At 59.0% G+C, this 114,479-nt stretch carries 104 protein-coding genes and 1 pseudogene (1 of these 105 running past the window's edge); 48 read left to right on the top strand and 57 right to left on the bottom strand.

Annotated features, from left to right (window positions below; translation table 11 throughout):
- Positions 1 to 272: 272 nt before the first annotated feature.
- From JWU58_RS09010 to JWU58_RS08975, 8 genes are all read left to right on the top strand, one after another.
- Complete coding sequence (locus JWU58_RS09010; protein ID WP_016770842.1) at positions 273 to 587, top strand: ElaB/YgaM/YqjD family protein; 315 nt, start codon at positions 273 to 275, stop codon at positions 585 to 587.
- Positions 588 to 589: 2 nt separating this feature from the next.
- On the top strand, positions 590 to 976 hold the full coding sequence (locus tag JWU58_RS09005) for a phage holin family protein (RefSeq protein ID WP_008079909.1): 387 nt from the start codon (positions 590 to 592) through the stop codon (positions 974 to 976).
- Positions 973 to 1,311: a hypothetical protein gene (locus tag JWU58_RS09000; protein WP_016770844.1), complete on the top strand. Its 339-nt coding sequence runs from the start codon at positions 973 to 975 to the stop codon at positions 1,309 to 1,311. The genes JWU58_RS09005 and JWU58_RS09000 overlap by 4 nt, the downstream gene beginning before the upstream one ends.
- A 120-nt stretch (positions 1,312 to 1,431) precedes the next feature.
- A complete protein-coding gene (locus JWU58_RS08995) occupies positions 1,432 to 2,595 on the top strand; it encodes an EAL domain-containing protein (RefSeq protein ID WP_024013699.1) in 1,164 nt (387 codons plus the stop codon).
- Between the two features lie 69 nt (positions 2,596 to 2,664).
- Positions 2,665 to 3,993, top strand: a complete 1,329-nt coding sequence (locus JWU58_RS08990) for a deoxyguanosinetriphosphate triphosphohydrolase (protein ID WP_016770846.1) — start codon at positions 2,665 to 2,667, stop codon at positions 3,991 to 3,993.
- 372 nt (positions 3,994 to 4,365) lie between these two features.
- Positions 4,366 to 4,992 carry a response regulator transcription factor gene (locus JWU58_RS08985; protein ID WP_016770847.1) on the top strand — a complete coding sequence of 209 codons (627 nt, stop codon included), beginning with the start codon at positions 4,366 to 4,368 and terminating at the stop codon, positions 4,990 to 4,992.
- Positions 4,993 to 5,000: 8 nt separating this feature from the next.
- Positions 5,001 to 8,645 (top strand): transporter substrate-binding domain-containing protein, encoded by a 3,645-nt coding sequence (locus JWU58_RS08980; RefSeq protein ID WP_206421790.1) that lies wholly within the window; start codon positions 5,001 to 5,003, stop codon positions 8,643 to 8,645.
- A 49-nt stretch (positions 8,646 to 8,694) separates the two neighbouring features.
- Entirely contained in the window at positions 8,695 to 11,640 is a 2,946-nt protein-coding gene (locus JWU58_RS08975; protein WP_206421789.1) for an HD domain-containing phosphohydrolase, read from the top strand.
- Here the strand turns inward: JWU58_RS08975 and JWU58_RS08970 are convergent, their stop codons facing one another.
- Both JWU58_RS08970 and JWU58_RS08965 read right to left on the bottom strand, forming a co-directional pair.
- Entirely contained in the window at positions 11,641 to 12,123 is a 483-nt protein-coding gene (locus JWU58_RS08970) for a GAF domain-containing protein (protein ID WP_016770850.1), read from the bottom strand.
- Positions 12,120 to 13,010 (bottom strand): ATP-binding protein, encoded by an 891-nt coding sequence (locus JWU58_RS08965; RefSeq protein ID WP_206421788.1) that lies wholly within the window; start codon positions 13,008 to 13,010, stop codon positions 12,120 to 12,122. Before JWU58_RS08965 ends, JWU58_RS08970 begins: the two co-directional genes overlap by 4 nt.
- 165 nt (positions 13,011 to 13,175) lie before the next feature.
- On the opposite strand from JWU58_RS08965, the gene JWU58_RS08960 reads away from it, so the two are divergent.
- Positions 13,176 to 15,497 (top strand): hybrid sensor histidine kinase/response regulator, encoded by a 2,322-nt coding sequence (locus JWU58_RS08960; protein ID WP_206421787.1) that lies wholly within the window; start codon positions 13,176 to 13,178, stop codon positions 15,495 to 15,497.
- Here JWU58_RS08960 and JWU58_RS08955 read toward each other — a convergent pair.
- The 3 genes from JWU58_RS08955 to msrB form a co-directional block, all read right to left on the bottom strand.
- On the bottom strand, positions 15,481 to 15,939 hold the full coding sequence (locus tag JWU58_RS08955) for a MarR family winged helix-turn-helix transcriptional regulator (RefSeq protein WP_123443524.1): 459 nt from the start codon (positions 15,937 to 15,939) through the stop codon (positions 15,481 to 15,483). The genes JWU58_RS08960 and JWU58_RS08955 overlap by 17 nt on opposite strands.
- On the bottom strand, positions 15,936 to 16,421 hold the full coding sequence (locus JWU58_RS08950; protein ID WP_133339387.1) for a glutathione peroxidase: 486 nt from the start codon (positions 16,419 to 16,421) through the stop codon (positions 15,936 to 15,938). Before JWU58_RS08950 ends, JWU58_RS08955 begins: the two co-directional genes overlap by 4 nt.
- 104 nt (positions 16,422 to 16,525) lie before the next feature.
- Complete coding sequence (gene msrB / locus JWU58_RS08945) at positions 16,526 to 16,921, bottom strand: peptide-methionine (R)-S-oxide reductase MsrB (protein WP_016770855.1); 396 nt, start codon at positions 16,919 to 16,921, stop codon at positions 16,526 to 16,528.
- 224 nt (positions 16,922 to 17,145) lie between these two features.
- On the opposite strand from msrB, the gene JWU58_RS08940 reads away from it, so the two are divergent.
- Positions 17,146 to 18,357 carry a pyridoxal phosphate-dependent aminotransferase gene (locus tag JWU58_RS08940; protein WP_016770856.1) on the top strand — a complete coding sequence of 404 codons (1,212 nt, stop codon included), beginning with the start codon at positions 17,146 to 17,148 and terminating at the stop codon, positions 18,355 to 18,357.
- 303 nt (positions 18,358 to 18,660) lie between these two features.
- A complete protein-coding gene (htpX, locus tag JWU58_RS08935) occupies positions 18,661 to 19,548 on the top strand; it encodes a protease HtpX (protein ID WP_007908619.1) in 888 nt (295 codons plus the stop codon).
- A 171-nt stretch (positions 19,549 to 19,719) separates the two neighbouring features.
- Here htpX and JWU58_RS08930 read toward each other — a convergent pair whose 3' ends face one another.
- On the bottom strand, positions 19,720 to 20,376 hold the full coding sequence (locus JWU58_RS08930; protein WP_206421786.1) for a thiopurine S-methyltransferase: 657 nt from the start codon (positions 20,374 to 20,376) through the stop codon (positions 19,720 to 19,722).
- 103 nt (positions 20,377 to 20,479) lie between these two features.
- Here JWU58_RS08930 and JWU58_RS08925 point away from each other — a divergent pair, with 103 nt between their 5' ends.
- A complete protein-coding gene (locus JWU58_RS08925) occupies positions 20,480 to 21,247 on the top strand; it encodes a DODA-type extradiol aromatic ring-opening family dioxygenase (protein WP_206421785.1) in 768 nt (255 codons plus the stop codon).
- A gap of 117 nt (positions 21,248 to 21,364) precedes the next feature.
- Here the strand turns inward: JWU58_RS08925 and JWU58_RS08920 are convergent, their stop codons facing one another.
- Positions 21,365 to 23,038: a DEAD/DEAH box helicase gene (locus tag JWU58_RS08920; protein WP_016770859.1), complete on the bottom strand. Its 1,674-nt coding sequence runs from the start codon at positions 23,036 to 23,038 to the stop codon at positions 21,365 to 21,367.
- A gap of 419 nt (positions 23,039 to 23,457) precedes the next feature.
- Between JWU58_RS08920 and JWU58_RS08915 the strand changes: the two genes are divergently transcribed.
- Positions 23,458 to 24,249 carry a crotonase/enoyl-CoA hydratase family protein gene (locus JWU58_RS08915; protein ID WP_206421784.1) on the top strand — a complete coding sequence of 264 codons (792 nt, stop codon included), beginning with the start codon at positions 23,458 to 23,460 and terminating at the stop codon, positions 24,247 to 24,249.
- 109 nt (positions 24,250 to 24,358) lie between these two features.
- On the opposite strand, the gene JWU58_RS08910 is transcribed toward JWU58_RS08915, so the two are convergent.
- Positions 24,359 to 25,114: a spermidine synthase gene (locus JWU58_RS08910; protein ID WP_024013768.1), complete on the bottom strand. Its 756-nt coding sequence runs from the start codon at positions 25,112 to 25,114 to the stop codon at positions 24,359 to 24,361.
- Between the two features lie 151 nt (positions 25,115 to 25,265).
- On the opposite strand from JWU58_RS08910, the gene JWU58_RS08905 reads away from it, so the two are divergent.
- A complete protein-coding gene (locus JWU58_RS08905; protein ID WP_038861070.1) occupies positions 25,266 to 26,612 on the top strand; it encodes a class II 3-deoxy-7-phosphoheptulonate synthase in 1,347 nt (448 codons plus the stop codon).
- A gap of 98 nt (positions 26,613 to 26,710) precedes the next feature.
- On the opposite strand, the gene JWU58_RS08900 is transcribed toward JWU58_RS08905, so the two are convergent.
- Both JWU58_RS08900 and JWU58_RS08895 read right to left on the bottom strand, forming a co-directional pair.
- On the bottom strand, positions 26,711 to 27,937 hold the full coding sequence (locus JWU58_RS08900) for a winged helix-turn-helix domain-containing protein (RefSeq protein WP_206421783.1): 1,227 nt from the start codon (positions 27,935 to 27,937) through the stop codon (positions 26,711 to 26,713).
- Positions 27,938 to 28,001: 64 nt separating this feature from the next.
- On the bottom strand, positions 28,002 to 28,223 hold the full coding sequence (locus JWU58_RS08895; protein WP_206421782.1) for a DUF1127 domain-containing protein: 222 nt from the start codon (positions 28,221 to 28,223) through the stop codon (positions 28,002 to 28,004).
- A 97-nt stretch (positions 28,224 to 28,320) separates the two neighbouring features.
- Between JWU58_RS08895 and JWU58_RS08890 the strand changes: the two genes are divergently transcribed.
- Positions 28,321 to 29,175, top strand: a complete 855-nt coding sequence (locus tag JWU58_RS08890) for a LysR substrate-binding domain-containing protein (RefSeq protein ID WP_172667885.1) — start codon at positions 28,321 to 28,323, stop codon at positions 29,173 to 29,175.
- Here JWU58_RS08890 and JWU58_RS08885 read toward each other — a convergent pair.
- Complete coding sequence (locus tag JWU58_RS08885) at positions 29,165 to 29,911, bottom strand: sulfite exporter TauE/SafE family protein (protein ID WP_390896743.1); 747 nt, start codon at positions 29,909 to 29,911, stop codon at positions 29,165 to 29,167. The two genes, JWU58_RS08890 and JWU58_RS08885, sit on opposite strands and share 11 nt — an antisense overlap.
- Before the next feature lie 111 nt (positions 29,912 to 30,022).
- Between JWU58_RS08885 and JWU58_RS08880 the strand changes: the two genes are divergently transcribed.
- From JWU58_RS08880 to JWU58_RS08865, 4 genes are all read left to right on the top strand, one after another.
- Positions 30,023 to 30,979, top strand: coding sequence for a LysR family transcriptional regulator (locus JWU58_RS08880; RefSeq protein WP_016770867.1), 957 nt, complete (start codon positions 30,023 to 30,025; stop codon positions 30,977 to 30,979).
- Positions 30,980 to 31,055: 76 nt separating this feature from the next.
- The gene (locus JWU58_RS08875; RefSeq protein ID WP_024013772.1) at positions 31,056 to 31,511 is read left to right on the top strand and encodes a MarR family winged helix-turn-helix transcriptional regulator; all 456 of its coding nucleotides are present in this window, start codon (positions 31,056 to 31,058) and stop codon (positions 31,509 to 31,511) included.
- Positions 31,512 to 31,850: 339 nt separating this feature from the next.
- Positions 31,851 to 32,270, top strand: coding sequence for an organic hydroperoxide resistance protein (locus JWU58_RS08870; RefSeq protein WP_007940002.1), 420 nt, complete (start codon positions 31,851 to 31,853; stop codon positions 32,268 to 32,270).
- A gap of 37 nt (positions 32,271 to 32,307) precedes the next feature.
- Entirely contained in the window at positions 32,308 to 33,318 is a 1,011-nt protein-coding gene (locus JWU58_RS08865) for an alpha/beta hydrolase (RefSeq protein ID WP_024013773.1), read from the top strand.
- 178 nt (positions 33,319 to 33,496) lie between these two features.
- Here the strand turns inward: JWU58_RS08865 and JWU58_RS08860 are convergent, their stop codons facing one another.
- Together JWU58_RS08860 and earP are read right to left on the bottom strand one after the other, a co-directional pair.
- Entirely contained in the window at positions 33,497 to 34,066 is a 570-nt protein-coding gene (locus JWU58_RS08860) for an elongation factor P (RefSeq protein ID WP_003226785.1), read from the bottom strand.
- A gap of 48 nt (positions 34,067 to 34,114) precedes the next feature.
- A complete protein-coding gene (earP, locus tag JWU58_RS08855; protein WP_206421780.1) occupies positions 34,115 to 35,257 on the bottom strand; it encodes an elongation factor P maturation arginine rhamnosyltransferase EarP in 1,143 nt (380 codons plus the stop codon).
- 125 nt (positions 35,258 to 35,382) lie between these two features.
- Between earP and JWU58_RS08850 the strand changes: the two genes are divergently transcribed.
- A complete protein-coding gene (locus tag JWU58_RS08850; RefSeq protein WP_056788478.1) occupies positions 35,383 to 35,799 on the top strand; it encodes a hypothetical protein in 417 nt (138 codons plus the stop codon).
- Positions 35,800 to 35,801: 2 nt separating this feature from the next.
- Positions 35,802 to 36,284 carry a GreA/GreB family elongation factor gene (locus JWU58_RS08845; RefSeq protein ID WP_071173126.1) on the top strand — a complete coding sequence of 161 codons (483 nt, stop codon included), beginning with the start codon at positions 35,802 to 35,804 and terminating at the stop codon, positions 36,282 to 36,284.
- A 9-nt stretch (positions 36,285 to 36,293) separates the two neighbouring features.
- Here JWU58_RS08845 and cysB read toward each other — a convergent pair whose 3' ends face one another.
- The 5 genes from cysB to JWU58_RS08820 all read right to left on the bottom strand — a co-directional run bounded on the left by cysB (position 36,294) and on the right by JWU58_RS08820 (position 40,250).
- Positions 36,294 to 37,268: an HTH-type transcriptional regulator CysB gene (cysB, locus tag JWU58_RS08840; protein WP_016770873.1), complete on the bottom strand. Its 975-nt coding sequence runs from the start codon at positions 37,266 to 37,268 to the stop codon at positions 36,294 to 36,296.
- 113 nt (positions 37,269 to 37,381) lie between these two features.
- On the bottom strand, positions 37,382 to 37,885 hold the full coding sequence (locus tag JWU58_RS08835; RefSeq protein WP_016770874.1) for a universal stress protein: 504 nt from the start codon (positions 37,883 to 37,885) through the stop codon (positions 37,382 to 37,384).
- Positions 37,886 to 37,982: 97 nt separating this feature from the next.
- On the bottom strand, positions 37,983 to 38,888 hold the full coding sequence (locus tag JWU58_RS08830; protein ID WP_206421779.1) for a 5'-nucleotidase: 906 nt from the start codon (positions 38,886 to 38,888) through the stop codon (positions 37,983 to 37,985).
- 22 nt (positions 38,889 to 38,910) lie between these two features.
- Positions 38,911 to 39,867 (bottom strand): putative 2-dehydropantoate 2-reductase, encoded by a 957-nt coding sequence (locus tag JWU58_RS08825; RefSeq protein WP_206421778.1) that lies wholly within the window; start codon positions 39,865 to 39,867, stop codon positions 38,911 to 38,913.
- The gene (locus tag JWU58_RS08820) at positions 39,864 to 40,250 is read right to left on the bottom strand and encodes a thioredoxin family protein (RefSeq protein WP_122700135.1); all 387 of its coding nucleotides are present in this window, start codon (positions 40,248 to 40,250) and stop codon (positions 39,864 to 39,866) included. The genes JWU58_RS08825 and JWU58_RS08820 overlap by 4 nt, the downstream gene beginning before the upstream one ends.
- On the opposite strand from JWU58_RS08820, the gene JWU58_RS08815 reads away from it, so the two are divergent.
- Both JWU58_RS08815 and JWU58_RS08810 read left to right on the top strand, forming a co-directional pair.
- Entirely contained in the window at positions 40,249 to 40,692 is a 444-nt protein-coding gene (locus JWU58_RS08815) for a PilZ domain-containing protein (protein WP_024013780.1), read from the top strand. The two genes, JWU58_RS08820 and JWU58_RS08815, sit on opposite strands and share 2 nt — an antisense overlap.
- 129 nt (positions 40,693 to 40,821) lie before the next feature.
- Complete coding sequence (locus JWU58_RS08810; protein ID WP_016770878.1) at positions 40,822 to 41,898, top strand: 3-deoxy-7-phosphoheptulonate synthase; 1,077 nt, start codon at positions 40,822 to 40,824, stop codon at positions 41,896 to 41,898.
- A gap of 60 nt (positions 41,899 to 41,958) precedes the next feature.
- On the opposite strand, the gene JWU58_RS08805 is transcribed toward JWU58_RS08810, so the two are convergent.
- Positions 41,959 to 42,240 (bottom strand): GNAT family N-acetyltransferase, encoded by a 282-nt coding sequence (locus JWU58_RS08805; protein WP_016770879.1) that lies wholly within the window; start codon positions 42,238 to 42,240, stop codon positions 41,959 to 41,961.
- A gap of 639 nt (positions 42,241 to 42,879) precedes the next feature.
- On the opposite strand from JWU58_RS08805, the gene oprI reads away from it, so the two are divergent.
- Positions 42,880 to 43,131 (top strand): outer membrane lipoprotei OprI, encoded by a 252-nt coding sequence (oprI, locus tag JWU58_RS08800; protein ID WP_003183784.1) that lies wholly within the window; start codon positions 42,880 to 42,882, stop codon positions 43,129 to 43,131.
- Between the two features lie 126 nt (positions 43,132 to 43,257).
- On the opposite strand, the gene JWU58_RS08795 is transcribed toward oprI, so the two are convergent.
- The 3 genes from JWU58_RS08795 to JWU58_RS08785 form a co-directional block, all read right to left on the bottom strand.
- Entirely contained in the window at positions 43,258 to 44,229 is a 972-nt protein-coding gene (locus JWU58_RS08795) for a L,D-transpeptidase family protein (protein ID WP_024013783.1), read from the bottom strand.
- A 123-nt stretch (positions 44,230 to 44,352) separates the two neighbouring features.
- On the bottom strand, positions 44,353 to 44,646 hold the full coding sequence (locus JWU58_RS08790; protein WP_016770881.1) for a hypothetical protein: 294 nt from the start codon (positions 44,644 to 44,646) through the stop codon (positions 44,353 to 44,355).
- A gap of 57 nt (positions 44,647 to 44,703) precedes the next feature.
- Positions 44,704 to 45,309: an arylesterase gene (locus JWU58_RS08785; RefSeq protein ID WP_122746659.1), complete on the bottom strand. Its 606-nt coding sequence runs from the start codon at positions 45,307 to 45,309 to the stop codon at positions 44,704 to 44,706.
- A gap of 10 nt (positions 45,310 to 45,319) precedes the next feature.
- Between JWU58_RS08785 and JWU58_RS08780 the strand changes: the two genes are divergently transcribed.
- Genes JWU58_RS08780 through greB form a run of 3 tightly spaced genes read left to right on the top strand, consistent with a single transcriptional unit; the run spans position 45,320 to position 49,039 of the window.
- On the top strand, positions 45,320 to 46,003 hold the full coding sequence (locus JWU58_RS08780) for an ABC transporter ATP-binding protein (RefSeq protein WP_016770883.1): 684 nt from the start codon (positions 45,320 to 45,322) through the stop codon (positions 46,001 to 46,003).
- Positions 46,003 to 48,507, top strand: a complete 2,505-nt coding sequence (locus JWU58_RS08775) for an ABC transporter permease (protein ID WP_206421777.1) — start codon at positions 46,003 to 46,005, stop codon at positions 48,505 to 48,507. Before JWU58_RS08780 ends, JWU58_RS08775 begins: the two co-directional genes overlap by 1 nt.
- Before the next feature lie 34 nt (positions 48,508 to 48,541).
- Entirely contained in the window at positions 48,542 to 49,039 is a 498-nt protein-coding gene (gene greB, locus JWU58_RS08770) for a transcription elongation factor GreB (protein WP_071173132.1), read from the top strand.
- A gap of 6 nt (positions 49,040 to 49,045) precedes the next feature.
- Here greB and JWU58_RS08765 read toward each other — a convergent pair whose 3' ends face one another.
- The 3 genes from JWU58_RS08765 to JWU58_RS08755 all read right to left on the bottom strand — a co-directional run bounded on the left by JWU58_RS08765 (position 49,046) and on the right by JWU58_RS08755 (position 51,573).
- Positions 49,046 to 49,354: a class I SAM-dependent methyltransferase gene (locus JWU58_RS08765; protein WP_206421776.1), complete on the bottom strand. Its 309-nt coding sequence runs from the start codon at positions 49,352 to 49,354 to the stop codon at positions 49,046 to 49,048.
- A 249-nt stretch (positions 49,355 to 49,603) separates the two neighbouring features.
- Positions 49,604 to 50,038: a DoxX family protein gene (locus JWU58_RS08760; RefSeq protein WP_016770887.1), complete on the bottom strand. Its 435-nt coding sequence runs from the start codon at positions 50,036 to 50,038 to the stop codon at positions 49,604 to 49,606.
- 113 nt (positions 50,039 to 50,151) lie between these two features.
- A complete protein-coding gene (locus JWU58_RS08755) occupies positions 50,152 to 51,573 on the bottom strand; it encodes an MltF family protein (RefSeq protein ID WP_206421775.1) in 1,422 nt (473 codons plus the stop codon).
- A 234-nt stretch (positions 51,574 to 51,807) separates the two neighbouring features.
- On the opposite strand from JWU58_RS08755, the gene JWU58_RS08750 reads away from it, so the two are divergent.
- The 3 genes from JWU58_RS08750 (at position 51,808) to JWU58_RS08740 (ending at position 54,872) form a co-directional block, all read left to right on the top strand.
- Positions 51,808 to 52,614 carry a TatD family hydrolase gene (locus JWU58_RS08750; RefSeq protein ID WP_122751454.1) on the top strand — a complete coding sequence of 269 codons (807 nt, stop codon included), beginning with the start codon at positions 51,808 to 51,810 and terminating at the stop codon, positions 52,612 to 52,614.
- A 207-nt stretch (positions 52,615 to 52,821) separates the two neighbouring features.
- Positions 52,822 to 54,303 (top strand): methyl-accepting chemotaxis protein, encoded by a 1,482-nt coding sequence (locus tag JWU58_RS08745; RefSeq protein WP_206421774.1) that lies wholly within the window; start codon positions 52,822 to 52,824, stop codon positions 54,301 to 54,303.
- Between the two features lie 203 nt (positions 54,304 to 54,506).
- A complete protein-coding gene (locus JWU58_RS08740) occupies positions 54,507 to 54,872 on the top strand; it encodes a DUF962 domain-containing protein (protein WP_016770891.1) in 366 nt (121 codons plus the stop codon).
- Between the two features lies 1 nt (position 54,873).
- Here the strand turns inward: JWU58_RS08740 and JWU58_RS08735 are convergent, their stop codons facing one another.
- The 3 genes from JWU58_RS08735 to JWU58_RS08725 all read right to left on the bottom strand — a co-directional run bounded on the left by JWU58_RS08735 (position 54,874) and on the right by JWU58_RS08725 (position 57,057).
- Positions 54,874 to 55,668: an acyl-CoA thioesterase gene (locus JWU58_RS08735; RefSeq protein ID WP_206421773.1), complete on the bottom strand. Its 795-nt coding sequence runs from the start codon at positions 55,666 to 55,668 to the stop codon at positions 54,874 to 54,876.
- Between the two features lie 236 nt (positions 55,669 to 55,904).
- Positions 55,905 to 56,666, bottom strand: coding sequence for a CHAD domain-containing protein (locus JWU58_RS08730; RefSeq protein ID WP_206421772.1), 762 nt, complete (start codon positions 56,664 to 56,666; stop codon positions 55,905 to 55,907).
- Positions 56,667 to 56,778: 112 nt separating this feature from the next.
- Positions 56,779 to 57,057 (bottom strand): hypothetical protein, encoded by a 279-nt coding sequence (locus tag JWU58_RS08725; protein WP_016770894.1) that lies wholly within the window; start codon positions 57,055 to 57,057, stop codon positions 56,779 to 56,781.
- A gap of 214 nt (positions 57,058 to 57,271) precedes the next feature.
- Here JWU58_RS08725 and JWU58_RS08720 point away from each other — a divergent pair, with 214 nt between their 5' ends.
- Entirely contained in the window at positions 57,272 to 58,309 is a 1,038-nt protein-coding gene (locus tag JWU58_RS08720; protein WP_071173138.1) for a patatin-like phospholipase family protein, read from the top strand.
- A gap of 124 nt (positions 58,310 to 58,433) precedes the next feature.
- Here JWU58_RS08720 and JWU58_RS08715 read toward each other — a convergent pair whose 3' ends face one another.
- From JWU58_RS08715 to kdpF, 6 genes are all read right to left on the bottom strand, one after another.
- Positions 58,434 to 59,132, bottom strand: a complete 699-nt coding sequence (locus tag JWU58_RS08715; protein ID WP_071173139.1) for a response regulator — start codon at positions 59,130 to 59,132, stop codon at positions 58,434 to 58,436.
- A 48-nt stretch (positions 59,133 to 59,180) separates the two neighbouring features.
- Entirely contained in the window at positions 59,181 to 61,832 is a 2,652-nt protein-coding gene (locus JWU58_RS08710; protein WP_206421771.1) for a sensor histidine kinase, read from the bottom strand.
- A 145-nt stretch (positions 61,833 to 61,977) separates the two neighbouring features.
- Entirely contained in the window at positions 61,978 to 62,523 is a 546-nt protein-coding gene (kdpC, locus tag JWU58_RS08705; RefSeq protein WP_133339429.1) for a potassium-transporting ATPase subunit KdpC, read from the bottom strand.
- A 230-nt stretch (positions 62,524 to 62,753) separates the two neighbouring features.
- A complete protein-coding gene (gene kdpB / locus JWU58_RS08700) occupies positions 62,754 to 64,811 on the bottom strand; it encodes a potassium-transporting ATPase subunit KdpB (RefSeq protein ID WP_206421770.1) in 2,058 nt (685 codons plus the stop codon).
- A 10-nt stretch (positions 64,812 to 64,821) separates the two neighbouring features.
- Positions 64,822 to 66,516, bottom strand: coding sequence for a potassium-transporting ATPase subunit KdpA (gene kdpA / locus JWU58_RS08695; protein ID WP_056788402.1), 1,695 nt, complete (start codon positions 66,514 to 66,516; stop codon positions 64,822 to 64,824).
- An 8-nt stretch (positions 66,517 to 66,524) separates the two neighbouring features.
- The gene (gene kdpF, locus JWU58_RS08690) at positions 66,525 to 66,614 is read right to left on the bottom strand and encodes a K(+)-transporting ATPase subunit F (protein ID WP_007899818.1); all 90 of its coding nucleotides are present in this window, start codon (positions 66,612 to 66,614) and stop codon (positions 66,525 to 66,527) included.
- Positions 66,615 to 67,013: 399 nt separating this feature from the next.
- Between kdpF and eat the strand changes: the two genes are divergently transcribed.
- The 3 genes from eat (at position 67,014) to JWU58_RS08675 (ending at position 69,370) form a co-directional block, all read left to right on the top strand.
- A complete protein-coding gene (gene eat, locus JWU58_RS08685; protein ID WP_206421769.1) occupies positions 67,014 to 68,378 on the top strand; it encodes an ethanolamine permease in 1,365 nt (454 codons plus the stop codon).
- Positions 68,379 to 68,507: 129 nt separating this feature from the next.
- Positions 68,508 to 68,675 carry a DUF2897 family protein gene (locus JWU58_RS08680; protein WP_016770901.1) on the top strand — a complete coding sequence of 56 codons (168 nt, stop codon included), beginning with the start codon at positions 68,508 to 68,510 and terminating at the stop codon, positions 68,673 to 68,675.
- A 137-nt stretch (positions 68,676 to 68,812) separates the two neighbouring features.
- A complete protein-coding gene (locus JWU58_RS08675) occupies positions 68,813 to 69,370 on the top strand; it encodes a TetR/AcrR family transcriptional regulator (protein ID WP_206421768.1) in 558 nt (185 codons plus the stop codon).
- Here JWU58_RS08675 and fabF read toward each other — a convergent pair.
- From fabF to JWU58_RS08660, 3 genes and pseudogenes are all read right to left on the bottom strand, one after another.
- A pseudogene (gene fabF, locus JWU58_RS08670) lies at positions 69,367 to 70,639 on the bottom strand (beta-ketoacyl-ACP synthase II). The gene JWU58_RS08675 and the pseudogene fabF sit on opposite strands and share 4 nt — an antisense overlap.
- Before the next feature lie 205 nt (positions 70,640 to 70,844).
- A complete protein-coding gene (locus JWU58_RS08665; RefSeq protein ID WP_206421767.1) occupies positions 70,845 to 71,180 on the bottom strand; it encodes a ComEA family DNA-binding protein in 336 nt (111 codons plus the stop codon).
- Between the two features lie 110 nt (positions 71,181 to 71,290).
- Positions 71,291 to 73,285 carry a polysaccharide biosynthesis protein gene (locus tag JWU58_RS08660; RefSeq protein WP_076567685.1) on the bottom strand — a complete coding sequence of 665 codons (1,995 nt, stop codon included), beginning with the start codon at positions 73,283 to 73,285 and terminating at the stop codon, positions 71,291 to 71,293.
- Positions 73,286 to 73,681: 396 nt separating this feature from the next.
- On the opposite strand from JWU58_RS08660, the gene JWU58_RS08655 reads away from it, so the two are divergent.
- From JWU58_RS08655 to JWU58_RS08615, 9 genes are all read left to right on the top strand, one after another.
- Positions 73,682 to 74,656: a glycosyltransferase family 2 protein gene (locus JWU58_RS08655; RefSeq protein WP_076563746.1), complete on the top strand. Its 975-nt coding sequence runs from the start codon at positions 73,682 to 73,684 to the stop codon at positions 74,654 to 74,656.
- Positions 74,657 to 75,418: 762 nt separating this feature from the next.
- Positions 75,419 to 76,240, top strand: a complete 822-nt coding sequence (locus JWU58_RS08650) for an ABC transporter permease (RefSeq protein ID WP_206421766.1) — start codon at positions 75,419 to 75,421, stop codon at positions 76,238 to 76,240.
- Positions 76,230 to 77,573, top strand: coding sequence for an ABC transporter ATP-binding protein (locus tag JWU58_RS08645; RefSeq protein ID WP_206421765.1), 1,344 nt, complete (start codon positions 76,230 to 76,232; stop codon positions 77,571 to 77,573). The genes JWU58_RS08650 and JWU58_RS08645 overlap by 11 nt, the downstream gene beginning before the upstream one ends.
- 148 nt (positions 77,574 to 77,721) lie before the next feature.
- On the top strand, positions 77,722 to 78,810 hold the full coding sequence (locus tag JWU58_RS08640) for a DegT/DnrJ/EryC1/StrS family aminotransferase (protein WP_206421764.1): 1,089 nt from the start codon (positions 77,722 to 77,724) through the stop codon (positions 78,808 to 78,810).
- A gap of 9 nt (positions 78,811 to 78,819) precedes the next feature.
- The gene (locus JWU58_RS08635; protein WP_241196154.1) at positions 78,820 to 79,506 is read left to right on the top strand and encodes a WbqC family protein; all 687 of its coding nucleotides are present in this window, start codon (positions 78,820 to 78,822) and stop codon (positions 79,504 to 79,506) included.
- Positions 79,499 to 80,434 carry a sulfotransferase gene (locus tag JWU58_RS08630; RefSeq protein WP_206421763.1) on the top strand — a complete coding sequence of 312 codons (936 nt, stop codon included), beginning with the start codon at positions 79,499 to 79,501 and terminating at the stop codon, positions 80,432 to 80,434. Before JWU58_RS08635 ends, JWU58_RS08630 begins: the two co-directional genes overlap by 8 nt.
- 91 nt (positions 80,435 to 80,525) lie before the next feature.
- Positions 80,526 to 83,504 (top strand): rhamnosyltransferase WsaF family glycosyltransferase, encoded by a 2,979-nt coding sequence (locus JWU58_RS08625; protein ID WP_206421762.1) that lies wholly within the window; start codon positions 80,526 to 80,528, stop codon positions 83,502 to 83,504.
- A 157-nt stretch (positions 83,505 to 83,661) separates the two neighbouring features.
- Entirely contained in the window at positions 83,662 to 85,158 is a 1,497-nt protein-coding gene (locus JWU58_RS08620) for an MBOAT family O-acyltransferase (protein WP_206421761.1), read from the top strand.
- Positions 85,159 to 85,168: 10 nt separating this feature from the next.
- On the top strand, positions 85,169 to 86,698 hold the full coding sequence (locus JWU58_RS08615) for an alginate O-acetyltransferase AlgX-related protein (protein WP_076563753.1): 1,530 nt from the start codon (positions 85,169 to 85,171) through the stop codon (positions 86,696 to 86,698).
- 77 nt (positions 86,699 to 86,775) lie between these two features.
- On the opposite strand, the gene JWU58_RS08610 is transcribed toward JWU58_RS08615, so the two are convergent.
- From JWU58_RS08610 to mtnA, 19 genes are all read right to left on the bottom strand, one after another.
- Positions 86,776 to 88,158: an FAD/NAD(P)-binding protein gene (locus JWU58_RS08610; protein ID WP_206421760.1), complete on the bottom strand. Its 1,383-nt coding sequence runs from the start codon at positions 88,156 to 88,158 to the stop codon at positions 86,776 to 86,778.
- Positions 88,155 to 88,748 (bottom strand): adenylyl-sulfate kinase, encoded by a 594-nt coding sequence (gene cysC, locus JWU58_RS08605; RefSeq protein ID WP_076563755.1) that lies wholly within the window; start codon positions 88,746 to 88,748, stop codon positions 88,155 to 88,157. Before cysC ends, JWU58_RS08610 begins: the two co-directional genes overlap by 4 nt.
- 219 nt (positions 88,749 to 88,967) lie before the next feature.
- Positions 88,968 to 89,972, bottom strand: a complete 1,005-nt coding sequence (locus JWU58_RS08600) for an MraY family glycosyltransferase (RefSeq protein ID WP_076563756.1) — start codon at positions 89,970 to 89,972, stop codon at positions 88,968 to 88,970.
- The gene (locus tag JWU58_RS08595) at positions 89,973 to 90,929 is read right to left on the bottom strand and encodes a UDP-glucose 4-epimerase family protein (protein ID WP_206421759.1); all 957 of its coding nucleotides are present in this window, start codon (positions 90,927 to 90,929) and stop codon (positions 89,973 to 89,975) included.
- Complete coding sequence (locus tag JWU58_RS08590) at positions 90,926 to 91,849, bottom strand: glycosyltransferase (protein ID WP_206421758.1); 924 nt, start codon at positions 91,847 to 91,849, stop codon at positions 90,926 to 90,928. The genes JWU58_RS08595 and JWU58_RS08590 overlap by 4 nt, the downstream gene beginning before the upstream one ends.
- Before the next feature lie 55 nt (positions 91,850 to 91,904).
- Positions 91,905 to 92,795, bottom strand: coding sequence for a glucose-1-phosphate thymidylyltransferase RfbA (gene rfbA / locus JWU58_RS08585; protein ID WP_076563759.1), 891 nt, complete (start codon positions 92,793 to 92,795; stop codon positions 91,905 to 91,907).
- Entirely contained in the window at positions 92,792 to 93,685 is an 894-nt protein-coding gene (gene rfbD / locus JWU58_RS08580; RefSeq protein WP_206421757.1) for a dTDP-4-dehydrorhamnose reductase, read from the bottom strand. Before rfbD ends, rfbA begins: the two co-directional genes overlap by 4 nt.
- Positions 93,682 to 94,758, bottom strand: a complete 1,077-nt coding sequence (gene rfbB / locus JWU58_RS08575) for a dTDP-glucose 4,6-dehydratase (RefSeq protein WP_101155399.1) — start codon at positions 94,756 to 94,758, stop codon at positions 93,682 to 93,684. The genes rfbD and rfbB overlap by 4 nt, the downstream gene beginning before the upstream one ends.
- Before the next feature lie 223 nt (positions 94,759 to 94,981).
- On the bottom strand, positions 94,982 to 95,221 hold the full coding sequence (locus JWU58_RS08570; RefSeq protein ID WP_095182239.1) for a LapA family protein: 240 nt from the start codon (positions 95,219 to 95,221) through the stop codon (positions 94,982 to 94,984).
- 30 nt (positions 95,222 to 95,251) lie between these two features.
- A complete protein-coding gene (gene ihfB / locus JWU58_RS08565) occupies positions 95,252 to 95,548 on the bottom strand; it encodes an integration host factor subunit beta (RefSeq protein WP_007950920.1) in 297 nt (98 codons plus the stop codon).
- Between the two features lie 153 nt (positions 95,549 to 95,701).
- Positions 95,702 to 95,980, bottom strand: a complete 279-nt coding sequence (locus tag JWU58_RS08560) for a hypothetical protein (protein ID WP_073472356.1) — start codon at positions 95,978 to 95,980, stop codon at positions 95,702 to 95,704.
- 192 nt (positions 95,981 to 96,172) lie between these two features.
- Positions 96,173 to 97,858: a 30S ribosomal protein S1 gene (rpsA, locus tag JWU58_RS08555; protein WP_016770920.1), complete on the bottom strand. Its 1,686-nt coding sequence runs from the start codon at positions 97,856 to 97,858 to the stop codon at positions 96,173 to 96,175.
- A 119-nt stretch (positions 97,859 to 97,977) separates the two neighbouring features.
- Entirely contained in the window at positions 97,978 to 98,667 is a 690-nt protein-coding gene (cmk, locus tag JWU58_RS08550; RefSeq protein WP_110646031.1) for a (d)CMP kinase, read from the bottom strand.
- Positions 98,664 to 100,871, bottom strand: a complete 2,208-nt coding sequence (locus JWU58_RS08545) for a bifunctional prephenate dehydrogenase/3-phosphoshikimate 1-carboxyvinyltransferase (protein WP_236248962.1) — start codon at positions 100,869 to 100,871, stop codon at positions 98,664 to 98,666. The genes cmk and JWU58_RS08545 overlap by 4 nt, the downstream gene beginning before the upstream one ends.
- Before the next feature lie 28 nt (positions 100,872 to 100,899).
- Positions 100,900 to 102,012: a histidinol-phosphate transaminase gene (hisC, locus tag JWU58_RS08540; RefSeq protein WP_123443571.1), complete on the bottom strand. Its 1,113-nt coding sequence runs from the start codon at positions 102,010 to 102,012 to the stop codon at positions 100,900 to 100,902.
- 13 nt (positions 102,013 to 102,025) lie between these two features.
- Positions 102,026 to 103,120 carry a prephenate dehydratase gene (pheA, locus tag JWU58_RS08535; RefSeq protein WP_016770924.1) on the bottom strand — a complete coding sequence of 365 codons (1,095 nt, stop codon included), beginning with the start codon at positions 103,118 to 103,120 and terminating at the stop codon, positions 102,026 to 102,028.
- Positions 103,120 to 104,205 (bottom strand): 3-phosphoserine/phosphohydroxythreonine transaminase, encoded by a 1,086-nt coding sequence (gene serC, locus JWU58_RS08530; RefSeq protein ID WP_038860448.1) that lies wholly within the window; start codon positions 104,203 to 104,205, stop codon positions 103,120 to 103,122. Before serC ends, pheA begins: the two co-directional genes overlap by 1 nt.
- 229 nt (positions 104,206 to 104,434) lie before the next feature.
- Complete coding sequence (gene gyrA / locus JWU58_RS08525; RefSeq protein WP_016770926.1) at positions 104,435 to 107,089, bottom strand: DNA gyrase subunit A; 2,655 nt, start codon at positions 107,087 to 107,089, stop codon at positions 104,435 to 104,437.
- Positions 107,090 to 107,512: 423 nt separating this feature from the next.
- On the bottom strand, positions 107,513 to 108,589 hold the full coding sequence (gene mtnA, locus JWU58_RS08520; protein ID WP_016770927.1) for an S-methyl-5-thioribose-1-phosphate isomerase: 1,077 nt from the start codon (positions 108,587 to 108,589) through the stop codon (positions 107,513 to 107,515).
- 108 nt (positions 108,590 to 108,697) lie between these two features.
- Between mtnA and JWU58_RS08515 the strand changes: the two genes are divergently transcribed.
- The 5 genes from JWU58_RS08515 (at position 108,698) to JWU58_RS08495 (ending at position 113,677) form a co-directional block, all read left to right on the top strand.
- Positions 108,698 to 110,032: a TRZ/ATZ family hydrolase gene (locus tag JWU58_RS08515; RefSeq protein WP_206421755.1), complete on the top strand. Its 1,335-nt coding sequence runs from the start codon at positions 108,698 to 108,700 to the stop codon at positions 110,030 to 110,032.
- Between the two features lie 58 nt (positions 110,033 to 110,090).
- A complete protein-coding gene (gene ubiG, locus JWU58_RS08510) occupies positions 110,091 to 110,789 on the top strand; it encodes a bifunctional 2-polyprenyl-6-hydroxyphenol methylase/3-demethylubiquinol 3-O-methyltransferase UbiG (RefSeq protein ID WP_024013875.1) in 699 nt (232 codons plus the stop codon).
- A 4-nt stretch (positions 110,790 to 110,793) separates the two neighbouring features.
- Positions 110,794 to 111,465, top strand: coding sequence for an N-acetylmuramic acid 6-phosphate phosphatase MupP (gene mupP / locus JWU58_RS08505; protein WP_123443573.1), 672 nt, complete (start codon positions 110,794 to 110,796; stop codon positions 111,463 to 111,465).
- 183 nt (positions 111,466 to 111,648) lie between these two features.
- Entirely contained in the window at positions 111,649 to 112,389 is a 741-nt protein-coding gene (locus JWU58_RS08500) for a YciK family oxidoreductase (protein WP_024013876.1), read from the top strand.
- A gap of 361 nt (positions 112,390 to 112,750) precedes the next feature.
- Complete coding sequence (locus tag JWU58_RS08495; protein WP_206421754.1) at positions 112,751 to 113,677, top strand: GGDEF domain-containing protein; 927 nt, start codon at positions 112,751 to 112,753, stop codon at positions 113,675 to 113,677.
- 103 nt (positions 113,678 to 113,780) lie between these two features.
- Here the strand turns inward: JWU58_RS08495 and JWU58_RS08490 are convergent, their stop codons facing one another.
- Positions 113,781 to 114,479, bottom strand: partial view of an iron-containing redox enzyme family protein gene (locus JWU58_RS08490; RefSeq protein ID WP_404939496.1) — the 3' portion only. It continues 63 nt past the right edge of the window; 699 of the gene's 762 nt are visible here — the last part of the coding sequence; its start codon lies beyond the right edge, outside the window; its stop codon occupies positions 113,781 to 113,783.

The raw sequence follows: 114,479 nt of genomic DNA, 5'->3' as shown, positions 1-114,479 counted from the left end.
CAAAGCGGTTCATGCGGGCATTTCATGCACCAAATTACGACTCACCAGTCATTCAACGGCAGGGTCGATGAACTGATTTGGCGCATGAATCGATGTCCGAACACGAACCGCCGGCAAATGAATTAGAGTTTTTCTGCTTGGACGCCCGGCAACAGCGCACCTACGCCGAGCGACGCACCACGACACAGCAAAAGTTGTACCAGGCATTTGCACTGAACCTTCGCGCAAGGCTCATACTCGAACGCTTCAAAGCCACCTACGGAGATCCACCCATGGCCAGCATCAAGGCAAAGACTGCTCAAGAAATCCTGATGAACGACTTCCAGACTCTGGTCGCCGACACCGAACGCCTGCTCGAGCACACCAAGACCCTCGCTGGTGATCAGGCCGATGAGCTGCGTGCCCAGATTCACGACAGCCTGCTGCGTGCCCGGGAAACCCTGAAAGTGACTGAAGACACCCTGCGCGAACGCGGTCAGGCGGCGGTCACCGCTACTGAAGACTATGTATCGGCCAACCCATGGCAGTCGGTGGGCATCGCTGCCGGCGTCGGCTTTCTGATCGGCCTGCTGGCAACTCGGCGCTGATCATGTCGATCGGTGAATCCGGCCCGACTGCGGGCACCGCCTCCTCCACGCGTCGCCTCGGCGCTGCCGTTCTGGGCCTGCTGCACAGTCATGTCGAGCTGTTCGGCATCGAACTGCAGGAGCAGAAATCACGCACTGTCAGCCTGCTGCTGTTCGCCGGCCTGGCGTTGGTGTTTGCCCTGCTGTTGCTGGTGGGTCTGTCGACGCTGGTGATGATCATCTTCTGGGACACCTACCGCCTGGCAGCGATCATCGGCCTGTGCGTGTTTTACACGCTGGCGTCGATCTTCTGCGGCCTACGCCTCAAAGCGGCGATTTTCGATGAGTCCTCGCCTTTCCACGGCACGCTCGAAGAGCTGGCCAACGACCGGGAGCGCCTGCTGCCATGAGCCTGCCTGAACTTCCGCACAACAGCTCACGCCGGGAAATGCGCAAGGCGCTGATCCGCCTGCGCATGGAAATGCACCGTCAGGAAATCCGCCACGAAACCGCGCAAGTGTTGCAACCGTTGCAGCGCATGCGTGGCATGAAGCAGAACGTGCAGGACGGTTTTGGCATCAAGCACGCGCCGTTGTGGGGCGTGGCGGCGGTGACGCTGCTGGGTTTCCTCACCGGCAAAGGCTCGAAACGCAGCAGTGGTGGCGGTTTGACGCGACTGCTGCGTCTGGGCACGACGCTTGGGCCGCTGATCAGACTGGTCATGCACAGCTCGGGCAAACGCTGAAGCGCCCATCTGGCTACATTCTTGCAATAGCGCCGGGATGAATCTCCTTATCGGGAGATTCCATCCCGCGTGCCTATCCGGCAAGCGCGGCCAAACCAAAAACAAGATTAAGGACTTGCCGTGATCGACGGGCAACCGCTCGCCTGTTTTCAGCCTTTCATCGATACCGCCACAGGCCGCATCGCTGGTGTCGAAGCACTCGGTCGCTTGCGCCAGAGCGATGGTCAACTGACCTCGGTCGGGCCATTGTTCGCCGACCCACGGACCCCGGCCACCGCCTTGCGCCGTCTCGATCGGCAGATCCGTGACCACGCCCTCAGCCGCCTGCATGAAGCGCCGGCGGAGTGGTTTCTCAGCCTGAACATGTCGCCACGCTGGATCAGTCGCCTGCGCGCCGATCAAGCGCTGCCAAGCCTCAAGCAATTGGCGCGACACCAGGTTGATCCGCAGCGCATCGTTTTCGAAATCACCGAACTGGGCGGTAACAGCGAACGCCTGGCTCACGTGGTCGGGCGCTACCGTAACGCAGGGGCGAGAATCGCCATCGATGATTTTGGCGCCGGCTATTCGCAGCTGGATCGGGTACTGGCCCTGCAACCGGACATTCTCAAGCTCGACATGCGCCTGTTTCAGGCTGCGGCCCTCGGCGGACCGAGCAGTGACGTGGTCAAAGCACTTGCGCAGATGGCCGAAAAAACCGGCTGCTGGATCATCGCCGAAGGCGTCGAAACCGAAGCACAGCTGAATTTCGCCCTGGAGTGCGGCTCGCGCTACGTACAAGGTTTTCTTTTCGCCCGGGCGCAGGAAGACTTCTTCGCTACGGATGCTTTCGTCGCGCATTTCGCCCAACTCAGGCAGCGCTACGTAAAACAGAAACTCAGCGAGCGCGGAAGGCTGATGCAGATGCGTCAGCAGCTCAGCGAACTGATGGCGATTCTGCAGCAATGGGCGCAGGCCCGCGCCCCGCTCAGTGCGTTGCCGCAATTGCAGGCGTTTCCCTGGCTGCTGCGCTTTTATCAGTGCGATCGCCACGGCACGCAACTGACGCCCAACCTCGAATGGCGCCATGACGGCTGGTTTGCCGATGACCGCTATCTGGGGCACAACTGGTCGTGGCGACCGTATTTCTATCATCTGCTGGCCGAAGGCTGGGAAGAACGCCGCCTGACCCTGTCGAACACCTATCGCGATGCCACCAGCAACCAGTATTGCCTGACTGCCGGACAGTTTTTCGATAACGGTGAACGCTTGCTGTTGATCGATATCGACGCAGCAGGCCTGTAGTTCTGCTTGCAGGCACAGGGCCGAACCGGGAAGCTAGGACGATCAGTCACCAGACGGAGAGATTCAGCCTTGGATTGGCCAACCCTGCTCAACCGCGAACGCCTCGGCAAACCGCTGCACAGCCCGCAAGAACTCGGCCGCAGCCCTTTTCACAAAGACCATGACCGCATCATTTTCTCCGGTGCCTTTCGCCGCCTCGGGCGCAAGACCCAAGTGCACCCGGTCACCAGCAACGATCACATTCATACCCGCCTGACCCACTCGCTGGAAGTCAGTTGTGTCGGCCGTTCGCTGGGCATGCGTGTCGGTGAAACCTTGCGCAGCGCGCTGCCAGACTGGTGCGACCCGGCCGACCTCGGCATGGTCGTGCAATCGGCTTGCCTGGCGCATGACATCGGCAATCCGCCGTTCGGCCATTCCGGCGAAGACGCGATTCGCCACTGGTTTCAACAAGCCGCCGGGCGTGGCTGGCTGGACGGCATGAGCGAGGCCGAGCGTGGTGATTTCCTCAATTTCGAAGGCAATGCTCAAGGCTTTCGCGTGCTGACGCAGCTGGAATATCACCAGTTCGACGGCGGCACGCGCCTGACCTACGCGACGCTGGGCACCTATCTGAAGTACCCGTGGACCGCGCGCCACGCCGACTCCCTCGGCTACAAGAAACACAAATTCGGCTGCTATCAGAGCGAGCTGCCATTGCTCGAACAGATCGCGCACAAACTCGGTCTGCCGCAAATCGAAGACCAGCGCTGGGCACGCCATCCATTGGTCTACCTGATGGAAGCCGCTGATGACATCTGCTATGCGCTGATCGATCTCGAAGACGGTCTGGAAATGGAGTTGCTCGAATACGCCGAAGTCGAGTCACTGCTGCTCGGTCTGGTCGGCGACGATTTGCCGGAAACCTATCGCCAGCTCGGCCCGCAGGATTCCCGGCGGCGTAAACTGGCGATCCTGCGCGGCAAGGCCATCGAGCACCTGACCAACGCGGCGGCGCGGGCATTTGTCGAACAGCAGGATGCTCTGCTCGCCGGCACGCTGCACGGCGATCTGGTCGAACACATGCACGGGCCGGCGAAGCGCTGCGTGTTGAACGCCAAGGACATCGCGCGCAAGAAAATCTTTCAGGACAAGCGCAAGACCCTGCACGAGATCGGCGCGTACACGACGCTGGAGATCCTGCTCAATTCGTTCTGCGGCGCCGCGCTGGAGCAGCACAACGGTCGCACGCCGTCGTTCAAGAGCCGGCGCATCCTCGATTTGCTTGGCAACAATGCGCCGGATCCGCAGGGTTCGTTGCACAGTTCGTTTCTGCGCATGATCGATTTCATCGCCGGCATGACCGACAGTTACGCCAGTGACATGGCACTGGAAATGACCGGGCGTTCAAGTCACTGAGTCTTGAGGGGGCAGCCGGTCACTGATCTGACCGGCTGACCACCATGAGAGTTTTGCTGAATGCCCCTGTGAACCAGGTGAGATTCAACTACGCTTGACCCATTAACCCGATCAAATAAACACCGCTGATTAAACGCAACTTTAAACATCGACAAATAATTGAATATCAATATTGGCCTTCGGATCATTTCAATCTTCGGCCAATTGATTGCTCGCCCTTCCTTACGCCGAACCTAATTTCAACGTAGTCTCTTTCCTCATTACGCGTAGGATTAATCCGATAACGTAGTCGCGACACTACCAGTCCATGCGAGTGCTCGTGCATCTGAGCTAAGGTGCGCGCTTTATTCATGCTTGCATGGGACTCTATTTATGAACTCCGTTTTTATTGTGGACGATCATCCGGTCATCCGCCTCGCCGTGCGAATGCTCCTGGAACATGAAGGCTACAAGGTCGTCGGCGAGACCGATAACGGTGTCGATGCCATGCAGATGGTCCGTGAATGCATGCCCGACCTGGTCATTCTCGATATCAGCATCCCCAAGCTGGACGGCCTCGAAGTGCTGGCCCGCTTCAACACCATGGGTTCGAATTTCAAGATTCTGATTCTGACGGCGCAGTGTCCTACGCTGTTCGGCATTCGTTGCATGCAATCCGGCGCATCGGGATATGTCTGCAAGCAGGAAGACTTGAGCGAATTGGTCAGCGCAATCAAAGCGGTACTTTCCGGTTATAACTATTTCCCCAGTCAAGCGCTTAATCCGGTGCGCGCCGACGACACTCGATATGCTGAACTTGAACTGTTCAAATCCGTCAATGACCGCGAACTGATGGTATTGCAGTTATTTGCTCAGGGACGTACCAACAAGGAAATAGCCAAGGGCATGTTTCTGAGCAACAAGACCGTCAGCACTTATAAAAAGCGTCTGATGCAAAAACTCAAAGCCAGATCCCTTGTAGAACTTATCGAGATGGCCAAACGTAACGCACTCGTGTGAGACTCCGCATGCCCAGCCGTGTAAAGGACTACCTGATTGCCTTGAGCGCTGTTCTGTACCTGAGCGCCAATGCCCTCGCCGCGCCAAGCGCTTCACCGGACTATGCATTGCTCAGCCGCTCGGCCACCGAGGCCGTGCAAACTGTCCTGCAGCCGTCACAACGGCAATGGCTGCAGACTCGCAGCGAACTGAAACTGGGTACCTCCGCACCTGATTACCCGCCATTCGACATGACCGTCAGTGGCCAGGACTACGAGGGACTGACCGCCGATTACGCAGGGATTCTCGGCCAGGCCACCGGTTTGCCGATTCGCGTGCAACGCTTTCCCTCGCGCGAGGCTGCAATTCGCGCCTTGATCGATGGCCAGATCGACCTGCTTGGCACAGCCAACGGCTACGAAGCAGGCAATGCCAACCTCGCGCTTTCCAGACCCTATGCGGTCGATCAGCCGGTACTGGTAACCCGCGAGGACGAAACCCGCTCGCTGACCGAAGGCCTCGCCGGACTGCGCCTGAGCATGGTGTATCACTACCTGCCGGTGCCCGAGATCAAAGCGCTGTATCCCAAAGCGCTGATCACCTGCTATCCGTCCTACCAGAATGCAATCAACGCGGTGGCCTTCGACCAGGCCGATGTGTTTCTCGGCGACACCCTCTCCACCCATTACATGATCAACAAGGGCTATCTCAACAACGTCCGTATGGCCAACTTCGGCAAGCAGGAAGCCCATGGCTTCAGCTTCGCCGTGCGGCGCAGCAATCCGCAGCTGCTGGGCATTATCGACACGGTGCTCGCAGCGATCCCGAGCAGTCAGCGCGACGACATCGCCAAGCGCTGGAGCGCCGGCAGCGACCTGCTGCTCACTGACAGAAAACTGCAGCTGACGGATCGTGAGGAAAACTGGCTCAAGCAGCATCCCGTCGTCAGCGTGGTGGTCAATGAAGCTTACGCACCGTTGACCTTCTTCGACAGCGCCGGCAATTTCCGCGGCATCAGCGCCGACCTGCTCGAGCTGATCCGCTTGCGTACCGGCCTGCGTTTCAAGGTTCAGCGCAGCCGCAACGATGCGGAAATGATCAGGCAGATCGACAACCACAAAGCCGATCTGATTGCCGCCCTGCTGCCCAGCGCCGAACGTGAAAAAAACCTGAGCTTCAGTCGCCCGTATCTGGAAAATTCCTACGTGCTGCTGACCCGCAAAAGCGCCGACAGCCCGACCAATCTGGGCCAACTCAAAGGCAAGCGTCTGGCGATCGCCCAAGGCAATCCGCTGGTCGCCTACTTGCATGAGAATTTTCCGGGCATCGAACTGATCGAAACCCCCGACACGTTCAGCGCCGTGTCGATGCTCGCCGAGAACCATGTCGACGGTGCGGTGAACTCGCTGGTGATCGCCAACTATTTCATCTCATCGCGTATATTCGATCGGCAACTGCAAATCACCACCACGATCGGCACCAGTCAGGCAGCCTTCTCGCTGGCAACCGCCCGTGACAACACCGAACTGGCCTCGATCATCAACAAGGCGCTGCTGAGCATCGCTCCCGAGGAGCTCGGCGTGATCAACGGCCGCTGGCGCGGTTACTCCACGGCATCACAGAACATCTGGCAAAACTACCAGCGCCTGTTCTACCAAGTGATCGCAGCCGCCGGCCTGATCCTGCTGCTGTTGTTGACCTGGAACGCCTACATGCGCCACCAGATCAAACAACGCCAGGCTGCCGAACGTGCACTGAACGATCAACTGGAGTTCATGCGCTCGCTGGTCAACGGCACGCCGCACCCGATCTACGTGCGAGATCGCCAGGGTCTGCTGCAAAGTTGCAACGACAGTTATCTCGAAGCGTTCAACGCCAGACGCGAGGACATCATCGGCAAAGGCGTGATGCAGGGCACCCTGAGCAACGCATGCGAGGCCGAGGCATTCCAGGCCGATTACCAGAGAGTCATTGCCGAAGGCATTCCGTTGATACTCGACCGGCCCCTGCACATCGGCAACCGCCGCTTGACGATTTACCACTGGATTCTTCCCTACCGCGACTCCAGCGGTGACGTTCAAGGGATTATCGGCGGCTGGATAGACATCAGTGAACGCCGCCAATTGTTTGAAAAACTGCGTGCAGCCAAAGAACAGGCGGACGAGGCGAACCGGGCCAAAAGTACCTTCCTGGCAACCATGAGCCATGAGATCCGTACACCGATGAACGCCGTGATTGGCATGCTCGAACTGACCCTGCGACGCATCGATCCGCAACATCCCGATCGCGCTTCGATCGACACGGCCTATCATTCGGCCAAGGATCTGCTCGGGCTGATCGGTGATATCCTCGACATTGCCCGCATTGAGTCGGGACGTCTGAGCCTGTCCCCGGAATGGATCAATCTGGTCGACACGGTGACCTCCGTTGCACGCATCTTCGACGGCCTCGCGCGGCAGAAAAACCTTGCCTTGCAAGTCGTCTTCAACCCGCCGCACCCGGCTGTGGATGTGCATCTGGATCCGCTGCGCTTCAAGCAGGTGCTGTCCAACCTGGTCAGCAACGCTATCAAGTTCACCGAAAGCGGCCACGTGCGGATCACCCTCGACCTGATCCCGGCAGACGCTGCTGGGCGAACATTGATGCAGCTGACCGTGCAGGACAGCGGCTCAGGCATCAGCGCCGAAGATCAACAGCGCTTGTTCGAGCCATTCTCGCAGGCGGAAAACGGCAGTCGGCAGGCAAAAAACGGTGCCGGACTGGGGCTGGTGATCAGTCGCAACCTGTGCGAAATGATGGGCGGACAACTGCAGTTGAGCAGCCAGCCCGGCATCGGCACTCAGGTGTGCATATCGCTGCCGCTGGACAGCCTGCCGGCAAAGGCGAATCCGCCGAAAAGCGAACCGTTGATCAAGCCTGCGACAACGCCGTTACATGTCCTGGTTGTCGACGACCATCCGGCCAACCGTCTGCTCATGTGTCAGCAACTGGAATTTCTCGGACATCGCTTCAGCATTGCCCAAGATGGCTGCAGCGGCCTCGAGCGGTGGAAGGCCGATCATTTCGATCTGGTGATCGTCGACTGCAACATGCCCTTGATGAACGGCTATGACATGACCCGTGGGATTCGCCAGCTTGAACTGCAAAACCATCGCCCACCGTGCACCGTGCTGGGTTTCACCGCCAATGCCCAGCCGGAAGAAGTCCAGCGCTGCAAGCTCGCCGGCATGGACGACTGCCTGTTCAAGCCGTTGAGTCTGACCCTGCTCGGACAGTGGATCGACGGCATCACGCCGGCTTCACCGGCCTCGGTGTTCGACCTGCAAAGTCTGAGCTTGCTGACCGGTAACAACCCGGCGCAGACCCGACGCATGCTGGTGGAGCTGCTCAAGAGCAGCCGCCTCGACCGCGAGGAACTGCTCAGGCTGTCGCCCGAGGATGATCGCGAAGCGCTGGCGGTGGTTGCGCACAAGATCAAGGGCGCAGCACGCATCGCGCAGGCCTCGCGGCTGATTGAATGTTGTGATGAGCTTGAGACCGCTTGCGAGCAAGCGCTCGCATCACAGGAGATTGCCCGTCGCTGGGCGGCAACCAGCCAGGCGATGCTCGAACTGGCGCAGGCCCTGCAGCAGCAATTGACCCTGGCCGATCAAGGCACAGTCAGCGAGTCTTAACTATGCTTGGACGCTGAGCAGTGAGTTAAACATTCATGGAGAGCCAGCAATGCACAGCCCACTGCGCCCCGAGCAACGCCGGTTGCCGCTGCACGTGCACATCAGCGTCATGTTCACCTTTCTTTTATTGCTTACGGGCGTGGTGCTGGGCCTGTTCAATTACCACCAGACCACGCAGATCATCCTGTCGAGCAGCGAAAAGCTGTTTGACCGCATCGAGCAGGATGTACGCCTCGATCTGCAGGCAACCTATCAACCGATCCGCAACCTGCTGAGCCTGCTGGCGGACACCCCGGCGGCCCACGCGAGCGATCTGCAACAACGCCTGCCGTTGCTCAAACCCTTCAGCCAGTCGCTCACCGACAACCCGGCGCTGGCATCGCTGTATCTGGGTTATACCAATGGTGATTTCTTCATGGTGCGCGCGCTGCGCACGGCGGAACTCAAGGCACAGCTTCAGGCGCCGGAAGCGGCGGCCTATCAGGTCTGGAGCATCGAGCACGAGCCGCAAGGCACTGTACGCTCGCAGTCACTGTTCTTTGATCAGGCGCTGACGCCGCTCAGCCGCCGCGATCATCCAGACGAGCCTTACGATCCGCGCAGCCGAACCTGGTTCAGCGACGCCCTGCAACAGGCCGGGCAAATCACCACCGAGCCCTATGTATTTTTCTCGACCCACAATGTCGGCACCACGCTGGCCAGGCGCAGCGGCGAGAACGCGGTGATTGGCGCCGATCTGACCCTCGCTTCGCTGTCGACCGCCCTGGGCAAGCACCGGGTCACGCCTTCGACAGAGATCGCGTTGTACGACACCGACGGCAACGCCGTGGCGTATCACGACAGCCATCGCCTGATCATCGATGACCGCACTGCGCGTCTGGCCAGAGCGGCCGATCTCAGCCCTGAGCTGAACACGCTGCTCAGCTCCGACACTATCGGCAAGCGTCTGCAAGTAAACGACCGGCAATGGATCGTCGCGCGCACCAGCATCGAGGAAGGCGGGCCGAAAGGCCTGCAACTGGCGCTGCTGGTGCCGGAAGACGAATTGCTGGTGGACGCGTTCCGGATGCGCTGGCAAGGCGCGCTGATCACCCTCGCCATCCTGTTGCTGTGCCTGCCATTGGGCTGGGTGATTTCGCGGATTCTGGTCAAGCCGCTGCATGCCCTGGTCAAGGAAGCCGACGCGATCCGCAGCTTCGACTTCAGTTCTCCGCTGGCGCGCCGCTCGCCCGTACTGGAAGTCGATCAATTGAGCCTGTCGATGGCGCGGATGAAAGAAACCCTGGGCAGTTTCTTCCGCATCACCGACAGCCTTTGCGCCGAAACCCGTTTTGCCCCGCTACTCGAACGCGTGCTGTTCGAAACCGTGCAGATCGCTCAGGCACAGGCCGGTCTGATCTACCTGCGCGAAGCCGACGGCGCGCGCATGGAACCTTATGGACTGGTGATTGATGGCGTGCCGCAGAAGCTGGAGGCGTTCGACATTGAGGGACGTGAGCTGCACAAAAACACCGGCCCGGCGTGGTTCGAGCAACTGGCCAGCGCCAACAATACCGTCAGCCATCTGGGCTTCGATCAGGCCGGCGACTTGCAGAAAATCCTCTTGGCCATGGAATCACCGCGCATCCACCTGATCGGCATCCGCCTGCACAACCAGCACGACGAAACCATCGGCCTGCTGATTCTGCTGGTCAATGACAGCGGCGCGCCGGGCGACCTGGAAAAGCTGCGCCCCGACCGTATCGCCTTCTTGCAGGCGGTGTCCGGCGCGGCGGCGGTGAGCATCGAAAGTCAGCGTCTGCAAGCGCGGCAGAAACAACTGCTCGATGCCTTCATCCAACTGCTCGCCAGCGCGATCGATGCCAAGAGCCCCTACACCGGTGGCCACTGCCAGCGGGTTCCGGAATTGACGCTGATGCTCGCCCAGGCCGCTGCGGCAAGCCAGGACCCGGCGTTCAGCGCTTACCAACCGAGCGAGGATGAATGGGAGGCGTTGCACATCGCAGCGTGGCTGCACGATTGCGGCAAGGTCACGACGCCGGAATACGTGGTCGACAAAGCCACCAAGCTCGAGACCATTAACGACCGCATCCACGAAATCCGCACCCGCTTCGAGGTGCTCAAGCGTGACGTGTGGATCAACTACTGGCAGACGCTGGCGAACGGTGCAGACGAAGCGGCGCTGGCCCGCGCCCGTGATAGTGAGTTGCTGATGCTCGATGACGACTTCGCCTTTGTCGCCCGCTGCAATCTCGGTGGCGAGGCCATGGCCGAGGCCGATCTGCTGCGCCTCGAGCAAGTCGCGCAACGCAGATGGCTGCGCACACTGGATGATCGCCTCGGTGTGTCATGGGAAGAAAACCGCCGCCAGGCAAAAACACCGGCGGCGACGCTGCCCGTCAGTGAAACACTGCTCGCCGACAAACCCGAGCATCTGATCGAACGCGACAAGAACGAGCTGATCCCCGAGGACAACCCCTGGGGCTTCAAACTCGATGTACCCGAGTACAAGTACAACCGCGGCGAGCTGTACAACCTGAAGATCGCCCGCGGCACCCTTACCCGTGAAGAGCGCTACATCATTAACCATCACATGGTGCAGACGATCATGATGCTCAGCCACCTGCCCTTCCCCGGTCACCTGGACAGCATTGCCGAGATCGCCGGCGGTCATCATGAAAAAATGGACGGCACCGGGTATCCGAAACGGCTGAAACGCGAGGAGATGAGCCTGCCGGCGAGGATGATGGCGATTGCCGATATTTTCGAAGCGCTGACCGCCGCCGATCGCCCTTACAAGAAAGCCAAGTCGTTGAGCGAGGCGCTGGGGATCATGGCGACCATGTGCCGTGAAGCGCACATCGATGCGCCGTTGTTCGGCCTGTTCATCAATGAGGGTGTGTACATGCAGTACGCGACGCGGTTTCTTGATCCCGCGCAAATCGACAGCGTGGATACGGCCAGCCTGTTGCACAAAGCTGGCCTCAGCGGTTGATCAGCAGTCGGTCAGGCGCAGGAAAATCGCCGCCAGTTGCTCGATGCCGGCCTGATCTTCGGCGCCGAAACGCGCCAGCTTCGGGCTGTCGAGGTCGAGCACGCCGATCAGGCGACCGTCCTTGACCAAGGGCACTACCAGTTCGCTGTTGGAAGCGCTGTCGCAGGCGATGTGGCCCGGGAAAGCATGCACATCCTCGACGCGCTGGGTTTGCAGGCTGGCAGCAGCAGCGCCGCACACACCGCGCCCGAACGGGATGCGCACGCACGCGATCTGGCCCTGAAACGGGCCGAGCACCAGCTCTTCGTTGCGATTGAGGTAGAAACCGGCCCAGTTCAGATCATCGAGCTGGTTGAACAGGAATGCGGAAAATTGCGCGGCATTGGCGATGAAGTCGCGTTCGTCCGCCAGTAGCGATTCCAGTTGCGCGGCCAACATACCGTAGCCTTCGAGGCCCTGGCCGCTTTGTTGCAAATCAATCATGCCTTGTGCTCCAGCAATTTCAGTCCCACCCAGTAGCGGGCGAATTGATACGCGCAACGTCCGTTGCGATTACCGCGGCCGGTGGCCCAGCGCACGGCGAGGATGTCCAGTGCTTCGTCGCGCTGCCAGCTCAGGCCGGCCTTGGCGGCCAACTGTCCGATCCAATGCTCGACGACGTTGAGAAAATGTTCCTGGGTAAACGGGTAGAACGACAGCCACAGACCGAAACGGTCGGACAGGGCGATCTTGTCTTCCACCGCTTCGCTCGGGTGCAGTTCGCCGTCGACGCGCTTCCAGTTTTCGTTGTCGCTTTCCTTTTCCGGCACCAGGTGGCGGCGGTTGGAAGTGGCGTACAGCAAGACGTTGTCGGGGGCCTGCTCGAGCGAACCGTCGAGCACGCTTTTCAGCACGCGGTAGTCGCCTTCGCCGGATTCGAACGACAGGTCATCGCAGAACAGCACGAAACGTTGCGGCAATTTGGCGACTTGCTCGACCACCCGTGGCAGGTCAGCCAAGTGATCGCGTTCGATCTCGATCAGACGCAGGCCGGCAGCGGCGTGCTCGGCCAGCAACGCACGCACCAGCGAAGACTTGCCGGTACCGCGCGAGCCCCAGAGCAAGGCGTGGTTGGCCGGCATGCCATCAAGAAATTGTTGTGTGTTGCGCCCCAACTGCCCCAACTGCCGGTCGACGCCGATCAGGTCGGACAGACGCATGTCGAGGCTGACTTCCAGCGGCAACAGGTAGCCGCTGCGACCGTCACGCTGCCAGCGCGCTGCCAGGCATGTGTTCCAGTCAATGACGGGGCGCGGTGCCGGCAACAGTGGTTCGATTCGCGCCAGAACCGACTCGGCGCGTTCAAGAAAAGCATTCAATCGGGAATCCACGTCTTCTCCTCGGGCACTTTCACAGTGATGATGACGATCCAGCGACGACACACAGATAAAATCGCCTCAGCAAGCCTTGTTACAAGGCGATTCGGGAACCTCGGTATCCCTGCATGATCGACTATGCTTGAGCAGCGAAGGGAAACGGAAGTGGTTCAACAACCCATGGATATCAAATTCACCCACCGGCTGTCTTACAAGCAAGCCAGGCTTACCGTGCTGGTCGGGTTCATTCTGGGCACCCTGCTCAGTCTGCTGCAGATCGGCATCGATTATGCCAGCGAAGACGCTTCCATCAACCGGGAAATCCTCGCACTGCTGGAAATCAGCCACAATCCGGCCTCGCGCATCGCCTACAACATCGATGCCGAACTGGCGCAGGAGCTCACCCTCGGCCTGCTGCGCTCGCCGGCGATCATCGCCGCGCAATTGATCGACAACAACGAGACCGTCCTGGCCAACGTCAAACGCCCGGAACTGCAGAGCAGCTATCGGCTGATCAGCGACTTCCTGTTCGGCGCCAAGCGTCATTTCGAAGATCGCCTGTACCTCGACCATTTGCCCAACGAATCCCTCGGCGTCCTCAAACTGGAAGTCGACACCTACGCCTTTGGCAGCCGCTTCTTGCGCCGCGCGGAAGTCACCCTGCTCAATGGTTTCGCCCGCAGCCTGCTGCTGACCGGGATCCTCCTGGCGCTGTTCTACGTGATGCTGACCAAACCACTGGTGCGGGTCATCCGTGAGCTCAGCGGCCGCGACCCGCGCAGCGCCGAGCCGACCACGCTCGAGTGCCCGGCCGGCCACGGCAACGATGAAATCGGCGTGCTGGTCAAGGTCGCCAATCAGCAGTTCGAAAACATCGCCACCGAAATCCAGCAGCGGCGAACCGCAGAAAACCGCCTGACCGAATACCTCGCGCAACTGGAAGACATCGTCTCGGCGCGCACCGCCGAGCTCAAGGCAATCAACGCCCGCCTCAGTCAATCCAACGAAGAGCTCGAAGTGGCCCGCCGCACTGCGCTGGACATGGCCGAAGCGCGTTCGGCGTTTCTGGCCAACATGAGCCATGAAATCCGCACACCGCTCAACGGTTTGCTGGGGATGATCGCACTGTCGCTGGATGGCCCGCTCAACGCCGAGCAGCAGCAACAACTGTCGATCGCCCACGACTCGGGCAAGGTGCTGGTGGAACTGCTCAACGATATTCTCGACCTGTCGAAATTCGACGCCGGGCAACTGGAGCTGGAAAACATCCCGTTCGACCTCGGCTCGCTGATCGAAGACACCGCCAACCTGCTCTCGCAGAACGCCGCGCCGAGCGTCGAGCTGACCTGTCTGATCGAGCCGCACTTCCCGGCGCTGGTACTGGGCGACCCGACCCGGGTGCGGCAGATCGTCAGCAACCTGCTGTCCAACGCGCTGAAATTCACCCGTTTCGGTCGGGTCGATGTGCGCCTGTCGGCACACAAGGGTGGCGTGCGCATCGAAGTCTGCGACACCGGCATCGGCATCGCCCAGGAAGCTCAGGTGAAAATCTTCCAGCCGTTCACCCAGGCCGGCGCCGGTATCACCCGTCAGTACGGCGGCACCGGGCTGGGGCTCGCGCTAACGTACAACCTGTGCGAAGCGATGCAGGGGCGCCTGACCATCAGCTCCGAAAGCGGTTTTGGCAGCCAGTTCTGCGCCGAACTGCCACTGCCCTGCCACACTCGCGCCCTCCCTCCGCAGCCGTTACGTGGCAAGGTCCTCGCCATTACTGCAGCCAGCAGTGGCCTGGCGGAATTGCTGAAAAGCCTGTTGCCGGTCTGGGGCCTGGAATACACGCAGCGCACCATCGATGATTCGCTGCTGGGCCTGAATCCGGATGTGCTGATCACCGATTGTCCGGAATGCCTGTTCGGTCTGCGCCCGAGCATCACCGCGCCGATTCTGCTGGTGACTGCTTACGGCAGTTTTCTGCCCAGCGAAGAAGCCGCCGCCCTCGCCCCCTTGCAGCAGCAAGCCCGGCCGCTGGCGCGCAACGCGCTGTACCAGCATCTGCGACGGATTCTGCAACCGGAGGTCGCCGCCCTCACCGAAGCGCAAGCGGACGCCTCGCCGTCCGCGCGCCGGGGCAAGGTGCTGCTGGTCGAGGACAACCCGGTCAATCAACTGGTGGCAAAAGGTATGCTCGGCAAGCTTGGCTGCGATGTGGTGGTGGCGGGGCATGGCGCCGAGGCGCTGGATCAGCTGGAGTTTGCCGATTTCGATCTGGTGCTGATGGACTGCAACATGCCGGTGATGGATGGCTATGAAGCCAGTCGGCAGATTCGCCAGAGCGGGCGCTGGCCGAATCTGCCGATTGTCGCGCTGACCGCCAATGCCATGTCCGAGGAACGCGAACGCTGCCGCGCAGCGGGCATGAGCGACTATCTGGCCAAACCGTTTCGCCGCGAAGAACTCGCCGCGCTGCTCGATCAGTGGATGCCGATTACGCCAGCGCTTTGATTTGCCCGAGCAAATGATCGAGGCCGGCGCGCAAATCATTGAGCCGGTCCAGATCAACGCCACTGTCGCAGAGCAGGCGCGCTTTCAGCGGACCGACCTGCTCGCGCAATGCGGCTCCGGCAGGCGTCAGGCTCAGGTGCATCTCGCGCTCATCCCGCGCCGAGCGCCTGCGCTGGACCAGATCGATCTGCTCCAGACGTTTGAGCAATGGCGTCAATGTCCCCGAGTCCAGCGCCAAACGCTCGCCCAAGGCCTTGACCGTCGGTTGCTCCGGCGCAGCATCCTGCCATTCCCACAGCACCAGCATCGCCAGGTACTGCGGATACGTCAGGCCCAACTGATCGAGCATCGGCTTGTAGGCACGAATCACCGCCCGCGAGGCCGCGTACAGCTTGAAGCACAACTGGCTGTCGAGCTTCAGCGAATCACCCGGCTGACTCATTTCAGCAAAGCTTCGATCTCGCCGCTCAGGTCCTGCGGCTTGGTCGTCGGGGCGAAACGCTTGACCAACTGGCCATCCTTGCCGATCAGGAACTTGGTGAAATTCCACTTGATGCCCTGCGAGCCGAGCACGCCAGGAGCGCGCTTCTTCAACTGCACGAACAGCGGGTGAGCATCGGCGCCGTTGACGTCGATCTTCTTGAACAGCGGAAAGCTGACGCCGAAATTCAGTTCGCAGAACTCGCTGATGGCGCCCTCATTGCCCGGCTCCTGCTTGCCGAACTGGTTGCACGGGAAACCCAGTACCACCAGCCCTTGATCCTTGTAGGTTTGCCAGAGTTCTTCGAGGCCCTTGTATTGCGGAGTGAAGCCACACTTGCTCGCGGTATTGACCACCAGCACCGCTTTACCGGCGAAATCGGCCAAGGTCTTTTGCTCACCCTTGATGGTGGTGCACGGGATATTCAGCAGGTTGTCGCTCATGGGTCGGCTCCGCAATGGTGAGGAAGGCGCAAACATAACGAGCAATTGAATTGCGTGCAATCTAATTGCTCGATAAAAAGGCGACGCAATGTCGCCTGTTTCGGTTATTCGCGCGGCTCGAGATTCAGGCACACCGAGTTGATGCAATAACGCAGGCCGGTCGGTGGCGGGCCATCCGGGAATACGTGCCCCAGATGCGCATCGCAGCGCGCGCATTTCACTTCGGTGCGAATCATGCCGTGGCTGGTGTCGCGGATCTCAGCCATCGCGCTATCGCCGATCGGCGCGTAAAAGCTCGGCCAGCCGCAGCCGGAGTCGAATTTGGTCTTGGAATCGAACAGCGGCTCGTTGCAGCACACACAGTGGTAGACACCGTCGGTTTTGGTGTCGTTGTATTTGCCCGAGAACGGACGCTCGGTAGCACTCAGACGGCAGACGTTGTATTGCTCGGGGTCGAGCATGGCACGCCATTCTTCCAGGGTTTTCTGCAACTTTTCCATCATCACACCTCAGCGGCTGAAAAAGCCCGATCTGTACCTTTTCCACGGATCGAGCGGCACGTATGATTGCGCCTCGTCACGCGCCAGTCTGGCAGCCAGACCGGGCGCATTCAAACGGATTCTGAGCGCTAAAGCGCCAGACCTCCGCCTGTGCGAAGACGCAGCAATCCCAGTACGGTTGTCCATTTGCCGCCTGGATCGTTCATTTTCGGGATCACATCGCCATGCAGTTCAGCAAATCGAACAAGCTCGCCAACGTCTGCTACGACATTCGCGGCCCGGTGCTCAAGCACGCCAAACGACTGGAAGAGGAAGGCCAGCGCATCCTCAAGCTGAACATCGGCAACCCGGCGCCGTTTGGTTTCGAAGCGCCGGACGAAATCCTCCAGGACGTGATCCGCAACCTGCCGACCGCGCAGGGCTACAGCGATTCCAAAGGCCTGTTCAGCGCGCGCAAGGCGGTGATGCAGTACTACCAGCAGAAGCAGGTTGAAGGTGTCGGCATCGAAGACATCTACCTGGGCAACGGCGTTTCCGAGCTGATCGTGATGTCGCTGCAGGCGCTGCTCAATAATGGCGACGAAGTGCTGGTGCCAGCCCCGGACTATCCGCTGTGGACCGCTGCCGTCAGCCTCGCTGGCGGTAACGCTGTGCATTATCTGTGCGACGAAGGCGCCGACTGGTTCCCGGATCTGGCCGACATCAAGGCCAAGATCACCCCGAACACCAAGGCCATGGTGATCATCAACCCGAACAACCCGACCGGTGCGGTGTACTCGAAGGAAGTGTTGCTGGGCATGCTGGAAATCGCCCGGGCGCACAATCTGGTGGTGTTCTCCGACGAGATCTACGACAAGATTCTCTATGACGACGCCGTGCACATCTGCACCGCTTCGCTGGCGCCGGACCTGCTCTGCCTGACCTTCAACGGCCTGTCGAAATCCTACCGCGTGGCCGGTTTCCGCTCCGGCTGGATTGCCATTTCCGGGCCGAAACACAATGCGCAGAGTTACATCGAAGGCATCGACATGCTGGCCAACATGCGCCTGTGCGCCAACGTGCCGAGCCAGCACGCGATCCAGACCGCGCTGGGCGGATATCAGAGCATCAACGATCTGGTGCTGCCACAGGGTCGCCTGCTGGAGCAGCGTAACCGCACCTGGGAGTTGCTCAACGACATTCCCGGCGTCAGCTGCGTGAAGCCGATGGGCGCGTTGTACGCGTTCCCGAAAATCGACCCGAAGGTGTGCCCGATCCATAACGACGAGAAATTCGTGCTCGATCTGCTGCTTTCCGAGAAGCTGCTGGTGGTGCAGGGCACGGCATTCAACTGGCCGTGGCCGGACCACTTCCGCGTGGTCACCCTGCCCCGCGTCGATGATCTGGAAATGGCCATCGGCCGCATCGGCAACTTCCTCAAGTCCTACCGCCAGTAATGGGCCAGCAGTGCGCAACGAATTGGCTGTTGCGCACTGTCTGATTCAGCAACACATCTTTGTTCCGCGCCTTTGCAGCCCTTCTACACTTGCGATGCGAGCCGTACAGACGTATCTGACCTAATGGCGGCGGGGCGAAAGGCTGTGTCATCCGTGTCGGAATCGAGGGTGGGAATTTTCTTTTTGCTCAGGAAACCGCTGTAGGACACAGTTTGAAATAGTCACTCGGTTGAATAGCCCGGTGCCGCACCTTATATACCCCGCAGTACGCTACATCTTTAGCTTGAGGAGAGTTCTACAACCATGATGCGCATCCTGCTGTTTTTGGCCACTAACCTGGCGGTCGTGCTGATAGCCAGCATCACCCTGAGCCTGTTCGGCTTCAACGGGTTCATGGCGGCCAACGGGGTCGACCTCGACCTCAGTCAGCTGCTGGTTTTCTGTGCGGTCTTTGGTTTCGCCGGCTCGCTGTTCTCGCTGTTCATCTCCAAGTGGATGGCGAAGATGAGCACCGGCACGCAAATCATCAGCCAGCCACGCACCCGTCATGAGCAATGGCTACTGCAAACGGTCGAGCAATTGTCCCGCGAAGCCGGGATCAAGATGCCTGAAGTCGGGATTTTCCCGGCCTACGAAGCGAATGCTTTCGCTACCGGCTGGAACAAGAACGACGCGCTGGTCGCGGTCAGCCAGGGCCTGCTCGAGCGATTCTCGCCCGATGAAGTGAAAGCCGTACTGGCCCACGAAATCGGTCACGTCGCCAACGGCGACATGGTCACGCTGGCGTTGATCCAGGGCGTGGTGAACACCTTCGTGATGTTCTTCGCGCGGATCATCGGTAACTTCGTCGACAAGGTCATCTTCAAGAACGAAGAAGGCCAGGGCATCGCCTACTACGTGGCGACCATCTTCGCCGAACTGGTGCTGGGCATCCTCGCCAGCGCAATCGTCATGTGGTTCTCGCGCAAGCGCGAATTCCGTGCCGACGAAGCCGGCGCCCGCCTGGCCGGTACCAGCGCGATGATTGGCGCTCTGCAACGTCTGCGTGCCGAACAGGGCCTGCCGGTGCACATGCCCGACACCCTGAACGCCTTCGGCATCAACGGTGGCATCAAACAGGGCTTCGCCCGCATGTTCATGAGCCACCCGCCGCTGGAAGAGCGTATTGACGCACTGCGTCGTCGCGGTTGATTTGACCGAAGTGAAAAAGAAGGCCCGCAGCGATGCGGGCCTTTTTTGTATCTTCAGATCATGCGTTGTCGGCGAAGTCCCATTCGCGAGCAGGCTCGCTCCCACCTTTGAAATGCATTCCCCTGTGGGAGCGAGCCTGCTCGCGAAGACGCCGGAGCTGCTGACAGAAAACTATCTGGAAGAAACCCGATAAATCCGCTCCACCAACCACTCAACCCCGCCCTGCAGAAACTTGGGGCTCTCAGCCAGAATATCTCGCTCTTCCAGTTTCTCCAGCTGCCAACCCTGGCCCAGCAGCCGCTGCGCCTCATCATCATTCACCGCAAACGGCGGCCCCGGAATCTGCGTCTGATCGTAATCCAGGGTAATCACCAGCCCCTTCATCTCTGGCGACAGCAACTGCTGCAGATGCGCCGCATAGCGCTGGCGCATGGCGTCCGGCAAGGCAATCAGCGCGGCGCGGTCGTACAGCGCCGTGCAACCGGCAACATCCTCGGCCGTCAGCGCAAAAAAATCACCGCACCACAATTCGAACGCAACACTGCGATAAACCTTGAATGCCCCCTTATCGCTGATCTGCGGCTGCAACTGATGTTCGCTGAAAAACTCCTCGACAGCCTTTTCCGCTAGCTCCACTCCAAGCACCTGATGTCCCTGCCCGGCAAGCCAGAGCAGATCCAGACTCTTGCCGCACAGCGGCACCAGTACGCGTGCCGACGGTGCAATTGCCAGCTCCGGCCAGTAGCGCTGCAAATACGGGTTGGCCTCGGACTGATGAAAGCCGATCTGGTTCGAATCCCATTTCTTGTACCAAAACTCAGGCTGCATGGATCACTCCCGAAAAACCGATGAAAAACCGCAGAAACTTATATTGGATTCAGATCGATGATCTGACTGAAGATGGTTCATCTTAGCGCTCAGGAGCCCGTCCATGTTGCCCAGCCTGTTTATCTCCCACGGTTCACCGATGCTCGCGCTGGAGCCCGGTGCCAGCGGCCCGGCACTGGCGCGACTAGCCGCTGAACTACCGCGCCCCAAAGCCATCGTCATCGTCTCGGCGCACTGGGAAAGCCAGGAACTGCTGGTCAGCAGCCACCCGCATCCGGAAACCTGGCACGACTTCGGCGGTTTCCCCCGTGCGCTGTTTGAAGTGCAGTACCCGGCGCCGGGCAATCCGCAACTGGCCGCAGAAGTGGCTGAACTGCTGAACGCCCATGACTTGCCGGCGCGGCTCGATCCGCAACGACCGTTTGATCATGGTGTTTGGGTGCCACTGTCGTTGATGTATCCGCAGGCCGACATTCCGGTGGTGCAAGTCTCGCTGCCGAGTCGTGGCGGGCCGGCGTTACAGACGCGGGTTGGCCGTGCGCTGGCGAGCCTGCGCGAACACGGCATTCTGTTGATCGGCTCCGGCAGCATCACCCACAACCTCCGGGAGCTGGACTGGCATGCCGGCCCGGAAAGCATTGAACCGTGGGCGCGGGATTTTCGTGACTGGATGATCGACAAACTGGCGGCCGACGATGAAACGGCGCTGCATGATTATCGCCAGCAGGCGCCGAATGCCGTGCGCAGTCACCCCAGTGATGAGCATTTGTTGCCGTTGTATTTTGCTCGCGGTGCTGGCGGGGTTTTCAGCGTGGCGCATCAGGGTTTCATGATGGGGGCGCTGGGTATGGATATTTATCGCTTCGGCTGACGTCATCGCTGGCAAGCCAGCTCCCACAGGGTTTTGTGTGACCCCAAAAAGCAGGCAAAAAAAATCCCCGAACCAGTCGGGGATTTTTTATGTTCGATCAATCAGCCCAAGGGCGGATCAATCTTCGCGGTAGCGACGCAGCTTGAGCTGCTTACCAGCCACGCGAGTGTCCTTCAGCTTGGTCAGGAGCTTTTCCAGACCTTCTTCCGGCAGTTCGACGAGGCTGAAGCTGTCACGCACCTGGATGCGACCGATCGCTTCACGGGCCAGACCGCCTTCGTTGAGGATGGCGCCCAGCAGGTTTTTCGCAGCGATACCGTCACGCGCACCCAGCGCGGTACGGCAACGAGCACGGCCTTCGCCCAAAGGCATTGGCGCGCGACGCTCGCGGTCACCACGATCAGGACGATCACCGGAACGCTCAGGACGGTCGCCACGCGGTGCGTTGTTCGGCACCAGTGGACGTTCCTTCTCGATCGCTGCCAGGTTCAGCGCTTGACCGTTGGTAGCCTTGCGCAGCAGCGCAGCGGCCAGTGCACGCGGGGTGCAACCGATGTCGGCAGTCAGGCGATCAAGCAGCTCACCGTGAGTCGATTCGGCATCAGCAACCAGCGGCGACAGGCTGTTGGTCAGTTTCTTGATGCGTGCATCGAGAACGGCTTGAGCGTCTGGCAGGCGTACTTCGGCAACTTTCTGACCGGTTACGCGCTCGATCACTTGCAGCATGCGGCGCTCACGTGGAGTCACCAGCAGCAGTGCACGACCTTCGCGACCGGCACGGCCGGTACGGCCGATACGGTGCACGTAGGATTCCGGGTCGTACGGCATGTCAACGTTGAACACGTGAGTGATGCGCGGAACGTCCAGACCACGGGCAGCAACGTCGGTCGCGACAACGATGTCCAGGCGACCATCCTTGAGCGAGTCGATCACGCGCTCACGCTGATTCTGGGCAATATCACCGTTCAACGCGGCGGCTTTGTAGCCTTTGGCGTCGAGGGCGCTGGCCAGGTCCAGGGTCGCTTGCTTGGTGCGCACGAACATGATCAGGGCGTCGAAGTCTTCGACTTCCAGCAGGCTGAGTACGGCCGAGGTTTTCTGGTCAGCGTGAACCAACAGGTGAGCCTGTTCGATCGCGGTAACGGTCTGGGTCTTGGTCTGGATCTTGACGTGTTGCGGATCGCGCAGGTGGCGTTCGGCAATGGCGCGGATCGACTGCGGCAGGGTCGCCGAGAACAGCACGGTCTGGCGGGTCGATGGCAGAGCCTTGAAGATGACTTCCAGGTCATCCATGAAGCCCAGCTTCAACATTTCGTCAGCTTCGTCGAGAACCAGATGGTTCACGGTCGACAGGACTTTCTCGTCGCGACGCAGGTGGTCGCAAAGACGACCCGGAGTAGCGACAACAATCTGTGCGCCATTACGGATTGCCTTGAGTTGCGGGCCCATCGGTGCGCCGCCGTAGACAGCCACGACGGTAACGCCTGGCATTTGCTTGGCGTAGGTTTCAAAAGCGGTTGCTACTTGCAGCGCCAACTCTCGGGTTGGCGCCAGGATCAGGGCTTGCGGTTCGCGCTTGGCAGGATCGATGCGGTGCAGGATAGGCAGTGCGAACGCGGCGGTTTTACCGGTACCGGTTTGCGCCTGGCCAATCATGTCCTGGCCGGCCATGATGATCGGGATCGATTGCTGCTGAATCGCCGAAGGCTCTTCGTAGCCAGTCGCTGCGACGGCTGCAAGAATATTCGGGTTGAGATTAAAAGCGGCGAATCCGCCGGTTTCCTGGGTCATGGGTCTGCCTCTAAGTGCATCCGCAAAGACCCATGCTCCAAAGCTGCGCATGCCGTGTTGAGACTCAAGAGTCGCCCTGGCAGCTTTGTCGGCGGGGATTTGCGAAAACGAATGAATGAAGATGAATCGTCAAGGAAGAGCCCGCAATGCGGACGTGCAGCCGAAGCTGACTTCGGGAAATGCGCTACCTAAACGCGGCCCGGTTAAAGGCCGGCGCGCACTATACCGGATTTCGCCCGAAAAGGGAGCTTTTTTTGTGGCCCTTATCCGTGTGTCACCGCCGTGTAACGGGGTTTTGCGGATAATCGCGCAACGGTCTATTTTGCAAAGGCCCGGCCCTGCGGGCGATGACGCTTAAACGGTTCACCGACCTGCGGCAAAGCGCCGCGCACCCGCCCTTCCCGCTTGAGGATTTAGCCATGAATCAGCCCTGCGCCGGCCGCGTCAGCCGAGAACGTCGTGGTCATGTGCACTTGATCGGCCTTGATCGGGCGGCCAAGCGCAACGCTTTCGATATCGACCTGCTCAACGACCTGAGCCTGGCCTACGGCGAATTCGAAGCCGACCGCGAAGCGCGGGTCGCCGTGGTGTTCGGCCATGGCGAGCACTTCACCGCCGGGCTCGATCTGGTCAATGCCAGCGCAGCCCTGGCCGAAGGCTGGCAGGTTCCGAGCGGCGGCTGCGATCCCTGGGGCGTTTTCGTCGGCCCACGGGTGAGCAAACCGGTCATCGTCGCCGCGCAGGGTTACTGCCTGACCATCGGCATCGAGCTGATGCTGGCGGCGGACATCAACCTGTGCGCGAGCAATACCCGCTTCGCGCAGATGGAAGTGCAGCGTGGGATCTTTCCGTTTGGCGGCGCGACTTTGCGTTTCCAGCAGATCGCCGGCTGGGGCAACGCGATGCGCTGGTTGCTCACCGGCGATGAGTTCGATGCCCACGATGCGTTGCATCTGGGCCTGGTGCAGGAAGTGATGGCCAGCGAAGATTTGCTGCCCCGCGCGATCGAGCTGGCCGAACGGATTGCCCGGCAGCCACCGCTGGGCGTGCAGGCGACCTTGATGTCAGCGCGACAGGCGCGTTATGAGGGTGAGACAGCGGCGGCGCAGGCGTTACCGGCGCTGGTGAAGAAGTTGCTCGCCACTGAGGATGCCCGGGAGGGGGTGCGATCGTTGGTGGAGCGGCGTCCGGGGATCTTCAAAGGCGTCTGAAGATTCTGCTGCCTGTCAGGGCCTCTTCGCGAGCAGGCTCGCTCCCACAGGGAGAATGCATTTCAAATGTGGGAGCGAGCCTGCTCGCGAAGGGGGCGGTACTGCCGGCTCAGGTCGCCGGGCGAATCGCGTTGATCAACGACTGCAACGAATAACCCAGCTGCGGCGCCAGCGCTTCGGCCCGTTGGGTCAGCGCCTGCATGTCCAGCGCCTGATCGAGATCCGCCGGAACGATCAGAATCACGTTGCCCTCCTTCACCGGCAACTCCCAGTAATGCCGGTGATAGAGGCCGCGCAACAACGCCGCGCCCAGTGGCTTGCCATCGTCGGTGGCCCACTGGTTGATCACCAGCCAGCCGCCCGGATTCAGGCGCTTCTGACAATCGCCGAGAAAACTCCAGGCCAGATGCCCGACACCGGGACCGACATCGGTATAGAGGTCGACGAAAATCAGATCCGCCGGCTCGGCAGTCGGCAGCAATTCCAGCGCATCGCCGACGCGGATGTACAACCGCGGATCGTCATCCAGACCGAGGTACTCGATGGCCAGACGCGGCACGTCCGGGCGCAGTTCGATGGCTTCGACGTCTTCCAGCGGCAGAAACTTCAGGCAAGCCTGGGTCAGCGTGCCCGCGCCCAAACCGAGAAACAGCGCACTCTCCGGCTGCTCGTGGCACAGCGCGCCGATCAGCATCGCGCGGGTGTAGTCGTACTCCAGCCAGCTCGGGTCGGCAGTGAACACGCAGCTCTGCTCGATCGCATCGCCGAACTCGAGAAAGCGGTAATCGGCCACTTCCAGCACGCGAATCACGCCGAACTCATCCTGTACTTCGGCGAGCAGATGCTCGACGCGCTCCTCAGTCATTTCGTCTCCTGATGGTCACCGGGCGCGGTGACGCGATGGCACCGCTGTGGCGCCGTGGCAAAGCGGCGATTGTCGGCGATGGGGCGGGAGCAGGTCACGCACTAATTGCTGCTAACATGGCGCTTCCCTGCGTACGAACTTCGAGACCGTGATGAGCCAACCGTGGAGCCCTGACAGCTGGCGCGCCCTGCCGATCCAGCAACAACCGCAATACCCCGACGCCGCGCACCTGCGCCAGGTCGAGCAGACCCTGGCCAGCTATCCGCCGCTGGTGTTCGCCGGCGAAGCGCGCGAGCTGCGCCGCCAGTTCGCCGAAGTCACCCAGGGTCGCGCGTTTCTGTTGCAGGGCGGCGATTGCGCGGAAAGCTTCGCCGAATTTTCCGCCGCGAAGATCCGCGACACCTTCAAAGTGTTGCTGCAAATGGCAATCGTCATGACCTTCGCCGCTGGCTGCCCGGTGGTCAAGGTCGGGCGCATGGCCGGCCAGTTCGCCAAACCGCGTTCGGCCAACGACGAAACCATCGGCGGCGTAACCCTGCCGGCCTACCGTGGCGACATCGTCAACGGCATCGGCTTCGACGAAAAGAGCCGCGTGCCGGATCCGGAGCGTTTGCTGCAGTCCTATCATCAGTCCACAGCGACCTTGAACCTGTTGCGCGCTTTCGCCCAGGGCGGTTTTGCCGACCTGCATCAAGTGCACAAGTGGAACCTGGATTTCATCGCCAACTCGGCGCTGGCGGAGAAGTACAGCCACCTCGCCGACCGCATCGATGAAACCCTCGCGTTCATGCGCGCCTGCGGCATGGACAGCTCGCCGCAACTGCGCGAAACCAGTTTCTTCACCGCCCACGAAGCGTTGCTGCTGAACTACGAAGAAGCCTTCGTACGCCGCGACAGCCTGACCAACGATTACTACGATTGCTCGGCGCACATGCTGTGGATCGGCGACCGCACCCGCCAGCTCGACGGCGCGCACGTTGAATTCCTGCGGGGGGTGAACAACCCGATCGGGGTCAAAGTCGGCCCGAGCATGAACCCTGATGACCTGATCCGCCTGATCGACGTGCTCAACCCGGATAACGATCCGGGCCGCTTGAACCTGATCGCGCGGATGGGCGCGAACAAGGTCGGCGATCATCTGCCGGCACTGATCCGCGCGGTCCAGCGCGAAGGCAAGCAGGTGCTGTGGAGCTCCGACCCGATGCACGGCAACACCATCAAGGCCAGCAGCGGCTACAAGACCCGTGACTTCGCGCAGATCCTTGGCGAGGTGAAGCAGTTCTTCCAGGTGCACGAAGCGGAAGGCAGCTATGCTGGCGGCATTCATATCGAGATGACCGGGCAGAACGTCACCGAGTGCATCGGCGGCGCCCGACCGATTACCGAGGATGGCTTGTCCGACCGTTATCACACCCACTGCGATCCACGGATGAATGCTGACCAGTCGCTGGAATTGGCGTTTTTGATTGCCGAGACTCTGAAGCAAGTCCGCCGTTAGACCGAGTCGCCATCTTCGCGAGCAAGCTCGCTCCCACACAGGACCTGTGGCCTACACAAAACCAATGTGGGAGCGAGCTTGCTCGCGAAGGGGCCAGCTCAGATACCCTCAACCTGCGCGAACGCGACCCTGAGCCGAGCCGCACTCTCGCGCTGACAATTCAACTGCACCCGCTCAAGCCCCAGCCAACCCGCCATCCGCCGCAAATTCAGCGCCAGCGCCAGCATGCCCTCCTCGTCCAGCCCCGGTTCTTCCTCGTGCACCGCATGCACCGCCAACTGCCCTGCCGCCCGTTCGGCGCGCAGATCAACTCGCGCGGCGATCCGCTCGTTGTGCAAAAACGGCAGCACGTAATAGCCGTAAACCCGCTTGGGCTGCGGTGTGTAGATTTCCAAACGATAGCGGAAATCGAACAAACGCTCGGTGCGGCTGCGCTCCCATATCAGCGAATCGAACGGCGACAGCAGCGCACTGGCAATGACCTTGCGCGGCACTTTGGGCTCCTGCAGGCAATAGGCGATCTGCCGCCAGTCGGCGACTTCACACATCTGCAATTGACCAGCTTCAACCAACTCAGCCAGACGCGGCCGAGCATCCGCAGGGCTCAGGCGAAAGTAATCACGCAGGTCTTTTTCCGTACCAACGCCCAATGCTTGCGCCGCATGCAACAGCAAACCGCGTTGCGCCTCGGCCTCGTCCGGCGTGGGCTGCTGCAGAATCGCTGCCGGAATCACTCGCTCGGGCAAATCGTACAAGCGCTCGAAACCGCGTCGCCCCGCCACTGTGACCTCACCGGCGGCAAACAACCATTCCAGCGCATGTTTCTCAGCGCTCCAGTCCCACCATGGCCCGGCCTTGTCTTCGCGGGTCGACAGACTGCCGGCACCCAGCGCGCCCCGCTCCTCAACCGCAGTCAGCACGCGGCGAATGGTTTCCTGCTGTTCGCGACCAAACCTCGCCAATTGCTGATAGATGTCTTCGCCACGCTTGGCCCGTTGCATACGCCAGCCCAGCAACGGGTACATCGACAGCGGCAACAGCGACGCTTCATGGCCCCAGTATTCGAACAGCGTGCGCCGACGCCCCGAACTCCAGGCAGCCTGGTCGAGCAAGTCAGAGGGGTAGGAACCGAGACGGGAAAACAGCGGCAGGTAGTGCGAGCGCACCACGGCATTGACGGAATCGATTTGCAGCAGGCCCAGCCGTTCGATCAGCCGGTTGAGATGACTGGCATTGACGGTCGGCGGCTGGCGCCCGTTGAACCCTTGGGCAGCCAGCGCCAGACGTCGCGCCTGTTTGAGGGAAAAGGACACTGTCGCGGGCATTTATTCCTCCATGTCTGCTCGCAACCTACCTCACCTGAAAGGGGTTTGTGTAGCGATAGCCTCATCATTTATGCATCGGGTCGTCCCAGAACGGCCGCACGGTTTCATGCTCGACATCGGCGCGGCTGATGCCGATGTCCTTCAGCGCCTCATCGCTCAAACCGGCGAGCATTTCCCGTTCGCGATGCAGCTCATACCAACGGCTGAATTTGTGCAGCAGATCGGACACGATATGGCCGTGGCCGGACAGCTGTTCTTGGCATGCATACTCTCTTTGACCTTTCATCGTCTTGCCTCCTTTTGTGGATGGCTCAAGTCTCGCGCTGGCGCTAAGATCAATCCAACGAATGTTTCTGATGGCATGCATCACGGAGATTCATCAATTGTCCGCCTACCCCAGTATCGATACCGATGTCCTGCGCACCTTCGTCGCGATTGCCGATCAGGGCGGTTTCACCCGTGCCGGCGAGATGGTCAACCGCACCCAGTCGGCGGTGAGCATGCAGATGAAACGCCTGGAAGAAGACGTGTTGCAGCGCCAGCTGTTCGAGCGCGATGGACGCCAGGTGCGCCTGACGGCAGAAGGCCAGGTGCTGCTCGGTTATGCACGGCGCATCCTCAAACTGCACAGTGAGGTGTTCAACACCCTGCGCGAGCCGCACATGGTCGGCACCGTGCGTATCGGTACTCCGGATGATTATGTGATGCGTTTTCTGCCGGGAATCCTGTCGCGATTTGCGCAGTTCTATCCGCTGATCCAGATCGAGGTGCATTGCGAGTCGAGCAAGCAGTTGCTGCAACGCACCGATCTGGACTTGTCGATCGTCACCCGTGAGCCGGGCAACGAGATCGGCCAGTTGCTGCGCAAGGAGCGCTTTGTCTGGGCCGAGGCGCAGAATTTCAGCGCCCACGAACAGACGCCGCTGCCCCTGGCAATGTTCAACAGTGATTGTTTCTGCCGCCTGTGGGCGTGCAATGCGCTGGACGCGATGGGCCGCGATTACCGCATCGCCTACAACAGCAGCAGCCTGTCGGCGCTGATGGCGGTAGTCAGCGCGGGGCTGGCGATCACCGCGCAACTGGAGAGTCTGATCACCCCCGACATGCGCATCCTTGGCGCCGCCGAAGACCTGCCGCTACTGCCCGAGGCGAGCATCATGCTGATCCGCAATCTGAACAACCCGTCGCCGATCACCGAGTGCCTGGCCGAGCACATCGTCGAGGGCTTCAAACTTTAAACGCGAGCATCACCGCACACAGCACCAGAAAACCGCAGAACAGCCCACGCAGGAGTTTTTCCGGCATGGCGTGGGCAACTTTCACGCCCCAACTGATGCTGAGCAGACCTCCGACCGCCAGAGGCAGGCCGATCATCCAGTCGACTTCGTGGTGCACAGCGTAGGTCACCAGGGTTACGCCAGTGCTCGGCAGGGCCAGCGCCAGCGACAATCCCTGAGCAACCACTTGGCTGGTGCCGAACAGGCTGGTCAGCACTGGCGTGGCCACCACCGCGCCGCCGACGCCGAACAAGCCGCCCATGGTCCCCGAGGCGGCGCCAAGCACGCCCAACCACCGCCACGAATAGCGCATCTCGGCAGTCGGCGCTGGCCGTGGACCAAACATCTTCAACAGGTTGTAAGCCGACAGCGCCACCAGAAAGGCGACAAAGCCGATGCGCATGGTCTGCGCATCAATGCCCACCGCCCAGATCGAACCGAGCCAGGCGAAGCAGAAACCCATCACCGCCAACGGCAGCGCATGGCGTAATTCGATGCGATTGCGCTGGTGATAACGCCACAGCGCCAGCATCACGTTCGGTACCACCATCACCAGCGCCGTGCCTTGGGCAATTTGCTGATCAAGCCCAAACCACACGCCAAGCAACGGAATCGCAATCAAGCCACCGCCAATGCCAAAGATCCCGCCCAATGTGCCCAGGGCGGCGCCGAACAGCAGGTACAACAGAAAATCCATCACAACGGTAATCCTCTAACGACAGGCGGCCAATGCTACGCACTCGCGCCTAGCGGGGAAACGCATAGCAACGCACAATGGCTGTGCCGATTTTGCACAAGCGTAATTTCCATGAATCCCAACCAATTGACCGATCAGCTCGGCCTGTTTCTCGATGTGCTGGAGAGTGGCAGCTTTTCTGCCGCTTCGCGCCGCCATCCGCTGACGCCTTCCGCCGTGGCGCGGCGCATCGATAGCCTGGAAAGTGCCGTCGGCAGTCAGCTGTTCGTGCGCAGCACCCACGCCGTGCTGCCGACTTCGGCCGGTCTGGCCTTTGCCGAGCGGGCGCGACGGATCATCGCCGAGTTGCAACTGGCGCGGGCCGAAGCGGTGTCGTTAAGCAGTGCACCGGAAGGCCTGATCCGCATCGATGCGCCAGCAGCCTTCGGGCGGCGGCATCTGGCGCCGGTGATTGCCGATTTTCTCCTGCTGTATCCGGGACTGGATGTGCAGATGCACCTGATCGACAGCTTCAGCGACATGGCCGGCAGCAGCCTGGGCAAGGTCGATCTGGTGCTGCGTACCGGCCAGTTGGCTGACTCGCGCCTGGTCGCCACGCCATTGGCGAGCATGGTCCGCGTCGCCTGCGCCAGCCCTGACTATCTCAAGCAGCGTGGCGTGCCCGAGCACCCGGCGCAGTTGAGTGAACACGACGGGCTCGACTGGGAGGGCCTTGCGCCGCCGTTTGCCTGGAAATTCGAAGTGGACGGGCAAATGCAATTGCACCGGCCCTCGCGGGTGCGCCTGAGCGCCAACAATGCCGAAGCTCTGGCGTGTGGCGCGGCGGCGGGTCTGGGCGTCGCACACCTGCCGACCTGGCTGGCCAGCGAATACTTGCTGCGCGGCGAACTGGTGCCGCTGTTTTGTGAAAATGGCCTGCCGCCGCCGGAGTCCACCGGCATTTACGCGCTGCGCATGGAACAGCAGGTCCATTCGCGCAGTCGGTTGTTGCTGGAATATCTGAAAACCCGCTTCAGCCCGGTGCCGCCGTGGGATCTGGCGTTGCAACGGCAATTCGCCCGGCACTGACGCCGGACATATTTATCTGGCGCCTTAAAGATTCGAGCGCTAGATTAAAAAACGATCAACGATCAAGGCTTTGACAATGACTTGCGAACGCGACAACTGCGACGACCTTCTGCTCGACAATCAGGCGTGCTTCGCCCTGCATTCGACCTCGCTGATGATGACCAAGGTCTACAAGCCGCTGTTGCAGGCGCTGGGCCTGACCTATCCGCAATATCTGGCGATGATGGTGTTGTGGGAGAAGGACGGCTTGACTGTCGGAGAAATCAGCGCACGCCTGCTGACCGATCCGGGATCGCTGACGCCATTGCTCAAGCGTCTGGAAGCCGAAGGCCTGCTCAGCCGCACCCGCAGTCGCGAAGATGAGCGGGTGGTGATTGTCGAACTGACCGCAGCAGGCCGCGCCTTGCGTGACAAGGCGCAGACCGTGCCGCAGTGCATTCTTGGCGCCAGTGGCTTCACCCTTGAACGCCTGCAGAAATTGCAGGCCGAGCTGCAAGCACTGCGCGGACATCTGCAAGACAGCCTGACCTGATCCTCATTTCCGAGCACAACACTGTCCCTGTGGGAGCGGGCTTGCCCGCGATGGCGACCTGTCAGCCGACATCATTTTGACTGACACTCCGTCTTCGCGGGCAAGCCCGCTCCCACACTGATTTCAGCGCCAACAAAAATATTTTTCCCGCCTGCATTCCCTCGTCAAGCGCTCTAAATCAAGCCTTACCCGCCCCTTCCACGCTATGCCCTTCAGCAAAGCGCGATTTTTGTTAAAAATTTATCTTGCGCGCAAAACATTAGCGCTATACATTCTCTTCACACCTACTTAGCGCGCAAACAATTAGCGCGCAAAACCACAACCCATGAGGCTCACACCATGCAAACTCTCTACACCGCAATCGCAACTTCCACTGGCGGCCGTGACGGTCGTGCGATCTCCAGCGACAACGTACTCGACGTCAAACTGGCCACCCCGAAAGAACTCGGCGGTGCTGGCGGTGCGGCGACCAACCCTGAGCAACTGTTCGCTGCCGGTTACTCGGCCTGCTTCATCGGCGCACTGAAATTCGTCGCCAGCCAGACCAAGCGCAAGATTCCTGACGACGCGTCGATTACCGCGCATGTCGGCATCGGCCAGATCCCTGGCGGTTTCGGTCTGGACATCGATTTGCACATCAGCCTGCCGGGCCTGGAACAAGCCGACGCGCAGTCGCTGGTCGACGCCGCTCACCAGGTCTGCCCGTACTCCAACGCCACCCGTGGCAACGTCGATGTCCGTCTGCACGTGACTGTGTAATCACTCAAGCCCCCGGCCCGAACAAGGAAAAATGAACATGAACACTTTCAGCAAAGTCTTGACCGGTACCCTTCTCGCCCTGTCGGTACACAGCGCTTTCGCCGGTGATGTCGAACACAACACCCAGGCATTTCTCGATGCGCTGAATTCGGGCAGCGGCAAGCCGATCGAGCAGCTGTCGCCCAAGGATGCCCGCGCCGTGCTGGTCGGCGCGCAGTCCGGGGTCAAGTTGACGTTGCCCAAAGCCGATGTCAGCGAGAAGACCATCCAGGTCGATGGTCAACCGCTGAGCCTGACCATCGTCCGGCCGGCCGGGGTCAAGGGTGAGCTGCCGGTGTTCATGTTCTTCCATGGCGGCGGCTGGGTGCTGGGGGACTTCCCGACTCACGAACGTCTGGTGCGCGATCTGGTGGTCGGTTCGGGTGCGGCGGCGGTGTTCGTCAACTACACCCCTTCGCCGGAAGCGCATTACCCGGTGGCGATCAACCAGGCCTACGCTGCGACCAAATGGGTGGCGGAACACGGTAAAGAGATCAATGTCGACGGCAAGCGCCTGGCCGTGGCCGGCAACAGCGTCGGCGGCAACATGGCCGCAGTGGTTGCGCTGATGGCCAAGGACAAGGGCACCCCGGCGATCAAATTCCAGGTACTGCTGTGGCCGGTGACCGATGCCAACTTCGACACCGGTTCGTACAACCAGTACGCCGAAGGGCACTTCCTCACCCGCAACATGATGAAGTGGTTCTGGGACAACTACACCACCGACGCCAAACAGCGTAACGAGATCTACGCTTCACCGCTGCGCGCCACCACCGCACAGCTCAAAGGCCTGCCGCCAGCACTGGTGCAGACTGCCAGCGCCGACGTGCTGCGTGATGAAGGCGAAGCCTATGCGCGCAAACTCGATGAGGCCGGAGTACCGGTAACGTCGGTGCGCTACAACGGCATGATCCATGATTACGGTTTGCTCAACGTGGTCAGCCAGGTACCGGCGGTGCGTTCGGCGATGTTGCAGGCGTCTGAAGAACTGAAGCAACACTTGAAGTAACCACCGTCCCATTGTGGGAGCGAGCCTGCTCGCGAAAGCGTCCCGTCAGACATAGCTTCATTGAATGACACACCGCGTTCGCGAGCAGGCTCGCTCCCACAGGGTTCCGAGTGTTTCTTACAGGCACAAAAAAACCCGACTCAATGGTCGGGTTTTTTCTTTCCGCAAAAAGCAGTGCTTATTTCGCACGGCCTTTGTAGGAACCGCCTTCGCGGGTATCGATCTCGATCATGTCGCCGATTTCGATGAAGTCGGCAACCGACAGCTCGGTACCGTTCTTCAGTTTGGCAGGCTTCATCACCTTGCCGGAAGTGTCACCGCGAGCGGAGCCTTCTGTGTAGTCAACCTGACGCACGATGGTGGTCGGCAGTTCTACGGAAACCAGACGCTCTTCGAAGAACACGGCTTCGCATACGTCGGTCATGCCTTCTTCAACGAAAGGCAGAACGCTTTCGATGTCTTCGGCGTTCAGCTCGTACATGGTGTAGTCAGTGGTGTCCATGAACGTGTAGGTGTCACCGCTGATGAACGACAGGGTGGCTTCTTTACGATCCAGGATTACGTCGTCCAGTTTGTCGTCCGCACCGTAAACGGTTTCGGTCTTGTAACCGGTCAGCAGGTTCTTCAGCTTGGTCTTCATGATCGCGCTGTTACGGCCCGACTTGGTGAATTCAGCTTTCTGAACCAGCCAAGGATCGTTGTCGATACGGATCACGGTACCGGGTTTGAGTTCTTTACCAGTTTTCATTGCGAATATCCGAATTTGGATGGGATTTACAAAAATCTAGGCCGCGTATCATATCCAATTTACATAAAACTGTACCAGCGCCGTGGCAAGATCCGCCTGCAAGGCCTGTTCCAGACACCATGCTTCGGCGTTCTCCTCGAGTTCCGGCCAATGATTTCGCACCGCCAGCCAGTGCTCGCCGATCGGTTGCCCGGCACTCCACGCTCGCCACAGACCGTTCATCGCCTGCGCCGCAGCGGGCGAAAGGCCGTGAGTGTAGAGCGCGAGAAAAGCATCGAGCTTGTCCAGATGGATGTCATCGTCCTGCTGATAGATGTGCCAGAGCATCGGCCGCCCCGCCCATTGCGCGCGAACGAATGAATCTTCACCGCGCACCGCGTTGAAATCGCAGCACCACAGCAGATGGTCGTATTGGTCCTGCCGGACGAACGGCAGCACCTGCACCGTGAGCGAATCGCGCACGTGAATCGCGCCGACCGTCAGGGTTTCGACGTCCAGCCAGCGCGCCACATCGCCGAGAATCCGTCCTTCCGGCACCAGCAGGTGAGTCGGCCGCGCATCGGCCGCCAGCACGTCCAGCCAACTGGCCAGCCCGGGGTTTTCATAAGCAAACAGCGAGATCAGTTGCGCGTCCGGAGCAGGATCGATACCCAAGGCTCGCAGGAAATGTCGCTGGGCCGGCCGATCCTGCTGAAACTGGCGACGCTGTTCGAGCAGTCCGCGTTCGCGCAGCAGGCCACCGGTGCCCGGCTTGAAGCCCGGAAAGAAGAAGAACTTCTGCACCGTTTTGTATTTTACCGACGGCAAGCCGTGGCAGCCGGTAACCCAGTCCTCGGCGCTGAGATAATCGAGGTTGAGCCACAGCGGCGGCGTTTCCCGCGCAGCCATGCTGTCCATGTAATCAGTGGGCAACTGACAGGCGAAGGCGGCGATGACTACGTCGACCGCCTCGGCGTGCAGCCATTCGCTCGGCCACTGTCGCACCTCGACGCCCTGCTGCCATTGCTGCACAACATCGACATCGATCTCAGGACAGAGGCGCTCGAACGCGCGCAGATCATCCACCCACAGGCGCACCGGCAAGGCATGCTCGGCCACCAGCTGCCGGGCCAGGCGCCAGGTCACGCCGATGTCACCGAAGTTATCGACCACGGTGCAGAAAATGTCCCAGCGGGGTTTCGCTTCAGGCATGCCGTTCTCCCGTTGGCAAAAAACCTCGATTGTCCGCATAAATGCGCTCGCGCAGAAGAGCCGACGGCGATTAATCTTCGTGCGACAATCGCCGCTTGCCAGCAACCATCCGCCAGGAGGCCGCCATGCCCTACCGTCCCAATCCCCGTCGTCCTTTGCCTGTTCAGCTTAGCGCGCTGCATCTGACCGGCAGCATTGCGCTGGGCCTGTGGCTGGGGTTCCTGGCGATTGCGCTGACCTGCTGGCTGCTTTCGCGCTTTATCTTTCCCGAGCAACTGGCCCCTGTCGCGCAAGCGGTACAGCAGCGCGTCAATCCCCCGGCTGTGGCGCCCGTGCAGGTTCAGCCTGACATTCCGCCGCAAAGTCCGCTGTTCCAACAGTACGAAGAAAACCTGCGCAAGAATGAACAGCAGGCCCGACTGGATCAGGCGCGCGCCAATTCGCGTAACGCGTCCAATCCGAAATGCCAGTTCTGGCTGCAGCAGGACCAGACCGCGCCGACCGAAAAGAGCCGCGCCAACGTTTTGCAATTCTGCGATTGATCATGAACAAACACAGCGTCCACCAGTTGATTCTCGACAAGCTGCGCATCGACCTCGACATCGCCGAGCGCGCCGCGCAAACCGCTTACGAAACCGCGACCCACGAAGAAAACATCGCCGAAAACAAGTACGACACGCTGGGGCTGGAGGCGTCGTATCTGGCGGCGGGTCAGGCGAAGCGGGTTGAGGAAATCCGTCAGTCACTGGCGCTGTGTCAGAACCTGACGTTGCGTGCCTACGATGAAAATCGCGGCATTGAAGTCGGCGCCCTGCTCGGTCTGGAGGACGAAAAGGGTCGCGAGCAATGGCTGTTTCTGGCGCCGGATGCGGCGGGTCTGAAAGTCGACGTGGTGGGTCAGCCGGTTACCGTCATCACCCCGCGCTCGCCGCTGGGCAAAAGCCTGCTGGGCAAGTTCGAGGGCGATGAGGTGGAGATTCTGGTGGCGGGCACCCGGCAACAGTTTGCTGTCACCGAGGTGCTCTGAAGCGGGTGCTTAGTGAACGGGCAGTTCGACGCCGTCGAACAGCTCTTCGAGCTCTTGCTTGTTGTGGCACTGAATGGCCTTGGCCATGACTTCGCGGGTCAGGTGCGGGGCGAATTTCTCGATGAAGTCGCACATGAAGCCACGCAGGAAAGTGCCACGACGGAAACCGATCTTGGTGATGCTCGACTCGAACAGTTCGCTGGCATCCAGCACCACCAGATCGTTATCGAGTTTGGTATCGACGGCCATTTTAGCGACGATGCCTACGCCCAGGCCCAGGCGCACGTAGGTTTTGATCACGTCGGCGTCAGCAGCGGTGAACACCACTTTCGGCGTCAGGCCACGATGGCTGAAGGCTTCGTCGAGCTTGGAACGGCCGGTGAAACCGAACACGTAAGTGACGATCGGGTATTCGGCCAGCGCTTCGAGGGTCAGCTTCGGCAGCTTGGTCAGCGGGTGGCCATGGGGTACGACCACGCAGCGGTTCCAGCGGTAGCACGGCATCATCACCAGATCACCGAACAGCTCCAGCGCTTCAGTGGCAATGGCGAAATCGACGGTGCCGTCAGCGGCCATTTCGGCGATCTGCATCGGCGAGCCCTGATGCATATGCAGGGCCACGTCCGGGTATTGCTTGATGAAATTGCTGATCACCGGCGGCAGCGCGTAACGTGCCTGGGTGTGGGTGGTGGCGATCGACAGGGTGCCCTTTTTCTCGTTAGAGAATTCCTGGGCAATCTGCTTGATGCTTTCGACTTTGCGCAGGATCTCGCCAGCGGTGGTGATGATGCGCTCGCCGGCCGGGGTGACGCGGGTCAGGTGCTTGCCGCTGCGGGCGAAGACTTCGACGCCCAGTTCATCTTCCAGCAGGCGGATCTGTTTACTGATGCCCGGTTGCGAGGTGTACAGGCTTTGAGCGGTAGCGGAAACGTTGAGGTCGTGGTGCGCCACTTCCCAGATGTAGCGCAGTTGTTGAAGCTTCATATCAATCCCTCAAAGCAGGTAGACGCCACGGGCATCAGCGACGGTATATAACTATATTAATGGTTCGAAGAATAAATCTAGAACTTTTTTATCCAAACGCCATTATTCCTGCTTCAGCGATCCTCACGCCGCCGACGTTCCATCAGCGGCACCAGATAGACCGGCACCTTGGCCAACTGCAGAACCCGCGCCGCCGTGCGCCCCAACGGCGTTTCCGCGCCGACGCCATGGCTGTGACTGCCGACGATCAGCAGATCGACCGAGAGCTTGTGCACCTGATCGAGAATCACCTGCGACGGGTCGCCCTGCAGCACGCGCACCGCGCGTATGCGCTGCAGATCCTGTTCGCCGTCGTCCCCCAGTTCTTCACGAAAGCTGTCGAGCACCCGTTGTTCGATATTGGCGATGACTGTTTTCAGACCCTGACTATGGAATTCGTTCAATGCCTGTTCATCGAGATAGCTTTGCAGCACCGACTCGGCAAACAGGCCCATGGGTTCCACCGCGTGCACTACATACAGATCGGCATTGAAGGTGCGCGCCAAGGCCAGGGCATGCTGCATCACGAACGGTGCGTACAGACCGAGGTCGGTGGCATACAGCATTGAGCGAATCATGGGACCTCCTCGCGAGCCAACGATGGCGGAGATTGATTCAGCTTAGCAGTGCCTTGGCGAGTACGACGTGCGACGCAACGTCCTGAATGAAAAGGCTCTAGATCGGCGGTTCGTTGCTGATGCCATGGGGCACGTGGCCGGTGGCGACCACTTCGCGAGCCAGCTCGCAATGGCCGGTCTGGTCATCGAAGAACACGTCAGCGGCAAAGGCTTCGAGGAACGCCGATTTGGTCAGGCCACCAAGAAACAGCGACTCATCGAGGCGGATATCCCATTCCCGCAAGGTGCGGATCACCCGCTCATGGGCCGGCGCCGAACGCGCGGTCACCAGCGCCGTGCGGATCGGGCAATCGTCATCGGGAAACTCGCGCTGCAACAGATTGAGCGCTGCCAGAAAGCCCTTGAACGGCCCACCGCGCAAAGGCTCGCGTGCTGACTCGCGTTCCTTGGCCTGAAACGCTTCAAGGCCGCCGGACTGATAGACGCGCTCGGACTCGTCCGAGAAGATCACCGCATCACCGTCGAAGGCGATACGCAATTCATCGCTGGCCGCGCGGCTGGCGCCACCGGAGAGAATCGTGGCGGCGGCGAACCCGGCGTCCAGCGCGGCACGCACGTCTTCGGCATGGGTCGAGAGAAACAGGTCGCAGCCAAACGCTTTCAGATACGGATACGGACTGCGCCCGCCGACGAACGCCGCACGAGAAATCGCCAGGCCGTAATGATGAATCGAATTGAACACGCGCAGACCGGTGTCGGCGCTGTTGCGGGAAACCAGAATCACCTCGACCCGCGCGCGGCCGAGGCGACTGTTCAGGCTCAGGAGTTTTTCCACCAGCGGGAACGCATCGCCCGGCGCGAGGATTTCGTCTTCGTGCTCGATCTGATATTGCCGATAGGCTTCGACTCCGCTCGACAGGTAGACCTTGTGGCTTTCGCTCAGGTCGAACAAGACGCGCGAGGAAATCGCCAGCACCAGTTTGTCATCGATGTTATTGGCCATGCCTTCCCCCAGAACAACCGACTCAGGTATTGCGTCGGTCGATAAAACCCAAATGGCGATACAACGCCTCGATGCGTGGCAACTCGCAGCCCGCCGCTTTCGCCGCCGCCAGTGGCCGGGCGTAGATCGCCTCCAGCTCCAGCGGGCGTTTGTGTGCAAAGTCGTGGTACATGCTCGGCCAGTAATCGGGCATTTTTTCCGTCATGGTGAACAGGTACTCGGCATAGCCGGGCGGGATCTCGTATCCACAGGCCTTGGCACCCTGAACCACTTCCGCCATCAACGCCTGAATCGACAGGCGGCTGTCAGCATCAGCCATCAGCGCTTCGGTTCCCGCGCCGAGCAATACTGAAAGTCCGTTATAGGGAATATTCCACACCAGTTTCTGCCAGCGCGCCTGATGCAGGTTGGCCATCGCTTGAGAGTCGATGCCGGCGGCACGGAACAGCCCGGCGCCCTCCTCGACGATCGCCATACGCGCTACTTCATCAATGGCCGAGCCGCTGTGATAACCGACATTCACCGCGCCAAGGGCCTGATGGGTAATCTGCCCCGGCCCCTCGCGGTGCACGCAGATCAGGCACAGACCACCGAGCAGATGCAGCGAATCCGGCAACAGTGGCCGCAGGCTGTCTTCGACATCCAGACCGTTCTGCAGCAACAGCACTTTTGCATCGGGTTTAGCGGCTTGAATGATCGCCGGGGCCAGACCGGCGTTGCTGGTGGTCTTGGTGCCGACCAGCAGCCAGTCACAGGGTGGCATGTCTTCGGCAGCGGAATAGGCATTGGCCGGATTCAGCGTCAACGGCCCGTGCACCGCACTGTTGATCTGCAAACCGCGCTCAGCCACGGCGGAAAATTCGCTGCGTAACAAAAAGTGCACGTCAAACCCGGCACGCGCCAGCATCACCCCGTAAAACCCGCCGATCGCACCGGTGCCAATAATTCCCACCACCGGTTTGCTGACTGTCTCGCTCATGGCAACTCCTCTGCAATTCGACCCAGCGCCTGCGCTACTGCCTGGTTGAGTTGGTCAACCGTCAGACGAGTGTGCACTGCGCCAAAGAACTCGCCGTCGCGCACCACAAACAGCGCCGGCAAATGAAACACCTGATAACGCTCGACCAGGCCGCCGTTGTTGCCGGCGTCGATCCAGCACAGCCGATCGATCGCCAGCGGCAATCCCGGCAACACCTCGCGGGCATAACGACAACTGGCACAGCCGACGCTGGTGAAGATCACCAGAGAAACCCCGCGCATCGCCAGCAGCCGCTGGTCGGCGTCGAAGTCGGTCAGCTCGGATTCGACCACTATACTGGGGGAAACAATGTCAGATGGCCGACACAGGGAGTCTGTGCTCATGGGACGTTTCATTCCTCATCCGGACGAAGTGCCGGTTGAATTGACGTTACTCAAGCCTGAATGCATTTCCAGACAACAGCTGCACACTATCAGCCTCGGCGGCATCGCTTGCAATTACCACCGCGCCTGGCGCCACGGCACTGCACTGCAAGTACGCATGCCGACGCTGAATGCCGACTTCTGTTATCCGGGCTATGTGGCCTGGTGTCTGCGGCGTAAAAAAGGCTATCTGGTGGGCATTGCCTTCACTGACGAACAGACCCTGTTCAGCGCGCGAATGGGTGAGCAGGTGTGTCAGATCGAACGCTATTCGCGCATGCAGGACAGCCACGACGATCTGCAGGATAGTCAGGCGCTGGCCCTGCAATGGGTCGAGGAGCATGCGGAAGAGTTCTCCCACGACAACCTGCGCAAGGCTTTTGCGCAGCCAGCGCTGGACTAAAGCACGGTTTGCCCATTGTCGAGCCGCCTCTGACGCGCTAAGGTTCGGCTCCCCCGACGCGCTAAATCTGCTGTGCTCCGCCGCGCGGGGATCGCTGGCGGCCGGCACCCGTGACCTGACGAGTAAACGATGGCTGATTTACCGATCAACGACCTAAACGTCGCCTCTAACGAGACCCTGATCACTCCCGATCAGCTCAAGCGTGATATCCCCCTGAGCGACGCCGCCCTGCGCACCGTCACCAAGGGCCGCGAAGTCATTCGCAACATTCTCGATGGCACCGACCACCGTCTGTTCGTCGTGATCGGCCCGTGCTCGATTCACGACATCAAGGCTGCCCACGAATACGCCGATCGCCTCAAGGTGCTCGCCGAGGAAGTCTCCGACACCCTGTATCTTGTCATGCGCGTGTATTTCGAGAAGCCGCGCACCACCGTCGGCTGGAAAGGTCTGATCAACGATCCGTATCTGGACGACTCGTTCAAGATCCAGGACGGTCTGCACATCGGTCGTCAGTTGCTGCTCGACCTGGCCGAGAAAGGCCTGCCGACCGCGACCGAAGCCCTCGACCCGATCTCCCCGCAGTATCTGCAGGATCTGATCAGCTGGTCGGCCATCGGCGCGCGTACCACCGAATCGCAGACTCACCGCGAAATGGCTTCCGGCCTGTCCTCGGCGGTCGGCTTCAAGAACGGCACCGATGGCGGCCTGACCGTGGCGATCAACGCCTTGCAGTCGGTGTCCAGCCCGCACCGTTTCCTCGGCATCAACCAGGAAGGTGGCGTGTCGATCGTCACCACCAAAGGCAACGCCTACGGTCACGTGGTGTTGCGTGGCGGTAACGGCAAGCCGAACTATGATTCGGTCAGCGTGGCCCTGTGCGAGCAGGCGCTGAACAAAGCGAAGATCAAGCCGAACATCATGGTCGATTGCAGCCACGCCAACTCCAACAAGGACCCGGCCCTGCAACCGCTGGTGATGGAGAACGTCGCCAACCAGATCCTCGAAGGCAACCAGTCGATCATCGGCCTGATGGTCGAAAGCCACCTGAATTGGGGCTGCCAGGCAATCCCGAAAGACCTCGCCGACCTGCAATACGGCGTGTCGATCACCGATGCCTGCATCGATTGGTCCGCTACCGAAAACACCTTGCGCAGCATGCATGCCAAGCTCAAGGACGTATTGCCGAAGCGTCAGCGCACGTAAGCTGCGTTTTACGGGCATAAAAAAACGCCGGACATTGTCCGGCGTTTTTGTGTGTGCGTTTCAGATCTTCGCGGCGCGACGCTGATGGCGTTCCATGTAGCGCTCGACGTAGGAGCAAGACGGGATCACCGTGTAGCCCATTTCTTCGGCGTATTGCAGCGCGCGTTCAGTCAGCGCTGCGGCAATGCCACGGCCGCGCAGGGCATTAGGCACGAAGGTGCGGTAGATATCCAGGGTCTGCTTGCCCAGATCCATGTAGGTCAGGTAAGCACGATGACCGTCCACAGTGGTCTCGAATTGATGACCAGCCTGGTCATGGTGGATGGACAACGCCTCGCTCATCACTACTCCTCGCGGGTCTTGAATTGTGACCCCTACCTTACCGATGTTTTTCCGGCGAAGGAACATCTACGCCACCCCGTGCCTGATGGACACTGAGAAGAGCCACACCGATCTCGCGCAATCTGACACCTGCTGAATAGTAGGCACCATTGGCGAAAATGCTCAAGGTACGCTCGTCATCGGATGGTTTGCGTGCATTGGCATCGATGGTCGCAGGTTCGGCCGCAAGACAATCTTTGCGTGCCGTTTGCCTGAACATTGCCGGAATGTTGAGACTTAAGACGTGCAACCTTTTTTAAAGTCACCTGTACATCAACAAAGATACGCGAAGCGCTTCGCAGAACCTGAACAAAAGTGTGGACGAATTCATTTAGAAAGACTTTAGCCGAAGTCGCAAAAACAGCGCACGAGGGCGGGAACTTTTTCCGTTTGAGTCGCTCACGCCGGGGCTTGCAGCTGGATATTTTTTATACAGCGCAGTTAAAAGTTGCTCGAAAAAGAATCAACGCCTACAATTTTTTTTGCTTCTTGCGCTACGTCAGTTTACTTACTACAAGTAATGGGTAGTATGTACGCCGGCTATTTCCTCAATCGTGAGGAGACAGTCACTTAATTTGAAAGTCCTTGAAGGGGAACACGATGAACAACGTTCTGAAATTCTCTGCTCTGGCTCTGGCCGCAGTTCTGGCTACCGGTTGCAGCAGCGCATCGAAAGAAACCGAAGCACGTCTGACCGCTACTGAAGACGCAGCTGCTCGCTCCCAGGCTCGTGCAGACGAAGCTTACCGTAAAGCTGATGAAGCTCTGGCTGCTGCTCAAAAAGCACAACAGACTGCTGACGAAGCTAACGAGCGTGCTCTGCGCATGCTGGAAAAAGCTAGCCGCAAGTAATAATCCCTCGGGATTGTTATCGAGCCGATCCGGTTATCCGGGTCGGCTTTTTTGTGCCCGGCGCTTTTCTCCGGGCAGTAAAAAACCCGCCGACACTGCTCGCATCGGCGGGTTTTCAATCAGCTCTTATTGCTGCAGATCGATCGGTGCACTGCTCACCATTGGCGCCGAGGTATTCGGCACGGCGATCTCTACCGGCAGGCCGTCTTCGGCGGCGACCACATCACGCACCACATCCCAGTTCATGCGCAAATTGCTGGTGATGTCTTCACGCTTGAGCATCGCGTTGATCACCGCGGTGTGCTTGTCGACTACCGACGGGTTGCCCTTGTCGTCGAGCGGCGTGTGCGCTTCCAGATAGACCTTGCCGCCACTGCGACCGAACTTGTACGGGTCGTTGATGATGCGCACCGAGGTGCCGACCGGGACCATGCCGGCCATTTCCAGCACGTTGTTGTTGAACATGCGGAAGCAGCCGTGGCTGGTGCGCATGCCGATGCCGAACTTCTTGTTCGAACCGTGGATCAGGTAGCCCGGCGTGCCGAGGGTGAACTTGAACGGCCCCAGCGGGTTATCAGGACCGGCCGGCACCACATTCGGCAGCGGATCACCGTCAGCAGCGTGTTCGGCCTTGATCGAAGCCGGAGGCGTCCACGTCGGGTTCGGTGTCTTGGCGATGATCGAGGTGTGCGCGATCGGCGAGCCCCAGCCTTCGCGGCCGATACCCAGCGGGAACGTGTACACCACGTCGCGGCCTTTCGGATAGTAATAGAGACGGTATTCGGCGAGGTTGATGACGATGCCTTCACGCGGGCCCGGCGGCAGGATGAAGCGCGTCGGCAGGACGATCTCGGTACCGGCGCCAGGCAGCCAGGCATCGATGCCCGGGTTGGCCGCAACCATTTCCGAATAGCCCAGATCGTAGGTGGTGCCCAGGTCGGCGAAGGTGTCTTCGTACTTGGCTTTGATCACCTGCACCTGGCCGACGATGTCCTCGCCGGGTGGTGGCAGGGGAAGCTCCAATGCAGCAACGGGACCGGCCACACACAGGGCGGCAAGTGACAGGCAGCGGGTGACGGCAGGAAAGCGCGGCAACATCCGGAAAATCCTTCGCATGATCATCAAGGGTATAAGGGCGCGATTGTACACCGCGGCTTGGGGATTCGGGGAGGTAGCACCGCTATTGGCGACAGGGTGCTCCCGCACTTTGATCTTGAGCGCTCAGAGTTCGAATCGCAGCTCAGGCCAGATCGGCGAGGTGCCGCGCTTCTGCGATTCGAGAATCGCCCGGCACAGCGAGCACAGACGCTGATCCTGGAACACCCGGCGATCAACATTCGACCAGCGCGGTTGCGCCGGCAGCAGAGTGCCGCACAGCGTGCGATCGGCCGAGCCACCGAGTTCCAGCTGCCGCGTCACCAGATGCACCCGCACTTCCTGGCAGGCGAACAGATCCAGCTGCTCGTCAGGCTCGATCAGTTGGTAGGCAAACAGGGACCAGGCAGGACGCGGCATCGGGGGCTCCAAATTAGGGGGCGCCACATTAGCCGAAAGCCTGCCACTAGAAAAGCCTCATAAGAGCGGTTTTAGCGTCGGCCAGACATTTTCCAGCAACTTGCTCTGAGCCCCGGCCGCCGGGTGCAGACCGTCGGCCTGCATCAGGTCCGGATGACCACCGACACCTTCGAGAAAAAACGGCACCAACGGGATGTTTTTCTCTTCGGCGAGCTTGCCGTAAACCTCGGCGAACGAATCGGTGTAGCGCTTGCCATAATTGGGTGGCAACTGCATGCCGAGCAGCAGCACTTTCGCGCCGCTCTGCCGCGAGCTGTCGATCATCGAGGCAAGATTTTGTTGCAATTGCGTTGGCGGCATCCCGCGCAGGCCGTCATTGCCACCCAGCTCGAGGATCACCAACTCCGGCTTATGCTCTGCAAGCAGCGCCGGCAGCCGCGCCTGGCCTCCGGCACTGGTGTCGCCACTGATCGAGGCGTTGACCACTTTATCGTCGAAACCCTCCTGTTTGAGCCGCTGCTCAAGCAGCGACACCCACCCCAGACGGGTATCCAGGCCGAAACCGGCGCTGATACTATCGCCAACGATCAGGACAGTACCCGCCGCTGCGTTCTGGGCCATGCACATCAAGGCCAGGCCAGCACTCAAAAACCATACACGCATCGGATTCTCCATGGGCGCAAGCATTCTCACCGCGAAGAACCTCAGCAAAGTGGTCCCTAGCGCGGAAGGTGAACTGACTATCCTGCACGAACTCAGCCTGGAACTGAACAAGGGCGACAGCCTGGCCATCGTCGGCGCGTCCGGTTCCGGCAAATCCACCCTCCTCGGCCTGCTCGCCGGCCTCGACCTGCCGAGCAGCGGCGAAGTCACTCTCGCCGGCCAGGGCCTGAGCAATCTCGACGAAGACCAGCGCGCACGAATCCGCGCCGAGCACGTCGGGTTTGTCTTCCAGTCATTTCAGTTGCTCGACAGCCTGAATGCGCTGGAGAACGTCATGCTGCCGCTTGAGCTCGACGGCCGCAAAGATGCCCGCGAGCGCGCCACGCAATTGCTCCAGCGCGTCGGCCTTGGCCAGCGCCTGACCCACTCGCCGCGCCAGCTCTCCGGCGGTGAACAGCAGCGCGTGGCCATCGCCCGCGCCTTCGCGGCCGAACCGGACGTGCTGTTCGCCGACGAGCCGACCGGCAACCTCGACAGCCACACCGGCGAGCGCATCAGCGACTTGCTGTTCGAATTGAACAAGGAACGCGGCACCACCCTGGTGCTGGTGACCCACGACGAACGCCTGGCCCATCGCTGCCGGCGCCTGATCCGTCTTGAAGCCGGGCTGCTGGTCGCCCCTCTGGAGCCTTGATGGCACGTCTGCCGCTGTTGCGTCTGTTCAGCCTTGCCCTGCGCCAGCTCATGCGCGATGCCCGCGCCGGTGAGCTGCGCGTGTTGTTCTTTGCGCTGGTGGTGGCCGTCGCGGCAAGCACCGCGATTGGCTACTTCGGCGCCCGCCTCAATGGCGCGATGATGCTGCGCGCTACCGAGTTTCTCGGTGCCGATCTGGTCCTTGAAGGCAGCTCGCCGGCCCGCGAGGAGCAAATCCGCAGCGGCACCGAACTGCGCCTGAATCATGCACAAGTGGTGGAGTTTTCCAGCGTCATTGCCACCGACAACGGCATTCAGTTATCCAGCATCAAAGCCGTCGACCGCGCCTATCCACTGCGTGGCGAGCTGAAGAGCGCGCCCGCACCCTTTGCCCAGGAAGAAGTCGGCGGCGAACCGCAACCCGGTGAAGCCTGGGTCGAGGCGCGTCTGTTGACTGCGCTGGATCTGAAGATCGGCGACAACATCGACGTCGGCATGAAGACGCTCAAGCTGACCCGCGTGCTGACCTACGAGCCGGATCGCGCCGGCAACTTCTACAGCCTGACGCCACGGGTGCTGATCAATCTTGACGACCTCGCCGCCACCGGCGTGGTGCAACCGGGCAGCCGGGTAAGCTATCGAGAACTGTGGCGCGGTGAACCGCAGACGCTGGAAACCTATCGTGAGTTGATCAAACCGGGCCTCGCTGCAAACCAGCGAATCCAGGATGCCCGCGACGGCAACCGACAGATTGGCGGCGCGCTGGGCAAGGCCGAGCGCTACCTGAACATGGCCAGTCTGGTTGCGGTATTGCTGGCTGGCGTAGCCGTGGCGTTGTCGGCGAACCGTTTCGCCAGTCGACGTTTCGACGCCAGTGCCTTGCTGCGCTGCCTCGGCTTGTCGCGCCGGGAAACCATGGTGCTGTTCAGCCTGCAACTGACCGTGCTCGGCCTGGTTGCCGCCATCAGTGGCGCGCTGCTCGGCTGGCTGGCGCAACTGGGGCTGTTCGCCCTGCTGCATGATTTGCTGCCAAGTGACGTACCGCCGGGCGGGCTGTTTCCGGCGATGGCCGGGATTGGCACCGGGCTGGTGGCGCTGGCGGGTTTTGCCTTGCCGCCATTGGCTGCACTGGGTCGCGTGCCGCCGCTGCGGGTGTTGCGCCGCGACATGCTGCCGATCCCCTCGAGCACATGGATGGTCTATGGCGCGGCGCTGGGTGCGCTGGGCCTGATCATGTGGCGCCTGAGCCTCGACCTGCTGCTGACCTTCGCCCTGCTTGGCGGCGGCGTGGTCGCCGCACTGGTGCTGGGCGGCCTGCTGTTGTTGCTGCTGCAAAGCCTGCGCCGCCTGCTCGCCCGCGCCTCGTTGCCCTGGCGTCTGGGCCTTGGCCAGTTGTTGCGGCATCCATTGGCGGCGGCCGGGCAGTCGCTGGCGTTCGGTCTGATCCTGTTGTCGATGGCGCTGATCGCGCTGCTGCGCGGCGAACTGCTCGACACCTGGCAGAACCAGCTACCGAAAAACGCGCCGAACTACTTCGCGCTGAATATCCTGCCAGCGGACAAACAGGCTTTCGCCGATCACCTGATCAAGGTGTCCGCGCAAGCGGCGCCGTTGTATCCGGTGGTGCCAGGACGACTGATCAGCATCAATGGCGAGGCGGTGCAGCAAATCGTCAGCAAGGACTCCGCCGGTGACCGCGCCATTCAGCGTGACCTGAGCCTGACCTGGGCGGCGGATCTGCCGGCCGGCAACAAGCTCACCGCCGGCTCGTGGTGGAGCGGCCAGCCGTCCGACGACGTGCCGGGGGTTTCGGTGGAAGGCAAGGTGGCCGAAAGCCTGAAACTCAAACTCGGCGATCACATGGTGTTCAGCGTTGGCGGGGTCAATCGCGAAGCAAAGGTCACCAGCCTGCGCGAGATCAACTGGGACAATTTCCAGCCGAACTTCTTCATGATCTTTCAGCCCGGCACTCTGAAGGATCTGCCGGCGACCTACCTGACCAGTTTCTACCTGGCCCCTGGGCATGATCAGCAGATCGTCGAGCTGTCGCGGACCTTCCCGGCGGTGACCATCCTGCAGGTCGAAGCCTTGCTCGAACAGCTGCGCAGCATCCTCGCTCAGGTCACCCTGGCGGTGGAATATGTGTTGTTGTTTGTTTTGGCTGCGGGGATGGCGGTGCTGTTCTCCGGTCTGCAAGCGACGCTGGATGAACGCATTCGCCAAGGGGCGCTGTTGCGTGCGCTGGGCGCCGAGCGGCAGTTGCTGATCAAGGCGCGGCGTATCGAGTTCGGTTTGTTGGGTGCGGTCAGCGGTCTGCTCGCGGCGATCGGTTCGGAGGTGGTCAGTCTGGTGCTGTACCGCTTCGCTTTTGATCTGCCATGGCATCCGCATCCATGGCTGCTGGTGCTACCGCTGATTGGCGCCGCGCTGATCGGTGGTGCCGGCGTGTTCGGCACCCGTCGGGCGTTGAACGCCAGCCCGCTGACAGTGTTGCGCGAGGGTTGATAGACTCACGCGGTCTTAATCACAAGAAGTCGCCATGAGCCGTTATCGCCCTCCCCGCACCGCCGGCACCGCGCTGATCACCCCTGAAGGTGAAGCGCGGATGCGCGCCGAATTCCATGAGTTGTGGCATGTGCGTCGCCCGCAGGTCACGCAGGCGGTGAGTGAAGCGGCCGCGCAGGGCGATCGCTCGGAAAACGCCGAGTACACCTACGGCAAGAAGATGCTGCGCGAAATCGACAGCCGTGTGCGCTTTCTCACCAAACGCCTGGAAGCGCTCAAGGTGGTCAGCGAAAAACCCAGCGATCCGAACAAGGTCTATTTCGGCGCCTGGGTGACCATCGAAGACGAAGACGGCAAGCAATCGCGCTACCGCATCGTCGGCCCCGATGAACTGGACCTTAAACAGGGTTTGATCAGCATCGACTCGCCGCTGGCCCGCGCGCTGATCGGCAAGGCACTCGACGCGGAAGTGCGGGTGCAGACGCCGACCGGCGAGCAGTTCGTTTACATCGTTGCGATTGAATACCCGTAAGCACCATCAGCGCCGAGTGATCAGGCCCTGCCGCGCAACGCGGGTGAGTTGCTTGATCATCTCCGGCGCGTCGTCTGCGCTCGGCGCCTGAATCACCGCCAGATCAAAGCTGTCCGTCGCGAAACGCGCCAGCGACTCGCCGTCATCGACAAACTGGATCAGGAACGCGGCAGGACCGCCGCTGCGACGTGGCCAGCCATCGAGATAACGCAACAGCGTCGGCTGGTGTTTGCCGCCAAGAAGGATTTTCGGGTTGCGCTGGATGACATGTGCCGTGATCGGCGCGGGACGTGCTGGAGGGCGTAGTGCGTTCATCGTGTCGTGTCTCTGCCTCAAAAGTCTGCATGGCAGGTGAGAGGCAACACCGAACCAGCGCTTTAGCGGTATTTCGAAGCCCTGTTCCGGCTTCTGACGGTAACTGTAGAAGTCACCTGGCGCCCCGCAAGTAGCTGTTTAAATCGGCGCATGGGCAACATCCTAGAGAACGTGACCGACCAGTGTCAAGAATCCCCCGCAACAAAAAAAGGCCCGCGTAATGCGGGCCTTTGCCTTGCGCCAGAGCCTTCAACCGGCGATGGCGCGATCCGCCGAGAGCTTGCCGGCACCTTCGATCAGTACCGCGATGCTGCCGGCCAGCAGAGCCAGAGCAAACTCATAACCGTTGTTGGCCATGAACAAACCGTTACCGATGTGCACCGAGAAGATCGCCACCAGCGAGAGGAACGCCAGACCCAGTGCCGCCGGGCGTGCCAGCAGGCCGATGATCAGCGCCAGACCGGCGAAGAACTCGGTACCGCCGGCCAGCGAGGCCATCAGATAGCCCGGGGTCAGGCCGATGCTTTCCATCCATTGCGCGGTGCCGGCCAAGCCGTAACCACCGAACAGACCAAAGAGTTTCTGCGAACCGTGGGCGGCGAAGATCACGCCGACAGCAATGCGCAGGACAGTCAGGCCGTAACCGGCGCGGGTGAACAGAACCTTGTTGATCAGAGAGCTCATGGTGCATTCCTTGTTGTGCAGAAGTGTTTGTGTGTTTGGGTTGGTCGCTATATTAATCAGTTTATTTCATGTTTAAAGCGCAAAAATTTCTCCATAACAATCGAATTGTTAGATTATTTCCGTGTGACCACTTTCTGCTGCCGGGGCTCGAGCGACTCACGCTCCCGGTCGAATGCCAGGTAATACTTGTTCACGCTATTAACATAGCTGACGGCGCCCATCCCCACCTGCTCCATGGCGATGCGCTCGACCTGGAAGAACCACTGGTTGGGATTGAGGCCACGGCGGCGGGCTTCCGCGCGCATACCCTGCACGCGCTCGGGGCCGATGTTGTAAGCGGCGAGGGTGAAGGCCATGCGCTCACGCTCGTTGAGTTTCGGGCTGCTGAAGAACTTGCGGCGGATCATCGCCAGGTACTTGGCGCCGGCCTGCACATTCGCATCGAGATTCTGGATATTGCTCACGCCGACCCGCTGCGCGGCGGACGGGGTGATCTGCATCAGCCCGGTCGGACCGCTGCCGCTGCGAGCGTTGGGCTGCAGACGCGACTCCTTGAACGCCAGCGCCGCCAGGTTAAGCCAGTCCATGTTCTGCGCATCGGCGTGCTTTTGCAGGGTCGGACGGAGTTTTTCCAGACGCTGGCGATCGGCCTTGGCCAGCGGATTGTGTACTTGATACAGGCGTCGATAGATGCGCAGAAACGCCGCGTCTTCGTCCGACGGTCTCTTGTAACCGGTGAGGAAGCGATCGATGCTCGCGCGCAACATCGACGCATCGCGGCGCACGAACCAATGCTCCTCGCCCGGCTCGCCGAGGCTCAGATGCCGATCAAGGCGCAGCTTCGGCAGTATCTTGCCCCAGCGTTCGGCAATCGGTTGCTCGACGATGGTCAGGTGGAAAATCCCGCCCTGAACCATCTCCAGCACATCCTCCACCGCCAGCGTCGGATCGACCCATTCGATATTGATCGGCGCGAGTTTGTGCAGCGCCAGTTTCTGGTTGAGCTGACTGACCACCTCCCCCGCCGCACTACCGGTGGGCAGCGCCAAAGTTTTGCCGGACAGTTGCTCGACCTTGGTGTAACGGCGCTGGCCCTTGATGCCGACCAGCGCCAGCGGCACGTTGCTGGCAATCGGCTCACTGCTGGCCACTGCATAGCCCGATGGCAGATCGAGCAATTCACCGGGCGCGACCATATCGCCTTCGCCGCGTTGCAAGGCGCCGAGCAATTGATCCTTGGCTTTGGGAATGATCTTGAGGGTGACTTCCTGGCCGTCGCGAGCATGGCCATTGAGGTATTGCTCGAACGCGCGCAGTCGGTGGTACTCGACACCGATGGCCTGGCCCTGGACCTCGCCGGAGCTGTTGCGGCTCTGATTGACCAACACTCGCAACACGCGGCTGCTGCGAATGTCCGAGAGGTCACGAACCTTGCTCGCCGGCACGGCTTGCAGCGGCCCGGGCAGGCGCGCGACCGCCGTCATCGGCAGCAGCAACGCAGCACACAACAGCAGCAGAACCGAGGGACGATGCATCCACTCTCCGAAAAGAATACGGGGCGATTCGTCGCAAAAAAGACGACATCACCGACGAAAACAGAGCGCTCTGAGCGCTGGTAAAGTGCGAGAGACTGGCACAGTGATGGCATCGTCGCCACCCCGGAGTTCTTCGCGGCCTCAACAGACAGCCATAAGTCTTTGTAGTTCTTGGCTTTTCTTATAAATCTACAGCTCTGATATGCTTTCCGGCCTTCGGCCCGAGGTAGCACCATGCAACTCATCGATATCGGCGTCAACCTGACCAACCCCAGTTTCGCCGACAAACACCAGGCCGTGCTCGACCGCGCCTACGCCGCCGGCGTCTGCCAACTGGTGCTGACTGGCACCAGCGTCGAGGGCAGCGAGCAGGCGCTGGAACTGTGCCAGCAACTGGATGAAAGCGGCCAACGGCTGTTCGCCACGGCCGGTATTCACCCGCATTCGGCCAGCGACTGGAATGCTGACAGCGCGCGTCGCCTGCGCAGTCTGTTGAACGAATCCAGCGTCGTCGCGGTGGGCGAATGCGGGCTGGATTTCAACCGCGATTTCTCCCCGCGCCCGCAACAGGAAAAGGTCCTGGAAGAACATCTGGCGCTGGCTGTGGAGCTGCAATTGCCGGTGTTCCTGCATGAGCGCGATGCCAGTCAGCGCCTGCTGGAGATCCTCAAGGATTTCCGCGATCAACTGCCGGCGGCGGTGGTGCACTGCTTCACTGGCGAGCAAAAGGCTTTGTTCAGCTACCTAGATCTGGATCTGCACATCGGCATCACCGGCTGGATCTGCGACGAACGCCGGGGCACGCATCTGCATCCGCTGGTCAAAGAGATCAAAGCGGGACGGCTGATGCTGGAAAGCGACGCGCCGTATCTGCTGCCGCGCACGTTGCGGCCAAAGCCGAAAAACGGCCGCAACGAACCGGCGTATCTGAGCGAAGTGCTGCGCGAGGTGGCGTTGCATCGCGGCGAGACCGAGGAAGCGCTGGCCGCACATACCACCGCGTGTGCCCGGGCGTTCTTTAAACTCCCCATTCTCATCTGACTGCACACTTCCCCTGTGGGAGCGAGCCTGCTCGCGAAGGCGGTGGATCAGCTACAAATGGGCTGAATGACGCAGCGCTTTCGCGAGCAGGCTCGCTGCCACAATAGATCTCGGCATCTGTTGATTCATATCAAAACTCCCGAATCTGCATAGCGGCACAATAATGGCACCTTGCCAAAACTGTTTCCGCTATCAGAGAAGACCTCCATGGGTGCCTGGCTTAGCAACATCTCGCTGAAATATAAATTCTGGGCGGTCAACGCGGTCGCCTTTGTCACCACCCTGCTGTTGGTTTTGTACGCCGTGCATCTCGAACAACAGGCCCGTAGCCACGCCGCGCAGGTGTCCGCGCAGGCGCAGGCGCAGTTGCTCAAGGCCTGGCCGACCGGGCAACCGTTGCCCAAGTCCGCTCAGGTGCTGAGCTTCAAGCGCGGTGAAGCGCCGCGTCTCAATGATCAACCGCTGCTGGAAATCAGCGGCAGCAACGGCTGGAACGCCATCAATGAAATGCCACTGTTCGGCGACAACCCATTGATGGGCGCCGAAGTGTTCAGCCGTGCCGACGGTGAGCAAGTGGCCGTCATCGCCTATGCCCCGAGCCTGAGCCAGGTGTTTAGCGAGCGTTTCGCCAACTATGCATTGGCGGTCTTCGTCCTGATGCTGGCGATGCTCGGCGCCTCGCAACTGTTGATCCGCTTTCTGCTCAGCCAGCTCAACACGTTGAAAGACGTGATGCTGCACGTTGAAAAAACCGGCGATCTTTCTGCTCGTGTGCCGCTGGTGGGCAAGGACGAAGTCGGGCAGATGGCCAATGCCTTCAACGCCATGCAGGCCGGTTATCAACGCGTCGTAACCACCGTTGCCAGCACCGCGCGACAACTGGATGACGGCGCTGCGCGGCTGGCCTCGAGCATGAATGATGTGCGTCACGGCATGCTCGGCCAGCAGAGCGAAACCGACCAGGCTGCCACCGCGATCAACGAAATGACCGCCACCGTTTATCACATCGCGCAACACGCCGGCGCCACCCGCGATCTATCGAAAACCGCCGATGGCCTCGCCGGCAGCGGTCAGCAGGTGGTGGCGCGGGTGCAGCAATCGATTGCCGGGTTGTCCAGCGGCGTGCAGCAGACGGCAGAAATGATTCAACGCCTGGCCGAGGACAGCCAGAAGATCAACGGCGTGGTCAGCGTGATTCACAGCATCGCTGAACAAACCAATCTGCTCGCGCTGAATGCGGCGATCGAAGCGGCCCGCGCCGGGGAGATGGGGCGCGGCTTTGCCGTGGTCGCCGATGAAGTGCGCAACCTCGCCAAGCGCGTGCAGGCGTCCACCGACGAGATCACCGGCATGATCGCCGCGTTGCAGGCCGGCACCCGCGATGCGGTGGATTTCATGCAGGAGAGTTCATACAAGGCCGACGACTGCGTGCAGCAGGCGCAGGAGGCTGGCGCGGCGCTGGCGGAAATCACCGGAGCGGTGGCGCAGATGCGCGAAAGCAACACGCAGATTGCCGTGGCGGCGGAACAGCAGAGTCAGGTTGCCGAGGAGATGAACCGGGCGGTGGTGAGTATTCGTGACGTGACTGAAAATACCGTGCAGCAGACGGTGGATTCGGCGACGACCAGTAATGAGCTGGCGACATTGGCCGGGGAGTTGAACAAGGCGATAGGTCAGTTGAAATTGTGAGTCCGCTTTCGCGAGCAGGCTCGCTCCCACATGCACCATTGAATCAATGTGGGAGCGAGCCTGCTCGCGAAAGCGTCAGAGGCATCTACATCGAATCCTGCGATGACGGCTATCACTTCAATAGCCAACCTTGATTCGCCGCCCACCGCACCCGGGCCTATTCTTCAACCATGAAGTTCAACATGGATCGAGGAGTAGCAAACATGGGCAAACGTCACCCCAACCTTCCCGCGTGGCAATGGCGCGCGTACCCGGGCAACCATCAGCATCCGACCAATCTGGTCCTGCACTTGATTGCCGTGCCGTTGTTCATCGTGGCGTTTCTGCTGATCGTGTCGGGGGTGTTCAGCCTGAGCCTGGCCAGCGTCGCCATCGGCGTGATCGGTATCATCGCGGCGCTGGGTCTGCAGCGCCACGGTCACGGCCTGGAGGCGCAAGCCTCCGAGCCGTTCAGTGATCGCAAAGATGCCGTGTCACGTTTGCTGGTCGAGCAGTTTCTGACCTTTCCGCGGTTCTTTCTCAGCGGTGGCTGGTGGCGCGCCTGGCGTGAGCGCCACCGTCGGCATTGAGTCAGGCGAAGATCGTCACGGTCTGCCGACTCATGGCAATCAACTCCCCTTTCGCACTCCACAACTTCGCGGCGACATGGCCGTAGCCGTCGGCTGCGTACTCGATGTCGGCCAGGTATTGGCACCAATCCAGCGTGCTCAAGTCGTGTAACGGCTGCACGAATTCGATGGTCCAGGTCAGCGTACTACCCGGTGCCGGTTTCTTCAGATACGGCAACAGCGCCGGAGGCCAGGCATCCACCAGCGCCAGCAGATGCGCCTCGTTGACCGACTCCTCTTTGACATCCCCACGCAACCGCACCCAGCCGCCCATCAAGCGCGACGCCGTGCCGGAGAACGGAATACCGCCAACGCTCCAGCGCATCGCCAGATGGCGCATGAATTCCGGGGTCACGCCTTTGATGTAGGGCAGCTCCTGGCACTCGTCCCAGTGTTTCATGGTGGGCGCCGGATAGGCTTCGACGGCGACTTCCGAAGGCCGCGAGGCACCGAAGCTGCCCTGAATGATCGTCACCACTTGGCCATTTTGCATGGCGCGGCCCAACACCTGGCTGACCGCTTTGCCTTCACGCAGCACGTCGACTTCGAAACTCACCGGCACTTCCGGCTCGACCGGGCCGACAAAGGTAATCGCCAGCGAACGCACCGGGCGCTCCGTCGGCACCTTGGCGCGCATGGCTTCAAATTGCAGCGCGGCCACCAGCCCGCCAAAACTCGCACGGCCCTGTCCCCATTCTGCGGGGATGGTCACTTCAGGTTGTTGGCGGACAGCATCGAGCAGATCGCAAAAGCGCATGGCAACCTCGGAAAACGAGAAAGGAATGCGCGGATCTTACCCAGCCCCGGGCGGCGGCGCAGCGTCTATTCCGGTCAAATGGGCTGACAGATAGGCCTTGGCCCGATTCCTTCAAGCGACAAATCACCTTGTGGGAGCGAGCCTGCTCGCGAAAGCGGTCGATCAGTCGACAACGATTGCGACTGACACGGCCCCTTCGCGAGCAGGCTCGCTCCCACAGGGGAACAGAGCCATCTTCAGGAGTGTTTGAAACACGTCGCGCTGAGCTTCTCCAGCACTTGATCGGCCTTCAGCTCTGCCTTGATCAACCCGGCCTGCCAGGTGGCCACGCACGGTTGCAGATCGGCTTCCTGCTCGGCGCGGGCCAGCCATTGCCAGCAATCGTGCCAATCGCCCAGTGCGCCTTGCGCCGATTTCAGGCGTTTGTAAGCCGGTTTCGGCAAGCGATCCAGCTCGGGATAGGCTTCGATGCCATAGCGTACGCGCTTGATCAGCAGGCGCAGACGATGGCGGTCATGGGCGGGATCGTGCAGCGCCGCATCGAGCTTCTGCCATTGTTTGCCCAAGCGTTTTTCAATGCGTTTATCCAGATCCTTGAGCAGACCCTGACGCTGGGACGCGCGCAAAAATCGTGGAAACGCGTCGAGAATCATCAGCAGCGAAGCCAGTTCCGCACTCGCCGCCAGCGCCGGATACGCCTCGGCCATTTGCGCCAGACGATGCTGTGCAGCCTCGGGTTGATCATGCTCGAGCAGATATGCCGCGAGCACTTCGCGATCACGCCACGGCGTGGTCAGATCACCCACTGCCGAAGCCGCCGCCTCCAGTTGCTCGACTCCCGGCAAGCCGCGCAACGGCCGCAACAGACTGCGCAAGCGCCGCACCGTAGTGCGCAAATCATGCAGCGCCTCGGGATCAGTGCGCGCAGTCAAGCGCGCCTGACATGCCAGCAGCCGCACATCCAGGCTCAAAACATGAGCCACCAAGCGATCGATCATGGGGGTCTACTCCGTAGACAGCTGCAAGCTTCTAGCTACAAGCTTCAAGCTTCAAGCTGAATGGGGTCGCTTTGAGCTTGCCGCTTGCAGCTTGAAACTTGCAGCTGCTTTTTTAACGTCCTGCGCGGGATTCGCGGATGTAGAAGCGGGCTTTTTCGGCTTTCTTGCTGCAGCCTTCAAAGCCTTCGAATTGTTGCTGGGTCTTGGCGGCGGTCAGCAGCGACAGCGCTTTGGAATAGCTGACGGTGCCGGCGAAGCCTTCAGCCTTGGCCAGGTCCAGTTCGTGCCAGGCCGCGTCGAGTTGGCTGCCGCAGCTGTCGCGGTACGCGGTTTTGCCGGCGCAACCGGCCAGAACCAGAGCCATCAACGGTACACAGATCCAGGCTTTCATCACTCACACCTCAAGGTAGGTCAACAGTCGTGCAGGTAAGACGGTCAAGCGGCGAAAAAGTGCCTCGCTGACCGGTCAAACCACGTGGCGCAGAGCATAGCGCGCAAGCGTGTGCCGCGAGCGAAAAACGACGTCACCGCTTCGCGCAACGACCTTGGCGATTGAGCCGCTTGGCCGATGCGTGCATTGTGCAGGCTTGTCGGGAGGAAGTTTGATGAAAAAGCGTGTCGCACTGGTGCTGGGCTCAGGTGGCGCCCGGGGCTATGCCCATATCGGCGTTATCGAAGAAATTGAAAAACGCGGCTACGACATCGCCTGCATTGCCGGTTGTTCGATGGGCGCGGTGGTCGGCGGGATCTATGCCGCCGGCAAACTGGATGAGTACCGGCGCTGGATCGAAAGCCTTGATTACCTCGACGTGCTGCGCCTGGTCGATGTGAGTTTCCGTCTCGGCGCGATTCGCGGTGAAAAGGTCTTCGGGCAGATCCGCAAGATCGTCGGCGAGATCAACATCGAAGACCTGCGCATCCCCTACACCGCCGTCGCCGCCGATCTGACCAACCAGCAGGAAATCTGGTTTCAGGAAGGCTGCCTGCATCAGGCCATGCGCGCCTCGGCGGCGATTCCCAGCCTGTTTACCCCGGTGATGCAGGGCAACCGCATGCTGGTCGACGGCGGCATTCTCAATCCGTTGCCGATCGTTCCGGTGGTATCGAGCCATTGCGACCTGATCATCGCGGTCAACCTCAACGCCACCAATCAGCGCCAGTACAAGTTGCCGGTGATCGAGCGACCGGCGGCGTTCCGTTCGCGCTTCGACAGCCTGATCAAATCCATGGGTTCGAAGTTGCCGTTCCGGCGTAAACAGGCCGAGCAATTGTTGAAGCTGGAACAGGAAGCCCTGCGCGCCGAGGCAGCGGAGATCAATCCGTGGCTCGAAGGCGTCGAACCGGAAAGCCAGCAACCGGCCGCCGCCCCGGAACGCGAAGGCGCACCGAAATCCGCCACCGGTTCGTTCATCATCGATAACGTCGGGCCGGCGTCGTTGCTGGATCTGATCAACCAGAGTTTCGAGGTGATGCAGACCTCACTGGCGCAGTACAAGATTGCCGGGTATCCGCCGGATATCCTGATCAACGTGCCGAAGCGGGTGTGCCGGTTTTTCGAGTTCTACAAGGCGCCGGAGTTGATCGCGCTGGGCAGACAGATTGCCAGTGATACGCTGGATCGGTATGAGCAGGAGCAGGGTTGAAATCCTGAAAGTCCTTCAGTGTTTATTCTTGCCTCTTCGCGAGCAAGCTCGCTCCCACAGAGGAATGCATTCCAAATGTGGGAGCGAGCTTGCTCGCGAAAGCGCCGGATCGGCCACTACAAAGCTACAGGCCGTTCTCACTCAACAACCGATACCCCACCCCCGCCTCAGTCACGATAAACCGCGGCCGGGTCGGGTCATCCGCCAGTTTCTGCCGCAGATGCCCGACCACGATGCGCAGGTAATGACTGTCCTCGGTGTGCGTCGGCCCCCAGATATCCTTGAGCAATTGCTGCTGGGTGATCACCCGCCCCGGATGCCGCGCCAGTTGCGCGAGCACGGCGTATTCCTTGCGGGTCAGGGCGACTTCGGCGCCATCGAGCAGCACGCGCCGATAGGCCAGATCCACGGTCAGAGGGCCGAAACTCAGCGCCGCCGGCTGCGCCTCCCCCGCCGGGGCCTGACGCAACAACGCGCGGACTCGGGCGAGAAATTCCTGAATGCCGAACGGCTTGGTCACGTAGTCATTGGCGCCGCCATCCAGCGCTTCGACCTTCTGCCCTTCACTGGCACGCACCGACAGCACCAGCACCGGCGTGGTCGCCCACTCGCGCAGTTCGCGCAGGACCTGCTGACCGTCCATGTCCGGCAGGCCGAGATCAAGCACCACCAGGTCCGGTTTGCTCAGCGCGGCTTGTGCCAGGCCTTCAGCGCCGGTGCCGGCTTCGAGCACTTTGTAGCCTTGTGAAGCGAGGCTGATGCGCAGGAATTTGCGAATCTGCGGTTCGTCGTCGATGACCAAAATGGTCGCGGTCTGGCTCATGAATTCACATCAACACAATAGATTGGCAAGAGAGTAGCGCAGTCGACTTCAAGCTTCACCGTCCATCCCCGGTTGTGCCTGCAACGGCAGGTGCAAGGTGATGCAGGTGCCGCGCCCGTCGATGCCGTCAGCCACGGAAATACGCCCGCCGTGGGCGCCGACCATGCCCTGACAGATCGCCAGCCCCAGCCCCGTGCCCTGCCCGCCGCGATCACCGCGCGCGGCGGTGTAGAACATGTCGAAAATCTTCGCTCGGTCCTCTTCAGGGATCCCCGGGCCTTCATCGCTGACCGAAAAGAAAATCTCCTGCTCATCGGCACCGGCGCGCAGTTGCAGGCGACCATGGCTGGGCGAAAATCGCGCGGCGTTCTCCAGCACGTTAACCAGCGCCTGCTCGATCAGCGCCGCGTGCACATAGAGCAACGGCAACTCGGCCGGCACTTCGGTGCTGACCTGCAGCGGCGCCAGCACGGCGCGCAGGCGATTGAGCGAACTGCCGACGATATCGGCTGGCGATACCCAGTCGCGCGCCAGCTTCAAGGCGCCGTGGCCGAGGCGGGTCATGTCGAGCAGGTTCTGAATGTAGCGGTCGAGGCGTTCGGCCTCATCGCGGGTGCCTTCAAGAAGCTCGCGGCGATCCTCCAGCGGGATCGCTTCGCCGAGGGCCAACAGGCTGTCGATGCTGCCGCGCATGGCCGTCAGCGGCGTGCGCAAATCGTGGGACACCGAGGCCAGCAAAGCGCTGCGCAACTGTTCGGTTTCGCCGTGCAGACGCGCCGCTTCGAGGTCATCGGCCAATTGCGCGCGGGCCAGGGCTTGCGCCAGCGGCTGGCTCAGCGCAGTGAGCAAGCGCCGGCGCTGACCGCTCAAGCTCTGGCCTTCCTTGGCGCAAACGCCGAGCAACGCCAGCGGCCCGTCCTCGACCGACAACGGCCACCACCACCAACGGCCCAGCGGCAAGGTACCGGTGCCCATGCCCGCCGGTTGATCGTGTTGCCAGGCCCAATCGGCGGCGGCGCGTTCGGCCTCGGTGAATTGCAGTGGCCCGCCGGTTTCGACTTTCCAGCCGCCCTGGCCGTCGCGGTTGAGCAGGCACAATTGCACATCGCTCCAGCCTTCGAGGTGTTGCGCGGCAGCGCTGATCACGGCTTGGCGATCCGTCGCGGCGGTGAGTTTGCGCGACAGGTCGAGCAGTTCGCTGGTCTCTTCCTGGGTATCGCGCAAAGCCTGCAACTGCCGCCGCTGACGCGCCGCGAGGTTGCCGGTGAGCGCCGCCATCAACAGGAAGAACAGCAGCGTCAGCACGTCTTCTTCGCGCTGAATGCTGAAAGAGAAATTCGGCGGGATAAACAGAAAATCGTAGGTGAGAAACGACAACGCCGCACAGGCCAGCGCCGGGCCGAGGCTACTGCGCACCGCCACCAGCAACACCGCCGCGAGAAACACCAGCGAGATGTTCGGCAACGGCAACACACTCGACACCGCCCAAGCCAAGGCAGTGGCCAACAACGTCGCGACCAGCGCCAGCGCGTAGTCGAACCACACCAGCGTGACTGAATTACGCGTGCGCGGTTGGTGCTGCTCGTGATCACTGTCGAGCACGTTGATTTCCAGACCGTGCGCCTGACGCAGCAGGCGCGCCGCCAGACCACCGCCGAACAGTCTACGGCGCAAGCGCGGCCGCGACTGGCCGACCAGCAACAGACTGGCGCGGCGTTCGGCGGCGTGTTGGATCAGGGTCTTCGCCACCTCGCCGGCACGCAACAGCACCACTTCGCCACCGAGGCGTTCGGCCAGTTGCTGGGCGCTTTGCAGGCGCAACCGCGATTGCTCATCACGGGCGCTGCCGTTGTCGACATGCACCAGACTCCACGGCAGATGCCGGCGCTGGGCGACGCGGCTGGCGTGACGCACCAGCCGTTCGGCCTGCGCATCACCGTCGATGCCGACCAACAAACGCCCGCGCACCGCCGGCGCGGCCTGGCCGAGTTGGCGATAGCCCTGGGCGAGATCGTTGTCGACCTGCGCGGCAGCGGTCTGCATCGCCAGTTCACGCAGTGCGGTGAGATTGGTCTGGGTGAAAAACGCATCGATGGCGGCGCGGGCCTGTTCCGGCACGTAGACCTTGCCTTCGCGCAGACGCTCGAGCAATTCGCGCGGCGGCAGGTCGATCAGCAGCAGCTCGAAGGCTTCCTGCAGGACCCAGTCCGGCAGGGTTTCGCGCACCTGCACGCCAGTGATGCCGCGCACCTGATCATTGAGGCTTTCCAGGTGCTGGACGTTGACCGTGGTGAACACGTCGATGCCGGCGGCGAGCAGTTCCTGAATGTCTTGCCAGCGCTTGGCGTGACGGCTGCCGGGGGCGTTGCTGTGGGCCAGTTCATCCACCAGCACAAGCTTCGGCTTGGCCGCGAGAATGCCGTCGAGGTCCATTTCCTCAAGCAGCACGCCACGGTATTCGCTGCGCACCAACGGCTGCTGCGGCAGGCCGCCGAGCAAGGCTTCGGTTTCGGCGCGGCCATGGGTTTCGACCACGCCGGCGATGACCTTCACGCCTTGGCGCAGTTGCGTGTGCGCCGCCTGGAGCATGGCGTAGGTCTTGCCGACCCCGGGGGCTGCGCCGAGGAAAACCTTGAGCCGGCCACGGCCATCGCGGGGCAGGTCTGCTAACAATGCGTCGGCGCGGCCGGAGTCGCTCATGCTTGATGTTCTCTCTTACGAATGATCGTTCCGACGCTCTGCGTGGGAATGCAGTCCGGGACGCTCTGCGTCCCATAAAAGCAGACGCAGAGCGTCTATTGATGCATTCCCACGCAGAGCGTGGGAACGATCGGTATCAACTGAATTACAGGTTTTGCAGTGCCAGGTTCAGCTCCAGCACATTCACCACCGGCGGACCCACCAGCGGCTGTTCGATGTGCTTATCGAGCAATTGCTGCAAGGTCGACACCGGCAGGTTGCGCGCCGCCGCGACACGCGCCAGTTGATAGGCAATTGCCGCCGGTGGCAAGTGCGGATCGAGGCCGCTTGCGGAGGTGGTCAGCAAAGCCAATGGCACCGGCCCCTGCCCAGCGACTTGTTGTTTTTGCGCGTCTTCGATTACGCGGGTCGCGAGGGCCGGATTGCTCGGTGCAAGGTTACTCGCGCCACTGGCGACCGTGGCATAAGCCCCGGCGGACGGGCGTGGGTGGAACCAGTTGTCGCCGCTGAAATCCTGAGCAATCAGCGCCGAGCCTCGGACTTTGCCGTCAGCGTCGTGGATCAGGCTGCCATTGGCCTGAGCCGGGAAAGCGACTTGGGCGATGCCGGTAACCGCGAGTGGATAGGCGACGCCGGTGATCAGGGTCATCAGCGCCAACAGGGTCAGGGCCGGGCGTATCATTGTGGACATTTCAAGATCCTCGAATTCGTTGGACAAACTTTTGCCGGGTGTCAGGGAGATCTTTTCCCCCTCACCCCAGCCCTCTCCCCCAAGGGGGCGAGGGAGAAAGGGAGCCGATCTTCATGCTGTTCAAGACCTGAGTTCGGCTCGGAATTTCAGGTCGGCGAACCTCGCACAAACACCTCGGTCAGTCCCCTCTCCCCCCGGGAGAGGGCTAGGGTGAGGGGCTCTTTTCAGCCTCACACCAGATGCAACGCCGTAAGCAGCATGTCGATCACCTTGATCCCCACGAACGGCACGACAATCCCGCCGACGCCATAGATCAGTAGATTGCGCCGCAGCAACGCCGCCGCACTCGCCGCCTGCACCCGCACGCCGCGCAATGCCAGTGGAATCAGCACAACAATGATCAGCGCGTTGAACACAATGGCCGAGAGAATCGCGCTCTGCGGACTGCTCAGATGCATGATGTTCAGCACGCCCAGCTGCGGGTAAATCGAGGCGAACAGCGCCGGCAGAATCGCGAAGTATTTGGCGATGTCGTTGGCGATGGAAAAGGTCGTCAGCGCGCCACGGGTCACCAGCAATTCCTTGCCGATCTGCACCACGTCGAGCAGCTTGGTCGGGTCGCTGTCGAGGTCGACCATGTTCGCCGCTTCACGTGCCGCTTGCGTGCCATCGTTCATCGCCATGCCGACGTCGGCCTGGGCCAGCGCCGGGGCGTCGTTGGCACCGTCGCCGCACATGGCGACCAGGCGACCGTCGTTCTGCTCGTGACGGATCCGCGCGAGTTTTTTCTCCGGCGTGGCTTCGGCGAGCACATCATCGACGCCTGCTTCAGCGGCGATCGCAGCAGCGGTCAGCGGGTTGTCGCCGGTGACCATCACCGTGCGAATCCCCAGTTTGCGCAACTCGGCAAAACGCTCGCGGATGCCTGGTTTGACCACGTCCTTGAGATGGATCGCACCAAGCAATTTGCCGTCAGCGCAGACCAGCAACGGCGTGCCGCCACTTTGGGCAATCTTGTCGATCTCGCGCGCCAGCGCCGGGGCCAGATCGGTGCGCTGCTGACCGAGAAACGCCAGCAGCGAATCCACCGCACCTTTGCGATACACGCGGCCCTGATAATCGACGCCGGACAAGCGGGTTTCCGCGCTGAACGGCACGGCGGTCAGGGTTTCCGGGGCCGGCTCCGGTTGTGGATGCAGGCCACGGAGGAACTCGACGATCGACTTGCCTTCAGCGGTTTCGTCGGCCAGCGAGGCGAACAACGCGCCTTCGGCCAGCTCACGGCCGGTCACTCCCGGCGCGGCATACACCGCGCTGCAACGACGGTTGCCGAAGGTGATGGTGCCGGTCTTGTCGAGCAACAGCACGTGCACGTCGCCCGCCGCCTCCACCGCGCGACCGGACTTGGCGATCACATTCAGGCGCACCAGACGATCCATCCCGGCGATACCGATGGCCGACAGCAGACCGCCAATGGTGGTCGGGATCAGCGTGACCAATAACGCCACGAGGAACACCAGCGGCAGGCTGCCATTGGCGAAATGCGCGAACGGTTGCAGGGTGACGACCACCAGCAGAAAGATCAGGGTCAGGCCGATCAGCAGAATATCCAGCGCGACTTCGTTCGGGGTCTTCTGACGCTTGGCGCCTTCGACCAGGGCGATCATGCGGTCGAGGGTCGATTCACCAGGGTTGGTGGTGATCTTCACCAGCAGCCAGTCGGACACCAGCCGCGTGTTGCCGGTGACGGCGGAACGGTCGCCGCCGGACTCGCGGATCACCGGCGCCGATTCACCGGTAATCGCCGCTTCGTTGACCGCCGCGATGCCTTCGATGACTTCGCCGTCACCGGGGATCATTTCCCCGGCTTCGACTCGCACCACGTCGCCCTTGCGCAGATTGGCAGCCGGCACGATCTTGAAGCTGCCATCGGCTTGGCGGCAACGGGCGCTGAGACCTTCGCTGCCGGCCTTGAGGCTGTCGGCGCGGGCCTTGCCACGACCTTCGGCCAGGGCCTCGGCGAAGTTGGCGAACAGCACGGTGAACCACAGCCACAGAGCGATTTGCGCGGCGACGAAGGTCGGCACGTCGGCGTCCGGAAGGAAGCACAGCACGGTGGTGAAAATCGCCGTCAGTTCGACCACCAGCATCACTGGCGAACGCGCCAGTTGCCGTGGGTCGAGCTTGACCAAGGCTTGCACCAGCGCCGGACGCCACAGGGCCGAGATCGCGGTTTTGGCTTGTTCCGGCGCTTTGACGGCGGCGGGTTTGATTGCAGGCATATTCATGATGGATTCCTTAGAAGCCCATACTTAAATGTTCGGCGATAGGACCGAGCGCCAGCGTCGGCAAGAACGTCAGGCCGCCCACCAGCAGAATGGTCACGGTCAACAGGGTCACGAACAGCGGGCCGTGAGTCGGGAAGCTGTTCTGGCCGACCGGTGCGCTTTTCTTCATCGCCAGGCTACCGGCCAGTGCCAGCACCGGCAGGATGTAGCCGAAGCGGCCGATCAACATGCCCAGGCCGAGCATCAGGTTGTGGAACGGCGTGTTCGCGCCCAGGCCACCAAATGCCGAACCGTTGTTGGCGCTCGCCGAGGTGTAGGCATAGAGCAACTGACTGAAACCGTGCGCGCCGGGGTTGCTGATGGTTGCCGCAGCGCTGGGAACCGTGGCGGCAATGGCGCCGAGCACCAGCACGCCGACGGGCATCACCAGCAGCGTTACCACCAGCAATTGCACCTCACGCGCTTGAAGCTTCTTGCCGAGGTATTCCGGCGTCCGACCGATCATCAGACCGGCGAGGAACACCGCGATCAGCACGTTGAGCAACATGCCGTAGAGCCCGGCGCCGACACCGCCGAAGATCACTTCGCCGACCATCATGTTGACCAGCGCGACCATGCCGCTGAGCGGGTTTAGGCTGTCGTGCATGCCGTTGACCGAGCCGTTCGACGCCGCCGTGGTGGTCACCGACCACAGCACCGTCGCGGTGGTACCGAAGCGCGCTTCCTTGCCTTCCAGCGGCGCAGTCTGCTCGACAGCGGCGTTGTTCAGGGTCGGATTCGGCTGATACTCAGCCCACAACGACGTCGCGCCGCCAATCAGGAACAACGCCAGCATGCAGGCGATGATCGCGCGGCTCTGGCGCAGATCCTTGACGTAGTGGCCGAAAGTGAACACCAGCGCCACCGGGATCAGAATGATCGAAGCGACTTCGAACAGGTTGCTCCACGCAGTAGGGTTCTCGAACGGATGCGCCGAGTTGACCCCGAAGAAACCACCACCGTTGGTGCCCAGTTGCTTGATCGCAATCTGGCTGGCGGCCGGGCCGAGCGGGATCACCTGATCGACGCCTTGCAGGGTCACGGCATTTACATACTGAGCGAAGGTTTGCGGCACACCCTGCCAGACCAGATACAGCGCCAGCAGCAGGCACAGCGGCAGCAAGCCATAGAGGGTGGCGCGGGTCATGTCGACCCAGAAGTTGCCGAGGGTCTGCGCCGACTTACGGCCGATGCCACGGCACAGCGCGACTAGCACAGCCAGGCCGGTGGCGGCGCTGACGAAGTTCTGCACGGTGAGACCGACCATCTGGCTCAGGTAGCTGAGGGTCGCCTCACCGCTGTAGGACTGCCAGTTGGTGTTGGTCATGAAACTGACCGCGGTGTTGAACGCCTGGGTCCATTCCTGGCCCGGCAGATTCTGCGGGTTCAGCGGCAGGTGATCCTGGAACAACAGGATGGCGAACAGCAGCAGGAAACCGGCAAGGTTGAACGCCAGCAGCGCCAGCGTGTATTTCTGCCAGCTCTGCTCCGCCTGCGCATCGACCCCGGCAAGGCGATAGCAACCGCGCTCGACCGGGCCGAGAATCGGCGTCAGCCAGGTGCGCTGGCCCTCCATCACCTTGTAATAGAAGCGCCCAAGGAACGGCGCCGGCAGCAGAACCAGCGCAAAAAACCCGAGGATCAGCCAATAGTCATAACTGTGCATAGCCGCTCCTAGTTCCGGTCCGCGCGCAACAGCGCAACCAACAGATAAATGAACAGCCCCACTGCCAACAGCAGTGACACCCCGTCCAGAACGCTCATGGAAGATCTCCGTGTAACGGCGTATTGCCGTGTGTGCAGCGATTGTCGGGAAGGAGGCTGTAAAGGAACGAGAGCGAGGCGCGGCGTGGGTCATAAAGAAAGCGTAAAGAGTGGGTTTATGCGGGCTTTACGGCTGAGTTTCGTGGTGTTTGGGCTGGCGCCTTCGCGAGCAGGCTCGCTCCCACCGGGGCAACGCATGTCAAAATGTGGGAGCGAGCCTGCTCGCGAAGGCGGCGGCGCAGACAACATCGCACCCAACTGGCGCACGAAAAACGCCCATCCAGCTGCGAACATCCCCCCTGCGACAGCTTTGAACTCATTACGACTCGTTTCACGGTGATGGCACGCCCACTGCACACGCCCTTCCCGAAGCTTTCCAATCCTTCAGGGAGCAAGCGCATGAACACACAACTCAAACCCACGCTGGGCACGTTGCACCTGTGGGGCATTGCCGTGGGGCTGGTGATTTCCGGGGAATATTTCGGCTGGAGTTACGGCTGGGGCGTGGCCGGTACGCTGGGTTTTCTGGTGACCTCATTCATGGTCGCGACCATGTACACCTGCTTCATCTTCAGCTTTACCGAACTGACCACCGCGATTCCCCATGCCGGAGGGCCGTTTGCCTACAGCCGCCGCGCGTTTGGCGAAAAAGGCGGATTGATCGCCGGACTGGCCACACTGATCGAATTCGTCTTCGCCCCGCCGGCGATTGCTTTGGCGATAGGCGCGTATCTCAATGTGCAATTTCCGGCGCTGAACCCGAAACACGCGGCGGTCGGCGCGTACATCGTGTTCATGGGCCTGAACATTCTCGGGGTGAAACTGGCCGCGACGTTCGAGCTGATCGTCTGCGTGCTGGCGGTGGCTGAGTTGCTGGTGTTCATGGGCGTGGTCGCGCCGGCGTTCAGCTTCAGCAACTTCGCGCTGAATGGCTGGGCCGGTTCCGACGTCTTCGGCGCGCCGGCAATTGCCGGGATGTTCGCGGCGATTCCCTTCGCGATCTGGTTCTTCCTCGCCATCGAAGGCGCCGCCATGGCCGCCGAAGAAGCCAAGGACCCGAAACGCACGATCCCAAAAGCCTACATCAGCGGCATCCTGACCCTGGTGCTGTTGGCCATGGGCGTGATGTTCTTCGCGGGCGGCGTCGGCGACTGGCGCACCTTGTCCAACATCAACGACCCACTGCCGCAGGCGATGAAAACCGTGGTCGGCGACAACTCCGGCTGGCTGCACATGCTGGTGTGGATCGGCCTGTTCGGCCTGGTCGCCAGTTTCCACGGCATCATCCTCGGCTACTCACGACAATTCTTCGCCCTTGCCCGCGCCGGTTACCTGCCCGCCTCATTGGCAAAACTGTCGCGCTTCCAGACCCCGCACCGCGCAATCATCGCTGGCGGCCTGATCGGCATCGCGGCGATCTACAGCGACGGCCTGATCAACCTCGGCGGCATGACACTCACCGCAGCGATGATCACCATGGCCGTGTTCGGCGCGATCGTGATGTACATCATGAGCATGCTCAGCCTGTTCAAACTGCGTAAATCGGAACCGAATCTGGAACGTACTTTCCGCGCGCCGTGCTATCCGCTGGTTCCGCTGATCGCGCTGGTGCTGGCGGTGGTTTGCCTGGTGGCGATGGCGTGGTTCAACACACTGATCGGGCTGATTTTCCTCGGTTTCATGGCGGTGGGGTTCTGCTACTTCATGCTCACTGGGCAACTGCGTGCCGATGCGCCGGCGGATGCGATGTTGACCGGTCTGTAACACTGTTCGGGTGTGCCGGGCATAAGCGGCCTAGAATGGAACCACCGCGAAGTCGTTTCGCTCAAAGATGGTATGCAGCATCGCACGGCGAAGTCCTCGCCCGTCAAGCTGCCATTAAGGAGAGCCGTTATGCCCTGGTATGCCTGGTTGATTCTGGTCGTTGCGATCGGCTCGATTGTCGGCGGACTTATGATGTTGCGCGACACCGCCAACAAGGTCGAACTGACCGATGAAGAACGCAAGCGCGTCGCACAGCGCAATGCCGAAGCGGATGCCAAGGATGCACAAGACCGCTGATACGAGCCCCGCCGCAATGGCGGGGTTTGTTTTTTCAGCACGATCGGACTTACCCGCAGGCTGTTTAGATTTTAGAAGTACAGTCACCATTTAATCTTCCGTGGTTAAGATGGCAGCATCGTCGCGGAGAGCTCCACATGCGTTACTCGCCAGATCACAAAGCCCAGACCCATCAACGCATCATCAAGGAAGCTTCCGCCCGATTTCGCAAGGACGGTATCGGCGCCACCGGCCTGCAGCCTTTGATGAAAGCCCTGGGCTTGACCCATGGCGGCTTCTACTCGCACTTCAGATCCAAGGAAGAACTGGTCGAAAAAGCCCTGCAAGAGGCCGGCGAGCAAGTCGCGGGCCTGTGCGAAGAAATCTTCGCGCAGGAAAACCCGCTGCAAGTCTTTATCGACACCTACCTGTCAGAGTGGCATCAGACCTCGCCCCACGAAGGCTGCCCACTGCTGACCATTTCCTCCGAGCTGGGCCTGCGCGGCCAGCCAAGCCCCACCAGTGACGAAGTCCTCAATGCTCGCCTCGAACAAATTCAGGGCGCGCTCGAAGGCGAGCACGTCGCCGATCGCAGCATTGTCATCATGGCGACCCTGGCCGGTGCACTGCTGCTGTCACGCAGCGTCGCGGATGCCGACTTCGCCCAGCGCATCCTCGACGTCACCCGCGAACATCTCAAGCAATCGAGCGATTAACCCTCCCAGCGCTTGAACAACACGCTCGCATTGACCCCGCCAAAACCGAAGCCGTTGGACAATGCATATTCGATCGCCATCGACCGCGCCTCGCCATGGACAATGTCCACCCCTTCGCTCGCTGGATCCGGGTTTTCAAAGTTGAGCGTTGGCGGCACTACCTGATCACGAATCGCCAGCAGCGTGAAAATCGCCTCCAGCCCGCCGGCCGCACCGAGCAAATGACCGGTAGCGGATTTGGTCGAAGTCACGGCGATCTTGTTCTGCGTGCCAAACAAAGCCTTGATCGCCGCCAACTCGCCCAGGTCACCGACCGGCGTCGACGTCGCATGTGCGTTGAGATGCTGCACCCGCTCCGGCGTTACACCGCCCTGAGCCAGTGCCAATTGCATCGCCCGGCGTGCGCCGCTGCCGTCTTCCGGCCCGGCGGTCAGGTGATAGGCATCGGCGGTGGTGCCGTAGCCAACCAGTTCGGCCAACGGTACCGCCCCACGCGCCAGAGCATGCTCCAGCGACTCGATGACCCAGACCAGCGCCCTCACCCATTACGAAACCGTCACGCCCACTGTCGAAAGGACGTGAGGCTTTCTCAGGGGTATCGTTGTAACCACTGGACAGCGCCCGCGCCGCCGCGAAACCGGCGAGACTGACGCGATCGATCGAAGCTTCAGCACCGCCACATACTGCGATGTCCGCCTCCCCTGCACGAATCAACCGCGCCGCATCACCGATCGCCTGAACCCCGGCGGCACAGGCGGTAACCGGTGCGCCCAACGGCCCTTTGAGGCCGTGCTGGATCGACACATGACCCGCCGCGAGATTGACCAGAAACGATGGAATGGTGAACGGCGACAAACGCCGAGGGCCACGGCTGTCGGTGGTACGCACCGCATCGGCAATCGCACCGAAACCACCGACGCCCGAGCCGATGATTGTCGCTGTGCGCTCCTGGCTTTCAGCGTCGGCTGGATGCCAACCGGCCTGCTCCAGCGCCTGCCGCGCCGCTTCCATGGCAAACATGATGAAGCGATCCATTTTCTTCTGTTCCTTGGGCGGCGTCGCACGATCCGGATCAAATCCGGCCTCGGCATCCTCCTCCACCGTCGGCACACTGCCGCCGACCCGGGTCGGCAGATCAGCCACCACAGCGTCCGGCAGATTACGCAACCCGGAACGCCCGGCCAGCAGACGCTGCCAGACGATTTCAACATCACTGCCCAAGGGTGAAACCAGGCCCATGCCCGTGACGACGACTCGACGTTGGTTCATACCGTGGTTACCCCTTATCAATTCAAAATTCGACGTGCATCGGTGTGCTGCGATTCGGCTGCTGAATCAGTCCCGAGCGAAATTATTATAGGCATAATCAAGGCGCAATATGATACCCGTAATTTTCAGCGTTCAGGCATCCACCCGATCCGCACTCAATAAAAAGGCCGGTCAAAGACCGGCCTCTCGGCGTTGAACTGTCAGCTTAGTTCACTTCCAGCTTTTCACGATTGCGATCCAGAATCGCCTTGCCAATCCCCTTCACTTCCAGCAACTCATCCACCGACGCAAACGGCCCGTTTGTATCGCGATACGCAACAATCGCCTGCGCCTTGGCCTCACCCACACCCGCCAACTCCTTCTGCAACGTCGCCGCATCCGCGCCATTGAGATCGACTTTGGCAGTCTGAGAAGGAGCAGCTGCATCCATCAGCAAAGGAGCCTTCGTCGTCTCCGAAGGAGTTTCGGGAGCCGCAATCGCAGCGATAGAGGCGCTGGTGAGGAAAGCAAAGATCAGCGAGTAGATATAACCGGTACGCATAAGTGACGCTCCATCATCGTTTTAGAAAGCAGCTTTTCCCAAGCTGCTCTCCAAACGTAGGTCATGATGGCGGGAAGTCAAAAATGCGAGCGTTACAGAATGTGAAACAATCAGGGCTCGAGGCGACGCTGCTGATGGATCCAGTCAACGATTTCTCCGTCGGGAGTGTAGCCGGAGACAGTTTCACGAAGGAGCTGGCGGACGCGAGTGTAGTCGTCGGCTTCGACGGCCTTAAGGAGTTCGTTCAGTTTTACCTTGAGCAAGTCCCATGGCAAATAGTCTTCCTTGGCAGACATGATCATGGGGTGTGAGGTAGCCGATACGTTGTCACCGATGAGCAGTTCCTCATAGAGCTTTTCACCCGGACGCAGCCCCGTAAATTCAATGGAGATATCGCCTTGGGGATTACGGTCGGAGCGGATGCTCAACCCAGAAAGGTGAATCATTTTTTCAGCAAGTTCGACAATTTTTACTGGCTCACCCATGTCGAGGACGAATACGTCGCCGCCCTCCCCCATGGAGCCAGCCTGTATAACAAGTTGGGCGGCTTCGGGGATTGTCATGAAGTATCGAGTGATTTTGGGGTGGGTAACGGTCAACGGCCCGCCGGATTTGATTTGGCTATGGAATAGCGGTATGACCGAACCAGACGAACCCAGCACATTGCCGAAACGAACCATGGTGAAGCGGGTTTTATTCACTCGGGAGACTTTCGCACTGTCGTTAAACAGTACAGGAGCGACCTCTCGACTCAGCGCCTGGAGAGTCATCTCCGCCAGACGCTTGGTGCTTCCCATCACGTTAGTCGGGCGAACCGCCTTATCTGTAGAAATCAACACGAAATTGGATACGCCAGACTGCAAAGCCGCTTGGGCAGTATTAAGCGTTCCGAGGGCGTTATTCAGAACGCCTTCAGCAATATTATGCTCAACCATCGGCACATGTTTATAAGCCGCGGCGTGGTAAACGGTATCTACTTTCCAGGTTTTCATTACGTCCAGCAATTTTTCCTGGTGCCGGATCGAACCCAGAATCGGCAGCAGCCGGATAGGCGCCGACTCGCGACTACTTCGCTGTTCCAACTCTGACAGAATGCTGTATAGATTGAACTCGCCGTGTTCAAACAGTAAGAGCGCAGTCGGCCCGAGCGAAAAAATCTGTCGGCATAACTCAGACCCAATAGACCCCCCGGCGCCCGTCACCATCACTGTCTTGCCCTTGATGCAACGCTCCAACAGATCCGGCTGCGCGGGAACAGCATCTCGTCCCAGCAAATCGGCGATATCGACTTCCTGAATATCATCCACCTTGACCCTGCCGCTGGCCAGGTCGGTGAAATTGGGAACGCTACGTATATGAAGCGGATAACCCTCCAGAAAATTGAGAATTTCCCGCCGCCGAGCTCGAGTCGATGAAGGCAGCGCCAAGAGAATTTCCTGTGCGCCGGTGACATCGATCATTTGTTGAATATGTTTGGGTTTATAAACCTGAAGGCCAGCAATGGATCGATCAGCGATACTTGAATCATCGTCGATGAACGCCACCGGCCGCATGACCCGCCCCATACGCAACGCTGCAACCAATTGGTTGCCCGCGACACCTGCACCGTAGATGGCAACCTTGGTCAGGTCATCATCGCGATTGGTGAAAGGTACATGTTTGACGGCGGTGAACCAGTCCCCCATGAAATATTGACGCATGCAAAGGCGAAGGCCGCCAATGATGACGAGACTCAGCCACCAGTAATTGAAAATTATCGAGCGAGGAACCACCGCCTCATGGTTGCTGTACCAATAAACAACCAGAGCCAGGAGCAAGGAGGACAGACTGACGGCCTTGATGATGGCGATCAATGCGTCATTTCCAAAGTAACGCATCACCGCTCGATACATCCCGAAGCGGATGAACAGGGGAACGGCGATCACAGGAGCGCAAGCGAAGAGCCAAAAATGTACTTTAAGCGGGTTGTACATGTCGTCTATGCCCAGACGAACGATAAACGCCAACCATAAAGCGGTCCAGACCAGGAAAATATCGGTAGCCACCTGAAGCAGCCGCTTGCGCCGGCGGGGTAGGTTGACCAGATAAGTCCTGACTTTGTCCATGAATGCCTCGCTCACCTCAAACTTCTCCTTTCCACCGCTGCATTACCGGTCGAGCTCCAAACAGCATACCGCATTGACCTGAGGAATCTGAACGGTTTGGCTCTGAACCCCGCTCAGTGATGTGGAGCGGGATAGCTGATGGGAAGCCAACAAGGGACTCGTCCGAAATCGCGCGACGCGCATTTGTGTGAAGTTCGACCGACGCAGCGGGAAAGTGTTTCACTGAAACAGCGAATACACAGGAACACGTTAACTGCCACAATGGGTAGCTCAGCCCCGGCAAGCGACCGTCTGAAGCGGCTAATGCCGTGTAATACGCGAACAAACGCGATAAGCTACCAAGCCTAGCTGCGATATCAAAGCTTTACTTGCCATCATGGAAAGAGCGTATTACCTGTGCCAAATGACTCCTGCCTTCCTGCCGCCCCGACGATCAAGCCAGTGGTAGATACCGATTGCGTGGCGATTTTGTTGTGCACGTACAACGGAGGGAGCTTTCTCAAGGACCAATTGGACTCGATCGCAGCTCAAAGTCACGAGCAATGGGTTGTGTACGCATCCGACGACGGCTCGACGGATGAGACCCTCGAAACCTTGCAGCGCTACCGTGAGGCGTGGGGCAATGATCGCTTGCTTATCCTGCATGGTCCAAGACGCGGCTTTTCGAGTAATTTTCTGTCCGTGCTGGGTCAGGCGTGCGGTCGTCAGAAATATTATGCTTTCTGCGATCAGGACGATGTCTGGCATCCCACGAAACTGCAACGAGCAGTGGCGTGGTTGAGACACCAGCCTACCGGTATACCCGCCCTTTATTGTGGGCGCACTCGAAATGTCACTGAGACAGGAGAGCTCATCGGACTGTCTCCTTTGTTTCGCAAACCTCCGTGTTTCGAAAACGCACTGATGCAAAATCTGGCAGGCGGCAACACGATGCTGATCAATCAAGCCGCCTGCTCCTTACTGAACATGACTCCGCCGACTGCGCCATTGGTATGTCACGATTGGTGGACCTATCTGTTGATCACCGGCTCTGACGGCAACGTTTATTACGACCCAACGCCCATGCTGGATTATCGTCAGCATTCCCAAAACGTTATCGGCGCGAACACCTCGATCAAAAGTCGCCTGCTTCGAATCAAGCGCATGTTCGAAGGTTCAATGAAAGAATGGAACGATGCCAACATCGCCGCTCTGACGCTAGTTTCCGAGCATCTGAGCGAACGCAACTTGATGACCTTCAAGCGTTTTGAGCGTAACCGTAACGCAACAATTTTCAACAGAGTCAAGATGATGGTTTCGAGCCGTTTTTTTCGTCAGACGTTTATGGGTAATGTAGGCTTGGCTTTGGCGATATTAATCAATAAAATGTAGCCATCAATGCTTATCCATCTTTACGGGGAAGATATTACGTAGTGAGCAAAGAGCCTTTCAGCTTCGCCCTCCAATCACCCCAACCTGGCATTTTCCAAACTACTGCCAATCAAAACACGCCGATATAATTACAGCATCTCATAAATGAGAGCACTAGCAGAAGTCTTGTGATCGACACTAATCATGGAAAGCCAAGGTTATTTCGCGCACCCTTCAAATATCAAGACGGCTTGCCTGAACGCAATAATATTATGGGCAAAACTGGACCCAGCGTATTGCAAAAGCCGCTAATGGTACCGGCCAGTTGCCCACCGGCGGTTTCAGGACGTCTTCCGCTCCTGTGATGGCCGCAAGACAGCCGTGCGTAATCTCAGCCATTTCATCCTTGCAACGTCTGAAACACAGCAGCATAAGCAATGATCGCTAGCCCTGAAACGCGATGTCCTGTTAATCTTGAGCGGCTATGGTCTGGGAATATTCCCTCGAATAAAGTTAGCTTCTGCCACGGACCTACTGTGGCGGCCGCCACCCGAAGCGGCTCAAGGCTCTTACGCATCAGCTATATTGAAGAGACAACTCGAAAATGTCGTATCTGTCACCCTCCAAGCCGCCACATTCGAAGCTTATCCAAGCGGCGGGATGCATAATGCGCGGCCCGACGCTGACTTCGATGAGTGGTCCAGCCCGTCAAACCACTCAAATAACTGCCACTCCCTCCTATTCTCATCCCGGCGAGCACTCACTTGTCGAGGTGTTGGGTTAATGCGTATCTTCCCAGCAACACCAATGGAAATGGTGGCAAGCCTTTGGCGAAATCGAGCGCTCATTCACGCCTCTGCCAAACGCGAGGTACTCGGCCGGTATCGCGGTTCAATGCTCGGCTTGCTGTGGTCGTTCTTCAATCCGCTGCTGATGCTCGTTGTATACACGTTTGTATTTAGCGTGGTCTTCAAGGCCCGCTGGGGCACCAGCGGCGAAGGTTCAAAGATTGAGTTCGCCCTGGTGCTGTTTGCCGGGCTGATCGTCTTCAACTTATTCGCCGAATGTGTGAACCGGGCCCCCTCTTTGATCCTGGCCAATGCTAACTACGTTAAAAAAGTAGTATATCCACTGGAAATACTTCCGTTTGTAGGGTTGCTGGCGGCTTTTTATCACGCCGCAATCAGCGTGTCAGTGTGGCTTGTCGCCTACACCCTGCTTATCGGCACCCCCATGATCACGACACTGTACTTGCCCTTGATCCTGATCCCCTTCGCACTTTTTATCATGGGCCTGTGCTGGACACTGGCATCGCTGGGAGTATTCCTGCGTGACGTGTCCCAACTGATCTCAGTAGTAACATCTGTCCTGATGTTTTTGAGCCCGATCTTCTATCCAGCCAGTGCCTTGCCAGAGGAATATCAACACATTCTTTATTACAATCCGCTCGTACCCGTGATTGAAATGATCAGGGACATCCTCTATTGGGGCAAATCTCCCGACCTGAGCGCATTGGCAATTTATAGCCTGGGTGCGGCGTTTGTAGCCTGGCTCGGTTTTGCCCTGTTTCAGAAGACGAGAAAGGGGTTCGCCGATGTCCTCTGAAATCGCTATCAAGATAGAAGGTCTGAGCAAATGCTACGAGATCTATAACACGCCACGTGATCGTCTGAAGCAGTTCATTTTGCCAAAATTGCAGAACGCTTTAGGCATGCAGGCTCAGCAGTATTACCGCGAATTCTGGGCCTTAAGGGATATTTCCTTCGAAATCAAACGAGGCGAGACGGTCGGCATTATCGGTCGTAATGGCGGTGGCAAGTCGACACTCTTGCAGCTTATCTGCGGCACCCTCAACCCAACCGGCGGATCAATCGAGACTAACGGACGCATTGCGGCGTTGCTTGAACTGGGCTCCGGCTTCAATCCAGAGTTCACGGGGCGGGAAAACGTCTATCTAAGTTGTGCCCTGCTTGGGCTCACCAAAGAACAGACCGACGCGCGCTTTGATGATGTGGCCAGCTTCGCCGATATCGGTGCTTTCATTGAACAACCGGTCAAGACGTATTCGAGCGGAATGTTCGTGCGCCTCGCCTTTGCAGTAAATATCGTATCCCATCCCGACATCATGATTGTGGATGAGGCATTAGCCGTCGGCGATATGAGTTTCCAGGCAAAGTGCATGACTGCCCTTCGTCGCATTCAAGATAATGGTGCAACAGTACTGTTTGTCAGTCATGACATCGGCAGTATTCGCAGCCTGTGTTCCCAGGCAGCGTATCTTGAACAAGGCAGACTCAAGGGTTTTGGCAAAGCAAGTACTCTCACGGAAGACTATATTCGTGTCACCCGTGAAGAGATGAACAGTGAAGTACTCAAATATTTACCGCAAATAAAAAATCCGAAGGCCGATCAGACCGAAGTTCTATCGGGCTCTGCCACCACTCACGGGTTTAAAGAGTCGCAGGAATTTGATCGTCGCGCTGCTGGCTTCCGATATGGCAAAGGGGGCGTGCGAATTGCCTTCGCAGAGTTGATAGACGCCTCTGGCGAGCCTGTGGTGGCCGCTGAATTCAACCAGAAAGTAACTGTCAGAGTCTATATCGAAGCTCAAGAGCATACGGATTGCTCAGTCAATTACTACATTCAGGATGACAAGAAGATTCAAATTCTTGGTGCTGGATTCAGAACGGCTGGATTTCCACTTCTGGAATGCGTAGCGGGCGGGCGGTACATTATTTCCTATACCACCCTGCTGCCTTTGCAAGAGGGCAATTACAGCATCCAGATTCAAATCTCAAAACCGGTGGTTCTGGAGCAAAGTGCCGAGTTTCTTGATGTCATTGATGACGCGATCGTTTTTAATGTTCAGAGACGCGCCGGCGGACGTATTTGGGCCAAGGCTTATGTGGAAAACACTATCGAGGTGCAGAATCTATGAGCATTTCCACACTGAAAGTTACCGTTTGCCTTCACCTGTCAAATGGCTCCAAATGGTGTTCAGCTCAGCGCGCATGCCTGGCTGAGCCGGATGCTCCGACGCATCCAAGCCGCGGGCTCTCCCGCACCCTGCTTGATGTACCCGCATCATGATCCCGGTTACTCGAACGTTTCTACCGGATCTGGACGTCTACACCGCATACCTGAAGGGTATGTGGGAGTCGGGCGTGCTTACGAACAATGGCCCACTGTCAAAACAACTGAGTGCAGAGATCTCCAATTCGCTCGGCATAACCCATCTTCAACTCGTCACCAATGGTACCCTGGCAATACAGTTGGCTATCAAGGCCCTCGGACTACAGGGGGAGATCATCACAACCCCCTATAGCTACGTAGCCACAACAAACTCTATTCTGTGGGAAGGGTGCACACCAAAGTTTGTGGATGTGGACGCGACATCCTTTTGCATCGACCCCGATTTGATCGAGGCCGCCATCACAGAAAAGACCTCCGCTATTTTAGCGACGCATGTGTATGGCTACCCATGCGACGTCGGCAGAATTCAGGATATCGCTGACCGCCATGGCCTTAAGGTGATCTACGATGCCGCGCATGCGTACGGTGTGCGTCTGCAGGGCGAATCACTGTTGAATCACGGTGACTGCAGCACCCTGAGCTTCCATGCCACCAAGCTCTTTCACACCGGTGAAGGAGGTGCAGTCATATTTCGCGATAAGGAAGTAGCCGACAGAGCATTTCTTATGAGCAAGTTCGGCCACTTGGGCGAGGATCACTACATTGATCTGGGCATAAATACAAAGATGTCCGAATTACACGCAGCCATGGGGCTGAGCATGCTGCCGCATGTCAGCTCGATCATCGAGGCGCGTCGCCAATGCTCAGCCTGGTACGACGAATTCTTGGCAGGCACCAAGCTACAGCGCCCAGAAGTTGTCAGGGGTCTTGAATACAACTTTGCGTACTACCCTGTCGTATTCGAAACCCATCAAAAAGCGATGGCCGTCCGGGAAGCCCTGCAAAATAACGGGGTGTTTCCTCGCCGTTACTTCCACCCTTCTCTTAACACTTTGCCATTTCTGGACGAGGCCACGCGTAGCCCTTGCCCTGTGTCGGAATCGCTGGCGAGCCGGGTTCTGTCACTGCCACTCTATACTGCGCTCTCTCGGCAAGAAATCTTGATGATTGCGACTTGCATCAAGAATGTGCTTGATATCTGAGGTGCTGCGGTGAAGCTGGCGATCATGCAGCCTTATCTGTTTCCATATATTGGTTACTTCCAACTGCTGCGTGCAGCTGACACTTTTGTCGTTTACGATGACGTCAATTTCATCAAAGGTGGCTGGATCAACCGCAACTACATTCTCGTCAATGGCGACAAGCAGCTGATCACATTACCGCTGCAGGGTGCCAGCCCAAATAAGTTGATCAATCAGGTAGAAATCGGTACCCATCACAAGATTTTGCAGAATATTCAGCAGAATTACCGCAAGGCACCCTATTTCGAATCCGTATTCCCCATGCTCGAAAAGATTCTCGGATACGGGCATCGCAACCTGGCGGATTTTCTCGACCACCAACTAAGAGTACTTTGCGACTATCTCCGCCTGAGTCCGAAATGGCATATCTCCTCCACGCTTAAAAAAGACACCGGACTTCGTGGACAAGATAAAGTTATCGCAATCTGCAGCGAGCTTGGCGCTACAGACTATCTTAATACGCCAGGAGGCAAGGCGCTGTATGATGCAACAACCTTTGCGTCGTATGGTTTGAAGCTGTCTTTCATTCAATCGCGCCCCATAAGCTATCGCCAATTCGACAAAGAATTTCTGCCTAATTTGTCCATCATCGATGTAATGATGTTCAATGACCGAGAGCAATGCGCTCGATTGCTTCAGGAGTACGACCTTGTCTGATGAAAGAACGGCCAAATTTCGCCGCAACGAACTGCTGGAAAACTTCCTTGCGGAACTGAACAGTGATCTGCAACCGTCCGAACAGGCTTTGCTCAAGCAACAGACCAGCGCCGATGCTGACCACCCAGTGATATTCGTGATGGGACCTCTGCGCAGTGGAACCACGTTATTTATGCAATGGCTAGCAAACACTGGCCTGGTAGCGTACCCAACGAATCTCCTGTCGCGCTTTTATCAGGCACCTGTGCTCGGTGCCAAAATTCAGCTTTTGCTAACCGATCCGCGGTTCGACTTCCGGGGCGAGCTGTCCGAGTTTGCGCAGCAGACTCAATATCGGTCCGAGAATGGCAAGACTGAAGGCGCCCTGGCTCCTAATGAATTCTGGTATTTCTGGCGCCGCTTTCTCGCTGAACCTTCGCGCGACGTATGGAGCGACGCAGAATTGGCGCAAAGTATGGACACTCAAACCATGCGAAGCGAGCTCAAAGGGATAATGGATGTTTTCCAGAAACCATTTGCCGCCAAGGGAATGTTGTTCAACTACAACATTCCCTTTCTCGACTCGGAGTTCGACAAGGTCCTTTTTGTTCATATCGTCAGAAACGAAGTGACGAATGCCGAGTCGGTACTTGAGGCGCGCAGGCGCCAATTGGGCGCCGAAAATTCTTGGTATTCGTTCGATATTCCGGAAAAAGAGTTATTGATGCACCTCAGCCCATATGAGCAAGCGCTGGGCCAGGTTAGAGCTATTAATCAGGCGGTCAGGACCGGTTTGGAACAGGTTGCCGAATCTCGGAAGATGGTCGTCCCATACGAAGACTTCTGCGCTTCACCTGAGAAGTATTTCGCAGAAATTTCAGGAAAGCTGGGAATCACTGACGCGTCATATACCGGCGCTGCAGCATTTGAAGTAACGAGAAAACGGTGAGGTCCACTCACGACGAGTTCGCCCATGTCTTTTCACGACCGCCTGCAACGCAAAGGCGTTTGAAAACACATTTAAAACAATGGTAATGGTCATGCTGCAAGCCCCCCAAGTCTCCGTCATTTTGACATCTTTCAATCACTCCAAATATTTGCGAGAAGCGATTGACAGTGTTCTGAATCAAACGTACGAGAATTTCGAGCTTATCATCTGGGACGATGCCTCTCAGGACGATTCGTGGGAAATAATCAATCGTTACAACGATGCGCGCATCAAATCCTTCCGAAACAGCCAGCCCAAGCGTGGCGTCTATGGTATCAACGAAGCGATTGCCAGTGTCACGCGAGGCGAATACATCGCCATTCACCACTCCGACGATGTCTGGGAAGAAGACAAGCTTGCGAAGCAAATAGACTTTCTTAAAACCCATCCATCCGTCGGAGCAGTATTCTCCAATGCGCAGGCAATTGATGAAGAAGGGGCAATTCATCCCGATACTTCGCATTACTATTCGTCTGTTTTCAATCGATCGAATCGCTCCCGCCACGAATGGCTGCGTTTATTCTTCGAGCAAGGTAATGCGCTTTGCCATCCAAGCGTTTTGATCCGCCGGGAATGCTATGACAACTGTGGCTTGTACCGCATTGGTTTAGCACAGATCGCCGACTTTGATATGTGGATCAGACTCTGTCTTAAATATGAGATCCACGTCCTGCCGGAAAAACTTGTCAAGTTCCGGGTGCGAGACAAGGAGGCGAACTCCAGCGGCAATCGACCAGAAACCCGCGCCCGCGTGCTTTTTGAGTTCAGCATGTTGCTGCCGCTGTATCTTCAGATCACACATAAAGACGATCTTCTGAAAGTATTTCCTGAGGCCAGGGCTTTTCTCGCCGGAGAAGACGCCTGCGTGCATTACGCGATGGCAAGAGCAATGCTCGAGATGAAACCGTTTGATTTCGTCGTACCTTTCGCCTTGACAGAACTTTTCAAAATTCTGAACTCGCCGAACAAACGACTGCCTGCAGATTTCAGCGCGACTGAGTTCGTCAGACTGACTGCCGAGCTTGATCCATTGAAAATGGGACAATTCGACCATCTCGTCAAGTTGGCAGCAGAGCACGAAGCCGAGGTTTTCAAGCGTGACGAACACCTGACCCAGTGCGGCATAGTAATTTCAGAACGTGAAGCCCAGATTAAAGAGATTTCAACTACGCTGTCGCAAAAAGAGGCGCAAATAGCCAAACTGGACGCTTTAGTCTCGGAGCAGCAAGCCCAGATATTTGACCGTGACTCCCAGTTAACGCATCACGAGCATCAAAAGATCCAGCGCGATGAACTGATCGCTCAACGTGACGCGCAGATAAATCAGTGTAACGCGCTGATATCGGAGCGTGACGTGCAGATTAACGAGCTTGGCGCACGGCTATCGGAGTATGACGCACAGATTAACGAGCGTAACGCAGTGATATGGGAGCGTGACACTCGCATAGAGGCAATTTACCGATCTAAAAGTTGGTGTGTTACCAAACCACTTAGAACACTCAGCACTCTCTTCAAAAGACGCATAAAGCATGAATCTGGAAACGATGTGATGAAACAGCAAGCCAAGCTCAGTCTGTTGTACAAACTTATCAAACTCAGCCTCGCCAACCCCGGCTTTTTCGTGCGAAACCTCAACATGGCGAACGTACGTCGGTTCTTTGCCGCCGTCCCTCGACACAATGAGGACACCGTAATAAATCTGGCCAAAGACAAAATCGAACAAGACAAATTTCTGAACCGCGTCCATCAGGCCGATGAAACCTCTCATCCGGGGTTGCTCAAGGCCCAGGCACTGGAAAAGTGCTACCCGGGTATCACGCAACCTGTTGGCCTGGGAAACATCGTCCTCCTGGAAGAAAAAATCTCTGCCCCCCCTTTTGTAGTTGACGCTCAGGCACCCGCACGGGTGAATGTTCTACTGCCGCAGCTAGACCCACTGATCATGTTCGGTGGCTATATCGCCTGCCTGCAGTTCATTTCGAAAATTCAGTCCGTGGGCTTTCAAGTCAGAATTTTGCTCACCGAGTCTGACCGATTTGACCGCGAAGCCGTGAATGCGAAACTGGCTTCCAACCCGGCATTGCAAAAAGCAGTTGCCGCTGCTGAAGTCGAAGATATTACACAAGGGACTCACCAACTGGTGATATCTCCAAACGACGCCTTTGTAGGCTATTCGTTCTGGACTTGTATCAAAGCGCATCATTTGGCAAAGGCCATTGGGAAAGAGTTCATTTTCTTTTTGCAGGAATACGAACCAATTTTCCACCCGCACGATTCGCTGTATGCGATTGGCAGTTATGTGTACCGACTGCCTCATAAAGTCATTTTCAATACCGAGTTGCTCGCCGATTACTTCCGCAGCAAGCAACTAGGGGTATTCTCGCGTCATGAAGGGGAAGCACTGGATGAACATTACGTGGCTTTCCAGCACGCCCTGACGCCTACCACTCCGCCATCGGTTGAGCAACTCGCTCGACGCGAGACTAAACGCTTGCTGTTCTACGGACGTCCAGAAGGTCACGCACGTCGTAATATCTTCGAGATTGGCATCCTCGGGCTCAAAGCGGCGATTGCCAATGGCGTCTTCGACGATGCGTGGGAATTCCACGGTGTGGGTACGCTGGGTCCTGACTACGACGTTGACCTGGGTCACGGTCGCGTGATGAAACTGAGCGGAACGCTTCCTCAGAGCGATTACGGAAAAGCCTTGGGCGAATTCGATATCGGCTTGAGCCTGATGCTGGCTCCGCATCCGAGTATTCTGCCATTCGAAATGGCATCGGCCGGTCAAGTCGTCGTAACCAATGCTTATGAATCTCGTACAGCAGATGTATTGCGTGCCATTTCCTCAAACATCGAACCGTGCGAGGCGGATCCATTCTCGATCGCCGAAGCCCTCGAAACCGCAGTCGCCCGTGCGAGCGACAGCGAAGCCCGCATTCGAGGAACCTCGTTCGACTGGGTTCGTGATTGGGATGATGCATTTAATCCTCAAGTGATCGAAAAAATCTCCAGGATTCTTCGCGCATAAACGGAGCGGTACCGCGGCGGGACCGTTTAAGCATGCGAGCGTTTTTTTGCAGGCGCAATGGTTGAACACCGCGGTACCACGACTGGCTAGTTTTGAAGGCCTGACGGCTCACAAGGTCAAAGCAGCCCTTCCAATCATTCATTAGGCATACACCAACATGATTTTCAGCTCATGGCAGTTCATTCTGCTCTTTCTGCCGATCTCATTTTTCGTCTATTTTTGGTTAAACCACCGCCGTTTGATCGTCGCGGGAAAGGTTTGGCTGGTAGCCGTCAGTTTGTTTTTTTATGCCTATTGGGACATCCAGTACCTGCCTTTGATACTAGGGTCGATTTTTATAAACTTCGCGATAGGTACGGGCCTTGCCCAAGCTCATCAAGCCTCTTTGGACGAACGAAAGTCGCACCATGCAATCAACCGAAAAGTAGTTCTTACCACTGGCATCGTGGCGAACCTCGTACTTTTGGGATATTTTAAGTACACGGATTTTCTGATCGGAAACGTCAATGCCGCTCTGGGCACCCATTACCCGGTCCAGCATATCCTTCTGCCTCTGGCGATAAGCTTCTTTACCTTTACCCAAATCGTTTATCTGGTGGACAGCTATCGAGGCGAAACAGCCGAATACGACCTACTGAATTACTCCCTTTTCGTGACATTCTTCCCGCACCTGATCGCCGGCCCTATCGTACATCACCGTCAAATAATGCCGCAGTTCGCTTCGCGCTGGACGTTGACACGCCGATATCCAAATATCCTCAAAGGCTTGTTTATCTTTGCGATCGGATTGTTCAAGAAAGTGGTCATTGCTGACAGCTTCGCCGTATGGGCTACGGCCGGGTTCGACGGCGGACATACTCTCGGTTTCTTTGAAGCTTGGGCAACCAGCCTGGCATATACTTTCCAGCTTTACTTCGACTTCAGCGGCTACTGCGACATGGCGATTGGCGCCTCGTTGATCTTCAATATCTGGCTGCCTATAAACTTTAACTCCCCTTATAAGGCCCTCAGCATCCAGGATTTTTGGAGACGCTGGCACATCACCCTCAGTCATTTCCTTCGCGACTATCTTTACATCCCCTTTGGCGGCAATCGCTCCGGGGAGTTTCGTACATACATCAATCTCTTCGCGACATTTGTACTTGGTGGACTTTGGCACGGAGCTACGTGGATGTTTGTAATCTGGGGGGCGCTGCACGGTGCCGCTTTGGTCATCCATCGTTTGTGGACGAGACTGCGCCGACCTATGCCGCCAATACTCGGCTGGTTTTTCACTTTTATGTTCGTAAACTTCGCTTGGGTATTCTTCCGCGCCAAGACGATGGACGATGCGATGAGGGTGCTGGATGGAATGATGAACATACGCTCGGCATTTGAACATACGACGTCTACGGTGCCGGTATCAGACTTGGCGTGGGGTGGTCGACTGTCCGATATTGCATTGAATATCATGCCGGCCAGTCTGATAGGTCAACTTCCTGTTTTCTTGGCGATCGCCGTTGCATTTATTATCGTCGCTCAAAAGAACTCGCTGGACATGGCAAGCGGAGTGATTGGCAAGTGGCGACTGGCTTACGGTGCAATACTGTTCTCGATAGCCATGTGCTTCATGCTCGCAGCGACCAGCTCAGTATTCCTTTACTTCAACTTTTGATGGCGCCGACATGAAACGTAGCGTATTCGCCTTCTTGCTATCGATTTTGCTGGTGCTACTTTGCATCCCGGCAATCAACATCCTGAGCGCGCCGGATAAAAGCGCGATAAAGCTTACAGAAAAGTCGTTCCTTTACAATATGGACTTCGTGGTTCGCTGGACCTCAAGAGTCCTTTACCCACTTGGTGTCAGCATAGATCCAAAAGAAACCGTTATAGGCAAGGATAACTGGCTGTATCTCGGCGACATGTACCGCCACGGACTAACGACCAGCAGACGCCATGCCAATGATACGGATGTAGCCATTGCCAAGAATATAGGCGACGCGGCACAGAGATGGGACACGTTCCTGAAAGGCAAGGGTGTCAAAGCGTTCCGTATCATGATCGGTCCGGACAAGGGCAGTATCTATCCGGAATACATGCCCGAATGGGCTAAACCGTCTGTACACAATCCGACTGACGCTCTGTTCGCCGAGGTAAAGCATCAGAACATCTTCGTTGACCTTCGTCCGCCTTTGCTGGCAGCCAAAAAACTCCATAAAGAAGATCTTTACTTCAAAACCGACACCCATTGGAACGCGTTCGGCGCCGGTATCGCGTTCCAGGCGTTTGGGCAGGAGGTCGCGAAAGCGGCTCCGGAAATTAAATGGCCGTCGGAAGACGCCTATCAGATTCTGTATACGGAATCAGTCATTGGTCAGGACTTGGCAAGATTCCTTAGAATCCCCAAAAGTCTTCGCGACCAAAACCCCTACATTGGCGTCGCTAAATTCCCGATTAAAACGACGAGAACGGACTTCGTGACGCAGGAAGTTTTGTTCGAGGGCGGAAATACAAACGTTCCCTATGCTAGAAAGCCCCTCGTTGTCAAATCCGACGGCGCACTCAATCACAAAAAAGTTCTTTGGCTACGAGACTCCTTCGGTGATTCATTGGCCCCTTTGATGGCAGCTACGTTCAGCGATGTACTTCAACTTCATTGGAATGTCGCATTGGCGCCTGACGGCAATTTTGCCCAACTGGTAGAACAGTGGAAGCCGGACTATGTTTTCTTCACGGTAGTAGAGCGTGAAGCCCAGTCACTCTGGGGGAGCGATGAGCCATCGAAGCTCGTTACACCTAAAGATAAAAACTTTCAAATATCGAGTATCGGCTCACCCAAGACCATTAATGATTTGGCCTCCGGTCCTTCCTTGAATGAATATCAAATCAATGGCAACGATCCTTACGTCGACTTCGCGTTCTCAAGCAAGGATGCTCGTATCAGCGCAGAGTATCTCAACATCGACCTGACTTGCACTGACGGATCGCCAACCGTTCCACTGCAGTTGTTCTGGATGGAGGACGGTCAGCCATACTATGATGAAGCCCACAGTACGACGCTCCCGCTTCGTACCGGTCAGTCGCTGATAGATCTGAAAACCATACCGAGATGGCCGGTAGGCACTGACGTTAAACGGATACGGGTAGATTTCGAAGGGACTCAGTCCTGTACTCATTTCACCCTCGGCAACCCGAGCCAGGGCGTGCAGAACTGATCGATGAACTTGCGTAAAAAATATGCCTGGCCGCAGAATGCAGCCAGGCATGTTTTTTCTATGAAACAGAAGCGCTGTTATACCAAGTCGCTCACATCAGACGCAAAACGCCGGGCAATGTCGATAGCTAACGTCCGTGCATGTTGCCGAAGCTCAGGGACAGCGGTGGCCTCCCACAACCGCGCCTTGAGCATCGGGCCGACATAACTTAACCAGCTCAGACTGCGCCCGGTGGGTTCAATCACCGCATGGTTTTTATCGACTTTGATTCCGAGATTCAAATCGTCAGCACAGACGATCGCCTCGTTCAACAAGTAGGAGATAAGGGCATCGGAAATCCTGCTGATATCGGTGCAAGGTCCTGTGCAGTTGATGATTTGATCGAACTGGCCGTCAACTACCTGCTCGGTGCCTCTCGCCTTCAATCGCAAAGAAACGCAGTCACCCTCGACCGCAACCGAAACGACCCGACCAGCAACCAACCTGACCTGAGACGCGGCAAGCGCGTCTTGAAGGATTCGAAATGTCTGCGGTGCGACGCGGTGGCGATGCACATCCCAATGCGGCTGAACGTGACGCAAGAAGCGTCTGCGCTCCTCATTGGACAATCTTTCCCATAACTGGGAAGTAATCGGCCTGAGGGCTGCCACTACTTCGCGCCAATGCTCCGGAGAGCGGGCCACTTCCTTGCGCACTAACTTCATATACGAAGAGATGGACGCCGGGACTGCAAGCAAATCGTCGCAGATACTGGTAGAAAAATCCGGTGCCGGAAGTCGATCCCTATGGGATGTAGGCATCAACCCCCGACGCGAAACCATCGTTACTTGCGCATCAGGATAGATCTGACGCATTGAAATCAGCATGTCGAGTGCAGTCAGACCACTTCCAATCAACAGAATACGTGGTTTCTCCAACTGCACCGACAGCGCTGAAGCAGACCATGGGTCCGGTACATAAGCTGGGCAGTTGTCCAAGGCTTGCAGAACGCGAGGTCTGGCAGGTGCGAAATTTCCAAATGCCAACACAACATGATCGGCGGATATTTGCTTACCGGTATTGAGTTCTATCACTGCGCCGTTATCAGCTGAATGAATAGAGAGAACTTCACCCGTTATCCGCGAACACTGCACGCCTGACTCCGCCTCGGACCGGCTGAGCAGTTCGCTCAAATACACCCCATACGTTTTCCGTGAAACAAAGCTGCCGGAATGAACCTCAGGATCCAGTTTTCGGCAAAAATCAAGAAATGAGTTCGGTTCGTCTACAAGAGCGGACATATTGCCCGCGGGGACATTCAACAAATGATCAGAGCTGTTTGTTCCGTAAGCCAACCCGCGAGCCATTTTTCCTGAACGATTAACAATGGTCAGTTGCGATCCCTTGGGCGCACGCCTGAGAAACTCGATAGCCGTCACTGCTCCACTAAAGCCCGCCCCGATGATGACTAATCGCTTCACTTGGCGTTCCAATGTTTCAAGTAAGCCATGATAGTCTCGACACCTTCCTCTATCGAATGATTCAGCGTATCAATCTTGATTTGGGGAGACGTGGGAACTTCATAAGGCGAGTCGATCCCGGTAAAATTCTTGATCAACCCTTTACGTGCCTTGCTATATAGTCCTTTGGGGTCGCGACGTTCACACTCACTAAGAGGCGTATCCAGGTAAACTTCGATAAAGGACTCCGTCCCGATCACAGTACGCGCAAGAGCACGGTCTCGCTCAAATGGCGAGATAAAAGAAGCAATGACGATAAGCCCGGCATCTACAAAGAGATTAGCAACTTCGGCGACTCGTCGAATATTTTCCTCTCGGTCTTGATCTCCAAAACCAAGATCCTTGCACAAGCCCATCCTGATGTTATCGCCATCCAGAAGATAGGTATGGTGACCGTGCGCTATAAGTCGCTGTTCCAGCGCATCAGCCAGAGAGGACTTACCTGAACCACTCAGGCCGGTCAGCCAAATCACTACGGGACGTTGATTTTTTTGCTCGCCGCGTACTTGACTGGATGTCGAAATAGGCTGGCTGGTAAGATTATTCTGCATAATTTCTCATCATTTTGAATTATTTGCCCCGTCAAATTCGATGTCGGACCGCGTCATGAGCGAGTGAATAAGCCGGGCAGAAGAGCGTAAACTAAGTCGCCCATTGCAGTGAGCATGCCATGCGAGACGCGTTCGAACCGACTCCTTGCCCCATCAGTAGCGCAACGCTAGGGTGAAATTCATCATCGCATTCACAGTTGCGCTGGGTAATGAGTCAGGTCAAGCCTTGCCTGCACCTAGGCGATACGCGAGGTAACCAAGCGGCGTGAACGTCAGGAGCACCCCCGTCACTGTGTTCAGGGCGCCGGTCGCTACCAATATCGCAACAGGCAGAAGAACCAAAAGATTGATTGACAGGACTGTAAGCGTGACCCTTTTATGGCCTACGCGTCGTGCAGCAATTTGATAGGCATGGGAGCTGTGAGCCTGGTAAATATTCTCACCTCGGAGTAATCGGCGCCCCAGCGTCCATGTCGCATCAACGATGAAAACCCCCAACAGAATGATCCAGCTAAAGATTAGCTCAGGTTTGCTCCATGCAGCCTGGAGGGACAGCACGCCAAGGATAATGCCCAAAAATCCGCTCCCGGCATCTCCCATGAAAATTCTCGCAGGTGGAAAATTCCAGCAAAGAAACCCTGATGCAGCCACCGACAGTAACAACGGTAGCCAAATCAGATCTACCGCCCCGCTGAGGTAGTAGACAAGGCACATCCCCATACACACCGTGATGGCTTCAGTGCTCGCCAAACCATCAATTCCATCCATGAAATTGTAAAGATTGAGCAACCAGACCAGATAAATCAGGGCCAGAACATTACCGTACCAACCCAGGTCGACCATGACGCCCGCGAGCTGCTGGGGCGGCAGTCCATTACACCAGTACAACGCCCAACCGGCTGCAACGAAGTGGCCAAGCAAGCGCCACTTGGCGGCGACATGCCCGTGATCATCAACGAAGCCGAGGATGGTAATGAGCAGACCTGAAAATAACAGGCCGTAAAATGTTGAAGAGCTGACCAAATCCTGAGACGCGGTAACCAACAGCGCGAACAAAAACGAGCCGACGATCGCTACCCCCCCTCCTCGCGGGGTTGGTACGGAATGCGAGCTACGTTCATTCGGTATATCCATCAATCTCTTCGCTGACGCATAACGCATCAAGGCAAATGTGAGAGCCCAAGAAACGAGAAACACCGCAGGTAAAAGCCACCACACATTCATCTATCGGTTGTCCAGAAAATAGCAAGCCGTCTTGCGCATTGCTTCGTCAATATTGACAGGCGGCGCCCACTCCAGCATGTCGTGATTTTTACTGATGTCGAGTTGCAACGATTCACATACGCGCCGCGCAATACCTTGCTTGCCCAGCATCGACGCAACCAGTTTCAACAACCACTCCGGAAATGGTAGAAGGCGAGCAGGTTTGCCTAGTGCTGTGGCCAAACGACGTAATAATTGGGTGGTGGAGAGATCCTCCCCATCACTGACAAGAAATGTCTGATTTGCGGCTGACGGATGATCGATACAAGTGACGATCAGACTGACAAGATTGCCTATGGCTACAAGGCTACGCTTGTTTGCAACGGCCCCCAACGGCAGCGGAGTTCCTTTGTTCAGCCAGTTCAACATGCTCAGAAAATTGGCTTTGACTCCAGGGCCGTAAACCAATGGCGGCCGGATGATCACTACTTCCATGCCTGTGGCGCGACCAAGTTGCTTTAACGCCTCTTCCGCTTCGTGCTTCGAAATGCCATAAGCATCAATGGGGTTCGGCTCATCATCCGCAGTGAATGGTTCGCCCGGGATGGTGCTCTCGCCATTAACCTTGATCGAACTGATAAAGATGAAGCGCGTCACTCCTGACTCGGCCGCGAGTTTAGCCAACGCAAGCGTTCCAGCCACGTTCACCTTTCGGAATTCGGCCAACGCGTCAGTCGCAGTTTCGTACATTACATGCACTCTGGCGGCAGCATGAATGACCACCTGAACGTCTGTCAGTACGGGTAAAATATTGGTATGAGTGCAATCATAGCGTCGTACGGGACAGAGTCCATTCAAGCGCAAGCCTCTGCGGGCGGCAGCGATCGGAATGAACCTCTTTTCCAACAAGAGATTGAAGACGACCGCCTCCCCTACAAATCCGCCCGCCCCTGTCACCAATACCTTGGGGGTTGTCATTGAATTCTGTTTCCCATCAAAGCGGTGATCCAGCAGACACAAAAGAAAAGCACTTTATCGCGCAAACGACGCCGGCATCGCCAAGCACTCAGTGACAGTTTGATAAGTTGCCCGCGCCGCATATCAAGCCATGTCTGAACAAATGGACTCCCCCCCAGCCCTACCAACTGCGCGATCAACTGGACCTGACTGAACCACCAGCCATCACGAATTGTTTTGTAACGAGCGAGAAGTGGACTGAAGCCTTTATTAGCCCCTACTTGATTATGCTCGTGCTGGCGATAATCCATTGAAGATCGAGGATCTATGTACCAGGCATATTTATGACTACGGGCAAAAGAGTAGATATACCAGTCGTGCAGATTAACATCTTGCAAGAGATCCCACTTTTCGAGTACCGAGGTTTTCAAGGCCTCCGCAAGAGGTTTGCTCAACACGTAAGTGCAACCGGGACCTGCTGCTTCAAATAGAAAATCCCACTGTACCTGGTGCTGCGCCTTGTTCAGTAAATGAGTTTTACCATCAGGCCAAAACGCTGTCACGTTACTGGAATATGCATCAACTTGACGATCATGAATGACGTTGGTCGCACGACGTAGCTTGTCCGCGTGCCAGATATCGTCCTGATCAGCAAAAGCGACAAAATCGAAGGTCTCAAATTCGACATCGCGAATGAGTCGGAAAAAGTTGCGAGAGGCGCCACCAAAAGTGCCCGCTGGTGGCAAAACGCAAACTTGAGGGTGCTGGGAAGCATATACCGCGCACCACGCTTCTGTACCGTCAGTGGAGGGGTCAACACTTATATAGACGGTTACAGCGACTGCTGCCTGGCTAAGGATCGAGGCCAACTGCTCCTCGATCCACTGCATGCCATTATAAGCAGCCAGCAAAACTGCAACCTTGGGACGTTGTACCGGCATGCCATTCCTGCTTGCGCTGAGAAACGCTGATATACGACGAGACCTGCCGTTCGAATCAGTGCAACGGTGAATCCAGGAGTTTCTGCAAGTACTGACCGTAGCCAGTCTTCTTCAGCGCGTTCGCTTGCTCACCTAACTGCTCTGCAGAAATCCAGCCGTTGTGGTAAGCGATTTCTTCCAGGCAAGCTACTTTCAGACCCTGACGCTGCTCGATGGTGTGTACAAAGTGACTGGCCTCGAGCAGAGAGTCGTGTGTGCCTGTATCGAGCCAAGCGAAACCACGACCTAGCATTTCGACACTGAGAGACTTACGCTCAAGATAAACACGGTTCACGTCGGTAATTTCCAACTCACCACGTTCGGACGGCCTGATATTCTTGGCTATTTCCACTACTTCGTTGTCGTAAAAATAAAGACCCGTTACTGCATAGTTGGATTTAGGCTTCAGCGGCTTCTCTTCAATACTGAGCGCTCGACCCGAAGCATCAAACTCCACTACACCGAAACGCTCAGGATCGGAAACGTGGTAACCAAACACCGTCGCGCCGTTCTTTTGCTCTGTAGCCGAACGCAAATTCTCAGAGAAATGCTGGCCATAGAAAATATTGTCGCCGAGAATCAGGCAGCAAGGATCCTGACCAATAAACTCCTCACCGATAATGAAAGCCTGAGCAAGACCGTCGGGGGTAGGTTGTTCTGCATAGGTCAACTTGATGCCATACATACTGCCGTCTCCCAGTAACTTGCGAAACAGCGGCAAGTCTTCTGGAGTAGAGATAATCAAAATCTCCCGCATTCCCGCGAGCATAAGAACCGACAGCGGATAAAAAATCATCGGCTTGTCATAGATAGGCAGCATTTGCTTGGAAACACCAAGCGTGAGCGGGTGTAAGCGAGTACCCGAGCCACCAGCGAGGATAATGCCTTTACGATTTGACGTGGTCATTTGTTCAGAACTTCCCTAAGCATTCGGGTTACACCACTTTGCCAATCCGGCAAGTGTAGAGAAAAATTGTCGCTCAGCTTTTGAGTATTCAAGCGTGAGTTCAGAGGGCGTCGCGCAGGTGTCGGATAGGCCGTTGTTTCGATCGGGTTGACCGATTTCACAGCCAATTCCTCGCCTTGGGATTTTGCGAAGTCAATTACATGACTGGCATATCCGTGCCAGGACACTTCGCCCGCAGCGGCCAGGTGATAAAGGCCAGCCAACTCTGGCTGCTTCATAGCATGTTGAATAGTCAACGCCGTCACGTCGGCAATTAGATCAGCCCCGGTCGGTGCTCCGATCTGATCGGCAATCACGCTCAACGTTTCGCGATCTTTGGCCAAGCGCAGCATGGTCTTGGCGAAGTTATTGCCGCGAGCGCCGTACACCCAGCTGGTGCGGAAGATCAGATGGCTGCAACCCGACGCGATAATTGCCTGCTCACCGGCGAGCTTGCTGGAGCCGTAATGGTTCACCGGCGCAACAGCGTCTGTTTCCTGCCATGGCGTGACGCCTTGACCATTGAAAACATAATCCGTTGAGTAGTGAACCAGCCATGCGCCAGACGCGGCGGCTTCTTCCGCCATCACGCCACTCGCGAGGCCATTCACGCGATCCGCCAACTCGGTTTCTGACTCAGCCTTGTCGACCGCGGTATACGCTGCGGCGTTAACAATAACGTCAGGCTTGACCTGACGAATCGTTGCGCGCAGTGATTCGAGGTTGGACAGATCACCACTGAGCCCATCAACGGGATGACGATCAAGAGCGACCAGTTCGCCAAGCGGAGCCAGGGAGCGTTGCAGCTCCCAGCCCACCTGACCGTTCTTTCCTAAAAGAAGGATCTTCATGCCTTGCTCGAACGATCCGCGTAGTTCTGATCAATCCACTGCTGGTAGCTACCGCTCTTCACGTGCTCAACCCACTCAGTGTTATTCAGATACCACTCGACAGTCTTGCGAATGCCAGTCTCGAAAGTCTCTTCCGGAGTCCAACCCAGCTCACGCTGAATCTTGCTCGCATCAATTGCGTAACGCACGTCATGACCAGGACGATCCTGAACATAAGTGATCAGGCTGGCGTGAGGCCGATGGGCAGAATCAGGACGCAACTCATCGAGCAACGCACACAGGGTATGCACTACTTCGATGTTTTGTTTTTCGTTATGACCGCCGATGTTGTAAGTCTCGCCGATGACGCCTTCGGTGACGACTTTGTACAGCGCCCGCGCGTGATCTTCGACGTACAGCCAGTCACGAACCTGGTTGCCTTTGCCGTACACCGGCAGCGGCTTGCCCTCCAGCGCATTGAGAATGATCAGCGGGATCAGCTTCTCAGGGAAGTGGCATGGGCCGTAGTTGTTCGAGCAGTTGGTGACCAGTGTCGGCAGGCCGTAAGTACGCGCCCAGGCACGAACCAGGTGGTCGGAGCTGGCCTTGCTGGCCGAGTATGGCGAGCTTGGCTGGTAAGGGGTGGTTTCGGTGAAGAGGTCTTCCGGACCTTCGAGGTCTCCGTAAACTTCGTCAGTCGAAATGTGGTGGAAGCGGAAGTTGGCTTTGCGCGTGTCATCCAGCGCAGCCCAGTAGTGGCGCGCTGCTTCGAGTAGCGTGTAGGTGCCAATAATATTGGTCTGGATGAATTCGGACGGGCCGGAGATCGAGCGGTCGACGTGGGATTCTGCGGCCAGGTGCATGATTGCATCCGGTTGGTGCTCACGCAGAACGCGGTCGATCTGATCACGATCGCAGATATCGACGCGCTCGAAGGCGTAACGCGAGTTCTGGCTGACTTCTGCCAGGGACTCCAGATTGCCGGCGTACGTCAGCTTGTCGACGTTAACGACTGCATCGGAAGTGTTGGAGATGATGTGACGGATGACTGCCGAGCCAATGAAGCCGGCGCCGCCGGTAACTAGAATTTTCACGCGAAACGATACCCTTGAGCTGCGGACAGCGCTGCCAGCGAGCGCGGTCTAATCCATGAATGCAGAGGCCACTACCAGTTGGCATCCGTCAGAGTCAGTCTGAATCGACATGCATTAAGGCACGATCGAACAAGGGACGCATTTTACAGCTTAATGATGCTTTTACTAATGGATAAAGACAGGCTGAGGCGCAATTTCGACAGATGCCGCGCTCCTGTCGCTTTTAGACCAGTCGTTTACGCGCCGCTCTGGATGTACGCCCCAGAAACCAGCCCAACACAGGACCAATCAACATACCAATCAGCAACGCCAACACTGCAACGACCGACACCGGCAACTGCGGGCCGGAAAAACCCAGAAACAAAAGCGAAACAGATTGCTGATTCTCCAACACAAACGCCAGAACAACCAGAACCATCAGCAGAAGAAAAACGCCAAGCAGTATGCGTTTCAGATTACGCATTCACGCCCCCTTGAATTTTAATAGCGACGATCAAGCGCCCTCCTCCTCTTCCTCGTTCACGCGGTCACGCAATTCCTTGCCCGGCTTGAAGTGCGGAACGAATTTACCGTCCAGACTGACTGACTGACCGGTCTTCGGGTTACGGCCCACGCGAGGCGCGCGGTAGTGGAGGGAGAAGCTGCCAAACCCACGGATCTCGATACGATCACCGGTGGCGAGGCACTGAGACATTTGTTCAAGCATGGTCTTGATGGCCAGCTCCACATCCTTGGATGAGAGTAGCCCTTGATGGGTGACAATTCGTTCGATCAACTCCGACTTCGTCATATTTTTCCCTTCTTTTTCAAGCAGCTAGATCAGCGCTTGAAAGGTTTTAGCATGCCCGGAAGAATTTGAACAGCCCAGGGATTGACATATCTTTGTTCACGTCAAAACGCCCATTTTCAGGGCATCGCATTGGCGAGTCGGATCGCCACGAGCCTAACGACACATCACCAGCATGGTCCGGGTTACGAAGCCCGCCGGATTAAAGCCAAACGGGTATTCGTCTTCATCTTTGGCATCGTCAGAGCGGGTGATGACCTTATAGCCCTTGCCTTTGCACTCCTTCGCTGCACGCTTCTGGCACTTTTCCCAACCGGAACCCAACCCGGAGCAATCGACCTCTATACCACTGACGCCGCGCACCGCATGGGTTTTCGCACTGGTGGTGCACCCTGCCAGCGCCAAGACCACTGCAACAACAAATAACTTGTTCATCCACTTCCTTATGCCAGGCAAGCCTGACGACTAATGCTCAAGATCAAGCTTAGTCGCCAATAGGCGATTGATCCGATTAAAGAAACAGACCCGCAGCCGAAGCCATTGGTTTCATGCACGGACGTACAAAGTCCAAATCGCAGGCACAAAAAAGGGCGACCGAAGTCGCCCTTTTTAATGATCAAGCAGAACTCAGTTCTGTTTGGCCATTGCTTGACGCAGCAGTGCCGCCATGGTGGTGTCAGCTGCTTCACCTTCCGGAGCTGCTTTCAGGCTCTGGATGGCTTCTTTCTCTTCAGCATCGTCTTTCGACTTGATCGAGAGCTGGATTACGCGGCTCTTGCGGTCAACGCTGATGATCTTGGCTTCAACTTCCTGGCCTTCTTTCAGAACGTTGCGCGCGTCTTCAACGCGGTCACGGCTGATTTCGGAGGCTTTCAGGGTAGCTTCGATGTCGTCGGCCAGAACGATGATGGCGCCTTTGGCGTCAACTTCTTTCACGGTACCGGTCACGATAGCGCCCTTGTCGTTAACCGAGACGTACTCGGAGAACGGATCGCTTTCCAGCTGCTTGATGCCCAGGGAGATGCGCTCGCGCTCTGGGTCAACCGACAGGATGACGGTGTCCAGCTCGTCGCCCTTCTTGAAACGACGTACGGCTTCTTCGCCCACTTCGTTCCAGGAGATGTCGGACAGGTGAACCAGACCGTCGATGCCGCCGTCCAGACCAATGAAGATACCGAAATCGGTGATCGACTTGATGGTACCGGAGATCTTGTCGCCCTTGTTGAACTGGCCAGAGAAGTCTTCCCATGGGTTCGACTTGCACTGCTTGATGCCCAGGGAGATACGACGACGCTCTTCGTCGATGTCCAGAACCATGACTTCCACTTCGTCGCCGACTTGTACGACTTTCGAAGGGTGGATGTTCTTGTTGGTCCAGTCCATTTCCGAAACGTGTACCAGACCTTCAACGCCTTCTTCCAGCTCAGCGAAGCAGCCGTAGTCGGTCAGGTTGGTAACACGAGCGGTTACGCGAGTGCCTTCTGGGTAACGGGCTTTGATAGCAACCCATGGATCTTCGCCCAGTTGCTTCAGGCCCAGGGAAACACGGTTGCGTTCGCGATCGTATTTCAGAACCTTGACGTCGATTTCGTCACCAACGTTGACGATCTCGGAAGGATGCTTGATGCGCTTCCAGGCCATGTCGGTGATGTGCAGCAGGCCGTCCACGCCACCCAGATCGACGAATGCGCCGTAATCGGTGAGGTTTTTGACGATACCTTTGACTTGCTGGCCTTCCTGCAGGGATTCCAGCAGAGCTTCACGCTCGGCGGAGTTCTCGGCTTCGAGGACGCTGCGACGGGAAACGACAACGTTGTTGCGCTTCTGGTCCAGCTTGATGACCTTGAATTCCAGCTCTTTGCCTTCCAGGTGCGTGGTGTCGCGCACTGGACGGACGTCAACCAGGGAACCTGGCAGGAACGCACGGATGCCGTTAACGTCGACAGTGAAGCCGCCTTTAACCTTACCGTTGATAACGCCCTTGACCACTTCCTCGGCTGCGAAGGCTGCTTCCAGAACGATCCAGCATTCAGCGCGCTTGGCTTTTTCACGGGACAGCTTGGTTTCGCCAAAGCCGTCTTCAACCGAATCCAGAGCAACGTGAACTTCATCACCAACGTTGATGTTCAGTTCGCCAGCATCGTTGTAGAACTGCTCAAGCGGGATGAGTGCTTCAGACTTCAGACCAGCGTGAACGGTTACCCAGCGAGCCTGGTAATCGATATCAACGATAACACCGGTGATGATGGAGCCTGCCTGAAGGTTCAGGGTTTTCAGGCTTTCTTCAAAGAGTTCCGCAAAGCTTTCGCTCATTTTAATTCCTGTAGATGAGGGCGAAGTAAACGCCCATCTCCACACCCCAGACGGTGTGGGTTAGTTTCATTTAAAAGAAGCACCGCAGGACTATGACTGGTCCCCTGCGGCCTTCTTGGTCACCCGGCGATATCGCGAATGGCGATCTCGCTCATGATGCGTTCAAGCACCTGCTCAATGGAAAGCTCCGTTGAATCCAGCTGAATCGCGTCGGCCGCCGGCTTGAGCGGGGCTACTGCGCGCTGGGTGTCACGCTCATCGCGTGCACGGATCTCATCTAGCAGACTCGACAGACTAACACCCTCGACTTTGCCCTTCAACTGCAAATATCGGCGGCGCGCCCGTTCCTCGGCACTGGCGGTGAGGAAAATCTTCAGTGGTGCATCCGGAAAAACCACCGTGCCCATGTCGCGGCCGTCGGCCACCAGGCCCGGCGCTTCCTGGAAAGCACGCTGGCGCTGCAGCAGCGCCTCGCGCACAGCGGGCAGCGCAGCCACTTGCGAGGCGCCGGAACCGACGCTTTCGGTGCGGATAACATCGCTGACCTCGTCGCCTTCCAGAATGATCCGCTGCAGCTGACCTTCGGTCGCGGCGATGAATTGCACATCCAGATGAGCGGCCAATGTCTTCAGCAGCTCTTCATTGGTCAGGTCGACGCCATGGTTGTGCGCAGCAAACGCGAGCAAGCGATAAAGCGCACCGGAATCCAGCAGGTTCCAGCCCAGACGCTTGGCCAGAATCCCGGCGACCGTGCCTTTGCCGGAGCCGCTTGGCCCATCGATGGTGATGACCGGTGCAATGTTTTTCACGACTGAGCCTCTTGTGCCACACGAATGCCGACTTGCCCGCACAACGCGAGGAAGTTGGGGAACGAGGTCGCGACGTTGGCGCAATCATGGATGCGGATCGGTGCGGTAGCGCGCAACGAGGCGACGCTGAAGGCCATGGCGATACGGTGGTCGCCGTGCCCGTGCACTTCACCGCCGCCGATCTGGCCGCCGTCGATGATGATGCCGTCCGGGGTCGGTTCGCACTTGACGCCCAGCGCCAGCAACCCGTCCGCCATGACCTGAATCCGGTCGGATTCCTTGACCCGCAGCTCTTCGGCGCCGGTCAGCACGGTACGCCCTTCGGCGCACGCAGCAGCCACGAACAGGACCGGGAATTCGTCGATCGCCAGCGGCACCAGCGCCTCCGGAATCTCGATACCTTTGAGTTTAGCTGCGCGCACGCGCAAGTCAGCCACTGGTTCGCCGCCGACTTCACGCTGGTTTTCCAGAGTGATATCGGCGCCCATCAGACGCAGGATATCGATCACGCCAGTGCGGGTCGGGTTGATGCCGACGTGCTCCAGCACCAGCTCGGAGCCCTCGGCGATCGAGGCCGCGACCAGGAAGAACGCCGACGACGAAATATCGCCCGGCACTTCGATGTGAGTCGCGGTGAGCTTGCCGCCGGACTCGACCGAAGCAGTGGCGCCGTCGACGCTGACCGGGTAGCCGAAGCCACGCAGCATGCGTTCGGTGTGATCGCGGGTCGGTGCCGGCTCGGTCACCGTGGTCTTGCCTTCAGCATAGAGACCGGCAAGCAGCAGGCAGGATTTCACCTGGGCACTGGCCATCGGCATGGTGTAGGTCAGACCCTTGAGCTTGTGGCCACCGCGAATGGTCATCGGTGGACGACCTTCGGCAGCGGTTTCGATCACGGCGCCCATTTCTCGCAGAGGATTAGCCACGCGATTCATCGGACGCTTGGACAGCGAAGCGTCGCCGGTCAAGGTGCTGTCGAAGTTCTGCGCCGCCAGCAGGCCGGAGAGCAGACGCATCGAGGTGCCGGAGTTGCCCAGATAGATCGGGCCCGGCGCAGGTTTCAGGCCGTGCAGGCCGACACCGTGGATGGTCACGCGGCCGTGATGCGGGCCTTCGATGACCACGCCCATGTCGCGAAATGCCTGCAAGGTCGCCAGGGCGTCTTCGCCCTCAAGGAAGCCTTCGACTTCGGTGACGCCTTCGGCCAGCGAGCCGAGCATGATCGAACGGTGGGAAATCGATTTGTCACCCGGTACGCGAATCCGACCGGACAGGCGGCCACCAGGTTGAGCCAGGAAGATCAGATCGTTGGAATTCATAGCGTCCACATAGGCCCTGCGGGCCAGGATTTTACTGAAATGCTCGCGGGCAACCCGGGCGCGCGTGAAAACGCCCAACAATTGGTGCCCATCCCCTGCATCGACCGCGTCGCGCAAGGCGTCGAGATCGCTGCGAAATGTATCGAGTGTGCGCAGGACAGCCTCGCGGTTGGCGAGGAAGATGTCGTGCCACATCACCGGGTCGCTTCCGGCGATTCTTGTGAAATCGCGGAAACCACCGGCAGCGTAACGGAAGATCTCCAGATTTTCATTGCGCTTGGCCAACGAATCGACCAGACCGAAGGCCAGCAGGTGCGGTAGATGACTGGTCGCGGCCAGCACTTCGTCGTGCCGCTCGACCTGCATGTGCTCGACATCGGCACCCAGTTCACGCCAGAGGCGATCGACCACCGCCAGCGCGGCAGGATCGGTCTGCTCGAGCGGCGTCAGGATCACTTTGTGCCGGCGGAACAGTTCGGCATTCGAGGCTTCCACCCCGCTCTGCTCGGAACCGGCAATCGGGTGCCCCGGGACGAAGCGCGCCGGCATGCCGCCGAACGCTTCAGTCGCGGCGCGCACCACGTTGCCTTTGGCACTACCGACATCCGTGAGAATCGCCTGCCCCAAATCCATGACAGCCAGACGCGCGAGCAGCTTTTCCATGGCCAGAATCGGCACCGCCAGCTGAATCACATCGGCACCGACGCAAGCCGCCGCCAAGTCGTCTTCACAGCGATCGACCACACCCAATTCGACCGCGAGCCTGCGCGATTGCGGGTCGAGATCGACGCCGACCACTTCACGGCACAGGCCGCTTTCACGCAAACCCTTGGCAAACGAACCACCGATCAACCCCAGACCGACCACCACGAGGCGACCGATCATAGGTGCAGCAGGTTGCAGCGCAGTGACATCACCCACGAGCCATAACCTTGCGCAGCGCCTCGAGGAAACGGCTGTTTTCTGCCGGCAGACCGATGGTCACCCGCAGGTGGTTCGGCATGCCGTAATTGGCCACCGGACGCACGATCACGCCTTCGCGCAGCAAGCCCTGAAAAATTGGCGCCGCGACTTGGCCGAGATCGACGCAGATGAAGTTGCCTTTGGATTCGATCCAGCCCAGCCCCAGCTCACGGAAACCGGCCTGCAACTGCTGCATGCCGGATTCGTTGAGCTGACGGCTTTGCGCCAGATATTCTTCGTCCTTCAATGCCGCACAGGCTGCGGCGAGCGCGAGGCTGTTGACGTTGAATGGCTGACGAACGCGGTTCAGCACGTCCGCCACCACAGGCGTCGACAAGCCATAACCGACGCGCAGCGCGGCCAGGCCATAGGCCTTTGAGAAGGTGCGCGACACCAGCAGGTTCGGGTAGGCGGCGAGGAAGTCGAGACCGTCCGGCAAATCGCTGCCTTCGGCGTACTCGATGTAAGCCTCGTCGAGGACTACCAGCACATGCTCGGGAACGTCCTGCAGGAATTCGTCCAGCGCTTCTGCGCCGAACCAGGTGCCGGTCGGGTTGTTCGGGTTGGCGATAAACACCACGCGGGTGTTGGCATCGATGGCTGCGAGCATGGCCGGCAGGTCATGCCCCCAGTCTTTGGCCGGAACTACTTTGGCCTGAGCGCCAACTGCTTGAGTCGCGATCGGATACACCGCGAAGGCGTGCTCACTGAACACCGCATTCAGGCCCGGCGCCAGATAGGCACGCGCAACCAGCTCAAGAATGTCGTTGGAGCCATTGCCCAGCGTGACCTGATTCAGCTCGACACGGCACTGCTCGGCGAGCAGCGATTTCAGGGCGAAGCCATTGCCGTCCGGGTAGCGGGTCAACTCGGCCAGCTCATCGCGGATCGCCGCCAAAGCCTTCGGGCTGGCGCCCAATGGGTTTTCGTTGCTCGCCAGTTTGACGATTTTTGCCGGATCCAGATCCAGCTCGCGCGCCAGTTCGTCCACAGGCTTGCCCGGAACGTACGGCGAAAGTTGTTGCACGCCCGGCTGTGCCAGAGCGAGGAAGTTGCCACTCATTTGCTACCGCCCCTTAGAGAACTGCTTTCGGGTAGGAACCCAGCACTTTGAGTGCTACTGCTTCCTGACTAATCTTTTCCAGCACACCTTTGATCAACGGATCGCGGTGGTGGCCGACGAAGTCGATGAAGAACACGTAAGTCCATTTACCGCTGCGCGACGGACGGGTTTCGATGCGGGTCAGGTCGATGCCATTGTCGTGGAACGGCACCAGCAGCTCATGAAGCGCGCCGGGCTTGTTGCTCATGGAGACGATGATCGAAGTTTTGTCGTCGCCGGTCGGCGGCACTTCCTGGTTACCGATCATCAGGAAGCGCGTTGAGTTGTCCGGGCGATCTTCGATCTTCTCGGCCAGACGCGTCAGGCCATACAGCCCTGCCGCCATGTCACCAGCGATCGCTGCCGAATTCCACTCACCCTTGACCCGTTTGGCCGCTTCAGCGTTGCTCGATACCGCGACGCGCTCGACATTCGGGTAATGCGCATCGAGCCACTTGCGGCACTGGGCCAGCGACTGCGCATGGGAATAGATGCGGCTGATGCTGTCGGTCTTGGTGTTTTCGCCGACCAGCAAATGATGGTGGATGCGCAGCTCGACCTCGCCACAGATCACCATGTCGTGTTCGAGGAAGCTGTCCAGCGTGTGGTTGACCGCGCCTTCGGTGGAGTTTTCCACCGGCACCACGCCGAAATTCACCGCACCGGCGGCGACTTCACGGAACACTTCATCGATCGCTGCCATCGGCTTGCTGATCACCGCGTGACCGAAATGCTTCATCGCTGCCGCTTGGGTGAAAGTGCCTTCAGGACCGAGGTACGCGACTTTCAGTGGCTGCTCCAGCGCCAGGCACGAGGACATGATCTCGCGGAACAGCCGCGCCATTTCTTCGTTGCCCAGCGGACCCTGATTGCGCTCCATCACACGCTTGAGCACCTGAGCTTCGCGCTCGGGACGATAGAACACCGGCACTTCGCCTTCGGCCAGCGAGGCCATCTTCACGCGGGCGACTTCCTGGGCGCAACGCGCACGCTCACTGATCAACTCCAGGACTTTGGTGTCCAGAGCGTCGATGCGAACGCGCAGTGCCTTGAGTTCTTGCTCGGACATCAGCCGTGTTCCTTCTCGAATTCCGCCATGTACGCCACCAGCGCGTTGACCGCAGTGATGTCGACGGCGTTGTAGATGGAGGCGCGCATGCCGCCCACCGAACGGTGACCCTTGAGGTTGAGCAGACCGCGCTCGTCGGCACCGGCGAGAAACGGCTTGTCCAGACGATCGTCAGCGAGACGGAACGGCACGTTCATCCACGAGCGATCCGACTTGTTGATCGGGTTGCTGTAGAGACCGCTGGCGTCGATGAAGTCGTACAGCGTGCGCTGCTTGACGTCGTTGAGCTTGGCGATCGCTTCGACGCCGCCCTGCTCTTTCAGCCATTGGAACACCAGACCGGACAGGTACCAGGCCAGCGTCGGCGGGGTGTTGTACATCGAACCGTTATCAGCCGCGACCTTGTAGTTGAGCATAGTCGGGCACAGCGAGCGGGCCTTGCCCAGCAGGTCTTCGCGAATGATGTTGACGACGATGCCGCTCGGGCCAATGTTCTTCTGCGCGCCAGCGTAGATCATGCCGAAACGCGAAATATCGACCGGGCGCGAGAGGATGTCCGAAGACATGTCGGCGACCAGCGGCACGTCACCGGTTTGCGGGATCCACTGGAATTCCAGGCCGCCGATGGTTTCGTTCGGCGCGTAGTGAACGTAAGCGGCGTCTTTCGACAGGTTCCACTCGTTCTGGCCTGGGATGGCGAAATAGTCGTAAGGCTTGGCAGTGGCAGCAACGTTGACGTGGCCATAGCGCGAGGCTTCTTCGATGGCTTTCTGCGACCAGATACCGGTGTCGATGTAGTCGGCCGAGCCGCCTTCAGGCAACAGGTTCAGCGGGATCTGCGCGAACTGCTGGCTGGCGCCGCCCTGCAAAAACAGCACTTTGTAGTTCGACGGGATATTCAGCAGGTCACGCAGATCCTGCTCGGCCTGGGTGGCGATGGACACGAACTCATCGCTGCGATGGCTCATTTCCATGACCGACAGACCCTTGCCGTGCCAATCAAGGAGTTCACCCTGGGCGCGCTGCAGGACAGCTTCAGGCAGCGCCGCCGGACCGGCGCAGAAGTTATAGGCTCGCTTGCTCACATCCAATCTCGCTCTGATTTGGTGGTCACTTGAATCTTTTGGTTTGCGGCTGATCGTTCCCACGCTCCGCGTGGGAATGCATCCAATGACGCTCTGCGTCATGGGACGCGGAGCGTCCCCAGCGGCATTCCCACGCAGAGCGTGGGAACGATCAGCCGCAGTGTTGCAAATTTTCATACCGGACAAATAACAAGGGGGCGAATTCTCATCCGCCCCCTCGTTTGTCCGCTTATTCCTGCGGTTCTTCGTCTGCTGCGGCGTCGAGTTGCTGGTCTTCACCCGCTTCGTCGATACCGACGCTGCCTGCGATTTCCTCGCCCTCTTCACCTTCGAGCTCTTCGCCTTCGATTTCCGAAGGCTCCTGAACCCGCTCCAGGCCGACCAGGGTTTCATCCTTGGCCAGCTTGATCAGCGTCACGCCCTGAGTATTACGTCCCAGGCTCGACACTTCGTCGACACGGGTACGCACCAGGGTGCCCTGATCGGAGATCAGCATGATTTCTTCGCCGTCGAGCACCTGAACTGCGCCGACCAGACGGCCGTTACGCTCGTTGCTGACCATGGCGATCACGCCCTGGCCGCCACGCTTGTACTCAGGGAACTCGGTGATCGCGGTGCGCTTGCCATAACCACGCTCGGAAGCGGTGAGGATCTGGCTGCCTTCTTCCGGGATCAGCATGGAAATCAGCTTCTGCCCTTCCGGCAGACGCATGCCGCGCACGCCGCGAGCGGTACGGCCCATGGCACGCACGTCGGACTCTTTGAAGCGGGTGACCTTGCCGCCGTCGGAGAACAGCATCACTTCGCGCTCGCCATCGGTGATGGCTGCAGAGATCAGCACGTCGCCTTCGTCCAGCTCCAGCGCGATCAGACCGACGCTGCGCTGACGGCTGAAGGATTCCAGCGGGGTCTTCTTCACGGTGCCGTTGGCGGTAGCCATGAAGATGTAGTGACCTTCGGTGTATTCCTCGACCGGCAGCATGGTGGTGATGTATTCACCGTCATCCAGCGGCAGCAGGTTGACCAGCGGACGACCACGGGCAGCGCGGGATGCTTCCGGAATTTCGTAGGTCTTGAGCCAGTAAACCTTGCCCTTGCTGGAGAACAGCAGCAGCGTGGTGTGGCTATTGGCAACCAGCAGGTGAGCGATGTAGTCCTCGTCCTTGACGCCGGTGGCCGACTTGCCTTTGCCGCCACGACGCTGAGCCTGGTACGCAGCCAGCGGCTGGGTCTTGGCGTAGCCACCGTGGGAGATGGTCACGACGCGCTCTTCTTCCGGGATCATGTCGCCCAGGGTCAGGTCGAGACGGGCATCGAGAATTTCGGTGCGGCGCACGTCGCCGTATTCGGCGCGGATCACTTCCAGTTCTTCGCGGATCACTTCCATCAGGCGCACAGCGCTGTTGAGGATGCGGATCAGCTCGCCGATCTGGTTGAGAATCTCTTGATACTCGGCCAGCAGCTTCTCGTGCTCCAGACCGGTCAGACGGTGCAGGCGCAGTTCGAGAATGGCTTGCGCCTGTTCTGGCGAGAGGAAGTACTTGCCTTCACGCAGGCCGTATTGCGGATCGAGGTTTTCCGGACGGCACGAATCGGCACCGGCACGCTCAACCATCGCCACCACAGCCGAGGATTCCCAAGGCGTGCTGATCAGCGCTTCCTTGGCTTCCGACGGCGTTGGCGAGGCCTTGATCAGGGCGATGACCGGGTCGATGTTCGACAGGGCAACGGCCTGGCCCTCAAGAATGTGCCCGCGCTCGCGCGCCTTGCGCAGTTCGAACACGGTACGACGGGTGACCACTTCGCGGCGGTGACGGACGAAGGCTTCCAGCAGATCCTTGAGGTTGAGGATGCGTGGGCGGCCGTCGATCAGCGCGACGATGTTGATACCGAACACCGATTGCAGCTGGGTCTGGGCGTAGAGGTTGTTGAGGATCACCTCCGGCACTTCGCCGCGACGCAGTTCGATCACGACACGCATACCGTCCTTGTCGGACTCGTCGCGCAGCTCGGTGATGCCTTCGAGCTTCTTCTCTTTGACCAGCTCGGCGATCTTCTCGATCAGACGCGCCTTGTTCAGCTGGTAAGGCAGCTCGGTGATGACGATCTGCTGACGGCCACCGACCTTGTCGATGTCTTCGATGATCGAGCGGGCACGCATGTAAATGCGCCCGCGACCGGTGCGGTAGGCTTCGATGATGCCGGCGCGACCGTTGATGATCGCAGCCGTCGGGAAGTCCGGACCGGGAATGTATTGCATCAGCTCATCGACGGTCAGCTCGGGGTTGTCGATGAGGGCCAGGCAACCGTCGATGACTTCACCGAGGTTGTGCGGCGGAATGTTGGTCGCCATGCCTACGGCGATACCGCTGGAACCGTTGACCAGCAGGTTCGGTACGCGGGTCGGCATGACCGCCGGGATCAGTTCGGTGCCGTCGTAGTTCGGCACCCAGTCCACGGTTTCCTTGTGCAGGTCAGCCAGCAGCTCGTGCGCCAGCTTGGTCATGCGCACTTCGGTGTATCGCATGGCCGCAGCGTTGTCGCCGTCGACCGAACCGAAGTTGCCCTGGCCGTCGACCAGCAGGTAGCGCAGGGAGAAAGGCTGGGCCATACGAACGATGGTGTCGTACACGGCAGTGTCACCGTGCGGGTGATACTTACCGATCACGTCGCCGACGACACGGGCAGATTTCTTGTACGGCTTGTTGTAGTCGTTGCCCAGCTCGCTCATCGCGAACAGTACGCGACGGTGCACGGGCTTGAGGCCATCGCGCGCATCCGGCAGTGCACGGCCGACGATCACGCTCATTGCGTAGTCGAGGTAGGACTGTTTCAGCTCGTCTTCGATATTGACCGGGAGGATTTCTTTGGCCAGTTCGCCCATGAGAAGCCTGATTCCTTTTTCTGGTGAAACTTCGTCATATCCATGTGGGAGCAACGAAGCTCGTCGGGGCCGGCCGAGTGCCATGCGCCGACTTACGACAAATCAACATTGGATCGCGGATTTGCGCAGTAAAGACAGCTCCGTGGAGCCGCCTCGGAAAACGCCGGATGTTATCACAAAGGCCGCCACGCACCTATCCCCCAGATGCGCATGGAGCATAGTTAGTTGACCGATGACAGGCTTGAGGGGGACGACAGAAGCTCTGAGCTTCTTTGAATGTGAAATCTGGGGCAGATTTACAGTTGTTTATTGACATTCAGGCCCTCATCGCTGGCAAGCCAGCTCCCACAGGTTCAATGCCGGGCACAAAACCTGTGGGAGCTGGCTTGCCAGCGATGGGGCCCGCTCACACGCTAAAGACCTTCAATGCAGGCGCTTGCGACACATCAGCTGGGCCATTTTCGCGGTATCCGGGCGTTCGACGATGCCTTTTTCGGTGACGATCGCATCAATCAGATCCGCCGGAGTGACATCAAACACCGGGTTGAACGCTTCAACATCGGCACCGACGCGTTTACCGCCAACTTCGAGCAGTTCGGCGCCATCACGCTCTTCGATCGGGATGTCATCGCCGCTGGCGAGGTTCATGTCGATGGTCGAACTCGGCGCCACCACCATGAAGCGCACGCCGTGGTGCATGGCGTTGACCGCCAGTTGATAGGTGCCGATCTTGTTCGCCACGTCGCCATTGGCGGTGATGCGGTCGGCGCCGACGATCACCCAGGTCACGCCTTTGGTTTTCATGATGTGCGCGGCGGCGGAGTCGGCGTTCAGGGTCACCGGGATGCCTTCGTTGGCCAGTTCCCACGCGGTCAGGCGCGAGCCTTGCAGCCACGGCCGGGTTTCGTCGGCGTAAACACGCTCGACCATGCCTTCTATATAAGCAGCGCGGATCACTCCCAGCGCAGTTCCGAACCCACCGGTGGCCAGCGCGCCGGTGTTGCAGTGCGTGAGAATCGCCTGAGCGTTGCCTTGATGTTTGCGAATCAGATCGACACCAAGCTGCGCCATGGTCAGGTTGGCTTCGCGGTCGCTTTCGTGAATGGCGATGGCTTCGGCTTCCAGCGCCGCCAGCGGATCGGCGTTGCTTTTCAGCCGATCCAGGCGATCGTGCATGCGCCCCAGCGCCCAGAACAGATTGACCGCGGTCGGACGCGAATCGGCCAACAGCGCGAAATCCTCTTCCAGCGCCGCGTACCAGTCGCCGCCCTCGGCAATCCGCGCCCGCGCCGCGAGGACGATGCCATAAGCCGCACTGATGCCAATAGCCGGTGCGCCACGCACGACCATCGAGCGAATCGCCTCGGCCACGCCGGCGGCGCTGGTGTAGGCGATCCAGGTTTCCTCGAACGGCAAAATACGCTGATCCAGCAGGTGCAGCGCGCCATCACGCCAATCGATGGCCTTTACTTTCTCCGCAGCCAACAGTCGATCGCGCATCCCACACCCCGCACTCATGAACAAAAGCCGCCGATTATAGCGATCCCCCCGCGAAGACGCTCGGGTATACTTCGCCATCCTTTACAAAAGCACTGGAACCGACCCTCGATGCCGAAACCTGCCATTGCGCTCGACCTGTTATTGCTGCCGACCTGGCTGATCCCCGTCGAACCGGCAGGCGTGGTGCTCAAGGAGCACGGCCTGGGCATCCGTGACGGTTGCATCGTGTTTATCGGCCCGCGCGCCGAAGCGTTGAAGTGTAACGCGACAGAAATCCGTGAATTGCCGGATGTTCTTTTGGCGCCGGGACTGATCAATGCCCACGGCCACGCGGCGATGACGCTGTTCCGTGGCCTGGCTGACGATCTGCCGTTGATGACCTGGCTGGAAAATCATATCTGGCCGGCCGAAGGCAAATGGGTCGATGAGGACTTCGTCCGCGACGGCACCGATCTGGCCATCGCCGAGCAGATCAAGGGCGGCATCACCTGCTTCTCTGACATGTATTTCTTCCCGAAAGTCGCCAGCGAGCGCGTACACAACAGCGGCATCCGTGCGCAGATCGCCATTCCGATCCTCGATTTCCCAATCCCAGGCGCCAGCAGTGCCGACGAAGCCATTCGTCAGGGCGTCGAATTGTTCGGCGATCTCAAGCATCACGAGCGCATCAAGATCACCTTCGGCCCGCATGCACCCTATACCGTCGGTGATGAGAACCTGGAGAAAATCAGGGTGATCGCCGAGGAGCTGGACGCCTCGATCCACATGCATGTGCATGAAACCGCATTCGAAGTGCAGCAGGCCGTCGAGCAAACCGGCGAACGGCCACTGGCGCGCCTGGGTCGCCTTGGCCTGCTCGGCCCGCGCTTCCAGGCGGTGCACATGACCCAGATCAGCGATGACGACCTCGCGCTGCTGGTAGAAAGCAACAGCAGCGTGATCCACTGCCCGGAATCCAATCTGAAACTGGCCAGCGGCTTCTGCCCGGTCGAACGTTTGTGGCAGGCTGGGGTGAACGTCGCTGTCGGTACCGATGGCGCGGCGAGCAACAATGATCTCGACCTGCTCGGCGAAACCCGCACCGCCGCCCTGCTGGCGAAAGCCGTGGCCGGTTCTGCCACGGCGCTGGACGCCCATCGCGCCTTGCGCATGGCCACTCTCAATGGCGCCCGCGCGCTGGGGATCGAGGCGCAGGTCGGCTCGCTGGAGATCGGCAAAGCCGCAGACATCGTCGCTTTCGACCTGTCCGGTCTGGCGCAGCAACCAGTGTATGACCCAGTGTCGCAGCTGATTTATGCCACCGGGCGTGATTGCGTGAAACACCTGTGGGTTGCCGGCAAGCAACTGCTCGACGACCGGCGCCTGACCCGCATGGACGAACAACAGCTGGGCGCGACCGCCCGCCACTGGGGCCAGCGCATCAGCGGCCACACCGAATCGTAAACACCGCGGCGCTATATCCGCGGCTACAGCCCTTTTCAGGTTTTTCGAGGAATTGAACATGAGCAACGTCGACCACGCCGAAATCGCCAAATTCGAGGCCCTGGCCCATCGCTGGTGGGACCGTGAAAGCGAATTCAAGCCGCTGCACGACATCAACCCGCTGCGGGTCAACTGGATCGACGAGCGGGTCAATCTGGCCGGCAAGAAAGTCCTCGACGTCGGTTGCGGCGGCGGCATCCTCAGCGAAGCCATGGCCCAGCGTGGCGCCACGGTGATGGGCATCGACATGGGCGAAGCGCCGCTGGCGGTCGCACAACTGCATCAGCTGGAATCCGGGGTCAGCGTCGAATACCGCCAGATCACCGCCGAAGCCCTCGCCGACGAGATGCCCGAGCAGTTCGACGTGGTCACCTGCCTGGAAATGCTCGAGCACGTGCCGGATCCATCCTCGGTAATCCGTGCCTGCTTCCGCATGGTCAAGCCGGGCGGCCAGGTATTCTTCTCGACCATCAACCGCAACCCGAAGGCGTATCTGTTCGCGATCATCGGCGCCGAATACATCATGAAGCTGCTGCCGCGCGGCACCCACGACTTCAAGAAATTCATCCGCCCATCCGAGCTCGGCGCGTGGAGCCGCATGGCCGGCCTGACCGTCAAGGACATCATCGGCCTGACCTACAACCCGCTGACCAAGCACTACAAGCTGGCCAACGACGTTGACGTCAACTACATGATCCAGACCCTGCGCGAGGAATAAGCCGATGGCCATCAGAGCGGTACTTTTCGACATGGACGGCACCCTGCTCGACACCGCGCCGGACTTCATCGCCATCTGCCAGGCGATGCGCGCCGATCGCGGTCTGCCGCCGATCAACGACAAGCACATCCGCGACGAGATTTCCGGCGGGGCCAAGGCCATGGTTGCGGTGACATTTTCGATGGATCCGGAATCGCCGGGCTTTGAGGAGCTGCGTCTGGAGTTTCTCGAGCGCTATCTGGTCGGTTGCGCGGTGCACAGCAAACTGTTCGACGGCATGGGCGAACTGCTCGCCGATATCGAGAGAGCCAACCTGATCTGGGGCGTGGTCACCAACAAACCGGTGCGCTTCGCCGAGCCGATCATGCAACGCCTGGGGCTGGCCGAGCGTTCGGCGCTGCTGATCTGCCCGGATCATGTGAAAAACAGCAAGCCGGACCCTGAGCCGCTGATCCTCGCCTGCAAGATGCTTGATCTGGATCCGTCGACCGTGCTGTTTATCGGCGATGATCTACGTGATATCGAATCGGGTCGCGATGCCGGCACCAAAACCGCTGCGGTGACCTACGGCTACATCCACCCGGACGACAACCCACGGCACTGGGGCGCGGACGTGGTAGTGGATCACCCGCTGGAGTTGCGCAAGGTGCTCGACAGCGCACTGTGCAGCTGCTGACCTGACTGTTGCAAACTCCCTGTGTGGCGAGGGGATTTATCCCCGCTGGGCTGCGAAGCGGCCCCCGCTTTCATCCAGGCAATGTGACACACAGGTTTTGCGACGGCTTCGCCGCCGAACGGGGATAAATCCCCTCGCCACAGGGGTGAAGCAGGTCTTCATCAAATGGATTGTGAGGTTCTTATGTTTGATTACACCGCTCGCCCTGAATTGCTCAAGGATCGGGTCATTCTGGTCACCGGTGCCGGCCGTGGCATCGGCGCGGCTGCGGCGAAAACCTATGCCGCCCACGGTGCCACCGTGTTGCTGCTGGGCAAGACCGAAGCCAATCTGACCGAGGTCTACGACGAAATCGAGGCTGCCGGCCACCCGCAACCGGCGGTTATCCCGTTCAACCTCGAGACCGCCCTGCCCCATCAATATGATGAGCTGGCGGCGATGATCGAAACCGAGTTCGGCCATCTCGACGGCCTGCTGCACAACGCTTCGATCATCGGCCCGCGCACGCCGATCGAACAACTGTCCGGCGAAAACTTCATGCGGGTCATGCAGGTCAACGTCAACGCGATGTTCATGCTGACCAGCACCCTGCTGCCGCTGCTCAAGCTCTCGCAGGACGCCTCGGTGGTGTTCACCTCGAGCAGCGTCGGGCGCAAGGGTCGCGCGTACTGGGGCGCTTACGGTGTGTCGAAATTTGCCACCGAAGGCCTGATGCAAACCCTGGCCGATGAAGTCGAAGGCGTTGCGCCGGTACGCTCCAATAGCATCAACCCGGGCGGTACGCGCACCAGCATGCGCGCGCAGGCTTATCCGGGGGAAAATCCGCTGAACAACCCGACACCGGAAGAGATCATGCCGGTGTATCTGTACCTGATGGGCCCGGACAGCGCGGGCGTCAATGGCCAGGCTTTCAACGCCCAATAACGCCATACGTCGCATTTGTTGCCGCGGCAGAATGCTGTCGCGGCAAGCCATTGCCGCTCATAACCGTCACAAAGCCGCCAATAACCCAGCGCGGCCGCCCGGCATCCATCAGCAAGTCTTTGATTCGAAAAGCTTTAAATTAAATCGAACCGAATGGCACGGGTTTCGCTCTAAATTCCCTCAAAACATGCCGTGTGATGGCCATGGGGCAACGCCGATTTCGATAGCTGACTGATCGTCTTGCGGCAGACTAAACTTACGCCAAACGTCCTACGGGACTGATGGATCAGTACGACGCGCAGCCCATAGCCGCTCTCACCCAGCCTGTAAGACAGACTTACTGCTTAGGGGCTCACGCCATATGAAATCTCCTTCCCAGACCCATGCAATTGACTTTGACAGTGCCAAATTGCAGCGCCTGGGCTTCGGTCAACTACCGGCGCTGATCGAGCGCCCGACCAGCCTGGCGCAATTGCGTCAGCAAATGAGCCTGCAACTTCAAACCAGCCTGGAGCCACAGCGCATCCTTGGCCTGTTCTTCCGCGAAATCCAACGCCTGGTGCCACTGGACGCCCTGAGCTATGTGCATCAGGCCAGCGACTTGCGCCTGGAGTTCGGCGCGCGCGGCCACCACTCGCTCAGCTACACCCTCAGCCACGAAGGCGAGCACATGGGCGAGTTGGTCTTCCGCCGTAATCAACGCTTCAACGACAAGGAACAGGGCGACCTCGAGTCGCTGCTGTCCTGCCTGCTATACCCGATGCGCAACGCCCTGCTCTATCGCGCCGCAACGCAAAGTGCCTTGCGCGACCCGTTGACCGGTGCCGGCAACCGGGTGGCCATGGAGCAGACCTTGCAGCGCGAGATCGACATGTCGCGCCGCCATGCGCAACCGCTGTCGGTGCTGATGCTCGACATCGACCACTTCAAACGGGTCAACGATGACCACGGGCATGGCGCCGGTGATGAGGTGCTCAGAGCCATTGCCGCGTCGATCAAGGCGCAACTGCGCAACGTCGACATGGTGTTCCGTTATGGCGGCGAAGAGTTTCTGATCATGCTTTCCAACACCGGTCGCGAGGCGGCGGCGATGGTCGGCGAGCGTTTGCGCCAGGCGACGCAGTCGGAGGAATACTTTGCCGATGGCCAGTTGATCGAGATCACCGTGAGTCTGGGATGCTCGACGTTACTGCCTGGCGAGTCGGCGGACAGCTTGCTGCGCCGGGCCGACAGTGCGCTCTATGTCGCAAAGCGCGAGGGGCGGAACCGGCTGGCGATGGCCGGCTGAAAAACAATTGTGGGAGCGAGCCTGCTCGCGAAGAGGGAGGGTCAGACAACGATTCGTTGCATGACCCACCGCTTTCGCGAGCAGGCTCGCTCCCACAGTTCGATCAGCTTTCGGTTACGGTCCGGCGCTCGCGGTTGACCAGCAAGCGCTCCGAAGTCTCCAGCTGCATGCACCGCTCCAGAAACAGGTACATGTAGTCATAACTCTTGCAGATCGCCTGCCGTAGCTCGGCCTGCAACGCCTTGCTCGGGTTCAGGCCGGCCAGGGTGCAGATGATTTCCAGCGCTTCCCACGGGTGGGCATCATCGTACTGGGCGTGCATCTTCAACCACTTCATCGCGCGCTTGCGGTCCTCTTCCGGGAACGCCGCGGCGTAGACCCCGGTCGAGCAGACCACCGCTGACCACTCCCCGGTCGCCCCTTCGATCGCATAGTTGGTCGCGGCAATCGCCACGATCAGCGAATCCGCCGAGCTGGTGTGCCAGCACCAGTGACTCAGAGCGTGCAGCTCCGGCGGCACTTGCTGGGCCTGGAGATCTTCGAGACTGACGCCATGGGCGCGGCTCCAGTGCATCCAGTAGTCGGCATGGTTGAGTTCGACGCGGATGTTGCGCATCAGCCAGCGCCGCGCCATGTCTTCGCCGGGATGGCGGGCGAAGCGGGTCTTGGTCAGGTTCTGCGCCATGTACAAGGCAAACTGCTCGACCACCGGCCAGCCGCCGATCAGGTACTGGCGCATGGTTTTCGCGCTGAGTCTGTTGTCGCGCATGCGCTGATAAAGTTCATGTTCGACAACCCGGCG

The sequence above is a fragment of the Pseudomonas atacamensis genome (assembly GCF_017167965.1).
GTDB lineage: Bacteria > Pseudomonadota > Gammaproteobacteria > Pseudomonadales > Pseudomonadaceae > Aquipseudomonas > Aquipseudomonas atacamensis.
Note: the sequence above shows the minus strand (reverse complement) of the source record. Positions and strands in the feature narration are given on the sequence as shown.

What these genes read in the sequence shown, in the direction of transcription:
- JWU58_RS08930 (WP_206421786.1), bottom strand. Translation starts at nt 20,376, where the DNA reads ATGCAGCCTGAGTTTTGGTACAAGAAATGGGATTCGAACCAGATCGGC.
- pheA (WP_016770924.1), bottom strand. Translation starts at nt 103,120, where the DNA reads ATGTCCGAGCAAGAACTCAAGGCACTGCGCGTTCGCATCGACGCTCTG.
- JWU58_RS08780 (WP_016770883.1), top strand. Translation starts at nt 45,320, where the DNA reads ATGGGCGCAAGCATTCTCACCGCGAAGAACCTCAGCAAAGTGGTCCCT.
- JWU58_RS08625 (WP_206421762.1), top strand. Translation starts at nt 80,526, where the DNA reads ATGCTGCAAGCCCCCCAAGTCTCCGTCATTTTGACATCTTTCAATCAC.
- JWU58_RS08745 (WP_206421774.1), top strand. Translation starts at nt 52,822, where the DNA reads ATGGGTGCCTGGCTTAGCAACATCTCGCTGAAATATAAATTCTGGGCG.
- JWU58_RS08675 (WP_206421768.1), top strand. Translation starts at nt 68,813, where the DNA reads ATGCGTTACTCGCCAGATCACAAAGCCCAGACCCATCAACGCATCATC.
- JWU58_RS08895 (WP_206421782.1), bottom strand. Translation starts at nt 28,223, where the DNA reads ATGAAAGGTCAAAGAGAGTATGCATGCCAAGAACAGCTGTCCGGCCAC.
- JWU58_RS08900 (WP_206421783.1), bottom strand. Translation starts at nt 27,937, where the DNA reads ATGCCCGCGACAGTGTCCTTTTCCCTCAAACAGGCGCGACGTCTGGCG.
- mupP (WP_123443573.1), top strand. Translation starts at nt 110,794, where the DNA reads ATGGCCATCAGAGCGGTACTTTTCGACATGGACGGCACCCTGCTCGAC.
- oprI (WP_003183784.1), top strand. Translation starts at nt 42,880, where the DNA reads ATGAACAACGTTCTGAAATTCTCTGCTCTGGCTCTGGCCGCAGTTCTG.
- cysC (WP_076563755.1), bottom strand. Translation starts at nt 88,748, where the DNA reads ATGCAGAATAATCTTACCAGCCAGCCTATTTCGACATCCAGTCAAGTA.
- JWU58_RS08955 (WP_123443524.1), bottom strand. Translation starts at nt 15,939, where the DNA reads ATGAGTCAGCCGGGTGATTCGCTGAAGCTCGACAGCCAGTTGTGCTTC.
- JWU58_RS08915 (WP_206421784.1), top strand. Translation starts at nt 23,458, where the DNA reads ATGAATCAGCCCTGCGCCGGCCGCGTCAGCCGAGAACGTCGTGGTCAT.
- JWU58_RS08570 (WP_095182239.1), bottom strand. Translation starts at nt 95,221, where the DNA reads ATGCGTAATCTGAAACGCATACTGCTTGGCGTTTTTCTTCTGCTGATG.
- JWU58_RS08920 (WP_016770859.1), bottom strand. Translation starts at nt 23,038, where the DNA reads ATGACCCAGGAAACCGGCGGATTCGCCGCTTTTAATCTCAACCCGAAT.
- JWU58_RS08905 (WP_038861070.1), top strand. Translation starts at nt 25,266, where the DNA reads ATGAGCCAACCGTGGAGCCCTGACAGCTGGCGCGCCCTGCCGATCCAG.
- JWU58_RS08810 (WP_016770878.1), top strand. Translation starts at nt 40,822, where the DNA reads ATGGCTGATTTACCGATCAACGACCTAAACGTCGCCTCTAACGAGACC.
- JWU58_RS08650 (WP_206421766.1), top strand. Translation starts at nt 75,419, where the DNA reads ATGCGTATCTTCCCAGCAACACCAATGGAAATGGTGGCAAGCCTTTGG.
- JWU58_RS08950 (WP_133339387.1), bottom strand. Translation starts at nt 16,421, where the DNA reads ATGAGCGACAACCTGCTGAATATCCCGTGCACCACCATCAAGGGTGAG.
- JWU58_RS08640 (WP_206421764.1), top strand. Translation starts at nt 77,722, where the DNA reads ATGATCCCGGTTACTCGAACGTTTCTACCGGATCTGGACGTCTACACC.
- JWU58_RS08730 (WP_206421772.1), bottom strand. Translation starts at nt 56,666, where the DNA reads ATGATCGATCGCTTGGTGGCTCATGTTTTGAGCCTGGATGTGCGGCTG.
- JWU58_RS08790 (WP_016770881.1), bottom strand. Translation starts at nt 44,646, where the DNA reads ATGCCGCGTCCTGCCTGGTCCCTGTTTGCCTACCAACTGATCGAGCCT.
- JWU58_RS08545 (WP_236248962.1), bottom strand. Translation starts at nt 100,871, where the DNA reads ATGATCGGTCGCCTCGTGGTGGTCGGTCTGGGGTTGATCGGTGGTTCG.
- JWU58_RS08795 (WP_024013783.1), bottom strand. Translation starts at nt 44,229, where the DNA reads ATGTTGCCGCGCTTTCCTGCCGTCACCCGCTGCCTGTCACTTGCCGCC.
- JWU58_RS08615 (WP_076563753.1), top strand. Translation starts at nt 85,169, where the DNA reads ATGAAACGTAGCGTATTCGCCTTCTTGCTATCGATTTTGCTGGTGCTA.
- JWU58_RS08875 (WP_024013772.1), top strand. Translation starts at nt 31,056, where the DNA reads ATGACTTGCGAACGCGACAACTGCGACGACCTTCTGCTCGACAATCAG.
- JWU58_RS08680 (WP_016770901.1), top strand. Translation starts at nt 68,508, where the DNA reads ATGCCCTGGTATGCCTGGTTGATTCTGGTCGTTGCGATCGGCTCGATT.
- earP (WP_206421780.1), bottom strand. Translation starts at nt 35,257, where the DNA reads ATGCCTGAAGCGAAACCCCGCTGGGACATTTTCTGCACCGTGGTCGAT.
- JWU58_RS08775 (WP_206421777.1), top strand. Translation starts at nt 46,003, where the DNA reads ATGGCACGTCTGCCGCTGTTGCGTCTGTTCAGCCTTGCCCTGCGCCAG.
- JWU58_RS08755 (WP_206421775.1), bottom strand. Translation starts at nt 51,573, where the DNA reads ATGCATCGTCCCTCGGTTCTGCTGCTGTTGTGTGCTGCGTTGCTGCTG.
- msrB (WP_016770855.1), bottom strand. Translation starts at nt 16,921, where the DNA reads ATGGAAAAGTTGCAGAAAACCCTGGAAGAATGGCGTGCCATGCTCGAC.
- JWU58_RS09005 (WP_008079909.1), top strand. Translation starts at nt 590, where the DNA reads ATGTCGATCGGTGAATCCGGCCCGACTGCGGGCACCGCCTCCTCCACG.
- kdpB (WP_206421770.1), bottom strand. Translation starts at nt 64,811, where the DNA reads ATGAATATGCCTGCAATCAAACCCGCCGCCGTCAAAGCGCCGGAACAA.
- JWU58_RS08660 (WP_076567685.1), bottom strand. Translation starts at nt 73,285, where the DNA reads ATGGACAAAGTCAGGACTTATCTGGTCAACCTACCCCGCCGGCGCAAG.
- kdpC (WP_133339429.1), bottom strand. Translation starts at nt 62,523, where the DNA reads ATGTCCACAATGATACGCCCGGCCCTGACCCTGTTGGCGCTGATGACC.
- JWU58_RS09000 (WP_016770844.1), top strand. Translation starts at nt 973, where the DNA reads ATGAGCCTGCCTGAACTTCCGCACAACAGCTCACGCCGGGAAATGCGC.
- JWU58_RS08560 (WP_073472356.1), bottom strand. Translation starts at nt 95,980, where the DNA reads ATGAACAAGTTATTTGTTGTTGCAGTGGTCTTGGCGCTGGCAGGGTGC.
- JWU58_RS08960 (WP_206421787.1), top strand. Translation starts at nt 13,176, where the DNA reads ATGGATATCAAATTCACCCACCGGCTGTCTTACAAGCAAGCCAGGCTT.
- JWU58_RS08620 (WP_206421761.1), top strand. Translation starts at nt 83,662, where the DNA reads ATGATTTTCAGCTCATGGCAGTTCATTCTGCTCTTTCTGCCGATCTCA.
- JWU58_RS08850 (WP_056788478.1), top strand. Translation starts at nt 35,383, where the DNA reads ATGCCCTACCGTCCCAATCCCCGTCGTCCTTTGCCTGTTCAGCTTAGC.
- JWU58_RS08495 (WP_206421754.1), top strand. Translation starts at nt 112,751, where the DNA reads ATGAAATCTCCTTCCCAGACCCATGCAATTGACTTTGACAGTGCCAAA.
- JWU58_RS08885 (WP_390896743.1), bottom strand. Translation starts at nt 29,911, where the DNA reads ATGGATTTTCTGTTGTACCTGCTGTTCGGCGCCGCCCTGGGCACATTG.
- htpX (WP_007908619.1), top strand. Translation starts at nt 18,661, where the DNA reads ATGATGCGCATCCTGCTGTTTTTGGCCACTAACCTGGCGGTCGTGCTG.
- JWU58_RS08925 (WP_206421785.1), top strand. Translation starts at nt 20,480, where the DNA reads ATGTTGCCCAGCCTGTTTATCTCCCACGGTTCACCGATGCTCGCGCTG.
- JWU58_RS08825 (WP_206421778.1), bottom strand. Translation starts at nt 39,867, where the DNA reads ATGAGCGAGACAGTCAGCAAACCGGTGGTGGGAATTATTGGCACCGGT.
- JWU58_RS08720 (WP_071173138.1), top strand. Translation starts at nt 57,272, where the DNA reads ATGAAAAAGCGTGTCGCACTGGTGCTGGGCTCAGGTGGCGCCCGGGGC.
- JWU58_RS08835 (WP_016770874.1), bottom strand. Translation starts at nt 37,885, where the DNA reads ATGATTCGCTCAATGCTGTATGCCACCGACCTCGGTCTGTACGCACCG.
- JWU58_RS08910 (WP_024013768.1), bottom strand. Translation starts at nt 25,114, where the DNA reads ATGACTGAGGAGCGCGTCGAGCATCTGCTCGCCGAAGTACAGGATGAG.
- JWU58_RS08735 (WP_206421773.1), bottom strand. Translation starts at nt 55,668, where the DNA reads ATGCGCTTTTGCGATCTGCTCGATGCTGTCCGCCAACAACCTGAAGTG.
- JWU58_RS09010 (WP_016770842.1), top strand. Translation starts at nt 273, where the DNA reads ATGGCCAGCATCAAGGCAAAGACTGCTCAAGAAATCCTGATGAACGAC.
- JWU58_RS08985 (WP_016770847.1), top strand. Translation starts at nt 4,366, where the DNA reads ATGAACTCCGTTTTTATTGTGGACGATCATCCGGTCATCCGCCTCGCC.
- JWU58_RS08600 (WP_076563756.1), bottom strand. Translation starts at nt 89,972, where the DNA reads ATGAATGTGTGGTGGCTTTTACCTGCGGTGTTTCTCGTTTCTTGGGCT.
- JWU58_RS08760 (WP_016770887.1), bottom strand. Translation starts at nt 50,038, where the DNA reads ATGAGCTCTCTGATCAACAAGGTTCTGTTCACCCGCGCCGGTTACGGC.
- JWU58_RS08980 (WP_206421790.1), top strand. Translation starts at nt 5,001, where the DNA reads ATGCCCAGCCGTGTAAAGGACTACCTGATTGCCTTGAGCGCTGTTCTG.
- JWU58_RS08865 (WP_024013773.1), top strand. Translation starts at nt 32,308, where the DNA reads ATGAACACTTTCAGCAAAGTCTTGACCGGTACCCTTCTCGCCCTGTCG.
- JWU58_RS08880 (WP_016770867.1), top strand. Translation starts at nt 30,023, where the DNA reads ATGAATCCCAACCAATTGACCGATCAGCTCGGCCTGTTTCTCGATGTG.
- JWU58_RS08710 (WP_206421771.1), bottom strand. Translation starts at nt 61,832, where the DNA reads ATGAGCGACTCCGGCCGCGCCGACGCATTGTTAGCAGACCTGCCCCGC.
- JWU58_RS08870 (WP_007940002.1), top strand. Translation starts at nt 31,851, where the DNA reads ATGCAAACTCTCTACACCGCAATCGCAACTTCCACTGGCGGCCGTGAC.
- JWU58_RS08975 (WP_206421789.1), top strand. Translation starts at nt 8,695, where the DNA reads ATGCACAGCCCACTGCGCCCCGAGCAACGCCGGTTGCCGCTGCACGTG.
- JWU58_RS08820 (WP_122700135.1), bottom strand. Translation starts at nt 40,250, where the DNA reads ATGAGCACAGACTCCCTGTGTCGGCCATCTGACATTGTTTCCCCCAGT.
- JWU58_RS08515 (WP_206421755.1), top strand. Translation starts at nt 108,698, where the DNA reads ATGCCGAAACCTGCCATTGCGCTCGACCTGTTATTGCTGCCGACCTGG.
- JWU58_RS08805 (WP_016770879.1), bottom strand. Translation starts at nt 42,240, where the DNA reads ATGAGCGAGGCGTTGTCCATCCACCATGACCAGGCTGGTCATCAATTC.
- JWU58_RS08940 (WP_016770856.1), top strand. Translation starts at nt 17,146, where the DNA reads ATGCAGTTCAGCAAATCGAACAAGCTCGCCAACGTCTGCTACGACATT.
- ihfB (WP_007950920.1), bottom strand. Translation starts at nt 95,548, where the DNA reads ATGACGAAGTCGGAGTTGATCGAACGAATTGTCACCCATCAAGGGCTA.
- greB (WP_071173132.1), top strand. Translation starts at nt 48,542, where the DNA reads ATGAGCCGTTATCGCCCTCCCCGCACCGCCGGCACCGCGCTGATCACC.
- JWU58_RS08860 (WP_003226785.1), bottom strand. Translation starts at nt 34,066, where the DNA reads ATGAAAACTGGTAAAGAACTCAAACCCGGTACCGTGATCCGTATCGAC.
- JWU58_RS08715 (WP_071173139.1), bottom strand. Translation starts at nt 59,132, where the DNA reads ATGAGCCAGACCGCGACCATTTTGGTCATCGACGACGAACCGCAGATT.
- rfbA (WP_076563759.1), bottom strand. Translation starts at nt 92,795, where the DNA reads ATGACCACGTCAAATCGTAAAGGCATTATCCTCGCTGGTGGCTCGGGT.
- JWU58_RS08750 (WP_122751454.1), top strand. Translation starts at nt 51,808, where the DNA reads ATGCAACTCATCGATATCGGCGTCAACCTGACCAACCCCAGTTTCGCC.
- JWU58_RS08590 (WP_206421758.1), bottom strand. Translation starts at nt 91,849, where the DNA reads ATGCCGGTACAACGTCCCAAGGTTGCAGTTTTGCTGGCTGCTTATAAT.
- ubiG (WP_024013875.1), top strand. Translation starts at nt 110,091, where the DNA reads ATGAGCAACGTCGACCACGCCGAAATCGCCAAATTCGAGGCCCTGGCC.
- JWU58_RS08815 (WP_024013780.1), top strand. Translation starts at nt 40,249, where the DNA reads ATGGGACGTTTCATTCCTCATCCGGACGAAGTGCCGGTTGAATTGACG.
- JWU58_RS08785 (WP_122746659.1), bottom strand. Translation starts at nt 45,309, where the DNA reads ATGCGTGTATGGTTTTTGAGTGCTGGCCTGGCCTTGATGTGCATGGCC.
- kdpA (WP_056788402.1), bottom strand. Translation starts at nt 66,516, where the DNA reads ATGCACAGTTATGACTATTGGCTGATCCTCGGGTTTTTTGCGCTGGTT.
- JWU58_RS08665 (WP_206421767.1), bottom strand. Translation starts at nt 71,180, where the DNA reads ATGCGTACCGGTTATATCTACTCGCTGATCTTTGCTTTCCTCACCAGC.
- hisC (WP_123443571.1), bottom strand. Translation starts at nt 102,012, where the DNA reads ATGAGTGGCAACTTCCTCGCTCTGGCACAGCCGGGCGTGCAACAACTT.
- gyrA (WP_016770926.1), bottom strand. Translation starts at nt 107,089, where the DNA reads ATGGGCGAACTGGCCAAAGAAATCCTCCCGGTCAATATCGAAGACGAG.
- JWU58_RS08970 (WP_016770850.1), bottom strand. Translation starts at nt 12,123, where the DNA reads ATGATTGATTTGCAACAAAGCGGCCAGGGCCTCGAAGGCTACGGTATG.
- JWU58_RS08740 (WP_016770891.1), top strand. Translation starts at nt 54,507, where the DNA reads ATGGGCAAACGTCACCCCAACCTTCCCGCGTGGCAATGGCGCGCGTAC.
- eat (WP_206421769.1), top strand. Translation starts at nt 67,014, where the DNA reads ATGAACACACAACTCAAACCCACGCTGGGCACGTTGCACCTGTGGGGC.
- JWU58_RS08595 (WP_206421759.1), bottom strand. Translation starts at nt 90,929, where the DNA reads ATGACAACCCCCAAGGTATTGGTGACAGGGGCGGGCGGATTTGTAGGG.
- JWU58_RS08845 (WP_071173126.1), top strand. Translation starts at nt 35,802, where the DNA reads ATGAACAAACACAGCGTCCACCAGTTGATTCTCGACAAGCTGCGCATC.
- JWU58_RS08725 (WP_016770894.1), bottom strand. Translation starts at nt 57,057, where the DNA reads ATGAAAGCCTGGATCTGTGTACCGTTGATGGCTCTGGTTCTGGCCGGT.
- JWU58_RS08645 (WP_206421765.1), top strand. Translation starts at nt 76,230, where the DNA reads ATGTCCTCTGAAATCGCTATCAAGATAGAAGGTCTGAGCAAATGCTAC.
- JWU58_RS08500 (WP_024013876.1), top strand. Translation starts at nt 111,649, where the DNA reads ATGTTTGATTACACCGCTCGCCCTGAATTGCTCAAGGATCGGGTCATT.
- JWU58_RS08830 (WP_206421779.1), bottom strand. Translation starts at nt 38,888, where the DNA reads ATGGCCAATAACATCGATGACAAACTGGTGCTGGCGATTTCCTCGCGC.
- cysB (WP_016770873.1), bottom strand. Translation starts at nt 37,268, where the DNA reads ATGAAGCTTCAACAACTGCGCTACATCTGGGAAGTGGCGCACCACGAC.
- rfbD (WP_206421757.1), bottom strand. Translation starts at nt 93,685, where the DNA reads ATGAAGATCCTTCTTTTAGGAAAGAACGGTCAGGTGGGCTGGGAGCTG.
- rpsA (WP_016770920.1), bottom strand. Translation starts at nt 97,858, where the DNA reads ATGAGCGAAAGCTTTGCGGAACTCTTTGAAGAAAGCCTGAAAACCCTG.
- kdpF (WP_007899818.1), bottom strand. Translation starts at nt 66,614, where the DNA reads ATGAGCGTTCTGGACGGGGTGTCACTGCTGTTGGCAGTGGGGCTGTTC.
- JWU58_RS08765 (WP_206421776.1), bottom strand. Translation starts at nt 49,354, where the DNA reads ATGAACGCACTACGCCCTCCAGCACGTCCCGCGCCGATCACGGCACAT.
- mtnA (WP_016770927.1), bottom strand. Translation starts at nt 108,589, where the DNA reads ATGCGCGATCGACTGTTGGCTGCGGAGAAAGTAAAGGCCATCGATTGG.